104 protein-coding genes and 3 pseudogenes (1 of these 107 only partly in view) are annotated in these 113535 nt (G+C 63.9%); 38 read left to right on the top strand and 69 right to left on the bottom strand.

Annotated features, from left to right (window positions below; genetic code table 11):
* The 7 genes from AC6CH3_RS16380 to AC6CH3_RS16350 all read right to left on the bottom strand — a co-directional run.
* On the bottom strand, nt 1-1326 hold the 5' portion of the coding sequence (locus AC6CH3_RS16380) for an FAD-dependent oxidoreductase (RefSeq protein WP_498133421.1). The gene continues 141 nt to the left of window position 1, outside the view; the window shows 1326 of its 1467 coding nt (coding positions 1-1326); it begins with the start codon at nt 1324-1326; its stop codon lies beyond the left edge, outside the window.
* A gap of 36 nt (nt 1327-1362) precedes the next feature.
* Entirely contained in the window at nt 1363-2649 is a 1287-nt protein-coding gene (gene cobA / locus AC6CH3_RS16375) for a uroporphyrinogen-III C-methyltransferase (protein WP_498133420.1), read from the bottom strand.
* A gap of 122 nt (nt 2650-2771) precedes the next feature.
* On the bottom strand, nt 2772-3713 hold the full coding sequence (locus tag AC6CH3_RS16370; protein ID WP_498133419.1) for a PLP-dependent cysteine synthase family protein: 942 nt from the start codon (nt 3711-3713) through the stop codon (nt 2772-2774).
* Between the two features lie 187 nt (nt 3714-3900).
* Entirely contained in the window at nt 3901-4890 is a 990-nt protein-coding gene (locus tag AC6CH3_RS16365; protein ID WP_498133418.1) for an ABC transporter permease, read from the bottom strand.
* Entirely contained in the window at nt 4880-5605 is a 726-nt protein-coding gene (locus tag AC6CH3_RS16360; RefSeq protein WP_498133417.1) for an ABC transporter ATP-binding protein, read from the bottom strand. The genes AC6CH3_RS16365 and AC6CH3_RS16360 overlap by 11 nt, the downstream gene beginning before the upstream one ends.
* A 47-nt stretch (nt 5606-5652) precedes the next feature.
* Nucleotides 5653-6807, bottom strand: coding sequence for an ABC transporter substrate-binding protein (locus tag AC6CH3_RS16355; RefSeq protein WP_498133416.1), 1155 nt, complete (start codon nt 6805-6807; stop codon nt 5653-5655).
* 115 nt (nt 6808-6922) lie between these two features.
* Entirely contained in the window at nt 6923-8089 is a 1167-nt protein-coding gene (locus AC6CH3_RS16350; RefSeq protein WP_498133415.1) for an RtcB family protein, read from the bottom strand.
* 158 nt (nt 8090-8247) lie between these two features.
* On the opposite strand from AC6CH3_RS16350, the gene AC6CH3_RS16345 reads away from it, so the two are divergent.
* Nucleotides 8248-8700: an SRPBCC family protein gene (locus AC6CH3_RS16345; RefSeq protein WP_498133414.1), complete on the top strand. Its 453-nt coding sequence runs from the start codon at nt 8248-8250 to the stop codon at nt 8698-8700.
* Nucleotides 8701-8776: 76 nt separating this feature from the next.
* On the opposite strand, the gene AC6CH3_RS16340 is transcribed toward AC6CH3_RS16345, so the two are convergent.
* The 5 genes from AC6CH3_RS16340 to AC6CH3_RS16320 all read right to left on the bottom strand — a co-directional run bounded on the left by AC6CH3_RS16340 (nt 8777) and on the right by AC6CH3_RS16320 (nt 14607).
* Nucleotides 8777-10198, bottom strand: coding sequence for a sulfate adenylyltransferase subunit 1 (locus tag AC6CH3_RS16340; protein ID WP_498133413.1), 1422 nt, complete (start codon nt 10196-10198; stop codon nt 8777-8779).
* A complete protein-coding gene (cysD, locus tag AC6CH3_RS16335; RefSeq protein ID WP_498133412.1) occupies nt 10198-11145 on the bottom strand; it encodes a sulfate adenylyltransferase subunit CysD in 948 nt (315 codons plus the stop codon). Before cysD ends, AC6CH3_RS16340 begins: the two co-directional genes overlap by 1 nt.
* Nucleotides 11142-11909 (bottom strand): phosphoadenylyl-sulfate reductase, encoded by a 768-nt coding sequence (locus AC6CH3_RS16330; RefSeq protein ID WP_400578995.1) that lies wholly within the window; start codon nt 11907-11909, stop codon nt 11142-11144. The genes cysD and AC6CH3_RS16330 overlap by 4 nt, the downstream gene beginning before the upstream one ends.
* Nucleotides 11906-13657 (bottom strand): nitrite/sulfite reductase, encoded by a 1752-nt coding sequence (locus tag AC6CH3_RS16325; RefSeq protein ID WP_498133411.1) that lies wholly within the window; start codon nt 13655-13657, stop codon nt 11906-11908. Before AC6CH3_RS16325 ends, AC6CH3_RS16330 begins: the two co-directional genes overlap by 4 nt.
* Before the next feature lie 185 nt (nt 13658-13842).
* Nucleotides 13843-14607, bottom strand: a complete 765-nt coding sequence (locus AC6CH3_RS16320) for a sirohydrochlorin chelatase (protein WP_498133410.1) — start codon at nt 14605-14607, stop codon at nt 13843-13845.
* Between the two features lie 60 nt (nt 14608-14667).
* Between AC6CH3_RS16320 and AC6CH3_RS16315 the strand changes: the two genes are divergently transcribed.
* Together AC6CH3_RS16315 and AC6CH3_RS16310 are read left to right on the top strand one after the other, a co-directional pair.
* On the top strand, nt 14668-15339 hold the full coding sequence (locus tag AC6CH3_RS16315; RefSeq protein WP_498133409.1) for a trimeric intracellular cation channel family protein: 672 nt from the start codon (nt 14668-14670) through the stop codon (nt 15337-15339).
* Between the two features lie 14 nt (nt 15340-15353).
* Complete coding sequence (locus AC6CH3_RS16310) at nt 15354-15776, top strand: hypothetical protein (protein WP_498133408.1); 423 nt, start codon at nt 15354-15356, stop codon at nt 15774-15776.
* A gap of 127 nt (nt 15777-15903) precedes the next feature.
* Here the strand turns inward: AC6CH3_RS16310 and AC6CH3_RS16305 are convergent, their stop codons facing one another.
* The 4 genes from AC6CH3_RS16305 to AC6CH3_RS16290 all read right to left on the bottom strand — a co-directional run bounded on the left by AC6CH3_RS16305 (nt 15904) and on the right by AC6CH3_RS16290 (nt 20336).
* Nucleotides 15904-16746, bottom strand: a complete 843-nt coding sequence (locus AC6CH3_RS16305) for an endonuclease domain-containing protein (protein WP_498133407.1) — start codon at nt 16744-16746, stop codon at nt 15904-15906.
* 352 nt (nt 16747-17098) lie between these two features.
* Complete coding sequence (locus AC6CH3_RS16300; protein ID WP_400579007.1) at nt 17099-18199, bottom strand: polyprenyl synthetase family protein; 1101 nt, start codon at nt 18197-18199, stop codon at nt 17099-17101.
* Nucleotides 18200-18208: 9 nt separating this feature from the next.
* A complete protein-coding gene (locus AC6CH3_RS16295; RefSeq protein ID WP_498133406.1) occupies nt 18209-19552 on the bottom strand; it encodes a geranylgeranyl reductase family protein in 1344 nt (447 codons plus the stop codon).
* A 4-nt stretch (nt 19553-19556) separates the two neighbouring features.
* A complete protein-coding gene (locus AC6CH3_RS16290) occupies nt 19557-20336 on the bottom strand; it encodes a demethylmenaquinone methyltransferase (protein WP_498133405.1) in 780 nt (259 codons plus the stop codon).
* 102 nt (nt 20337-20438) lie between these two features.
* Between AC6CH3_RS16290 and AC6CH3_RS16285 the strand changes: the two genes are divergently transcribed.
* The 4 genes from AC6CH3_RS16285 to AC6CH3_RS16270 all read left to right on the top strand — a co-directional run bounded on the left by AC6CH3_RS16285 (nt 20439) and on the right by AC6CH3_RS16270 (nt 24520).
* Nucleotides 20439-21812: an isochorismate synthase gene (locus AC6CH3_RS16285; RefSeq protein WP_498133404.1), complete on the top strand. Its 1374-nt coding sequence runs from the start codon at nt 20439-20441 to the stop codon at nt 21810-21812.
* Between the two features lie 187 nt (nt 21813-21999).
* The gene (locus tag AC6CH3_RS16280; protein WP_498133403.1) at nt 22000-22809 is read left to right on the top strand and encodes an ABC transporter substrate-binding protein; all 810 of its coding nucleotides are present in this window, start codon (nt 22000-22002) and stop codon (nt 22807-22809) included.
* A 103-nt stretch (nt 22810-22912) separates the two neighbouring features.
* Complete coding sequence (locus AC6CH3_RS16275; protein WP_498133402.1) at nt 22913-23704, top strand: amino acid ABC transporter permease; 792 nt, start codon at nt 22913-22915, stop codon at nt 23702-23704.
* 12 nt (nt 23705-23716) lie between these two features.
* Nucleotides 23717-24520, top strand: a complete 804-nt coding sequence (locus AC6CH3_RS16270; protein ID WP_498133401.1) for an amino acid ABC transporter ATP-binding protein — start codon at nt 23717-23719, stop codon at nt 24518-24520.
* Between the two features lie 115 nt (nt 24521-24635).
* Here AC6CH3_RS16270 and AC6CH3_RS16265 read toward each other — a convergent pair whose 3' ends face one another.
* Nucleotides 24636-25586, bottom strand: coding sequence for a type IV toxin-antitoxin system AbiEi family antitoxin domain-containing protein (locus AC6CH3_RS16265; protein WP_498133400.1), 951 nt, complete (start codon nt 25584-25586; stop codon nt 24636-24638).
* Here AC6CH3_RS16265 and AC6CH3_RS16260 point away from each other — a divergent pair.
* Nucleotides 25585-25734, top strand: coding sequence for a hypothetical protein (locus tag AC6CH3_RS16260; RefSeq protein WP_498133399.1), 150 nt, complete (start codon nt 25585-25587; stop codon nt 25732-25734). The genes AC6CH3_RS16265 and AC6CH3_RS16260 overlap by 2 nt on opposite strands.
* A gap of 55 nt (nt 25735-25789) precedes the next feature.
* On the opposite strand, the gene menD is transcribed toward AC6CH3_RS16260, so the two are convergent.
* From menD to AC6CH3_RS16230, 6 genes are all read right to left on the bottom strand, one after another.
* A complete protein-coding gene (menD, locus tag AC6CH3_RS16255) occupies nt 25790-27574 on the bottom strand; it encodes a 2-succinyl-5-enolpyruvyl-6-hydroxy-3-cyclohexene-1-carboxylic-acid synthase (protein ID WP_498133398.1) in 1785 nt (594 codons plus the stop codon).
* 110 nt (nt 27575-27684) lie between these two features.
* Complete coding sequence (locus AC6CH3_RS16250; protein WP_498133397.1) at nt 27685-29775, bottom strand: PhoX family protein; 2091 nt, start codon at nt 29773-29775, stop codon at nt 27685-27687.
* A gap of 108 nt (nt 29776-29883) precedes the next feature.
* Complete coding sequence (locus tag AC6CH3_RS16245; RefSeq protein ID WP_498133396.1) at nt 29884-30978, bottom strand: o-succinylbenzoate synthase; 1095 nt, start codon at nt 30976-30978, stop codon at nt 29884-29886.
* A gap of 74 nt (nt 30979-31052) precedes the next feature.
* Nucleotides 31053-31712, bottom strand: coding sequence for a class I SAM-dependent methyltransferase (locus tag AC6CH3_RS16240; RefSeq protein WP_498133395.1), 660 nt, complete (start codon nt 31710-31712; stop codon nt 31053-31055).
* A gap of 137 nt (nt 31713-31849) precedes the next feature.
* Nucleotides 31850-33415 carry a sensor histidine kinase gene (locus AC6CH3_RS16235; RefSeq protein ID WP_498133394.1) on the bottom strand — a complete coding sequence of 522 codons (1566 nt, stop codon included), beginning with the start codon at nt 33413-33415 and terminating at the stop codon, nt 31850-31852.
* Entirely contained in the window at nt 33408-34988 is a 1581-nt protein-coding gene (locus AC6CH3_RS16230) for a response regulator (protein ID WP_498133393.1), read from the bottom strand. The genes AC6CH3_RS16235 and AC6CH3_RS16230 overlap by 8 nt, the downstream gene beginning before the upstream one ends.
* A 533-nt stretch (nt 34989-35521) precedes the next feature.
* On the opposite strand from AC6CH3_RS16230, the gene AC6CH3_RS16225 reads away from it, so the two are divergent.
* The 4 genes from AC6CH3_RS16225 to AC6CH3_RS16210 all read left to right on the top strand — a co-directional run bounded on the left by AC6CH3_RS16225 (nt 35522) and on the right by AC6CH3_RS16210 (nt 38872).
* Complete coding sequence (locus tag AC6CH3_RS16225) at nt 35522-37120, top strand: sensor histidine kinase (RefSeq protein ID WP_498133392.1); 1599 nt, start codon at nt 35522-35524, stop codon at nt 37118-37120.
* A complete protein-coding gene (locus tag AC6CH3_RS16220) occupies nt 37117-37863 on the top strand; it encodes a response regulator transcription factor (RefSeq protein ID WP_498133391.1) in 747 nt (248 codons plus the stop codon). Before AC6CH3_RS16225 ends, AC6CH3_RS16220 begins: the two co-directional genes overlap by 4 nt.
* 141 nt (nt 37864-38004) lie before the next feature.
* Nucleotides 38005-38502, top strand: a complete 498-nt coding sequence (locus AC6CH3_RS16215; protein WP_498133390.1) for a hypothetical protein — start codon at nt 38005-38007, stop codon at nt 38500-38502.
* Nucleotides 38503-38551: 49 nt separating this feature from the next.
* Nucleotides 38552-38872 carry a hypothetical protein gene (locus AC6CH3_RS16210; protein ID WP_498133389.1) on the top strand — a complete coding sequence of 107 codons (321 nt, stop codon included), beginning with the start codon at nt 38552-38554 and terminating at the stop codon, nt 38870-38872.
* A 36-nt stretch (nt 38873-38908) separates the two neighbouring features.
* Here the strand turns inward: AC6CH3_RS16210 and AC6CH3_RS16205 are convergent, their stop codons facing one another.
* Nucleotides 38909-39304: a hypothetical protein gene (locus tag AC6CH3_RS16205; protein WP_498133388.1), complete on the bottom strand. Its 396-nt coding sequence runs from the start codon at nt 39302-39304 to the stop codon at nt 38909-38911.
* 61 nt (nt 39305-39365) lie between these two features.
* Nucleotides 39366-39578 (bottom strand): hypothetical protein, encoded by a 213-nt coding sequence (locus AC6CH3_RS16200; RefSeq protein ID WP_498133387.1) that lies wholly within the window; start codon nt 39576-39578, stop codon nt 39366-39368.
* Between the two features lie 94 nt (nt 39579-39672).
* Between AC6CH3_RS16200 and AC6CH3_RS16195 the strand changes: the two genes are divergently transcribed.
* The 3 genes from AC6CH3_RS16195 to AC6CH3_RS16185 all read left to right on the top strand — a co-directional run bounded on the left by AC6CH3_RS16195 (nt 39673) and on the right by AC6CH3_RS16185 (nt 42874).
* Nucleotides 39673-40593: a phosphatase PAP2 family protein gene (locus tag AC6CH3_RS16195; protein ID WP_498133386.1), complete on the top strand. Its 921-nt coding sequence runs from the start codon at nt 39673-39675 to the stop codon at nt 40591-40593.
* A 125-nt stretch (nt 40594-40718) separates the two neighbouring features.
* The gene (locus AC6CH3_RS16190; RefSeq protein ID WP_498133385.1) at nt 40719-41600 is read left to right on the top strand and encodes a class I SAM-dependent methyltransferase; all 882 of its coding nucleotides are present in this window, start codon (nt 40719-40721) and stop codon (nt 41598-41600) included.
* A complete protein-coding gene (locus AC6CH3_RS16185) occupies nt 41600-42874 on the top strand; it encodes an aminotransferase class I/II-fold pyridoxal phosphate-dependent enzyme (RefSeq protein ID WP_498133384.1) in 1275 nt (424 codons plus the stop codon). The genes AC6CH3_RS16190 and AC6CH3_RS16185 overlap by 1 nt, the downstream gene beginning before the upstream one ends.
* A gap of 89 nt (nt 42875-42963) precedes the next feature.
* Here the strand turns inward: AC6CH3_RS16185 and AC6CH3_RS16180 are convergent, their stop codons facing one another.
* The 5 genes and pseudogenes from AC6CH3_RS16180 to AC6CH3_RS16160 all read right to left on the bottom strand — a co-directional run.
* Nucleotides 42964-44724, bottom strand: coding sequence for an ATP-binding cassette domain-containing protein (locus tag AC6CH3_RS16180; protein ID WP_498133383.1), 1761 nt, complete (start codon nt 44722-44724; stop codon nt 42964-42966).
* On the bottom strand, nt 44717-45562 hold the full coding sequence (locus AC6CH3_RS16175; protein WP_498133382.1) for an ABC transporter permease: 846 nt from the start codon (nt 45560-45562) through the stop codon (nt 44717-44719). The genes AC6CH3_RS16180 and AC6CH3_RS16175 overlap by 8 nt, the downstream gene beginning before the upstream one ends.
* On the bottom strand, nt 45555-46496 hold the full coding sequence (locus tag AC6CH3_RS16170; RefSeq protein ID WP_498133381.1) for an ABC transporter permease: 942 nt from the start codon (nt 46494-46496) through the stop codon (nt 45555-45557). Before AC6CH3_RS16170 ends, AC6CH3_RS16175 begins: the two co-directional genes overlap by 8 nt.
* Before the next feature lie 43 nt (nt 46497-46539).
* A complete protein-coding gene (locus AC6CH3_RS16165; protein WP_498133380.1) occupies nt 46540-48096 on the bottom strand; it encodes an ABC transporter substrate-binding protein in 1557 nt (518 codons plus the stop codon).
* A gap of 132 nt (nt 48097-48228) precedes the next feature.
* Nucleotides 48229-48354 (bottom strand): annotated as a pseudogene (locus AC6CH3_RS16160) (MFS transporter); the annotation flags it as partial.
* Nucleotides 48355-48678: 324 nt separating this feature from the next.
* Here AC6CH3_RS16160 and AC6CH3_RS16155 point away from each other — a divergent pair.
* Together AC6CH3_RS16155 and AC6CH3_RS16150 are read left to right on the top strand one after the other, a co-directional pair.
* Complete coding sequence (locus AC6CH3_RS16155) at nt 48679-48936, top strand: hypothetical protein (protein WP_498133379.1); 258 nt, start codon at nt 48679-48681, stop codon at nt 48934-48936.
* Nucleotides 48937-48938: 2 nt separating this feature from the next.
* Nucleotides 48939-49367 carry a hypothetical protein gene (locus tag AC6CH3_RS16150; protein ID WP_498133378.1) on the top strand — a complete coding sequence of 143 codons (429 nt, stop codon included), beginning with the start codon at nt 48939-48941 and terminating at the stop codon, nt 49365-49367.
* 22 nt (nt 49368-49389) lie between these two features.
* Here the strand turns inward: AC6CH3_RS16150 and AC6CH3_RS16145 are convergent, their stop codons facing one another.
* Nucleotides 49390-49725 carry a hypothetical protein gene (locus AC6CH3_RS16145; RefSeq protein WP_498133377.1) on the bottom strand — a complete coding sequence of 112 codons (336 nt, stop codon included), beginning with the start codon at nt 49723-49725 and terminating at the stop codon, nt 49390-49392.
* Between the two features lie 10 nt (nt 49726-49735).
* Complete coding sequence (locus AC6CH3_RS16140; RefSeq protein WP_498133376.1) at nt 49736-50467, bottom strand: GAF domain-containing protein; 732 nt, start codon at nt 50465-50467, stop codon at nt 49736-49738.
* A 203-nt stretch (nt 50468-50670) separates the two neighbouring features.
* On the opposite strand from AC6CH3_RS16140, the gene AC6CH3_RS16135 reads away from it, so the two are divergent.
* On the top strand, nt 50671-51417 hold the full coding sequence (locus tag AC6CH3_RS16135; RefSeq protein WP_498133375.1) for a GAF and ANTAR domain-containing protein: 747 nt from the start codon (nt 50671-50673) through the stop codon (nt 51415-51417).
* Nucleotides 51418-51433: 16 nt separating this feature from the next.
* Here AC6CH3_RS16135 and AC6CH3_RS16130 read toward each other — a convergent pair whose 3' ends face one another.
* The 5 genes and pseudogenes from AC6CH3_RS16130 to AC6CH3_RS16110 form a co-directional block, all read right to left on the bottom strand.
* The gene (locus AC6CH3_RS16130; RefSeq protein WP_498133374.1) at nt 51434-52111 is read right to left on the bottom strand and encodes a DUF6766 family protein; all 678 of its coding nucleotides are present in this window, start codon (nt 52109-52111) and stop codon (nt 51434-51436) included.
* Between the two features lie 81 nt (nt 52112-52192).
* A complete protein-coding gene (locus AC6CH3_RS16125) occupies nt 52193-52585 on the bottom strand; it encodes a hypothetical protein (protein WP_498133373.1) in 393 nt (130 codons plus the stop codon).
* A 102-nt stretch (nt 52586-52687) separates the two neighbouring features.
* On the bottom strand, nt 52688-53884 hold the full coding sequence (locus AC6CH3_RS16120; RefSeq protein WP_498133372.1) for a type II toxin-antitoxin system HipA family toxin: 1197 nt from the start codon (nt 53882-53884) through the stop codon (nt 52688-52690).
* On the bottom strand, nt 53884-54081 hold the full coding sequence (locus tag AC6CH3_RS16115) for a helix-turn-helix transcriptional regulator (protein ID WP_498133371.1): 198 nt from the start codon (nt 54079-54081) through the stop codon (nt 53884-53886). The genes AC6CH3_RS16120 and AC6CH3_RS16115 overlap by 1 nt, the downstream gene beginning before the upstream one ends.
* A gap of 168 nt (nt 54082-54249) precedes the next feature.
* Nucleotides 54250-54404 (bottom strand): annotated as a pseudogene (locus tag AC6CH3_RS16110) (SulP family inorganic anion transporter); the annotation flags it as partial.
* A 326-nt stretch (nt 54405-54730) separates the two neighbouring features.
* On the opposite strand from AC6CH3_RS16110, the gene AC6CH3_RS16105 reads away from it, so the two are divergent.
* From AC6CH3_RS16105 to AC6CH3_RS16095, 3 genes are all read left to right on the top strand, one after another.
* A complete protein-coding gene (locus tag AC6CH3_RS16105) occupies nt 54731-54925 on the top strand; it encodes a hypothetical protein (protein WP_498133370.1) in 195 nt (64 codons plus the stop codon).
* A gap of 493 nt (nt 54926-55418) precedes the next feature.
* Nucleotides 55419-56792: a TrkH family potassium uptake protein gene (locus AC6CH3_RS16100; RefSeq protein WP_498133441.1), complete on the top strand. Its 1374-nt coding sequence runs from the start codon at nt 55419-55421 to the stop codon at nt 56790-56792.
* Entirely contained in the window at nt 56785-57477 is a 693-nt protein-coding gene (locus AC6CH3_RS16095) for a potassium channel family protein (protein WP_498133369.1), read from the top strand. The genes AC6CH3_RS16100 and AC6CH3_RS16095 overlap by 8 nt, the downstream gene beginning before the upstream one ends.
* A gap of 3 nt (nt 57478-57480) precedes the next feature.
* Here the strand turns inward: AC6CH3_RS16095 and AC6CH3_RS16090 are convergent, their stop codons facing one another.
* Nucleotides 57481-57807, bottom strand: coding sequence for a hypothetical protein (locus AC6CH3_RS16090; RefSeq protein WP_498133368.1), 327 nt, complete (start codon nt 57805-57807; stop codon nt 57481-57483).
* A gap of 172 nt (nt 57808-57979) precedes the next feature.
* Entirely contained in the window at nt 57980-58393 is a 414-nt protein-coding gene (locus AC6CH3_RS16085; protein ID WP_498133367.1) for an SRPBCC family protein, read from the bottom strand.
* Between the two features lie 364 nt (nt 58394-58757).
* Between AC6CH3_RS16085 and AC6CH3_RS16080 the strand changes: the two genes are divergently transcribed.
* Nucleotides 58758-58985 carry a hypothetical protein gene (locus AC6CH3_RS16080; RefSeq protein WP_498133366.1) on the top strand — a complete coding sequence of 76 codons (228 nt, stop codon included), beginning with the start codon at nt 58758-58760 and terminating at the stop codon, nt 58983-58985.
* 72 nt (nt 58986-59057) lie between these two features.
* Here AC6CH3_RS16080 and AC6CH3_RS16075 read toward each other — a convergent pair whose 3' ends face one another.
* On the bottom strand, nt 59058-60092 hold the full coding sequence (locus tag AC6CH3_RS16075; protein ID WP_498133365.1) for an NAD(P)-dependent alcohol dehydrogenase: 1035 nt from the start codon (nt 60090-60092) through the stop codon (nt 59058-59060).
* 101 nt (nt 60093-60193) lie between these two features.
* On the opposite strand from AC6CH3_RS16075, the gene AC6CH3_RS16070 reads away from it, so the two are divergent.
* Entirely contained in the window at nt 60194-60883 is a 690-nt protein-coding gene (locus AC6CH3_RS16070) for a TetR/AcrR family transcriptional regulator (RefSeq protein WP_498133364.1), read from the top strand.
* 37 nt (nt 60884-60920) lie between these two features.
* On the opposite strand, the gene AC6CH3_RS16065 is transcribed toward AC6CH3_RS16070, so the two are convergent.
* From AC6CH3_RS16065 to AC6CH3_RS16050, 4 genes are all read right to left on the bottom strand, one after another.
* Nucleotides 60921-63131, bottom strand: a complete 2211-nt coding sequence (locus AC6CH3_RS16065) for a S8 family serine peptidase (RefSeq protein WP_498133363.1) — start codon at nt 63129-63131, stop codon at nt 60921-60923.
* A 136-nt stretch (nt 63132-63267) separates the two neighbouring features.
* Nucleotides 63268-63684 (bottom strand): hypothetical protein, encoded by a 417-nt coding sequence (locus tag AC6CH3_RS16060; RefSeq protein ID WP_498133362.1) that lies wholly within the window; start codon nt 63682-63684, stop codon nt 63268-63270.
* 95 nt (nt 63685-63779) lie between these two features.
* Nucleotides 63780-64391 carry a signal peptidase I gene (locus AC6CH3_RS16055; RefSeq protein ID WP_498133361.1) on the bottom strand — a complete coding sequence of 204 codons (612 nt, stop codon included), beginning with the start codon at nt 64389-64391 and terminating at the stop codon, nt 63780-63782.
* 78 nt (nt 64392-64469) lie between these two features.
* Nucleotides 64470-65087, bottom strand: a complete 618-nt coding sequence (locus tag AC6CH3_RS16050) for a TasA family protein (protein ID WP_498133360.1) — start codon at nt 65085-65087, stop codon at nt 64470-64472.
* Nucleotides 65088-65377: 290 nt separating this feature from the next.
* Between AC6CH3_RS16050 and AC6CH3_RS16045 the strand changes: the two genes are divergently transcribed.
* Nucleotides 65378-65887, top strand: coding sequence for a GNAT family N-acetyltransferase (locus AC6CH3_RS16045; RefSeq protein ID WP_498133359.1), 510 nt, complete (start codon nt 65378-65380; stop codon nt 65885-65887).
* Between the two features lie 41 nt (nt 65888-65928).
* Here the strand turns inward: AC6CH3_RS16045 and AC6CH3_RS16040 are convergent, their stop codons facing one another.
* On the bottom strand, nt 65929-66144 hold the full coding sequence (locus AC6CH3_RS16040) for a hypothetical protein (RefSeq protein WP_498133358.1): 216 nt from the start codon (nt 66142-66144) through the stop codon (nt 65929-65931).
* A gap of 115 nt (nt 66145-66259) precedes the next feature.
* Entirely contained in the window at nt 66260-66448 is a 189-nt protein-coding gene (locus AC6CH3_RS16035; RefSeq protein WP_498133357.1) for a hypothetical protein, read from the bottom strand.
* Nucleotides 66449-67263: 815 nt separating this feature from the next.
* Between AC6CH3_RS16035 and AC6CH3_RS16030 the strand changes: the two genes are divergently transcribed.
* Nucleotides 67264-67824 (top strand): hypothetical protein, encoded by a 561-nt coding sequence (locus tag AC6CH3_RS16030; protein WP_498133356.1) that lies wholly within the window; start codon nt 67264-67266, stop codon nt 67822-67824.
* 17 nt (nt 67825-67841) lie between these two features.
* The gene (locus AC6CH3_RS16025) at nt 67842-68276 is read left to right on the top strand and encodes a hypothetical protein (RefSeq protein ID WP_498133355.1); all 435 of its coding nucleotides are present in this window, start codon (nt 67842-67844) and stop codon (nt 68274-68276) included.
* On the opposite strand, the gene AC6CH3_RS16020 is transcribed toward AC6CH3_RS16025, so the two are convergent.
* A complete protein-coding gene (locus AC6CH3_RS16020) occupies nt 68277-69647 on the bottom strand; it encodes a hypothetical protein (RefSeq protein ID WP_498133354.1) in 1371 nt (456 codons plus the stop codon).
* A gap of 339 nt (nt 69648-69986) precedes the next feature.
* On the opposite strand from AC6CH3_RS16020, the gene AC6CH3_RS16015 reads away from it, so the two are divergent.
* Nucleotides 69987-71669: a glycosyl hydrolase family 28-related protein gene (locus AC6CH3_RS16015; RefSeq protein WP_498133353.1), complete on the top strand. Its 1683-nt coding sequence runs from the start codon at nt 69987-69989 to the stop codon at nt 71667-71669.
* 153 nt (nt 71670-71822) lie between these two features.
* Here AC6CH3_RS16015 and AC6CH3_RS16010 read toward each other — a convergent pair whose 3' ends face one another.
* The 5 genes from AC6CH3_RS16010 to pdhA form a co-directional block, all read right to left on the bottom strand.
* Complete coding sequence (locus tag AC6CH3_RS16010) at nt 71823-73061, bottom strand: MinD/ParA family ATP-binding protein (protein ID WP_498133352.1); 1239 nt, start codon at nt 73059-73061, stop codon at nt 71823-71825.
* A 573-nt stretch (nt 73062-73634) separates the two neighbouring features.
* Nucleotides 73635-74450, bottom strand: a complete 816-nt coding sequence (locus AC6CH3_RS16005) for an MBL fold metallo-hydrolase (protein ID WP_498133351.1) — start codon at nt 74448-74450, stop codon at nt 73635-73637.
* Nucleotides 74451-75296: 846 nt separating this feature from the next.
* Nucleotides 75297-76730 (bottom strand): dihydrolipoamide acetyltransferase family protein, encoded by a 1434-nt coding sequence (locus AC6CH3_RS16000; protein ID WP_498133350.1) that lies wholly within the window; start codon nt 76728-76730, stop codon nt 75297-75299.
* 4 nt (nt 76731-76734) lie between these two features.
* Nucleotides 76735-77847: an alpha-ketoacid dehydrogenase subunit beta gene (locus AC6CH3_RS15995; RefSeq protein ID WP_498133349.1), complete on the bottom strand. Its 1113-nt coding sequence runs from the start codon at nt 77845-77847 to the stop codon at nt 76735-76737.
* On the bottom strand, nt 77844-79106 hold the full coding sequence (pdhA, locus tag AC6CH3_RS15990; RefSeq protein WP_498133348.1) for a pyruvate dehydrogenase (acetyl-transferring) E1 component subunit alpha: 1263 nt from the start codon (nt 79104-79106) through the stop codon (nt 77844-77846). Before pdhA ends, AC6CH3_RS15995 begins: the two co-directional genes overlap by 4 nt.
* A 159-nt stretch (nt 79107-79265) precedes the next feature.
* Here pdhA and AC6CH3_RS15985 point away from each other — a divergent pair, with 159 nt between their 5' ends.
* The 6 genes and pseudogenes from AC6CH3_RS15985 to AC6CH3_RS15960 all read left to right on the top strand — a co-directional run.
* Nucleotides 79266-79730 (top strand): Lrp/AsnC family transcriptional regulator, encoded by a 465-nt coding sequence (locus AC6CH3_RS15985; RefSeq protein ID WP_205654550.1) that lies wholly within the window; start codon nt 79266-79268, stop codon nt 79728-79730.
* Nucleotides 79731-80221: 491 nt separating this feature from the next.
* Nucleotides 80222-81292 (top strand): GNAT family N-acetyltransferase, encoded by a 1071-nt coding sequence (locus tag AC6CH3_RS15980; RefSeq protein ID WP_498133347.1) that lies wholly within the window; start codon nt 80222-80224, stop codon nt 81290-81292.
* A complete protein-coding gene (locus AC6CH3_RS15975; RefSeq protein WP_498133346.1) occupies nt 81289-83193 on the top strand; it encodes a sugar transferase in 1905 nt (634 codons plus the stop codon). Before AC6CH3_RS15980 ends, AC6CH3_RS15975 begins: the two co-directional genes overlap by 4 nt.
* A complete protein-coding gene (locus tag AC6CH3_RS15970; protein ID WP_498133345.1) occupies nt 83190-83978 on the top strand; it encodes a GNAT family N-acetyltransferase in 789 nt (262 codons plus the stop codon). Before AC6CH3_RS15975 ends, AC6CH3_RS15970 begins: the two co-directional genes overlap by 4 nt.
* The gene (locus tag AC6CH3_RS15965; RefSeq protein ID WP_498133344.1) at nt 83975-84928 is read left to right on the top strand and encodes a DegT/DnrJ/EryC1/StrS family aminotransferase; all 954 of its coding nucleotides are present in this window, start codon (nt 83975-83977) and stop codon (nt 84926-84928) included. The genes AC6CH3_RS15970 and AC6CH3_RS15965 overlap by 4 nt, the downstream gene beginning before the upstream one ends.
* 301 nt (nt 84929-85229) lie before the next feature.
* Nucleotides 85230-85845: pseudogene (locus tag AC6CH3_RS15960) on the top strand (IS1634 family transposase); the annotation flags it as partial.
* 277 nt (nt 85846-86122) lie between these two features.
* Here the strand turns inward: AC6CH3_RS15960 and AC6CH3_RS15955 are convergent.
* The 7 genes from AC6CH3_RS15955 to AC6CH3_RS15925 all read right to left on the bottom strand — a co-directional run bounded on the left by AC6CH3_RS15955 (nt 86123) and on the right by AC6CH3_RS15925 (nt 95381).
* Nucleotides 86123-87076: a glycosyltransferase family 4 protein gene (locus AC6CH3_RS15955; protein ID WP_498133343.1), complete on the bottom strand. Its 954-nt coding sequence runs from the start codon at nt 87074-87076 to the stop codon at nt 86123-86125.
* A 511-nt stretch (nt 87077-87587) separates the two neighbouring features.
* On the bottom strand, nt 87588-88706 hold the full coding sequence (locus AC6CH3_RS15950; protein ID WP_498133342.1) for an MATE family efflux transporter: 1119 nt from the start codon (nt 88704-88706) through the stop codon (nt 87588-87590).
* A gap of 257 nt (nt 88707-88963) precedes the next feature.
* Entirely contained in the window at nt 88964-90103 is a 1140-nt protein-coding gene (gene wecB / locus AC6CH3_RS15945; protein ID WP_498133341.1) for a non-hydrolyzing UDP-N-acetylglucosamine 2-epimerase, read from the bottom strand.
* Nucleotides 90100-91206: a polysaccharide biosynthesis C-terminal domain-containing protein gene (locus tag AC6CH3_RS15940; RefSeq protein WP_498133340.1), complete on the bottom strand. Its 1107-nt coding sequence runs from the start codon at nt 91204-91206 to the stop codon at nt 90100-90102. The genes wecB and AC6CH3_RS15940 overlap by 4 nt, the downstream gene beginning before the upstream one ends.
* Nucleotides 91203-92261 carry a polysaccharide biosynthesis protein gene (locus AC6CH3_RS15935; protein WP_498133339.1) on the bottom strand — a complete coding sequence of 353 codons (1059 nt, stop codon included), beginning with the start codon at nt 92259-92261 and terminating at the stop codon, nt 91203-91205. The genes AC6CH3_RS15940 and AC6CH3_RS15935 overlap by 4 nt, the downstream gene beginning before the upstream one ends.
* A gap of 101 nt (nt 92262-92362) precedes the next feature.
* A complete protein-coding gene (locus AC6CH3_RS15930) occupies nt 92363-93541 on the bottom strand; it encodes a DegT/DnrJ/EryC1/StrS family aminotransferase (RefSeq protein WP_498133338.1) in 1179 nt (392 codons plus the stop codon).
* A complete protein-coding gene (locus AC6CH3_RS15925) occupies nt 93534-95381 on the bottom strand; it encodes a polysaccharide biosynthesis protein (RefSeq protein ID WP_498133337.1) in 1848 nt (615 codons plus the stop codon). Before AC6CH3_RS15925 ends, AC6CH3_RS15930 begins: the two co-directional genes overlap by 8 nt.
* Before the next feature lie 400 nt (nt 95382-95781).
* On the opposite strand from AC6CH3_RS15925, the gene AC6CH3_RS15920 reads away from it, so the two are divergent.
* The 4 genes from AC6CH3_RS15920 (at nt 95782) to AC6CH3_RS15905 (ending at nt 101555) form a co-directional block, all read left to right on the top strand.
* Nucleotides 95782-97326: a tyrosine-protein kinase domain-containing protein gene (locus tag AC6CH3_RS15920; RefSeq protein WP_498133336.1), complete on the top strand. Its 1545-nt coding sequence runs from the start codon at nt 95782-95784 to the stop codon at nt 97324-97326.
* On the top strand, nt 97316-99226 hold the full coding sequence (locus tag AC6CH3_RS15915) for a DUF4012 domain-containing protein (protein ID WP_498133335.1): 1911 nt from the start codon (nt 97316-97318) through the stop codon (nt 99224-99226). Before AC6CH3_RS15920 ends, AC6CH3_RS15915 begins: the two co-directional genes overlap by 11 nt.
* Nucleotides 99227-99369: 143 nt before the next feature.
* Nucleotides 99370-99975 carry an LPXTG cell wall anchor domain-containing protein gene (locus tag AC6CH3_RS15910; protein ID WP_498133334.1) on the top strand — a complete coding sequence of 202 codons (606 nt, stop codon included), beginning with the start codon at nt 99370-99372 and terminating at the stop codon, nt 99973-99975.
* A gap of 266 nt (nt 99976-100241) precedes the next feature.
* Nucleotides 100242-101555, top strand: a complete 1314-nt coding sequence (locus AC6CH3_RS15905; protein ID WP_498133333.1) for a UDP-glucose dehydrogenase family protein — start codon at nt 100242-100244, stop codon at nt 101553-101555.
* A gap of 308 nt (nt 101556-101863) precedes the next feature.
* On the opposite strand, the gene AC6CH3_RS15900 is transcribed toward AC6CH3_RS15905, so the two are convergent.
* The 6 genes from AC6CH3_RS15900 to paaA are packed head-to-tail and all read right to left on the bottom strand — an operon-like array spanning nt 101864 to nt 106795.
* Nucleotides 101864-102643, bottom strand: coding sequence for an enoyl-CoA hydratase/isomerase family protein (locus AC6CH3_RS15900; protein WP_498133332.1), 780 nt, complete (start codon nt 102641-102643; stop codon nt 101864-101866).
* Nucleotides 102644-102681: 38 nt separating this feature from the next.
* Entirely contained in the window at nt 102682-103920 is a 1239-nt protein-coding gene (gene paaE / locus AC6CH3_RS15895; protein ID WP_498133331.1) for a 1,2-phenylacetyl-CoA epoxidase subunit PaaE, read from the bottom strand.
* A gap of 10 nt (nt 103921-103930) precedes the next feature.
* Nucleotides 103931-104476 carry a 1,2-phenylacetyl-CoA epoxidase subunit PaaD gene (paaD, locus tag AC6CH3_RS15890; RefSeq protein WP_498133330.1) on the bottom strand — a complete coding sequence of 182 codons (546 nt, stop codon included), beginning with the start codon at nt 104474-104476 and terminating at the stop codon, nt 103931-103933.
* Nucleotides 104473-105375, bottom strand: coding sequence for a 1,2-phenylacetyl-CoA epoxidase subunit PaaC (paaC, locus tag AC6CH3_RS15885; protein ID WP_498133329.1), 903 nt, complete (start codon nt 105373-105375; stop codon nt 104473-104475). Before paaC ends, paaD begins: the two co-directional genes overlap by 4 nt.
* Complete coding sequence (gene paaB / locus AC6CH3_RS15880) at nt 105372-105767, bottom strand: 1,2-phenylacetyl-CoA epoxidase subunit PaaB (RefSeq protein WP_498133328.1); 396 nt, start codon at nt 105765-105767, stop codon at nt 105372-105374. Before paaB ends, paaC begins: the two co-directional genes overlap by 4 nt.
* Nucleotides 105764-106795 (bottom strand): 1,2-phenylacetyl-CoA epoxidase subunit PaaA, encoded by a 1032-nt coding sequence (gene paaA, locus AC6CH3_RS15875; protein ID WP_498133327.1) that lies wholly within the window; start codon nt 106793-106795, stop codon nt 105764-105766. Before paaA ends, paaB begins: the two co-directional genes overlap by 4 nt.
* Before the next feature lie 261 nt (nt 106796-107056).
* Here paaA and AC6CH3_RS15870 point away from each other — a divergent pair, with 261 nt between their 5' ends.
* Nucleotides 107057-107290, top strand: a complete 234-nt coding sequence (locus AC6CH3_RS15870) for a metallothionein (RefSeq protein ID WP_498133326.1) — start codon at nt 107057-107059, stop codon at nt 107288-107290.
* A 26-nt stretch (nt 107291-107316) separates the two neighbouring features.
* Here the strand turns inward: AC6CH3_RS15870 and AC6CH3_RS15865 are convergent, their stop codons facing one another.
* The 4 genes from AC6CH3_RS15865 to AC6CH3_RS15850 form a co-directional block, all read right to left on the bottom strand.
* Nucleotides 107317-108375: a cation diffusion facilitator family transporter gene (locus AC6CH3_RS15865; RefSeq protein ID WP_498133325.1), complete on the bottom strand. Its 1059-nt coding sequence runs from the start codon at nt 108373-108375 to the stop codon at nt 107317-107319.
* On the bottom strand, nt 108372-108803 hold the full coding sequence (locus tag AC6CH3_RS15860; protein ID WP_498133324.1) for an ArsR/SmtB family transcription factor: 432 nt from the start codon (nt 108801-108803) through the stop codon (nt 108372-108374). Before AC6CH3_RS15860 ends, AC6CH3_RS15865 begins: the two co-directional genes overlap by 4 nt.
* Nucleotides 108804-108891: 88 nt before the next feature.
* On the bottom strand, nt 108892-111174 hold the full coding sequence (locus AC6CH3_RS15855; RefSeq protein WP_498133323.1) for a PKD domain-containing protein: 2283 nt from the start codon (nt 111172-111174) through the stop codon (nt 108892-108894).
* Nucleotides 111175-111436: 262 nt separating this feature from the next.
* Nucleotides 111437-113535, bottom strand: a 2099-nt coding sequence (locus AC6CH3_RS15850; protein WP_498133322.1) for a PKD domain-containing protein, incomplete at its 5' end; no start/stop codon positions are given.

The raw sequence follows: 113535 nt of genomic DNA, 5'->3' as shown, positions 1-113535 counted from the left end.
GTCCAGGGCCAGCCAGCCTTCCCAGCTGGTGTACTCCACGCCGCGGCTTTCCAGCAGGTCGACGACGGCGCTGGCCTCGGGTGCCTCGGCAACCGGGAGGTTTTCGCGGTCTTCCAGCAGGTACGTCACGGTTTCGAGGGCGTCGCCCTTGGTGTGGCCGATGAGGCCGACGGGGCCGCGCTTGATCCAGCCGGTGGCGTAGATGCCCGGCACATGCTCGCCGGACGCGTCCAGGACACGGCCGCCGTCGTTCGGGATGACGCCCTTCTTGTGGTCGAACTCGATCTCCGGCAGGGCCGAACCAAAGTAGCCGATGGCGCGGTACACGGCCTGCACCGGGTAGTCGATGTACTCGCCGGTGCCGCGGGCGTTGCCCGTGCCGTCCAGCTCGGTGCGCTCGAACTTCATGCCGGCAACGCGGCCGGGGGTCTCGGCGTCGTCGTAAATCTCCACCGGGCTGTGCAGGAAGTGCAGGTGCAGGCGGCGGGAGGCCTTGAGCTCGGAGACGTCCTCGGGCTGCTCGGCGATCCAGTTGGTGAGCGTGCCCACCATGGTCTTGGTCTGGTTGTTGGTCTGGACCTGGCGGTCGGACTCTTCGTCGAACTCGAAGTCCTCCGGGTACAGGATGATGTCCACGTCCTTGGAGTGGGACAGCTCGCGCAGCTCCAGCGGGGTGAACTTCACCTGGGCCGGGCCGCGGCGGCCGAAGACGTGGACGTCCGTGACGGGCGAGGCCTTCAGGCCGGCGTAAACGTTGTCCGGAATCTCGGAGACCAGGAGGTCGTCGGCGTGCTTGGACAGGACGCGGGCCACGTCCAGTGCCACGTTGCCGTTGCCGATCACGGCAATTTCCTTGGCGTCCAGCGGCCATTCGCGGGGAACATCCGGGTGGCCGTCGTACCAGGAGACGAAGTCCGCGCCGCCGTAGGAGCCCTCGAGTTCGATGCCCGGGATGTTCAGGTCCGCGTCCTTGATGGCGCCGGTGGCGAAGATGACGGCGTCGTAGTGCGTGCGGAGGTCCTCGATGGAGAGGTCCGTTCCGTAGTCCACGTTGCCGAAGAACCTGATGTCTCCGCGGTCCAGCACCTTGTGCAGCGCGTTGACGATGCCCTTGATGCGCGGGTGGTCCGGGGCAACGCCGTAGCGGATCAGGCCGTAGGGCGCCGGGTAGCGGTCAAAGAGGTCGATGCTCACGGTCAGCTCGCCGCTCTTGACGGCTTCGCTCTTGGTGAGGATGTCCGCGGCGTAGACGCCGGCCGGGCCGGAGCCGATGACGGCCACACGCAACGGGCGGGCAGCGGTTCCTACGGTGGTGCTGGTTGACACGGCTGTGTTCCTTTTCTTCAGTCCCGACTCGGGGGGCTAGGGGGTGAGAACGCGGGTGGTGCTTGTGCGGGGCTTGTTGGGGCTGGTGGTGCTGTAGTCAGCGGTCTTGAAGTGCGACGGCGCGAAAGGGCTCACGCGGACAACGTCACCAATGACGATCACGGCAGGATTCGCGACGCCGGTGGCCTCGGCTTGGTCGGCGATGGTTGCGAGTGTGCCAATCGTCACGCGCTGGTTCGGCAGGTAGCCGTTCTCCACAATACCAACCGGGGTGTCCCCGGGCAGGCCGGCTTTGCCGAGAGCGGAGGCCGATTCACGCAGCTGGCCGACGCCCATCAGGAGCACCACGGTGTGGTCGGGGCGGGCCGGGACCTCTGACAGTTCCTCGTGCCCGGTGACCACGCTGAAGCCCTTGGCAAGGCCCCGGTGTGTCACGGGGATGCCGGCGGCTGCGGGTACGGAGATGGCCGATGTCACGCCGGAGACCACCTCAACCTCGACGCCGTGCCGGCGGCAGAATTCTGCTTCCTCGCCGCCGCGGCCCAGGACATAGGGGTCTCCGCCCTTGAGGCGCACCACGCGGTGGCCTTTCAGGGCTTCGTCGACGAGGATCCGGTTGATCCCGGCCTGCGGAACGGGGTGGTGGCCGGGGGTCTTGCCCACCTCGATGACGCGGACATCGGGGGCCAGTTCGTTGAGCAGCTCACGGGGGCCGAGGCGGTCTGCCACCACGACGTCGGCCTGGCCAAGGAGCCGGCGGCCGCGGACGGTGATGAGGCCGGTGTCGCCGGGGCCGCCTCCCACGAGGGCCACGGAACCCGCGGTGGCGCCGTCCTTCGATATACGGCGGCGGCGGAGCGGCAGGTCACCGGATTCGAGGGCGGTGGCGACGGCGTCGCGCAGGGCCATCGCACGGCGCGGGTCTCCCCCGGCGTTCACGGCGATCTTGACGTCGTCAACCACGGCTACGGCCGGTGTCCAGGCGGCGGACGCTTCATGGTCGGAGGCGTTGACGCACCAGATGCGCTGCGCTTCGGCGTCGGCCGATACCCGGGCGTCCACAGCGGAATCGCCGGTGGCTGTCTGAACGAACCAGACGCCGTCGACATCCTCGGAGCGGTAAGCGCGCGGCTCCCAGGTGAGCAGGCCGGCGTCGGCGAGTTCACGGAGCGGGTCGGAGGCAACCGGGGCCACCACGGTGACGCGGGCACCGGCGTCGAGCAGGCCCTTGGCGCGGCGCGTGGCGACTGGCCCGCCGCCCACCACGAGCACGGGTCGGCCGAGCAGGCGCAGTGCCGTCGGGTAGATGTCCTGAATTGCCATGAATCAACGGTAGGGCCGCGTCACATTGACCAACAACGGCGGCGGAAACACCAGTTCACGCAAGGTAACGCTGCGTCACAAATGTATCCCGGTGGTGACGGGTGCACAGAGAAGGCGGACGCCTATCCATAGAGGCCGGTACTGAGATAGCGCAATCCGGAGTCCACGATGATTGTGACAACAGTTGCGTCGGGGCCGAGCTGCTGAGCTACGCGGAGAGCGGCAATAACATTTCCTCCCGAGGAAGTGCCTGCGAAGATGCCTTCCTCGCGGGCAAGGCGTCGGCTCATGGCCATAGCATCGTCTGAGGAGACCTGTTCGATGGCATCCACTGCCTCCGGTTCCCATAAGGGCGGAAGGAAGCCGATGCCGATTCCTTCGATCCTGTGGGAGCCCGTAGGGCCTCCGGAAAGCACAGCGGACTCGGCCGGCTCAACCGCGACGACGCGCATCCCTGGTATATGGGCGCGGAGGGCATGTGCTGCGCCATGGATGGAGTGTGCGGTGCCAACAGACTGTACAAGGGCGTCCACCTGCCCGCCCGACTGCTGCCAGATCTCCTCTCCCAACGCCAGGTAACCAGTGACGGCGTCACGGTTATTGAGCTGGTCGCACGCCCAATGGGAGGGCTGCACGCTGAGCTCGCCGGCGCGGGCGATCATCGCCTTGATCAGTTGTTCCGTAATGCGTCCATGATCGCTGGGCACGTCCTCCACGATTGCTCCGAGGGCCTCCATGGTGCGGCGTTTCTCGTTGCTGAACGCGTCCGAGAAGACGACGTGGAGCTTGTAGCCCTTGGCCGCGCAGACGAAAGCAAGCGAGATACCGGTTGTCCCCGCGGTGTACTCAACGACCGTATCTCCGGGGGCGAGATCTCCCCGCGCCTCCGCTCCCCTTATCGCCGCAAGCGCCATCCGGTCCTTCATGCTGCCCGTAGGATTCGCCCATTCGAGCTTGGCGAGGATCCTTGCCGAGCCCGGCGGCACGACTTTCCTGAGCTCAATGAGCGGCGTGGAACCAATCCCGGCCAGCACTCCGTCGCCAGCCTCCAGTGCACGCTTCATGACCTTTTCCTCCCTCGCTGAACGGCGTCCCGCTTCCGGATGGTGTCAAGGTATACCGGCACTGATTCATGGCACCAGTAGTAGCTTGTGCAACGTGGCGCACGGCTGAGAAGCGGCTGACGAGTGACAGCAGAAAGCCCGACGGCGATTATCGCCGTCGGGCTTTCTTGGGGCCTGTTGGAGGTGCTTAGCGGGTGCTGCCGGCCAGGAGGCCGCGGCGGCGGAGGAGGCGCTTTTCAATGGGGCCGAAGACGAGCAGCTCGATGAGGATGCCCACTGCGAGAATCAGCAGGATCGCTGACATCACGATGGTCATGTCGGCGAGGTCGCGGCCCTGGTTCAGCATGGAGCCAAGGCCGAAGCCGATGGTGCCGCCCACGGCGATGATTTCCGCGGCCATGAGCGAGCGCCAGGAGAACGCCCAGCCCTGCTTCAGGCCGCCCAGGTAGCCGGGAAGGGCCGCGGGGAGAATGATCTGCACGGCCATCTCCAGCCGGGAGGCACCCAGCACCGTGCCGACCCTGCGGTACTGCGGCGGAATCTGGTCCACGCCTGAGATCAGGCCGTTGATGATGGACGGGATGGCGCCCATGAACACCACGAAATAAACCGTGGCGTCGGTGAGGCCGAACCAGATAATCGCCGCGGGGACCCAGGCCACGGACGGCAGGACCTGCAGCCCGGAGATCAGCGGGCCGAACGCCCGGCGCAGCGGAGCCACCTGGGCCAGCAGCAGGCCGATCGGCGTGGCGATGACAACGCTGATCAGGAAGCCCAGCAGCCCGCGCTGCAGCGACGTCCACACAGCCTCCACGAGGGACCCCTCAGCCCACAGCGTGCCGAACTGCTCGAGCACATCCATCGGGCCCGGCACCTGGTCGCGGCGCTTGAGGCCGAGCGAAACATAGAACTGCCAGATGATCACGAGCACCACGATGGCGGCGATCGGCAGCAGTACACGGCTCCATTCGATCCTGGCCTTGCGGGCAGCGTCGGACTGCAGGGAGTCCAGTCCGGATTCGAGTTCGCGCAGGTCGGCCGAGCCGGTGGAGGACCGCGTCAGTGCGGCATGGATTTTGGTGGATTCCCCGGTTCCCACAGCCGGCGCCTCAGCGGCCTCGACCGGCAGGGCGGGGGCGGCATCCGGCGCAGAGTCAGACAGGAACTTACTTGGCATGGCGGCGGATCTCCTCTCGCAGCCGGGCGGTGATGACCCCGGTCAGCTGTCCGGCAAGACCGGCGTCGGTACGGTGTTCTTCGGTGACGTTCCATTCCTGGACGACGCGGCCGGGCCGGGAGGACAGCAGCAGCACGCGCTGGCCGAGGCGGACGGCCTCGCGGACGTTGTGCGTCACGAACACGATCGTGCGTCCCGTTTCCTTCCAGATGCGCTCGAGTTCGTCGTGGAGCAGGTCACGGGTAATCGCGTCGAGGGCGGCGAACGGCTCGTCCATCAGCAGCAGCTGCCGGTCCTGCGCGAGCGAACGCGCCAGGGCCACGCGCTGGCGCATGCCGCCGGAAAGCTCATGCGGGCGCTTGTCGGCCGCCTCGGCCAGGTGCACGAGGTCAAGCAGCTCGGCAGCCTTGGTGCGGCGGTCGGCCTTGCCCACGCCGCGCAGCTTCAGGGCCAGCTCAACATTCTCCCTGGCCGTCAGCCAGGGGAAAAGAGCAGAGTCCTGGAACATGAAGGCGGCGCCGTCGCTGGGCACCTCAAGAGCGCCCGACGTCGGGACCTCCAGTCCCGCCATGATGTTCAGCAGGGTCGATTTGCCGCAGCCGGACGCACCGAGGAGGGCGACGAATTCGCCTTTGCCGATGGTGGCGTTGACGTCGTCCAGCACCGGGGCGCCGTCGCCGAAGCGCTTGCCCAGGTTTTCCAGTACGACTGGCATAGTCCCGTCCTTTGTTCGTGGTGCGTTGTGTGCTGCCTCAGCAGTGGCTAGTCCCGGCCAAGCCCTGCTGCGGAAGTCTTTGTCTGGGTCACCGTATTGAGTGCACGGAGGTCGAAAATGCCGTTGAGGTCGGCCTGCTTGGTGGTTCCGGCGTCCACGCCGTCCTGAAGCAGCTTCGTATAGGTGCCGGCCAGCGGGTCCACCGTGAACACGATGTTCTGCAGCGACCGGTCAATGACGTTCTGCTGCAGCGCCTTGCCGGAGTCCTTCTTGAGTGCGGCGTTTACCTTGCTGGCCTTTTCGGCGGCCGGGGTGTCGTTGAGCCACTGCACTGCCTGGACGTGGCCCTTGAGCAGGGCTTCCACCGTCTGCGGGTGCTCCGCGGCAAACTTCTTGTTCACAATCAGGACCGTGGTGGGGAACTCGCCCGGCTTCCCGGTCTGGGATCCGTCCCACAGGTCCTTCTCATCGACCAGGACCTTGGCCCCGGCCTGGAGCACCAGACGGGACGCCCACGGCTCCGGCACCCACGCGCCGTCGAGCTTTCCGTCCTGGAACAGCTTCAGCGTCTGGGCATTCTCGGTCGGGTTGATGGCGACGTCCCCGCCGCCGTCGGGAGTGGTCTTGAAGCCCTGCTCGGCCAGCCAGGCGCGCAGCGCCACATCCTGCGTACCGCCCAGCTGCGGGGAAGCCAGGGTCTTGCCTTTCAGGTCGGCTGCAGACTTAATTTCCGGCTTCACCACAAGCTGTGCACCGCCCGAGGCAGCGCCCGCGATGATGCTGATGGACTCACCCTTGCTCTTGACGAACGAGTTGATGGCCGGGTTCGGCCCGATATACGTCGCGTCGATGGCCCCCGCGTTGAGTGCCTCCACCGCGGCGGGGCCGGCGTTGAAGACCTGCGTGGACAGCTTGGTGCTGCCCAGGTTCTTCGCAATGAAGCCTTCGTTGACGCCCACCAGGGCCGGGGCATGCGTGATGTTGCCGAAGTAGCCCAGCTTGAGCTCATCAGCGGGGCCAATGGGGGCTGTAGGCGCTGCAGACGCGTTGGTGTCCCGCGACACTGCGGAGGCCACAACAGCCCCCACGATGATCAGCAGGACCAAGCCAAGGGCCAGGACGATCTCCAGGGCACGCCTCCGCTTGGGCACGTGGCTGTCGCCGGCCTCAATGCGGGTCATGCCCGGCCTGGAACTAGTCATGGATTCACCATAGGGAGTGTCGTTAACCCGGTTCAATGAGCCGGAAACCGGGGGTCACGCGCGTTCATCTAACGTCACATTCGGCCATATGAACACACGGAACTCATCCTCCAGGTCAGTCCCCCTTGACGTTGATGATCTGCCGCAGTTTGTGGCGCACGCGGACGAGGTCTGCGGCGTCGTGCATGACCTGGTCTATCGGCTTGTAAGCTGCAGGAATCTCGTCGATGAAGGCCTCCGTGGCGCGGAATTCGATCCCGTGCATGGCCTGCTTCAGCTCCGTCAGGGAAAACGTCTTGCGCGCCGCATTCCGTGAGTACTCCCGGCCCGCACCGTGCGGCGACGAGTTCAGGGACACCGGGTTGCCGAGCCCCTCCACAACGTAGGAAGCCGTGCCCATGGATCCCGGAATCAGGCCCGGATCTCCCGCTTCGGCCTTGATGGCCCCCTTTCGCGACACCCAGACGGACTTTCCGTAATGGGTCTCCTGCTGCGTGAAGTTGTGGTGGCAGTTGATCCGCTCCTTCTCGTGGACCGGGCCGCCCACCCAGCGGCCGAACTGGGTGATCACGCGGTCCATCATTTCCTCACGGTTCAGCAGTGCGAAGCGCTGGGCCCAGCGGAGTTCCTTGATGTAGTGCGTGAATTCGGCGGTGCCCTCTTCCAGGGAGGCCAGGTCCGGGTCAGGCAGGACCGTCCCTTTCGCTGCGGCCAGCCGGCGCGCCACGTTGATGTGGTGCTGCGCGATCTTGTTGCCTATCCCCCTGGAACCGGAGTGCAGGAACAGCCAGACGGCGTCCGTTTCATCCACGCAAACTTCGATGAAGTGGTTTCCGGACCCGAGCGAGCCAAGTTGCAGGGCCCACTTCGGCACATACTGGCCGGGGTCAAACCCGGCCTTGGCGGCCAGTTTCCTCAGCTCAGCGACGCGCGGTTCGGCTGTGGCGAGAACGGTCCGGTTGTTGTGGCCCGCCGACAGCGGAATGACACGCTCAATGTCCTCGCGCAGCCGCTTCCGGTCCTTGGGCAGGTCCTTCAGCACATACTGCGTCCTGACGGCAATCATTCCGCAGCCGATGTCCACGCCCACAGCGGCGGGAATGATGGCGCCGAGCGTCGGGATGACGGAGCCGACGGTGGCGCCCTTGCCGAGGTGCGCGTCCGGCATCAGCGCCAGATGCGGATAGATGAAGGGAAGCCGGGCGGTGGCCAGCGCCTGCTCGCGCGTCTTGTCATCCAGGATGGACGCCCAGTTGATGAGCCGGTTATTGATGGTTTCCACGACTTCCCCTCCGCTGGATGGGCTGGGCCCGGCTGGGGCCACGATCCGGCTGGACAGGGTGAAACTATTGCCCACGTGCCGGGCTGAGTCAAGGGATGCCGCCTGCTGGGGGCTTACCGTATTTGTGGGCCGGAATCCGGCCCCGAGGAAGGAGAAGCATGGTTGACGTCCAGACCGAGATCTTGATCCGCCGGCCGCGTTGGGAAGTGGCCGCCTATGCCGCAAATCCGGATAACGCCCCACAATGGTACGAGAACATCCACTCGGCGGAGCGGCTCACCGCGGGACCGATCGATGTCGGTTCGAGGGTGGCCTTCACGGCCAAGTTCCTGGGCCGGGAACTGAACTACACGTACGAATTCCTCGAGTACGTCCCAGGCAAGAAGCTCGTGATGCGCACCGCCCAAGGGCCGTTTCCGATGGAGACGACCTACACATGGGCAGAGGTCAGCGGCGGGACCCGGATGACGCTGGGCAATACCGGCAGGCCGTCGGGCTTCTCGCGGGTCGCGGGCCTGTTCATGGCGCCAATGATCCGCAGGGCAACGCGCAAGGACCTGCAGAAGCTCAAGTCGATCCTCGAAGAGGGAACGGCCAGCGATCTCGCCTAGCCCACGGATCGGAGGAACAGCGAAGCCCCGGTCCGGAAAATTCCGAACCGGGGCCTCTGCGGTCAGAGCAGGCGCATCAGATGCTGTAGCGCTCGTCCTCGTGGTCGCCGGGGTGGTCCTTAACCAGGCCCGCGGCGAGGGTGTTGCCGTCCAGCGGGTCGATCACCAGGAACGCGCCGGTGCGGCGGTGGTGCAGGTAGTTCTCCAGCGGCAGCGGCGCGGCGAGCCGGAGCTGCGCGTGGCCGATGTCGTTGAGCTCCAGGCTGGACGCACCTTCGAGGTTGAAGGTGGCCAAGTCCAGCTTGCCGCTGACACTGCGGACCAGTGCCTGGACGGTGCGGGCGCCGTGCTTGACCAGGACCTTGGCGCCCTCGCGGAGCGGCTTCGGGGACAGCCAGCACAGGGCCGCGTACAGGTCGGCGGAGCTTTCCCGGACGGTGCCGGCTGCGGCGATGGTGTCACCGCGGGCGACGTCGAACTCATCGGCCAGGCGGATCGCCACCGACTGCGGCGCGGCTGCCTCCTCCAGCGAGGTACCGGCGAAGTCAATGCCGATGACGGTGGTGATGCGCGGGTCCTGGCCGGGCGTCAGCACGCTGACCTTGTCCCCCACCTTGACCGAGCCCTCGGTGATCTGACCGGCGTAGGCGCGGTAATCCCGGTACGCCTCGGGGTCGAGTCCGCCGGCAACGGCGTCGGGGGCCAGGGCGCCCTGTGGCCGGATGACCAGCTGCACCGGGAAGCGGAAGCTCTCCAGGTGGCTTTCGAGTTCATCGGCGGCGGGCAGCGTCTCGAGCACCTCGAGCAGCGCAGGTCCGGTGTACCAGGGGGTGCGCTCCGAGCGCTCCACCACGTTGTCGCCGTCGAGCGCGGAAACCGGAACCACCAGCAGGTCCGTGATGCCATCGGAACCGAGGCCGAGCTCGCGGCCCACCTGCTGCACGTCCGCCTCGATCTCGCGGAACACAGACTCGCTGAAGTCCACGAGGTCGATCTTGTTCACGGCCACGATCACGTGGGCAACCCGCAGCAGCTGCAGCACGGAGAGGTGCCGGCGGGTCTGCTCCAGGACACCCTTGCGGGCGTCAATGAGTACGACGACGGCGTCCGCGGTGGACGCGCCGGTCACCGTGTTCTTGGTGTACTGCACGTGGCCGGGGCAGTCCGCGAGGATGAAGCTGCGGCGGTCCGTGGCGAAGTAGCGGTAGGCGACGTCGATGGTGATGCCCTGCTCGCGCTCCGCACGCAGGCCGTCAGTCAGCAGCGCCAGGTCAATGCCGCCAGCCGCTCCGCCGAACCCGCGGTCCGCTGACGTGCGGGCCACGGCGTCGAGCTGGTCGGCGAGGATCGCCTTGGAGTCGTGAAGGAGGCGGCCCACGAGAGTGGACTTGCCGTCGTCGACCGATCCGGCGGTGGCGAAACGGAAGAGCGTGGCGTTGGTCAGCGGGGCTTCATCGAGGAGGGCTGCCGCGCGGGCGGTATCAATATCGGTGCTCATTAGAAATAGCCATCCTTCTTGCGGTCTTCCATGGCGGCCTCGGAGATGCGGTCATCCGCACGGGTGGCACCACGTTCGGTGATGGTGGAGGCGGCAACTTCGATAACGACGTCGCGCACGGTGGCGGCAGCCGATTCGACGGCGCCGGTGCAGGACATGTCGCCGACGGTGCGGTAACGGACGGTCTTGGTGATGACTTCCTCATCGGGCCGCGGCTGGGAGACCTCGCCGACTGCACGCCACATGCCGTCGCGGGCGAAAACCTCGCGCTCGTGGGCGTAGTACAGGCCGGGCAGCTCGATGTTTTCGCGCTCGATGTAGCGCCACACGTCCAGCTCGGTCCAGTTGCTGATGGGGAACGCGCGGACGTGCTGGCCCACGGTGTGGCGACCGTTGTACAGGTTCCACAGCTCGGGGCGCTGGTTGCGCGGGTCCCACTGGCCGAACTCGTCGCGCAGGCTCAGGATGCGTTCCTTGGCGCGGGCCTTGTCCTCGTCACGGCGACCGCCGCCGAAGACGGCGTCGAACTTGTTGGACTGGATGGCGTCCAGCAGCGGGATGGTCTGCAGCGGGTTGCGGGTGCCGTCCGCACGCTCGGCAAGCTCGCCGCGGTCGATGAATTCCTGGACGCTGCCGACGACGAGCTTCAGGCCCAGCCGTTCCACGGTCCGGTCACGGAAGTCGATGACCTCCGGGAAGTTGTGGCCGGTGTCCACGTGCAGCACCGGGAACGGAACCTTGCCCGGCCAGAACGCCTTGGTGGCCAGGTGCAGCATGACCACGGAGTCCTTGCCGCCGGAGAAGAGCAGCGCAGGCTTCTCGAACTCGGCAACAACCTCGCGGATGATGTGGATGGCTTCGGACTCGAGGGCGTCCAGGCTGGAGAGGCGCGTGGAAGCTGCGACGTCGGTCACCTGGGTGGGCTCCTCGGTTAGAAAAGTGCTCATACGTGTAGTCCGCATTCTGTCTTGTTGGTTCCTGCCCAGCGGCCGGCGCGGGGATCATCGCCGGGTGCCACCTTGCGGGTGCAGGGCTGGCAGCCGATCGACGGGTAGCCCTGGGAGAGGAGCGGGTTGACGGGAAGGAGGTTGTCATCGGAGTACTGGACCAGCTGGTCGAACGTCCAGGCGGCCACCGGATTGACCTTGACCAGGCCGTTGGCTTCGTCCCAGGTCACCAGCGGGGTGTTGGTGCGGGTGGGGGCTTCATCGCGGCGGACGCCGGTGAACCAGAGTTCGTAGCCGGCGAGCGTGCGGCGCAGCGGGGCCACCTTGCGGAGCGCGCAGCACTGGGCGGCGTCGCGGGCAAACAGGTCCTTGCCCAGGAGCCGGTCCTGCTGTTCCACGGTGTTCTCCGGAAGGACGTCCACCACGTTGACACGCAGGTTCGCCGCCACCTCATCGCGCGTGGCGTAGGTTTCCGGGAAGTGGTAGCCGGTCTCGAGGAACAGGACGTCGACGCCGGGAAGCTGGTCCGCGACGAGCGCCGGCAGCACGGCGTCGGCCATGGAGCAGGCGACGGCGACGGCGGGCATCTCGAAGTTGCGCTCCACCCAGGCGATCACGTCGCGGGCGGGGGCGTCCCAGCCGAGTTCGGCGGCGCCGGCCTCGGCGAGGGCCTTGAGCTCCTCGTGCGAGCGGAGCGTGGGCCCACGGCCACCGGGGTCCCCGGCCGAGCTTGCGAGGTTGGGGTGTGGCTGGGGAGTTGTCACTGGAGGGCCTCCTCGTCTGCGGCGTGGGCCCACTCGGCGAAGGTCTGGCCTTCGGCACGGTCGGCCACGAACTTCCGCACCACGCGTTCCACGTAGTCCGGCAGGTCCGCCACGTAGACCTTCAGGCCGCGGACGGTACGTCCGAGGCCGGCCTCTTCGCGGTCGGCGGAAGCCAGCCCGCCGCCCAGGTGAACCTGGAAACCCGGGGTGGGGTCGCCGTCGGGCGTGGGGAGCATCATGCCCTTGAGCCCGATGTCCGCGGTCTGGATGCGGGCGCAGGAGTTGGGGCAGCCGTTGATGTGCAGGGACAGGGCCTGCGGCAGCTGGCCGCTGTCGGCCAGGTCCGCGAGGCGGCGCTCCAGCTCGGCAACGGCGGTGGCCGCGGTGACCTTCGTTTCCACGATGGCCAGCTTGCAGTACTCGATGCCGGTGCAGGCGATGGTGCCGCGGCGGAAGACGGACGGGCGGGCGGACAGGCCCAGGGCGTCCATTTCGGCGACCAGCGGTTCAACCTCGTCCTTGGGCACATCCAGCACCACCAGCTTCTGGTGCGGGGTGGTGCGCAGCCGGTAGGAGCCGCGGGCTTCGAGGGTGTCCGCGAGCTTCACCAGCTGGGAGCCCGAGAGGCGGCCCGCAATCGGGGTGGCGCCGATGAAGAACTTGCCGTCCTTCTGCTCGTGCACGCCCACGTGGTCGCCCGGGGTGGACGGCTTGGGGGCGGCGGGGCCGTCAGCCAGCTTGTAGCCGAGGTATTCGTCCTCGAGGATCTGGCGGAACTTCTCCGGACCCCAGTCAGCCATCAGGAACTTCAGGCGGGCCTTGGTGCGCATGCGGCGGTAGCCGTAGTCTCGGAAGATGCTGGTGACGCCGAGCCACACGTCCGCCGCCTGCTCCGGCCTGACGAATGCGCCGAGGCGCTTGCCGAGCATCGGGTTCGTGGAGAGGGCGCCGCCGGCCCAGAGGTCGTAGCCCACACCCAGTTCGGGGTGCTTGACGCCAACGAGAGCGAAGTCGTTGATCTCGTGGACCACGTCCTGGCTGGGGTGGCCGGTGATCGCCGTCTTGTACTTGCGCGGCAGGTTGGACAGCAGCGGGTTGCCGATGAAGCGCTCCCCCAGCTCGGCGATGAGCGGGGTGGGGTCGATGATCTCGTCCTTGGCGATGCCGGCCACCGGGGATCCCAGGATGACGCGCGGCACGTCGCCGCAGGCTTCCGTGGTGGACAGGCCGATGCCTTCGAGGCGGCGCCAGATCTCGGGGATGTCTTCGACGCGGATCCAGTGCAGCTGGATGTTCTGGCGGTCGGTGAGGTCCGCGGAATCGCGGGCGAAGTCGACCGAGATGTTGCCGATGACGCGCAGCTGCTCGGTGGTGAGCGCGCCGCCGTCGATCCGCACGCGGAGCATGAAGTACTTGTCCTCAAGCTCATGCGGCTCAAGCGTGGCGGTCTTGCCGCCGTCGATCCCGGGCTTGCGCTGCGTGTAGAGGCCCCACCAGCGGAACCTGCCGTGCAGGTCCTGGCTGGGGATCGCGTCGAAGCCTTCCTTGGAATAGATGGACTCGATACGCTCGCGGACGTTGAGGCCGTCGTCTTCCTGCTTCCAGGTTTCGTTGGCGTTCAGCGGGGTGGTTCCGTCCACCTTCCACTGGCCGTGAGGCTTGGCGGCGGGGCGCGAGGCACGGGCTGGGCGCGCGGGCTTTTCCGCGGGCTTGTCGGTGGCCGCTCCGGCTAGAGCTGTATCAGTCATGCATCGACTGTAGAGCCGCCCCGAAACCCGCCACAAAGGCCCCGGAAACGCTAAGTCACCTAGGGAAATATTTCGTCATGAATCGCCGGAGGGCCTTGAACGGACCCGCAGGCTGTGCTTGCACTGGCCCTTCCCGTCCACGTCCGCGGACCGGCCACATCCGCGGTCCATTCGGCCAGCGGCGCTCAGGCCCGCGCGGCGTGCGCGGCCAGGGCGGCGTCGTAACGCTCCAGCGCGATCTCGGCGAGCACCGGCGACGGCAGCAGCGGCGCGGTCACCAGATCGGCACCGGCCTTGGCGAGCTGGTCGTGGAAGAAGCCCGGCGCGAGGAGGTAGGAGGCGATGACCACCCGGCCACCCAGGTCCACTCCCCCCGCGGACTCCCCGGCGCCCGCACCGCCCGCGGCTTCCTCACGGAGGATGGCGACGGCCTCGGGCACCGAAGGCTTGGCGGACGCACCGTAAGCGGGGAGGATGCGGTTGGAGCGCAGGACGCGAAGCTGGTCGGCGAGCTCCTCCACGCTGACCGCCGCGTTGGGGTTTGACGAGCCCGCGGCGGCGAGGACCACTGCGTCATTGTCTGTCACACCGGCCTCGAGGAGCCGCTGGTCCAGCAGGGCGGCCAGGCGCGGGTCCGGGCCCAGCGGCGCTGCGGCAACGCTCCCGGGGCGGCTCTTGACGGCACGCGCGATGTCCACCTTCACGTGGTAACCCACGCTGAGCAGCAACGGGACCACGACGGCCGACGCGGCGGCCGTTCCGCCGTCGGGATCCGCGGGAAGGCCCGCCACCACGTCCACAAGATCGGGCTGCTGGACATCCACATAGGCCTCGCGGACATCGAGCCCGGGCCGGAGCGCCGCGATGGCGTCACGGAGGGCGTTGACCTCGGCTGCCCCCTGCACGTTGGAGGTCCCGTGGGCACAAGCGATCATGATCGGGCTGTTCATAGGGGCTAGCGTAACGTTGGAGCTGCACTGTCCGCCCCCTGAAATTAGCCGGGACGCTTCATGACATTCCCTTTTGACATCGCCCTGGTATGGCTGGACCTGGCCGGCATCTTCTTCTTCGCGGTTTCCGGATCCCTGCTGGCAGCGCGGAAGCAGTTCGACTTCCTCGGCTCACTTCTCCTCGCGTCCCTTGTTTCGCTCGGCGGCGGGGTGATCCGCGACATCATCCTCAACAGCGGTCCGCCGGCAGCCTTCACCAATCCCGCGTACCTCGTGCCTCCCCTGCTCGCCACAGTGCTCGTGTACTTCCTGTTCTCCAGCGTCCAGCGCTTCACCTCCCTGCTCATCCTGTTCGACGCCGGGGGCCTGGCGCTGTTCTGCATCACCGGCACGCTCAAGGCTCTGGCGTTGGGAATGAACCCGGTGGCGGCGGTCCTGTTGGGCGTGACGACGGCGGTGGGCGGAGGCCTGCTGCGCGACATCACCGCCAACGAGGTTCCCCAGCTGTTCGACGCCAGCGACATCTATGCCCTCCCGGCCTTCACCGGCGCGGCGCTCACCACCATCCTGTGGGGCCTTGGTGCCTTCAACGCCCTGTCCGCGTGCGGCGTCGCGGCCGTGGTCTTTGCGTTCCGCGTGGTGGCCTGGCGCCGCTCGTGGCACATTCCGCTGGCCGTCCGCGGGTGGTCCCGGCTGGGGCTGGACACCGGCAATTCGAGGGGCCGGGATTAGCTAGGATAAGAGCCATGACTGACATGTTCCTCGAGAAGTTCCGCGCGCTTGTTCCGAAGTATCTCGAAGACGAATGGCAGGAAGAGGACGGGCTGCCGGCTGACGAGCTCGATTCCGCCCTCGCCGAGCACCAGTTCACCGTTCCCCTGGTGCTGCGCGAGTTTTACCTGGCCCTCGGCGGCTGCGAGGACCTCATGGAGGCCTACCACTACTTCTGGGACCCCGAGGAACTCGAGGTGGACGACGAAGGCTTCCTGATGTTCCTCGAGGACGAGGAAGAAAACTTCACGTGGGGCTTCCGCGTGGGCGACCTCAGCGTCCCCGACCCCATCGTGTACCGCCGCAACAACGCCCGCGGCCAGTGGAAGAGCGAAGAGGGGACCTTCTCCGAGTTCGTCTTCGACATGTTCGACTGGGCGTTCACCGACGAGGACTAGGCCTCTTTGGTGCCGTCCTGACGCTCTTTGGCCACCGAGGGGCCGCGACTCGCCGCTGAGCCTGCGTGTCGTGGGCCCCGCTGTGGCAAAGAAGGTCACGACGGCGGCACTCACTTGGCGCCGACAGTCACCAGTCGGGTGCGAACCTGCCCAATGCCCGCAGACGCAGCACTGCACGGACCTGATCCACCATGGCCTCGGGGTGGTGCACCACGTCGTCATAGTAATAGTGCAGTGTGAGACGGCCCCCGAGCATGCCGGCATTGTTCCTCCGCTGGTCCTTCTTAACCTGCCGGGGTTCAAAGTGTGTGGAGCCGTCCAGCTCCACCACCAGGCATTCCTCAACCAGGCAATCCACTTCGCCCACGCCCAGCAGGTTGACATGCATGCGGACTTTGAGGCCGGCGCGGATGAAGTGCGTACGGGCCAGTATCTCCAGAACGGAGTCCGCCCGCGGAATCAGCAGGTCCAGCACGGCACGGGCCTTGCCATTCCTGTTCCCGGCGAGTTTGCCCCTCAGGAAGTCCGCGGAGATCTGGCCTCTGCCCGTGGCCGACTGAACGAGGACCAGCGCTTCAAGCTCTGGCAGGCATTTCAGTGCATGAAGGAGCACATCGGCCAACCCTGCCACGGGACTCGCGGGGTCGGGGGCATGCGTGCACGGGCCATGGTTAATCACGCCGGCCTTTGGCACACCGTTCCCGCAGCTCAGGTGCACAGCTTGCGGCGGATGTAGCGCCCAGAGGCTGTGGAACCGCGCTGCCGACACGCATGTGAGCCGGCCATTCGCCCTGAAGGCGGCCAGGACGCCGTCGTCCGCGTTGGGCAGCGAGTACACCCCGCGGAGAGGCCGGAACAGCCGGCCGGAATCAACAGCAGCCTCAAGCGCGGACCGTTCGAACCCGGCGCGCAGGAGCACACTCCTCTGGGCCGCTCCGCCGCGTCGGGCCAGGAAAGCTTCAAGGTCCATGGATCAACGGTGGCCCTGACCCGCGGCAATGGGCAGATCCTGCCTGGGCCATGTGGACAATGCGGCCCACCCTGGCTCCGTCGTGACCCACTTTCGCGGCGGACTGCCCACGACGCGCTGCTCCATCGGCGTGTCCCTCCCCGTTAGAGCCCAAACAGGGTGAGGACGGCTGCAAGCCCCGTGACACACTGATTAACAAGCGACTTGAATAATATGACAAACCTGTCATAGACTTATTCACGGGTCCACTAAATGCCTCCGGTGGATTTGATGCGAACGGAGAAACGGCCCCGGTTCCAAGCAGTGTGGCGCTGCTGGGAACCGGGGCCGTTCCGTTTAAGCGGGTTGAGCGCTAGCTGGCGCGGTCCACCACGGCCCGGGCAAAGCTGGACAGCGACGCCTTCACTACTCCCTCGGGCAGCGGGGCGAGGGCGGCAATCGCCTCGTCGGCCCACGCACGGGCAACCACCCACGATTCGGCGGTCACGGGGTGCTCGCGCAGCCCGGCAACCGCTTCGGCCAAGGCCTCGTCGGAGGAGAGGTCGCCGTCGATCAGTTTGAGAAGTTCGACGGCGGACTGGTCGCCTTGCGCCGCAGCGCTGCGCAGGAGCAGCACGGGCAGCGTGGGGACACCTTCGCGCAGGTCCGTGCCCGGAGACTTGCCGGACTTCACCTTGACGCCGGTGACATCAATGACGTCATCGGCGAGCTGGAAGGCGACGCCAACCTTTTCGCCGTATTCCACCAGGACGTCCTCGTAGGCCTCGTCGGCGCCGGAGAAGATGGCGCCGAACTGGCCGGAGGCCGCCACCAGGGATCCGGTCTTGTCAGCGATGACGGAGAGGTAGTGCTCAACAGGGTCCTCGTCCGGGCGCGGTCCCACGGTTTCGTGCAGCTGGCCCAGGCACAGGCGCTCAAAGGTGCGGGCCTGGATGCCCAGGGCCCGGGAACCCAGCTCGGACACGAGGATGGAGGCGCGGGCGAAAATGAGGTCTCCCGTAAGGACAGCCACGGAGTTTCCCCAGACCTCGTGCGCCGTGGGGGCACCGCGGCGGAAGGGGGCCGAGTCCATGACATCGTCGTGGTACAGCGTGGCGAGGTGCGTCAGCTCCACCACCACGGCGGCCTGCACCACGGCGGGCAGCGAGGCGTCGCCAAGGTGGGCGCACAGCAGGGTCAGCAGGGGCCTGATGCGCTTGCCCCCGGCCTCCACGAGGTGACGCGACGTTGCGTCAGCCAGCGGGTCCGAGTTGGCAATGGCCTCGCGGAGCTTTTTCTCCACGCGGGCCAGATTGTTGGTGATGGCGGGGCCGAGATCAGGGTCCTCCGCAATGGCCGCGAATCCTGCCGGCAGCTGCAGTCCGGTGGCGATGGCGGTGGTGTTGAGGCTGGGTTCGGAGGCCGGCAGTCCATGCCCGGCGTGCGTCCAGCTGTGGTTAGCGGAGTTGGTCACGGGTTAACCCTAACTTTTTGTTGCGGAAACCGCTGATTTGATGCGGGAGGGCGACGGGGCGGATGTGTTGGAGGTGGCCGGCACCAGCAGTTCCAGAACCCGGATCACGCGGTCCTCGAAGCCCTTGGCCGACGGGTCGGTCAGGTTGGCCAGGAGCCGGACCACGAAACGCATCAGCACGGGGATGGGCATGCCGGTGCGCAATGCGAGCTTCATGACCGCCGGCTTGCCGATCAGCGCGGCAAACGCCCGGCCGAGCGTGAAGTGCGAACCCCACTGTTCCCGCACGTAGTCCGCGTACCCCGCAAGGTGCGCATCGGCGTCGTGCGCGGACAAGCGGCCGGAAGCAGACCCGCCAGCAGACCGGGCAGCGTCAATGATGAACTCCGCCGCGAACCTGGCGGACTCCATGGCGTAGGAAATGCCCTCGCCGTTGAACGGGGACACCATGCCGCCGGCATCGCCCAGGAGCAGGAGTCCGGGCGAGTAGTGGGGCGTGCGGTTGAACCCCATGGGCAGGGCGGCGCCGCGGATCTCCCCCACCTGGTTCTCGGGCGTGAAGCCCCACTCGGCAGGCATGCCGGCGGTCCATTCGCGGAGCACCTGCTTGTAGTCCAGCTTGCCGAATTCCTTGGAGGAGTTCAGGATTCCCAGGCCCACATTGGACGTGCCATCGCCGACGCCGAACACCCAGCCGTAGCCGGGCAGGAGCTTGCCGTCGCGTCCGGGGAGTTCCAGCCAGCCTTCCATCCAGTCGTCCTCGTGGCGGGGCGAGGTGAAGTAAGTGCGGACGGCCACGCCGAGGGGCCGGTCGTCGCGCTTCCGGATGCCGAGGGAGACGGCGGTGCGGCTGGAGTTACCGTCCGCGGCGAGCACGACGTCGGCGGTAAAGTCGCGCGTCTCCCCCGTCTTGCGCCCTGACTCGTCCAGGATGGCGGCACGGACGCCGGTCACCCTGCCGTCGTCGCCGTGGAGCGCTTTGGTGACGCTGTAGCACTCCAGCACGACGGCGCCCGCGGCTTGGGCGTGACGGGCCAGCTCCTCATCGAAGCCGAGTCGGGTGCGGATCAGGCCGTATTGCGGAAAGTCCGATACCTCGGGCCACGGCAGTTCGATGGAGCGGCCGCCGGCGAGCAGGCGCAGACCCTTGTTCCGGCGCCAGCCGTCCTCCTCGGGGTGCGGAAGTCCCAGCTTCTGGATCTCACGCACTGCCCGGGGCGTGAGGCCGTCGCCGCACACTTTTTCACGCGGGAAGCTGGTCTTTTCCAGGACGGTGACGTCGATGCCGGACTTGGCGAGGTAATACGCGGCGGTGGAACCGGCCGGACCCGCGCCAACAATCAGTACTTTCACAGTGTCAGCGGGTGATACGCGGGATGTTGCGGCGCAGCTTGGCCACCGGGCCGGAGTGGGCCGCGATCGAGGCGGCCGAGCCGTTGCCGACGGGCGGCTTGTGAGCACGGTGAACGGCCACGATGCCACCGCTGAGGTTGCGGTACGTGACGTCGTCCCAGCCGGCTTCCTGCAGCCACGCGGCGAGGTGGTCCTGGTCCGGCCAGGCGCGGATCGACTCGGCGAGGTACACATAGGCGTCCGGGTTGGAGGACACCTTGACGGCGATGGCAGGCAACGCGCGCATGAGGTATTCGGTGTACATGGTGCGCCAGAGGGGCACCACGGGCTGGGAGAACTCCGCAATGACGAGCTTGCCGCCGGGCTTGGTCACGCGAAGCATCTCGGCCAGGGCCTTTTTCGGCTCGTTGACGTTGCGCAGGCCGAAGGAGATGGTGCTGGCATCGAAGGTGTTGTCCGCGAAGGGCAGGTTGGTGGCATCGCCGGCGATGAAGTCGATGTCCGGGCGGCGCCGCTTGCCCACTTTGAGCATGCCAAGGGAGAAATCACAGGCCACGACGTCTATGCCCGCATCGGCATATGGCTCGCTGGACGTCCCTGTTCCCGCGGCCAGATCGAGAACGCGCTGGCCGGGCCGGACATCCACGGCTTCCACCACAACCTTGCGCCAGCGGCGGGTCTGCCCCATCGACAGGACATCGTTGACGACATCGTATTTCGGTGCGACGTCGTCAAACATCGTGGCTACTTCGTCCGGACGCTTTTCCAAGGATGCTCGGTTCACCCTGTCAATCTACCCGAATGTCCTGGATTTCACGTGCCGGACCGTTGCCGCGGCTGGCAGAAAAGTACTTGGAATTACTTACCAGAGTAGTGTTGATCCATCATGACCAGAACGCTCCGCACTCTGACAGTCCCTTTGCATGGAGAATCGACCCCCGGGGGGCTGCCGTCGTATCTGGTGCGGGACGACGTTCTGTGCTGGACGCGGCGCGAGGCCGGACTCGTGGGCTTCGGCGAGGTGGCCCGGTTTACAGCCACCGGCCCCGAGCGGTTCCTCGAGGCGGACATCTGGTGGCGGCACCTTGTCATCGAGGCCGACATCACGGACCACGTCGATTGCCCTGGCACCGGCCCGGTGGCCTTCGGCTCGTTCGCGTTCTCCAAGGTGTCGGCGCATGAATCCCGCCTCATCGTGCCCGAGATCGTGGTGGGCCACCGGGACGGCCGCACCTGGCTCACCCAGATAACGGCCGACGACGGCGAACTCACCGAAGAGGGCGCCCTCGCCGCTTTGAGGGGGTGGCTGGAGTCTGGCACCTCGCCGGCCAGCGGCGAGACGCCCGCCAGCGGCGAGACGCCGGCCAGCGGCGAGACGCCCGCGGAGCCAGGCTCCGCCGTCGGGCTTTCCGGAACTTCCACCCTGGAAACCGGCTCGCTCAGCGAAGAGGACTGGATGGCCGCCGTCGCGGCTGGTGTTGCCGAGATCCGCACGGGCAGGCTGGAAAAGCTGGTGCTGGCCAGGGACGTCGTGGCTACCGTGCCGGAGGGTGTCAACGCGGCCGAGGTCTTGCGGCAGCTCGCCATCCGGTACCGGGAATGCTGGGCCTACGGCGTGGACGGCCTGGTGGGCGCCACCCCCGAAATGCTGATCCAGGTGGAGGGCCGCACCGCCCAGGCGCGGGTCCTCGCGGGGACACTGGACCGCCGCGACGCCGTGGGCGAGGCCGGGCTGCCCCTGGACTACGCCGAGCGGGTACTGGCCGGCTCTGAAAAGCAGCGGCACGAGCACGAGATCGCGATCCAGTCGCTGACCACGCAGCTGGCGCCGTTCTCGGAGGCCATGAATGCACACAGTGAGCCGTTCATCCTGGAGCTGCCGAATGTGTGGCATCTGGCATCGGACGTCAAGGCTGAGCTCACCGAGGTGGAGGGCCATGTGCCCACCTGCCTGGCCCTGATCAATGCCCTGCACCCCACGGCTGCGGTCTGCGGCACCCCCACCAAGGTGGCGGGCGCGTTGATCCGCAAGCTTGAGCACATGGACCGCGGCCCTTATGCCGGGCCGGTGGGCTGGCTCGACGCGGCGGGGAACGGCGAGTGGGGCATTGCCCTGCGCGGGGCCGTCATCGAGTCGAGGACCACCGTGCGGTTATATGCCGGATGCGGCATAGTCGAAGGCTCGCATCCGGACGCGGAACTGGCCGAGACGTGGGCCAAGTTCCGTCCGATGCTGGAATCGCTGGGCATCAGCCACTAAACCTGCAGCAGACCTAGCAGCGGTCCTCCGTCCGGGATACCGGACACCCACGGCCCGGCGGGGCTTGCCAAGCGGCCATTTTAGTTATCCAATAGTGAAACTTAGTTTTCTGTGATGCACATCTCACAAACAGCGTTACACTATTAGCCGTCTTAGTTCCGCATCCCCTGCAACAAAAGGTAAAGAAATGCAGCTCAAGTCCCTTGCCGCGGCCAAACTCAATGCCAAGGCAGCCGCGCTCCTCGCCGTTGGGGCCCTCAGCCTCACCGCATGTGGCGACGGCGGCGCAACCCCCGCAGCCACAAGCAGCGACGGCGCCGTGCAGCTCATCAACTCCGGCAAACTGACCGTCTGCTCGGATGTCCCCTACGAGCCGTTCGAATTCCAGAAGGACGGCAAGATCGTCGGCTTCGACATGGACATCGCCGCCGAGGTCGCCAAGGACATGAAGGCCGAACTGAACGTGGTGGACAGCTCGTTCGAAGCCATCGAGACCGGCACGGCCCTGACCCAGTGCGACGTTTCCATCTCCTCGATTTCGATCACGGAACCGAGGAAGGCCGTCATGGACTTCTCCGAGCCATACTTGAACGACGACCTGACACTGGTTGCCACCGACGCGTCCGGCATCACGAATCTCGACGGTGCCAAGGGCAAGAAGGTGGGCGTCCAGCAGGCCACCACCGGCGCCAAGTTCGCGCAGGAGAAGGGCCTGGACGCCCAGCAGTTTGAGGACACGGGCCTGCTGGCCCAGGCGCTTAAGGCCGGCACCATCGATGCCGCCCTGGGCAACCAGTCGGTCCTCGGCTACGCCATCAAGGATGACCCCAGGTACAAGCGCGTGGAGGACTACGCCACCGGTGAAAAGCTGGGCATCTCGGTCAAAAAGGGCAACACCGCCATGCTTGACCAGGTCAACGCCACTCTGAAGCGCCTTACCGACGACGGAAGCCTCAAGAAGTTTGAGACCACCTGGTTCGGCGAAGCCACCAAGTAGCCAACGCGCCTGAGACCTACGCAGCAGGGGCCCCGTTCAGGATCTGTCCAGCAGTCCGTACGGGGCCTCAACTGCGCAAAACGATTGTGAGTAGACCATGGCAATGACAATGACCGCACGTCAGCGAGCCAGAGTAAGCCTGTATGTCCAAGCCGGAATCTTTGTCGTGGCCATGGCCGCGCTGATCCTGGCCACCGACTGGAAGACGATCGGCAACAGCGTCTTCAACTTCGGTAAGATCGGGCCGATGTTCCCGGACATCTTCGTCTCGGGGCTGAGGAACACCCTGATCTATACCTTCCTCGGATTCATTGTGGGCCTGTCCGGCGGCCTGCTGCTGGCCCTCATGAAGCTCTCCAGTTTCCCGCTGTACCGCTGGATTGCCACCGGCTACATCGAATTCTTCCGCGGCATCCCGGCCCTGCTGGTGTTCATCGCCTTCGGATACGGCGTTCCGCTGGCCTTCGGCGTTTCATGGAACGTGACCGTTGTGGTGATGATTTCCCTCGGCATGGTCGCCGCGGCCTACATCGCCGAAACCCTCCGCGCCGGACTGCAGGCAGTACCGAAGGGCCAGATGGAGGCCGCGCGTTCCCTGGGCATGCCCCAGTGGCTGGCCATGGTCACCATCGTCATCCCGCAGGCCTTCAAGATCGTCCTGCCGCCGCTGACCAACGAGGTCATCCTGCTGACCAAGGACTCGTCGCTGATTTACGTGCTGGGCCTGACCGCTTCGCAGTACGAGCTCACGAAGTTCGGCCGGGACGGCATCTCCAGCCTGGGCGCGGGCCTGACGCCGCTTCTGGTGGCCGGTGCGTTCTACCTGGTGATCACCATCCCGCTGAGCCTCCTGGCCCGGAAGTTCGAAAGCCGCTCCGCGCGGACCAAGCGATAGGCAGAGAAGTCAATGAACGACGTCGTAACCAACTCCCGCAACCACACCGGTTCCCTCAACGCCGCCGGTGTTTCCATACAGAACCTGCGCAAGTCCTACGGGACCAACGAAGTCCTCAAGGGCATCAGCCTGAACGTGGCGCCGGGAGAGGTCGTCTGCCTGATCGGTCCGTCCGGATCCGGCAAATCCACCCTCCTGCGCTGCGTGAATCTCCTGGAGCAGCCCAACGAGGGCAGCATCCACGTGGGTGGCTTCGACGCCACGGACCCCGACGTGGACATCGACAGGATGCGCCGCAAGGTGGGCATGGTGTTCCAGCAGTTCAACCTGTTCCCGCACCTGAGCGCACTGCGGAACTGCACCGTCGCCCAGACCAAGGTGCTCAAGCGCTCCCAGTCCGAAGCGGACAAGGTGGCGAAGGCCAACCTGGAGCGCGTGGGGCTGGGGCACCTCGCCGACCGGTACCCGGACCAGCTGTCCGGCGGCCAGCAGCAGCGCGTGGCCATTGCCCGTGCGCTGAGCATGGACCCGGAGCTGATGCTGTTCGACGAGCCCACATCGGCCCTCGACCCGGAGACCGTGGGCGACGTCCTCTCCGTCATGCGGAACCTGGCCAAGGAAGGCATGACCATGCTTGTGGTCACGCACGAGATGGGCTTCGCCCGTGAAGTGGCCGACCGCGTGGTCTTCATGGACGGCGGCGTGGTGGTGGAGGAAGGCGTGGCCGAACACGTCATCAGCTCCCCCAGCCAGGCCCGCACCAAGGAGTTCCTCAAGCGAGTGCTCGACCCGACGCACATCGACATCACGGAGTAGGCTCGACGCTTTTGTTGCCCGGCGACGCGCAAATGCCCCGGCGCTACTGGAATTCCGGTAGCGCCGGGGCATTTGCGCATCATGGGGCATTTTGCGTGTCGCCAGCCCGCCGGCTTTAGCGCGCTGACCGTGCACGACGGCGGGGCACGCCGGCCGCCGCCAGCTTCCGTTCCAGCCGTCCCGGCTTCATCAGGTCCGCCCAGACCCAGCGGACCACGGTGCAGCCGGTGGCACGGATCCTGTCTTCGCGGTACTTCTCGTCAACCACTGCCTGCGATGAACTCCGGCCCTTCAAGTATTCCGGCTTCAGGTATTTGTCCACACCGTCGAATTCCCCGGCGACGCGGACGCTGTGCCAGTAGTAGTCGGAGTAGCCAATCAAACTGTCATCACGGAACTCGTGCTGCAGGGCAGGTGCCTGGAATCCTGCGGCGAACATGAGGGCCCGGCCGTAGGACTCCCCCGCCGACGCCGACAGAGGATCGGCAAACTCAATGGCGGCGGCGATCCTGCGGCTCGCTGCCGCGGTGTAGTTCCCTTCAATTCCGGCCAGAAGCTCTGCCTTGGACAGCGCCGGCAGCCCCTTGACACTGTCCGGTCGAAGCACGTGGTCCAGCGGAACGACGGCCTCCGCGAAAGGCGTGAAAGCCGCAATGTCCAGGACAGTGCGGACCCGGCCGGTCACCAACAGCCCGTCGCGCCGGAACGCTTGCACGCCGGCAGGATCGGCATAGTGCCGGCGGACCCCCGCCCGGGACCGGCCGCCGTCGTTCTGAAATGTCAGTGCATGCACCGGGTGATGGTGACCGATCGTTGGAACGCCCCAGACGCTGGCCGCCGAATGCCTGGCAAACACCGCGGGTGCAATGAACGTTTCCGCCGCCGCCTGGACGCGCAGCCGGTACTGCTCCCACGGCCTCAGTGCGCCCCAGGCTGCCCCGTCCACATAAACGCCATGACGGATCCGGACGAGCGTGCCGGAGTTGCAGCGCCGGGCGAGCATCTTGGGGGTCAGTCCCTGCTGAATGTGCTCGCGGGCGAGGACCAGCCTGGGTAAATCCGTCATGGCTCGTACACTCGCAGGTCTCGGTGACGCCCGGACAGAGGCCAACGGCGCCATGTGGATAACCACCGGAGGCCCGGCCATGACGCGCTTCGACTCCGGCGACACGGAAATTACCCTGCGCGCACGGAATTCCGGCCGCGGGAGGTAATTTGCGCGTCGCCATGCAATTGCCGCGTCCCGCGCCCCGCCAGCCCCTCCGGATCCTACTCGGCCAGCACCCCGGCCACGGCTCCGCTTATGGCCGCCCTGATCCGCCGGTGCAGGTCCCGGAGCCCGTGCCGGTCCGTGCGCACCTCCACGATGGTGCGGCCCGCGAAGGGCGCAGTGAGCGCTTCGGCGAGTCCCGCCGTCGTGCTTACCGTGCTGTGCCCGACGCCGTACGCTGCCGCGAGTGCCGCGATGTCCACCGAGTGGGGGGTGCCGAAGAGCCGTTCGACGGCGTCTCCGTAGCCGCCTGCCTCTTCCACCGCGCCGTGCTCGAGAAGGCTGAAGATGGCCCCGCCGGAGTCGTTGAGCACCACGATGCGCAGCTGCGGCTGGTCTTCGCCGGCCCCGAGGAGGAGGCCCCCCGCGTCGTGCAGGAAAGTGACGTCGCCGAGCAGAAGGGTGGTTTCCTGGTGGCCGCCGAGGGCGATGCCGGTGGCGGTGGAGATGGTGCCGTCGATGCCGGCGAGGCCGCGGTTGGCGAAGACCGTGGCGGCGGGTTCGGTGGTGGGCTGGCCGGCGAGGTCGACGTCGCGGATGCCGTTGGAGGAACCGAGGACCAGTTGGCCGCGCGAGTGCTGCCAGACGAGGGCACCCACGGCCGGCCCGGTCGCTGCCTCGTGGCTGGAGAGGACGCCGTCGAGCGCGTGCTGCGCCGCGGCACCGGCCAGCAGCCACGCGTCGAGCCACCCGTCGGAGCCGCGGCCGGCGAACTCGGCGAGCTCGGTCAGGCTGGCCACGGACGTTTCGCGGCGGCGGCCGGGCTCGTGCCAGGCGACCGGCACCGGTTCGTACAGGGCAGCGGGAACGTCGGTCCGGGCCAGCAGCGCCGAGACTGGCCGCGACAGGGTGGGGCGTCCGAACACCACCGCACGCTCGATCGGCAGCGCGGAGTCGGGGCCGAAGTGCTCCAGCAGCAGCCGGTACGGGCCTACGGCGTTCGGACCGAAGCGCGAGTTCGACGACGGCTCGGCCAGCAGCGGCAGGCCGTGCGCCCGGGCGAAGGCCTCGGCGACAGGGCCGGCGTCGTGCCCGGCCAGCACCACGGTGCGCCGCTCCGGCAGGTCCGCCGTCGCGTGCGTCAGGGACATGGTGAGCGGCTCGGTGCCGATGCGGAACGTGCCGTGGCCGCGCTGCTCCGGCAGCCGCTCCCCTGCCTCTGGAACGAGAGGGTCGCGGAACGCGAGGTTGAGCTGCACGGGCCCGGGCGGCGTGTCCTCGAAGGCGCCGGTGGCGGCGGCGAGGGCCGTCTCCACGGCCCGCTGCGGGGTCTCACCCGCAGGGACGTCGACGGCGAAACGCACGTGCTCGCCGAACAGGTCCAGCTGGACGGTTGTCTGGTTCGCGCCGGTTCCGCGGAGCTCGTCAGGCCGGTCGGCGGACACCACCACGAGGGGGACGGCGGCATGGTTGGCTTCCATGACGGCCGGCAGGAGATTCCCGACGGCGGTCCCCGAGGTTGTCAGGACGGCCACCGGAGCGCCGGTCACCAGGGCCAGGCCGAGTGCGGTGAACCCGGCGGAACGCTCGTCGATCCGGACCAGCAGCTCCACCCGTCCAGCCGCCGAGGCTTCGGCCAGTGCGTATGCCATGGGCGCGGACCGCGATCCCGGGGCCACCACCACGTACCGGACCCCGCCCGCGAGCAGTCCCGTAACGGCGGTGCGTGCGGCCGCGATGGATGTCAGCGTTCGCTCCGGATCAGTGCCCGGGTGGGCGGGAGCCGGGGCTGACACGGCATGGAAGGCAGGAGCGGAAGGCTTGGTCGGATCCTCGGAAGTCACCGAACCAGTCTGCCACCATCCAACCCTCCCTCACCTCCCGCCGCCCCAACAGGAACGCTCCCTCACTTCCTGCCCGAACTGAACAGGAAGTGAGGGAGGGCTGCACATCCTTAGGCGTCGGCGCGGAACACCTGGATGACGGACGGGCGCGGCGCGCGGGCCTGGCCGGTCTTCACCGGAGCTCCGGCGCGCACGTAGTCCGGGAAGTATGAGTTCGGCGCCTCGAACGTTCCTTCCTCGCCCGGGTGCTGGACGGAGACGAACACGTGGCCTTCGGTGTCGTGGACGATCGGCCCGCACGTCTCCGCGTCGCGGGGAACCGCGAGGAACTGCTCTACGCGGCCGCGCTCGGCTCCTTCGAGCGTGACCTTGAACAGGCCGTCGTTTTTGCCGATGCCCGAGGGCGCCCCGTCGGTGGAGATCCAGAGGTTGCCCACGGAGTCGAAGGCGAGGTTGTCCGGGCAGGAAATGGGCGAGACCTGGTTCGCCGGGAAGCCGGAGAAGTAGGTGACGTCTCCCTGCGCCGGATCGCCGCACACCATGAGGAGGTTCCACGTGAACTTCCTCGAGGTCAGGTCGCCGATCTCGGTGATCTCGACGATGTGCCCGTCGCGGTTTTCGTTGCGGGGGTTGACCTCGGTGGCGCCTTCCTTGCCCACCTTGCCGCGGTCCGAGTTGTTCGTGCAGGCCACATACACCTTGCCGGTGAAGGGGCTGGGCTCCACGTCCTCGCAGCGGTCCATCTTGGTGGGGCCGACCTTGTCCGCGGCCAGGCGGGTGTACACCAGGACCTCTTCAACGGACATGCCCTTGACCTTCGACTTGCCATTGACCACGAGAGGCAGCCATTCGCCCCGTCCGTCAAAAGCGCCGTCGGCGGGGAGTTTGCCGGTGCCGTCGATCTCGGCCGCCGGGGAGTCGCCCGTGAACTTCGCGACGTACAGGCTGCCTGCGGACAGCAGGGTCATGTTGTGCTTGCGGTCCCCTTCGATGTACTTGTCCTTTGACACGAACTTGTACAGGTAGTCGAAGCGCTCGTCGTCGCCGGAGTAAGCCACGACGTGCCCGGATTCCGCCACGATCACGTTGGCGCCCTCGTGCTTGAAGCGGCCCAGCATCGAGTGCTTCTTGGGCGTTGAGGTGGGGTCGAACGGGTCCACTTCCACGATCCAGCCGAAGCGGTTGGCCTCGTTCTCGTAGCCGGGGTTGTTCGTGTTGAAACGCGGGTCGTCAAGCTCCCACTGGCGGGCGGTGGCCTTGTTGGTGAGGCCATAGCGCTTGTCCTCGGCGGAGGTTCCGGGCGCAACGAAGTAGCCCTGGAAGTTCTCTTCGCCGGACAGGATGGTGCCCCAGGGCGTGGTGCCGCCGGCGCAGTTGCCCAGCGTGCCGTTGATCCAGCGGCCGTCGGGATCGGCAGTGGTCTTGACCAGCGGGGAGCCTGCAGCAGGCCCGGTGAGTTCGTAGCGGGTGCTGTTCAGGTAGCGGCGATTCAGCTTCGCGCCCTGCACGTAGCTCCACGGCGTGCTCTTGTTCGCGCGCTCGAGTTCGACCACGGAGAGCCCGTGGGCTGCCTGGCTGACCTTGCGGACGTCCGCGGCGGCCATGGACGGCGGGAACATGATGGCGTCGTTCGTGTACTCGTGGTTGGCGAAGAGCACGGCGCGGCGGCCCTTGCTGCCGGGGATCTCGAGGATGTCCGTGTAGTCGTTGTTGTAGCCGAACTGGCGCTCCTGCGCGGCGGAAGTCTGCGCATTGAGGTCGAACGCGGGGGCATCGTTGAAGATGGGGTCGCCCCACCGGATGACCGGCTGCCAGGTAAAGCCCGCGGGCACGGTGACGGCGTCGACGTCGGCCGGGACTGAGGGGATGGCGGTGAACTGCAGCTTGGAGGCGCCAGGGATGTAGCCGCTCTTGGCGGCGGCCGACAGGCCGGTTCCGCCGTCCGCTACCGCGGTTTTCGGGGATGCCAGGGAACCGCCGAGGACGACGGCGAGGGCACCGGCGGCGCCGAAGCCCAGGGCGGCGCGGCGGGACAGCGTGGTGGATGCGATGTCGCGGAAGTAGCTGTTTGAGCTGGTGTTGCAGACATCGCCCGAGCAGGCGTTGTCGCACTTGAGTGCGCAGGTGACAGGGCTGCGCTTGCCTTTGGTATGGCCAAGCATGGGCAGCAGGGCCAACTTGCGCCCGGGGGTTTCAGACATGGAGGGACCTTCCAAGGGGTGTGATGCGGTCCCGCCCACCCTGTCAGCGACACCTAAAGACGAGAGGTCACTCCGGTTAAGATCCCGTGAACTTACAGGCGTGTAAGTTCACCCTGCCGACACCGGAAGATGCGGGCCCTGCGCCAGCTCCGCGTATACCCGGCGCAGCCGGGCCAGACACCACTCCTTCCGGTCGGCCGGAGCAGCATACTGCTCCAGCAGCCCCTCATCGGCCACGGCATCGCGGAGCCGAATGGCGCCGTCGTCGGGCACGAGCGGATCGGCAGTGACGTCGCCGGCGAGCAGGGAAACGGTGCCCAGACCGCAGGCGAAGGGCAGTTCGGGCAGCGCTGCGGCGAGCGCCAGCCCGGCGCGGATCCCGACGGACGTGTCCAGCGCGGAACTCACGACGGCGGGCAGCCCGGCCTGGGCCACGATGCCCAGCGCCCGCCGGACTCCGCCAAGCGGCGCCACCTTCACCACGATCAGGTCGGCGGCACCGGCACGGGCCACCCGGAGGGGATCGTCCTCCTTGCGCACGCTTTCGTCGGCCGCAATCAACACAGGAATGCCGGCCCGGCGCAGCTGCCGGCGCACTTCCGCCAGGCCGTCGATGTCCGGCACCGGCTGCTCCGCGTATTCCAGCCCTGCACCGGCGAGCCGCGTGAGGGCTTCCACAGCTTCCCGGACGCGCCAGCCTCCGTTGGCGTCCACACGGATGGCGGCGTCCGGCAGTTCGGCACGGACGGCGGCGACCCGGGCGGCGTCGTCATCGAGGGACTGCCCGCGTTCCGCCACCTTGATCTTGACCGCATCCACCCGGCCAAACCGGGCCAGGATTTCCGGCACGCGCGCAGCGGGGACGGCCGGCACCGTGGCGTTGACGGGGATGCTGGTCCGGAGCGGCTCAGGGAATCCGTGCCAGCCGGCCTCGATGGCGGAGGCGAGCCAGCGGGAGGCCTCCGCATCGCCGTATTCCGGGAACGGGCCAAACTCTCCCCAGCCGGCGGGCCCCTTGAGCAGCAGCGACTCACGCTCCAGGATCCCGCGGAACTTCACGCGCATGGGCAGCACCACCACCCGCGCGGCACCGAGCAGCTCCTCAACCGGCGGCAGACTGCCCCACAGGGTCTGCCTGGAAGAGAGGGACTGCCCTGAAGACGGCGGAATCTGGGAAGCCACGGGACGCGGTTCGGCAGGCATGACTTCACTGTACCGGCGCCTGCACATCCCCGGCCGTCAGGGGTTCAGCTATGTGGACAACCCCGCCCAGCCGATCAGTCAGGACGCGTTGCATGCCCCAGGATATGGGCCACCGGCGGGGCCAGCGCCTGGGGCGCGAAACCGAAGCGCTCGTTGTCCGTCACCTGGAATCCTGCGGCCCGGACCGCTTCCAGAGTGTCCCTGTTGGGGTGGCAGCCGCCGGCCATCCGCTGCCAGACCGGCGTCAGCACATCCTCCGCTGCGGCCAGGAGGCGGCTGGCCGAGCGGACATGTTCGTAGTACGCCAGCGTTCCGCCGGGTCGGAGGACCCGGAAGATTTCCGCGAGCGCCGCGCCCTGATCGGCAACGCTGCAGAGGACCAGGCTGCAGACCACCGCATCGGCGCTGGCGTCGCGGGCCGGGATCCGCTCGGCCGAACCCGCCACCACCACGACCGGGACAGGGGCCGACTTGGCCCGGAGATCGGCCAGGCTGCGCAGGTAGTCATCCGGCTCAACGGCCAGAACGTCGGTCACCGCGGCGGGGTACAGACTAAACGACGATCCCTCGCCGGCGCCGACCTCGATGACGTTTCCCTGCAGACCCGACAGCAGGCGGCGGCGGTGTTCAGCGCCGCCGCGGCGGTTCATGCCGACGACGGCGCGCGCGTAGGCGCGGGCGAATCGCGGGTGCTGCAGTGCGGCGGGCCCTTCGGGGCTTTGCGGTGACGTCACGGTGTGTGCTCCCTTAAACGACGCCGGCCCCTGCGTCGTTGGAGGGGCCGGCGGTATTGGGGGCGGCGCCTTGGGGCGCCGCCGGTTTTGTCATGGAAGCCGGGGCGGCGGACCGCCCGGACCTGTTCCTCCGTTCGCTAGCGTACCGGCTGCGGTACTTCCGGAGCGCCGCCGGTACGGTCACCGGCGTCCCCGGCTGAGCCGACGGCGGTGTCCCCACCAACGCCCATGCCCGGGGTGCCATCTCCGGCCCGGCGTGCACCGCTAAGCGCGCCGGCAAGCCTGCCGCTGAGCTCACCACTGCCCGAAAGCTGGCGTGAAGCCCGTCGTGCGCCGCCACGGGGCTCGTCGTTAATCTGATCAGGCCTGATCCCGGCCCCGAACCGCGCAATCACGGTTGTCCCCTGCCCCGGCGTCGAGAGGACCTGCAGGGATCCGCCGGCTTCACTGATGGTGTCCTTCATGATCCGCAGGCCGAAGTGCCCTTCAGGCGATCCGAGGCTCTGGTCAAAGCCGCAGCCGTCGTCCGAGATGCGTATTTCAGACCGCTTCCCCCACTGTCTCAGCAGCAGCTCCGCCCTGGTCGCCTTGGAATGCTTGGCGGTGTTCGCCAGGGCCTCGCGCGCCACCCGGTAGAACAGGGCGGCACGGTCGCGGTCCAGCTCGAACGCGGGCGGGAGGTCCAGGGTGAGTCTGATCCCGCGTTCCCCGAGCGGATCGCCCAGCCTCGCCAGTGCCCCGGACAGGCCCAGCCGGCTGAGGTCCGGCGGGTACAGTTCGCTGGTCATGGCGCGCAGGTTCCGCACGTTGTCCTGGAGGATCCGGCGGGCTTCCGAGAACAGCCGGCGCTGGCCCACGGGGCGGTGCAGTTCCTCGGATTCCAGCACGTAGGACAGCCCGGAGAGGTCCTGGATGACTTCGTCGTGCAGGTCACGGGCGATGCGCTGGCGTTCCAGTTCAGAGGCTTCGATGGCGCGGTGGAGCAGCCGGGTCCGGCCCGCTTCATAGGCCTGGATCCTGCGGGCCAGCCGCACTGCCGGCAGGAGCTGCGCCAACTGCAGGACTGCCAGCGCCAGGAGGAACGGCGGAACCATGTCCAGCAGGACCGCAGCCTGTTCCTGGCGGACGGCGTCGTCGTCGTAATAGGCCTCGAAGGCGAGCCGCTCGCCGTTGGGCGCCGTGACCGGTACGTAGACTTCCACCAGCTCGCCCGCGTTTACCCCCTCCTGCACCTCGTCTGCCTGCAGTTCCAGCGTGGCTTTGACGGGCTTGCCGGCCAGGACTTCCAGAGCGTCATGGGGCAAGTCGAACGTCTGGCCGATGAGTTTCTCGTCGTCCGAGTAGACCATGCGCCCGTCCGCATCCCAGAGCCTGATCTCGAACACGGACCGTTCCCCCACCCAGGGGCGCAGCCGCTCGTCGAGCCGTGCGATGCCGGCCGGATCCCTGGACAGCACCGCCTCGTCCAGAAGCGGCGCCACCACGTTTTGGGCCAGGTGCTCGGTGTCCAGCTGCGAGTTCTCCAGGGCGTGGTGTTCTGCCTCGGACCAGATCCAGAAGGCCACCGGGGTGGTAACCACTACCAAGGCCGCGAGACCCATGACCAGGAACTGCCGCACCGCATTGAAGACCTCGGAACGCTCGGCCTGCGCCAGATCAAATGCGTTGAACAGGGCTGGCCTCCGGAAAGACGGCCTAGCCATCGGACGGCTGCTCGAGCATGCCGCGCCGTGAAGCTTCCATGACCGATTCGAGCTGCGAGTGGGTTCCGAGCTTGGCGAAGATCGCTTTCACGTATCCCCGGCAGGTGTTGAGCGAGATGTCCAGCTTGCTGGCCACTTCCTTGGATCCGTGGCCGCCGGCCATCAGCCGGAGGACATCCAGCTCCCGCGGCGTAAGGACCGGACCGCCGGGCTCGATTTCCCGGACGGCAGGTGCCGGCTTCGGTGTGCTCATGCCCAGTTGTGCCACCAGGGACGGGTGGACCACCATGTTCCCGGCCCGCGCGTACCGGAGGGTGTCCAGCAGCGTGGACAGCGAGCCGCCCTTGGGAAGGAAGGCGCAAATGCCCATCGAGGCGGCGGTGCGCAGGGCTTCCGGAGTCGGATCTCCGGTGAGCATCACGATCCGCGTCTGGGGGGCATCCGCCAGGATCCGGGCGGCGGCGGTGAGGCCGTCGCCGTCGGGCAGGTGGTAGTCCATGATGACGACGTCGGGCTTGAGCGCCATGCTCTGTTCCACGCCGCTCTTGGCGGTGGTGGCCGACGCGACACTGCGGAGGTCCGGCTCGCGGTCCAGGGCGGCGGTCAGCAGTTCCGTGAACGTGCTGTGGTCATCGATGGTCAGGATGCTGATTTCGCGCATGCTTTGTGAACTAACGGGAGGAAGCGGTGAGTCGGTGTCGGACAGCTCGGCCGCTTCGTCGTCGCTGACGGCCGTGGCCTGAAGCAGCCTGGCGTGTGCGTCGCGGAGCGCCCGGCCGGGAAGGCAGCCGATCTCCTGGTCCATGACCCGGCGGCACCGTCCGTAGGCGCGCAGCGCCTCCATGTACTGTCCGGATTCTTCGAGCCCGAGCACCAGGGCGGTCCAGGCCCGCTCGTTGATGGCATCGTCAAGCAGCAGCTCGCTGGCCAGGGCCACGGCGCGTTCCGGCTGCCCCACGGCCACGGCGGCTTCGGCGGCGCGGGCCTTGATGCCGGCCACGCGGGCTGCATGCAGTGCCCGTTCCTCTTCGGCCCAGCCGGCCAGAAGTTCATCGCCGAGCAGCGGCACGGATGCGATCTCCAGTGCCTTCTCGAGCATCTTGTAGGATTCCTGCGGGCTGGCGTGTCCTGCCTGCTTGAGGAGGTTGTCGAACCGGTCAAGGTCCAGGTCAACCATGCTGCGGTCCATCATGTAGCCGCCGGTGACCGTCCGGAGGGCGCCGCCCTTGCCGGAGCCGGGCTGCAGGTGGCGGCGCAGCACGCTGACGTAGCTTTCGAGGGTGGAGAGCGCCTCGGCCGGAGGCTGCCCGTTCCACAGGACGTCGATCAGGTGGTTCTTGGAAACCGGTGTGCCCAGCTTGAGCAACAGGATCTCCAGCACCTGGCGTGGTTTGGGGCCGCCCAGCTCGTGTGATCCGATGACCACGTTTCCGCGGCGGACCTTGAGCGGACCCAGGATGCTGATGGACAGCTTCGTCGCCGCACCACCTGCACCATTTCTGGCTGTCGGGAGGAACCCGTCGTCTTGTGCTCTGCGTGACCAGCGAGTGTCCTCTGCAACTGTCTGAACCATGTGTGCACCTATCCCCATGAACCGCATTCCCCATGAATGGCTTGACCCTCATATTTGTCACTTGTGCAAGTACGGGCACGAGTAGCGAGTACTCGATTTTTCGGGGATGTACTACTTGGATGCGTCGCCGTTCGGGGCAGCCCACGCGGCCCGCCGGCCCGGCGGTAACGCCGCGCCCACCCCTCCAACCGTGGGGAGGAAGCCCCACCGACCGAGGACGTCACCAAGTTTTTCCCAAGAATGCAGGCCTATGTTGGTATTGCCGCAGTTCCCAGCGGCTTTATGCGATCCTCGTCCCCCGGAGGACCGCCGGATAAGCATGGAATGAGTGACCCGATGAGGCGGAGCGTGGCAGTACAGGATGCAACCAAGTACTCCGAGTATCCCGCTGTGAGTAACGTGGCCGGCACGTTCGGGAACCAAAAATTCTTTGCGGCCGGCGGGAAAATATGTGCTGCGTTACAGCAGCGGTGTCGGAACGTGGGGCGGGCCAGACACGTGGGGCGGGCCAGACACCTGCGACGGGCAGGGCAATGAAGTCTGCCAGTGTCCTGCGGGCGGAGCTGCGGAGTGAAATCCGTTCCGTCCGGTTCCGGGTGCTGGCCACACTCCTTGTTTTCATGGCGGTGGGCCTCCTGGTCTCCGGAGCAGTCACGTATGCGGCCCAACTCAGAAGCCTCGATGACCGTGTCAATGAGGAGCTGCAGCAGCCGAGGAAGAACCTGAACGCCCTCGTTCAGCCGGCCCCGGGTCCGGGGTTCTCGTCGCTGGACGAACTGTTCACACTGTTCCTGAGATCGGAGACGCCGGGCGGGCACGAGTCGCTGATAACACTGATCCGGGATGGCAACACGATCCTGCCGGGCGGCGAGCAGGCCACCAACCTGCGCACGCTGGCGGTCAGGGAGCAGATCTGGGCCTGGAGCCGCCCTGACCGGACCGTGGTGCAGGACACCGTGATCGATGGCCGGGAAGTGCGCCTGTCCATCACGCCGGTGAAGCTGCAAGGCAAGCCGCAAGAGGGGCTCCTGGTGGTGGCCAATGAGATCGGCCGCCAGCGCGACCAGATCGTCAAGTCCATGTGGACCTACGCCTTGGCGGCCCTGGTGACGCTCGCCATCGCCGGCTTCATGGGATACGTGTTCACCGGGCGGCTGCTCAGCCCCATTCGGCGCTTGCGGGAGGCCACCCAGAACACCACGTTCGAAGACCTGACCAAGCGTGTGGACGTCACGGGGAGCACGGACGACGTAGCCCAGCTGGCCATGAACTTCAACCACATGCTGGAACGGCTCGAGTCCGGCTTCGAGAACCAGCGCCGCTTCGTCCACGACGCGGGCCATGAACTCCGCACGCCCATGACGGTCATCCGCGGTTACCTGGAACTGCTGCGCGCGGGCGACCCCGAGGACGTGGACCAGACCCGCATCCTGCTCCTGGATGAGCTGGACAGGATGCAGGTGCTGGTGGAGGACCTGCTGATCCTCGCCCGCAGCGGCCGGCCCGACTTCGTGTCACCGGAGTGGATCGAAGCCGACATCTTCCTGGAGAACATCCTGAACCGCATCAAGGTCTTCGCTCCGCGCCACTGGGAGCTGGAGGCCAAGCCGGGCGGCCTCATTCGCGCGGATCGGCACCGGCTCATGCAGGCGCTGGAACAGCTCGCGGTCAACGCCGTCAGGCACACGGCCGAGACGGACCGGATTTCCGTCGGGGCCGCCTGGGCAAGGAACGACGACGGCGGCGCACCTTTGGGTGCGCGGCCGCACCACTCGACGGACCTCGAAATCTGGGTCTCGGACACCGGCACCGGCATCCCTGCCGAGGATCACGAGCGCATCTTCGAACGGTTCGTGAAGGGCCGTAATGCCGCAGGGTCGTCCGAGGGTTCGGGACTGGGACTCTCGATCGTCAAGGCCATCGCCGAGGCGCACGGCGGAACCGTCCGGCTGGAATCGACTGTAGGCAAGGGAAGCCGGTTTGTGCTGACCATCCCGGCAGGGGGTGGGGACAGCGCCGAGGAGGACTCACCCGGCGCGGCGAAAAGAGCGGCCGGCCCGCACGCAAAATCCCGGCTGACCAATCCGTCGTCGGGCACCGCCGTCCTCGCAGGTCACGGAGGCAGCCCGTGACCCGGATCCTCATCGCCGATGACGAGCCCCGCATTGCGGCCTTCCTCGTTAAAGGCCTCACGGCGGCGGGATACACCACCACCCAGGTCGCTGACGGCGTGAAGGCGCTGGACTATGCCACCTCCGGCGAGTACGACCTCCTTATCCTTGATATCGGAATGCCCCGCATGGACGGGCTTACCGTCCTCCAAAACCTCCGGGCCATGCACTCCGCCATCCCGGTGATCGTCCTCACCGCCGCGGACAGCCTGGAAAGCACGGTTTCGGCGCTCGAGGGCGGCGCCGATGATTACATGACCAAACCCTTCAGGTTCGAGGAACTGCTGTCGCGCGTGAAGCTGCGGCTCCGGGGCACCTCGCCCGTCACGGCAGCACCTACGCTCGTCTGCGGCGATCTGACGCTCGACATCAACCTGCGGACCGCACAGATCGGCGGACGCGTCATTGACCTTTCGGCCAGGGAGTTCGTCATGGCGCGGACCCTCATGGAGAACGCCGGCCGGGTACTCAGCCGGGAGCAACTGCTGAGCCGGGTGTGGGGCTACCACTTTGAAGGGTCCTCCAACGTGGTGGACGTCTACGTGCGGTATCTGCGGCACAAGCTCGGCCAGAACCGCATCCAGACAGTCCGGGGCGTGGGCTACCGCCTCGTGTGCCTGCCCGACGAAGCGTCCCCCGCCGGCGACGCTCCGGACGGCCCCCGCAACGGGGACCCGAACGGCCAGGAGCCCGCCCCGGTCTGAGCCGTTTGGACTAAAGCTGTTTTGGATTTAGGCGCCGCGCCCTACCCGCCGCGGGCTGGATGAGAGGATTCTCATCCACGTCTCATTCTTGCCTCACCTTCGCGCCTCACAGTGGAATCACCAACGAGGGAAGGCGGGCCGGTGAAGAAGTTATCCGTGTTGAGCGTTCCCCTGATCGGACTTGCCGGTCTTGCGGTCTGGACACAGTCGCTTGGAGGGGCGCCTACGGACCAGCCTGCCGGTGTGGTGGTGGTCGATACCGTCCGGCAAGGCGCCGTACCCGGGACAAGCGACGCGGCGTCGTCCGCCGAACTGTCTCCCCGCAGCAAACCCCTGACGACTGCCGAGGCCACGTCCCCTTACCGCAAGACCATACCCCTCAACACTGCCGCTGCCGCCGGTTCAGCCCCGGATGCGCCCGGCTCCGCCCTGCCCTCCACACAGGTCCAGATGGCCCAGACCCAGGCCACCGACGCGCCCGCCGGCGTTTCGGTCGGCGATGACCCGGGCGCTGTCCAGCACGTCGCGCCGACGCAGGTGACCTCTCCCGCCGTGGCAGCAACAGAAGATTCCTCATCCCCGGTGAAGCCCGACGACAAGGGCGGCCTGGACGGCAGCGGAGATGCCAGCGATGAATGAGCGCCAGCGTGAGAGTACCGCCCAGATTTCCCCAAAGAAGGAGTCCGTGATGCACAGGAACTTCCGTGACCTGCATGAACCAATCCCACCGGAACGCCTCGGTTACACAATCGGCGTGCCGAACAGCCAGCCCTCCACCATCACCATTGACGATTCCGAACTGCACCAGCAGGTCCTGGACATCATCCAGAACGTGCTTACCACGGCCGCCCCGCGGTCAGACGTGCGGCGCCGGCTGCTCCGGCACCTTGCGGAGAACCCCGGACATCCCGAGCAGGCGCTGCTGGATCACCTGAAGGAACGGAACAAGCGCAGCGGCGCTCCAGAGCCGGCACGCGGCCACGCGGTCCGGCCCAGCCCGGGCCATTAGCCGGGCCTCCAGAAGGAGTCCGCCAGCGGGGGACCGTTAGAAGAGCAGCAGCACGAACCCGCCCACCGTGCACAGAAGCCCGAGCCCGGTGAAGATCCAGCCGAGGATCAGGACGGTGTTGTCGTGCTTGGGAGGCTCGAGGCCCCAGCGGGAAGGGTGGCAGAGGTCGTAGTGGAGTTCCACTTCGTTGCCTGCCACCAGTCCGCGCGCCACCTCCGCGTCCACGAGTGTCTGCCGGGGCACGTTTTCCTGGTCGAGCCAGCGGAATCCGGTGAAGCCGCCGGCCGTGTACACCTCGCCGGACGTGCTCGTCCACTGGCACCGCCGTTGCCTGATGACCAGGCCCCACACGAGCAGCGGCACGCCCGGAATGAACCCCACCCAGGACATCAGTTCCAGAATGGGGCCCAGAACATCTGCGAGTCCGGCCATGCTCAAACTCTATCCGCCGGCGGGCCCCGGATGGTCAATGTGTCCTGGGGCGGAAGGCCGCTCAGCTGCCGGTTTCCTCCGGGTGTTCCCGGGTCCGTTCCGCTTCGGGCGTATCGCCCTGCTGCGGGATGAAGTCGGGGTCCAGTTTGCTGCTCAGGTCGCCTGCGGGCGAGCCGTGGGCGGACTCGTCCTCGCCGCGCTCGGGCTCGGCATCTTCGCGGGCAGTGCCGTCCTCTTCGCGGGCAGTGCCGGTGTCTTCCGGGTTTTCAGTCATACGCCCAAGCTAATTCGCGCCCGGCACCCTGTCGAGGGGGAAGCTGTCCCGGCAGTCAGGCGGCTCCCAGCAAACTGTGACACGCTTTTATACGATGATTTCGCAGCCCAGGGACCCCAGACGCAAGCAGCCCGCGGGCCGGATGCGCCTCGCGAGGGGCACCGGCTTCCTCTTCTTCGTTGCCACCCTGGCCTGCATGGCCGGGCTCGCGGCCACGTACTACTACTTTGTCCGCACCACCACCGGCCAGTTCATCGACGAGTCCGCCCTGGTGGAGGCCGTGGAAATCCATGGACCTGCGGGCAAGGTCACCACCCGGTTCCTGGACTGGCTGCCCACCATCTCCCTGGTGATGGCCGCCGTGGTCGTTCTTTTTGTCACGGTGATCCACCGCCGCTGGCGGGCGGCGGGCATCGCCCTCGCGGCGTGCGTGGCGGCGAACATCGCCACGCAGGTTCTCAAGCAGCTGCTGCCGGTGCGGCCGGACCGGGGTGTGGAGACGCTGGAGCTGAATTCGCTGCCGTCGGGGCACACCACGCTGGCGGCCTCTGCGGCCGCCGCGGTGTTCCTCATGGCGTCGCCGCGCTGGCGGCCGCTGGCGGGGTTCGTGGGCGGCAGTTTTGCGGTCGCGTCGGGAATTTCCACGCTGGTGAACCAGTGGCACCGGCCCGCGGACGTGGTGGCCGCGTTCCTGCTGGTGGGCTGCTTCATGATTCCCGCGGGCTGGCTCATCATCCGCACGGGCACCCATGAGTGGAATGTGTGGGACGGCTTCAACGGTCACTGGGCGTCCGCGCGGCTGTGGCTCGGAGTGCCGGTGGCGATCGGCCTGGCCTCCGCCGCGGTGGCGGTGTTTTCGTTGGTCACCATCGCACCGCCTGGCCGGGAGAGCAGCACCACCAACTACTTCTGGGCGGGAATTTCACTGATCGTGATCGCCGGATATCTGGCCACCGTGGCCACCACGTCGCTGTTCGCCTACGCCGCACGACGCCGGAAAGCACCTGCCAGGTAGCGACTCCTTCTTTACAACCCCGGCACCGAAGCCGAGAATAAGTCGCACCACAGCCTCCACTGGGCCAGCAGCGGGCTGTCCATGACAACCTGCACCGGCAATGATGCACACGCGGAGGGGTTCCAATGAATGACAAGGATGCAACCACGGCGGATGCCACCGCGGACCGGGCACTCAAGGAGAAGCACCGGGCCATGTGGGCACAGGGGGATTACCCGGCCCTCGCCAGCGAGCTCATCCCCAATCTCGGTGCCATCCTCGTTGAGGCATGCGGCATCAAACCGCGGCAGCGGGTGCTGGACGTCGGCGCGGGCGCCGGAAATGCCGCCATTCCCGCGGCCATGATGGGGGCCCAGGTGGTGGCCAGCGACCTCACTCCGGAGATGTTCGACGCCGGCCGTCACCAGGCAGCCGACCGCGGCGTCGATCTGGAATGGATGGAAGCGGACGCTGAAGCCCTTCCGTTCCCTGACGGCGAGTTCGATGTGGTGATGTCCTGCTTCGGCGCCATGTTTGCCCCGCACCATGAAAAGAGCGCCGGTGAGCTGCTCAGGGTGTGCCGCCCCGGCGGCACGATCGGCCTGCTGAGCTGGACGCCCGAAGGGTTCATCGGGCAAATGTTCGCCACGATGAAACCGTTCGCTCCCCCGCCTCCGCCCGGCGCCCAGCCCCCGCCGCTGTGGGGCAGTGAGGACCATGTCCGCAAGCTCCTGGGCGGCAACGTCACGGACGTCGAGGTCCGGAAGCAGACGGTCACCATTACGAGCTTCCACCAGCCCAACGACTTCCTGCATTACTTCAAGTCCCACTACGGCCCAACGATCTCGGTGTACAAGTCCCTTGGCGGCGACGAGGAGAGAGTCAAAGCCCTGGACGAGGCCCTCACGGAACTTGCCGGGGCCTACAGCGATGCCCACGGCGACGCACCGTCCCAGATGGACTGGGAGTACCTGCTGCTCACCGCCAAGAAGGTGCGGCCAGGTGCCACCACCGGAGGCGGGCGGTGATGGACTCCGCTGCATCCCGGCGCGCGCTGGGCGTCGCATCCATCCCGTCCTTCCAACGGATCAGCGCGTTCCTCAACGACTCCACGTACTCCCGGCGGCACCTCCTGCCCGGGGTCTGTGACTTCACGCTGGGCAATCCGCACCAGATGCCCCAATCCGCGTATGTGGACGCGTTGCGGGATGCGGTCAACCCCCGCGACGACCAGTGGTTTGCCTACAAGTCCAACGGCACCTACCCGCGGGAGGCCGCCGCGGATTCCCTGCAAAGACTGCTGGACGTGCCGTTCGCAGCCGAAGATCTCTACCTGACAACCGGCGGATTCACTGCGATCGCCTTGGCACTGAAGGCGGTGGCCGATCCGGGCGATGAAGTGATTTACAGCCTGCCGCCGTGGTTCCTGTACGAGCCGCTCGTCGTCGAGGCCGGTCTTGTCCCCGTGAAAGTCCGGATCAACACGGAAACGTTCGACCTTGACCTGGAGGCCATTGGGGCTGCGGTCACGCCGCGTACCCGCGTGGTGATCGTCAATTCGCCGAACAACCCCACCGGCCGGATCTATCCCCCGGAGCTCCTGCAGCAGCTCGCCGACCTGCTGGAGGACGCCTCCGCGCGCATCGGACGCCGGATCTATCTCGTGTCGGACGAGCCCTACAACCGGATTGTGTTCGACGGTGCCCGTTTCCACAGTCCTGCCGAGTTCTACCCCTACACGATGCTGGCCTACTCGTACGGCAAAACGCATCTGGCACCGGGTGAGCGGATCGGATACCTTGCCCTTCCTTCCACCATGCCCGACCGGAAGGACCTCGCACCCGCCATGGGCGCGCTGCAGGTGGCGATGGGCTGGATCTACCCCAACGGCACGCTGCAGCATGCGCTGCCCAAGCTGGAACGGTTCACCATCGACGTCGATCAGCTCCAGCGGAAACGGGACTGGCTCGTGCGGGAGCTGCGCGGGATGGGCTACCGGCTGCAGCCTTCGGAGGGCGCGTTCTACCTGTTCATCCGCTCCCCCATAGCCGACGACGAGGCCTTCACCGAGGCACTTAGCCAGGAGGACGTGTTCGTGCTGCCCGGCTCCCTGTTCGAAACGCCCGGTTTCTTCCGCATCTCCCTCACCGCCAGTGAAGAGATGGTGGAACGAAGCCTGCCTCACTTCCAGGCTGCCATTGAACGGGCCGAGCAGGACCGTCCCGAGGACTCCGAGTACCATCTGCCCACCGGCCTCATTCCGGTGATTCCGGCCGCTAAGGCGCACCCGCCGTCACTGTAGCACCAGGCGACGCAGACCCTCATGCGATGAGCGCCACCGCCATGACCATCGGCAGCGAGACCACAGTTCATACTCGGAGGTCGGCAGTGTCAAGGGCGGGCCGCAGCCACAAGCTGTTTGCTGTGCCCGTGCACTGGGTTCGCAAAGAAGTCGGTGGTGCGGGCCAGTTCCACAAGGGCCCCTTGGTACAGCACGGCCACGCGTTGGCTCATGTACCTGATGACGTTCATGTCGTGGGAGATCATAATCAGGGAAAGCGGACGGTCGCTGTGCAGGCGCAGCAGCAGATCGAGAATCTTGCGCTGCGTGACCGCATCCAGCGCCGAGGTGGCCTCGTCGCAGATCAACACCGCCGGCTCCAGAAGAAGCGCCCGGGCAATCGTCAGCCTCTGCAGCTGCCCTCCCGAGCACTGGCCCGGGTACCGGTCCAGCAGGTCCGGTACCAGCTCAACATCGCGAACGGCCTTGTGGATGCGCTCCCGGCGCTCGTCCGCCGTGCAGTCCCGGCGCCGCAACAGCGGAGCTTCCAGGCTGGTGCGCAGTTTCATGCGCGGGTCGAAGGCACCGTGCGGTTCCTGGAAAACGAGCTGCACCTCTGTGCCGTCGGCACCGGTGCCGCCTTCCCCCATGCGGAGCGACCGGGTGACGCTGCCGCGGTCCGCGGTCTCGATCCCGACGAGCAGTCGGGCCAACGTGCTCTTCCCGCAGCCCGATTGCCCCAGGACGCCAAGAATCTCACCTTCCCGAAGGCTTAGCGAGACGCCGTCCAGAGCCGGACGCGCGCCGCGCCCCTTGGAGGGAAACCGTTTGGTGACATCGTCCAGCGCCAGAATCGTGCGCGGCTCCGGGGGCTCGGCTGCGGGTGTTGCTGGCTTGCGGACCGGAATGCGGACCGGAGTCCGCAGCGACGTCCGCGGCGCCGGCGTCCGGCCCGGAATGCTGACCGGAAGCCCCAGCGGCGTCCCTACCGTCAACGTCCGCACGGGAAAGCGGACTGGAATTCGCGCAGGAGTCCGGGCCGGGGTCCGGGCAGTCCTGAGGGCCGATGCCGCCAGAAGGTCTTTGGTAATCGTGGTCCGGGGCGCCTCGAGGACGGTCCTGGCCGGTCCTGCTTCCTGGACGCGGCCGCAGTCCATCACCACCACCCGGTCAGCGAACGCGGCGACGGTGGCGAGGTCGTGGGTGATGTACAGGACTCCCAGTCCGTGGTCGCGCCGCTGCCTGTCGATCAGCGCCAGGATTTGTACTTCCAGCACCTTGTCGAGGGCGGAGGTCGGCTCGTCGGCCAGCAGCAGTTCGGGCTGGCCGGCCATGGCAACAGCCATCATGGCCCGCTGGGCCATGCCGCCTGAGAGCTGGTGCGGGAAGGAGCGGGCACACCGGACCGGGTCCTCAAATCCCGCCTCCGCGAGCAGAGCCAGGGCCTGTGCCCGGGCGGCGCGTCCGCGCAGTCCGCGGTGAAGCTTCAGCGGCTCGGCCAGGTGCCCGCCAATCGTCATGCGCGGATTGAACATCCGCTTGGGCTGCTGGTACAGCATGCCGATCCTGCCGCCGCGGACCCGGTTGAGCTCCTTATCGCCGGCCCGGATGAGGTCGGTTCCGCCCAGCGTGACGGACCCGGACTCGACGTGGATCTGCGGCGGCAGCAGCCCCATGACGGACAGCGCAGTCATGGACTTGCCGCTCCCCGAGGCGCCCACCAGGGCAACGAACTCCCCCGGGGCCACTGAGAGGTCGACGCCGGAGAGGATCGGACGCGGGTCAGAACCGCCGCCGGAGGCGGGGCGGCGCATGGCCAGGGGTGCCTGCTGGCTGACGTGCAGCTTTTCAATGATCAGACCCTCAGGCATGGGTGACCGCCGGGGTGGGGGACGCGGCGAGCATCAGGCGGCTGCTGGACATCCGTGCCAGATGCTGGCCGATGAGGGTAACGCACAGCGCGACGGTGAAGATCACCAGGCCCGGGGCGAGGATCGTCATTGGCGCCCTCAGGGCGTAGGGCTGGGCCGCAGCGAGCATCGATCCCCAGTCCGACTGCGGCGGCTGCACTCCCAGTCCCAGATAGGACAGGGCCCCGACGTTGATCAGGAACTGTCCGAACCGGAGGGTGGCTTGGCCGAGGAGGGGCCCGGCCAGGTGTGGCAGGATGTGCCGCAGCAAAATGAACGACGGCGGGCAGCCCACCACGCGGGCCGCCTCGATGAACCCCCGTGCGTAGACGTCATAGGCGAGTGCCCGGGCCAGCCGGGCAAAGGGTGTCCAGCCCGTCACGGTCAGGGCCAGCAGCAGGGTTGGGTACCCGACTCCCAGAGCGGCGACCAGGAACAGCGCCACAACCATCTCCGGCACTGCAAGCAGGACATCGTTCGTTCGGGTGAAGAACTCGTCAAGCCAGCCCCGCCGACGGGCGCTGAGTACGCCGATCGCCGTGCCGATTATTGCCGTGAGGACGGTGGCCAGCGCCGCGATGGTCAGGGAGAACCCTCCGCCTTCGAGCAGCCGGCTCAGGGTATCGCGGCCCAGGTGGTCGGTGCCCAGCCAGTGGGCTCCGCTGGGCGGGGCCATCCGGGCTGCAAGGTTTTGTTCGGCAGGCGGATAGGGGGCGATCCAGCCAGCCAGGACCACGCACAGCAGGACGATGGCCAGGACCGAGGCGGCGGCCAGGACGTGCGGCGGCAGCTTACGCATGGAGCATCCTCACTTGGGGGTTGAGGAGGCCGTGGACGAGATCCGCGGCGGTGGTCAGCAGAACGGCGAGTCCGACGACCACCACCACCGCGCCCTGGGCAAGCGGAATGTCACTGTTCAGGACGCCGTCGAACATCAGCCGTCCCATGCCGGGGATGGCGAAGATGACCTCGACGATGACCGACCCGCCCAGCAGGCCCGCGAACCACACGGCTGCCAAGGTGGTCAGGGGAAGCAGCCCGTTGGGGATCACGTGCTTCCACACGGCCTGGGCGCGGCTGAGTCCGCGGCTCCGGGCAGCGACGACGTGCTCGGCGCCCAGCGCATCGAGCATTCCCTCACGCACGGCGGACAGGAAATGGCTGGTAGGCCGCAGGGCGAGGACGGCCACGGGCAGGACCGCGGAGGCCGGGCCATCCCACCCGGCGGAGGGCAGCAGGGAGAGCTGGATCGCAAAGACCAGCACGAGCATCGGCGCGAGCCAGTACTCGGGGATGGCGATCAGCGCCTGGTTCACCGCGGTGATGGCCCGGTCAGCCAGCCGTCCCTCGTTCAGGGCTGCCGTGATGCCCAGAAGCACCGAAACCGCGGCCGCCACGGCCAGAGCCAGGACCACCAGGCTGAGCGTGATCCAGAGGGCGGGCATCACGTGGTCGACGACGGGCGTGCGGCTCGTGTAGGTCAGGCCCATGTCGCCGCTGATGAACCGTCCCAGCCAGCGCAGGTACTGCAGCCACAGGGGGTCCTGCAGGCCCAGCTGAAGAGAGAGCGCTTCGACGGCGGAGTCATCGATCGCGTCTCCGGTCACCCGGGAGCGGATGATTTTCCGCACCGGGTCCCCCGGAGTGACATAGGGGATGAGGAAGACAACGAAAGACGCCAGAAGAACGGCGACCACCAGGGCCGCCGTTCGCCGGGCGAGGAACTGCATCATGCCGGACCCGGCCGATGCTGGATTCCGTCGGGAAACCTTACGCTCACGATCCGGGCTTTGCCGTTTCCGCCCGAAGCACGTACCGGGCGAGGGGGTCCTGGACGTGGTTCTGCACGTCGGACCGGACGGCATCGATGGCCTGCTCGTTGACGAGCCACACGTTCACGGCCTGGTCCTGGAGGATCTGTCCGGCCTTGGCGTAGAGCCGGTACCGTTCCTCGGAGTCCGCCGTCGTGGCTGACTGGGCGATCGTCTTGTCGTAGTCGGCGTTGCAGAAGTGGCTCAGGTTGTAGGTGCCGTCGCAGGTGTAGTCCGCGGTGAGGAAGCCGATGGGGTCGGCGATGTCGATCAGGCGGTTGCGCTGGCTCAGCACCATGTCGTAGTTGCCGGACAGCAGGTCCGGTTCAACCGCGGCATACTCCTTGGTCTGGATCTTCACCGGAACGCCCACGGCCTTCAGGTTTTCCTGGATGACGGTTGCCACGTCCGCGAACTCCGCGCGCTCGACGATCGCGATGATCTCCAGCGGCCGGCCGGCGGTGTAGCCGGCGGAAGCGAGCAGCTTTTTCGCGCCTTCAACGTCCTGCTTCGGCGCCGCATTACCCTCAAGGGCCCAGGGCTCCGACGGGGCAAAGGGGCCGGTCGCCGGGAGGGCGGCACCTTCATAGACGCTTCCGGCGAGCGCATCCAGATCGAGAGCCGAGCGGACCGCCTTGCGGAAGTCGACGTCGTCGAACGGGGCCCTTCCGTTGTTCATGTACAGTGTGGCGGTCCGCGGCGAATCGGCCTTGAGGACCTTGACCCTGGAATCCCCCTCCAGGGCGGCCAGGCCGGAGACGGGGATCGACATCGAAACGTCAGCTTCGCCGGTCTGGACCTGGGTGGTGCGGGTGGCGCCATCGGTGATGAACCGGACCTCGGCGCCGGCAAGCTGCACCTTTCCGCCCCAATAGTTCTCGTTGCGGTCCAGGGTCAGGGACTGCTTCGGCTTTTCGGAAACGGGCTTGAAGGGGCCGGTGCAGTGGCCGAACGGGTCAACGGTTTCACCCTTGAAGGCGGCCGGCGCCAGCACGCCCGTGTTGACGCTTGCCATGCGGTAGGGCACCAGCGGGCTCTCCGTCGGAGTGGTCACGCGGACGGTGCGGTCGTCGAGGGCCTTGACGCCGCTGACCACCTTTGGGCTGAAGGCGCGGGCCGGGACCTTGGCGTCGAGGACGGTCTGCAGGGAGCGCACCACGGCCTCGGCGTTCAGGGGTGTTCCGTCCTGGAACGTGACTCCCTCGCGGAGGGTGAAGTCCCATTCAAGGGCAGAGGCCTGCTTCCACTCGGTTGCCAGCGAGGGCACGACCTTGCCCTGCGCAGCGTCGTAGCGCGTCAGGGTCTCCAGGCATCCGGACAGGGACAGGATGTACGCGGCGTCGCTCTCCAGGGTCCAGCCGGCCACCGGGGCGCGGAAGTTGTCGACGACGATCCGCTGGTCGGTGTCGGCCGCTTGGTTTGTTCCTCCTCCGGAGCCGCTGAAGCCGCAGCCGGACAGCGAGAGAAGCGCCACAAGTCCCAGGGACACGGACGATGGGAGCGAAATGCGCAACGGAACCACCTAGAGTGTGGGTCTGCGGAAGCTGGCAGACGAAACTGAACGGCCTGAACGGCCAGTCTGAGTGTAGGCTAACCTAACTTCCCGGTTCAAACGGCGAGTCCGGCCCACGTCATATTCAGGACGGGTAGCTGCTCAGTAGTTCCGGCGGTGCTTCAGCCTGGGACGAACGACGGCGAAAACGGCTGCCGCCGCGAACCCCAGTATGCCGGTGGCCGTCACGCCCGCCCCGAGGGAGGCCACGGCCGTCACGGCGGAGAGCTCACCCAGCTGCACCCGGAGGTGCCCGAAGAGCAGCGCGGCACCTTTGCCGCCGTCGCGCATCCCGCCGCAATTGCGCACCTGCAGCAGCCCGAGCCGGACCCGTCCATCGCAGCGTCCCTGGCCTTTGCGCCGCAGGCTCACAACCCGGAGAGCCATTCAGAGATATGTCTGGACAGACGGAGCGGAACTACGTAAATTCTAAAGAGGAATCGGCCCCGTTGATGCGGGACCGAACCCCCGTTCCGGTTGCGTGCACGGCCGGAACGCAGCTGCTGTAGCAACATGGCGGCACATGATGCACAACGCGGAAAGAGCCTGACGATGGCCATCTCGCACTTCGAGCAGTTTCTTGACCAAGCCACTTCCTTTGACCCTGATACAGACTGCCCCCTGGGCCGCGACTGTCTCTACGGTCTTTACACCAGCTGGTGCCTGCTTCACGGCCATGATCCCCAATCGGACGCCGCCTTTTGGGCGGCCATGCGCCGGTGCGGCATCGACCTGGCCAACACGCGGCTCCGGATGAAGGGGCCCGCTGCGGCCGACTACATCCTGTCCAGCTACCCCGCCCTGGTCTGATCATGTCCATCAGCTCAAACGCGTATGTTCCAGGCGGCGCGCATGTCCCGGGCGGAAAGCCGCTGCGGTGCACGGCGTGCCGGAACGACGCCCATCTGGTCATCAGGTCCATCGACTCCCGCGAAGGGCCTGCGGATGCACTCGTGGACGTGTCCTACACCTGCACCGCCTGCGGACGGCACCACGCCCAGGTGGCCGACGTGGCCGATGTGGCATTCATCCTGAACCGTCAAAAGAATGTGTCGGACGTCTTGCTGTTCGGCGGACACTACATTCACTGCGGACGGCCGATGGAAAGAGCCGGGCACGAACTCCGCAGGCTCCAGGCGTCCGTGGGCAGCAGCCGCCCGGACGGCGAAGCATTGGACGTGTACTTATCCACCCGCGTGATCAGGTGCGTCTGCGGTTTTCAGATGGAGCTTCCCGAATAGGGGCTACGCTAATCAGCCTCCGCTAGTCATCCTCGGAAGCCCGGCTGGGCAGGCGGTAGTTGGGTCTGTCGGGCTGTAAAGGGTCGCGGGCGCCGCCGGGCAGGAAATCCTCCGAGTACGGCGCCCGCGGCGGTGGCGGCAGTTCATCTATGAGCTCGTTCGCGGCCTGCGCGAGCAGGTCGCGCTGCACCTCCGGGAGCGGAAGGATGCCTTGGAGGTAGGCGTCGGTTTCATACTCGCCTGCTGATCCTCCGATGCTGAAATAACGCAGCCATAGATCGCCCGTGCTGATGCCGGCATGCCTCATGGCCGCCCGGAGGAGCCTGGCCTGTTGCTTCTCAGGATTGTCGGACTGCATCCTGCCTCCCTCACTCCTCTCCGGACTTCCCGTCGGCTGATGCGGCCTGGACCAGCTCCGCGGACACCTGATGCAGCGGTGATTCGTGCGTGCGGGCGAGCCGGAGGAGTTCCTGCATTGCTTCTTCCGCCCCCAGATTTTGCCGTTCCATGAGGACTCCGCAGGCGCGGTTGATGGAGTCCCTGCCGGCCAGGGCGGCAGCAAGTGCCTCACTGATCCGGTGCGGCGTCTCACGTCCTTGGATGTTGGCGAGCAGGGTGGCCGCGGGTGTGGCGAACTTTTCGAGCAGCAGGCCCGTATCGGCGTCGTAGACCGATGGGCTGGCCGCGTAGATCTTGAGGGCGCCGAGGCTCCCTTTTTCAGTCCGCAACGGTGTGCTGACCACCGACCGGACAGGCAGCGAAGCAATGGCCCGGCTCCAGCGCGGCCAACGGCCGTCAGCTGCGACGTCCTCAACCAGAACCGTCGCATCAAATGCCCAAGCGGTCAGGCACGGACCCTCGCCAAGTTCATACTGGGCAAGGTCTGCCTGTTCGACGACGGCGTCGGTTGCCCCTTGGCTGGTCCTGCGTCCCTGGTCATTGAGAAGCGAGACGCCGGCACCCCTCGTTCCAGGAATGGCGTCCCTGGCCGCTTCGGCGAGAAGCTGCACGGCGCGGTCCACCTTTTCCTCGGTGAGGAGCAAACCCCTTAGGCGCGCGAAAACCAAGGACAGTTCGTCGAGTGGCAGCTGGCTGGACATGGTGGCCTTCTTAGAAAGTTGCAGGGCATCACTGCCACTACTGGAGGCCCTCTGCAAGGCCGTAGGCCAGGTTACATAGTTCCCCGCCGATAGTTTCAGCATAGTCTCGGGACGCGGCGTTGGGGGCGCTGGAAGATGTAATCTGAAAGTTAGTTCTGAAGTGGCCGGAAAGTTCTTTATTCATCCTTCTAAGTGAGGCACCGATGGTTGCAGAAGCCGGCCCGGAATCTGCACGGGACATTGCGGTCCGCTTGCAGGATCTGGTGTTGTACAGCAGTGATGTCGAGGAATTCCTGAATGAGCTCGCCGTGTTGTCCAGCTCATGGTTCTCGGCGCCCGGCAGGACAGTCCACTGCGGAATCACCCTGCTGCGGCGCAAGAAATCCGCCACCATAGCCAGCAGTGATGCCCAGGCTCACGAGTTGGACGAGATCCAGCTGGCCTTTAGCGAGGGCCCCTGCCTGACAGCCATGGAAAGAATGGAAGCCGTCTTGGTTCCGGACCTAGGGAAGGAACATCGCTGGCCCGAATACGTTGCCGCAGCATCAGGGCACGGGATACATTCCATCCTGGCTGTCCCGCTGGCGGTGGAGGGAGAAACCAGAGCGGCGCTCAATCTCTTCGCCGGCCGGCCCCATGCCTTCTCAAGCCAGGACATCGACGACGCCGCGAGCTACGCCGAAAACGCTTCGAAAACTCTCCGGCTTGCCCTCCGGATCGCGCATCTGACGGACGCGCGGAACAACCTCGCAGCGGCGATGGTCTCCCGGACCACCATCGACGTTGCCACCGGCATTATCATGGCGCAGAACCGGTGCAGCCAGGATTCGGCCGTCAAGATCCTCAGGAGCGCTTCCAACACGAGGAACATAAAGCTGCGGGACGTCGCAACGCGGATCGTAGCCTCAGTCTCCGAAGGCCAGCCGTTGACGACGTACTTCGACGAATAGCAGCCTTCACCCAGTCCTAGTTACTGGCTCCTGTTGCGTCGTGGGCTTCACCCACGGGTTTGGATTCCGGCGACCCGCGCTGGCGCAGGTAGACGCTCAGGATGACCATGGACCACACGGCGAGGAACTCCGACTGCCAGTTCTGCAGTGTGCGGTTCCAGAATTCAGGGGACGCCACATATTCTCCCCAGGTGCCCGGGTCCTGCAGGTTGGTGATCTGTTCCTCCGCATAGGCGCTGAAGCCGGTAACGGACTGGACCAGCCAGGACAGGATGAAGACTGTCCCCATGACCAGCCCCAGCGAATTAGCGAAGATCCAGGTCTTCATGCCGCCGGCCTTGGCCCATGTCGGGGATTCGGGCTTGGCAAATTGTCCGATCAGCTGATCCTTTTCAGACCCGTGGCCGCGTTTTTCGATCGCTTTGGACTCAGGCGAGCCCTTTTGGACCAGCCACACGGTCAGGACGATAAAGAGCAGGAACTGAAGGTACTCGGACTGCCAGTTTTCGGCCACGTCCACCGCAAAGCTCGACGACGTCACGTATTGCCAGAAACTGATGCCATCCAGATTCGCTGCCATTTGCTGTTCATTGAAATAGGCGAGGCCGCTGAACGCCTGCCCCGTCAGTGAGCCAAAAAACAGGGCAGCGAACGTTATGCTCAGGCCGTTCGTGAGCCACGGGTTGTGCTTCATCGGCCCATCACCCCGATGAGAAGCAGGTATGCCAGTCCGACGGCGATGATGCTGAGACATATCCAGAAAGCCCAGCGCATGTCAGCCACCTTCCACATCACAGTCGTAGGGACGTTCACCCCGGGAAGTGCACCCCGCCGCCGTGATCTTCCAACTGTCCCCGGATTTGGTCAGGAACACGGTGTCTTCATCGAGGAAAACCTGCGCGCTTGAACCATAGGCCTTGGCCTCGGTTGCCCGGGTTGCGGCCGGCAAGTTCAGGGCGGAGAGCTTCTCGCCGCAGGTACCGGCGGAGCCGTCCTCGAGCTTCTCCACAACGGCCGGGGCCAGAAGGCCGCAGCCAGCCGAAGGATCTCCAGCGGACACCATCTTGTGGAATTCCACGGCGACGCGGGCGGCACCATCGGCTCCCGCATTGGAACCCGAGCATCCGGTGATAACAAGAACCAAGGATGCAAACGCTGCCGCCGGCATCCCGTTGGTCCTTATTGATATTCTGAAGCGCATATGCTAAGGCTCCTTACTAATTCTTCCCTTAGAGTACACAGGCACCAAGAAAACATTAAGATCCCCGCCCTAACCCTCCAGTTCGGCTCTTCGGAACCGCAGCTCACGCTGGCTGCCGCGCACCACGGAGCCGCTGAACGGGAGGACGTCGAGATCAACGCCGGCGGCTGCCGCCAGGGCGATGGCCTTGGCCGACGACGCAGCGCGGGCAGGCAGGCCGATGCTGTCCGCAAATTCGGCCCAGTGCCGTGCCCTGAGGTTCTTGGTCTTACCCGCGAGGGGCAGCGCCATCGTGTCGTCCCCGTACAAAAGCGTGCACGGGACGTCGTAGACCGGGGCGGCTGAAAACCCCCTGGTTCGGCTGCCCAGAACCGCAACATTCTTCGCGTGGAGGTCCCCATTGCCGGTCAACCAGGCGAAGAGGAACTGGAGATAGAGATTGCGCACCGCGACGAGGGGCGCCTTGCAGTGCCCGGCCAGGGCCAGAACCACGTCTTCCGAGTTGATTGCATACTTGGAGGCCGGCGGCAGGCCAAGAACCTGGGTCCCGTCTTCCAGCGGCAGGCGCAGCCAGGCGCCGTCTGCGGCCGGGGCCCGATCGAATCGCTCGACGAGCAGGCCGGGCAGGCCGTTCCTGTCGGTTATGACCGAGCTGGCCGCCACCGGAATCTTCAGGGCCTTCGCCGCCGCCAGGTGGACGGCTTCGTTCTCCACCAGATGCGGATGCTCCGGCGGATCGAGCTTCAGCAAATACCTGTGTCCCCGCATGGTTAGAGGCGTGGTCATCATCGAGGCGCTGGCTTTCGTCTGCACGCCGGGCAGGCTGTGCTGGTCGACAGCATTGGCCAACGCTGAAAAATCCAGCTCACCGGGCTGCGAGGAGTCCGCCAGCGCCGGAGTGTCTTCCGGAGCCTCGCCTGCGGGAACCACCTGGACGTCGCCCGGAACGTCCGAGCCAACCGCCAGCAGCAAGGTCATTTCATCGCTGAAGCTCGTCTTTGCCGCGTTCTTCAGCACGGTCAGCCGGTGGCCTTCAGGGAGCAGCCCCGCGAAAAAGGCGGGAACCGCACCCGCAGGGGTCTCGACGGCGGTCTCGGACAGTGGCAGGGAAAATGCCACCGCAGCCTGGCCCCCCGCCAGGTACTCCGGTGAGTACTGAAAGGCCACACCTCCCCTCTCAGTGCGCTTCAGGCTCCCGGCCAGAACACCGTCCTTGTAGACGTCCGCCGCCTTGATGAACTTGAGATCCTGCAGGTCAGCGGCCATCAGCGCACCGCCACATGCAGTCCCAGGACGTTGGCTGCCGCGACGACCGCTTTCAGCGACGGGTTGCCGGTGCCCGTTTCAATCGCTCTGACTGTCCGCTGGGACGTCCCGGCCAGATGGGCCAGATCCTCTTGGGAAAGCCCTGCATCCTTTCGGGCACTCCGGATGCCGGCACCTATTGAGGTGAAGTCGTCCACGGATCTCCTTCCGGCAACATCCTGCCGTTACTGGCCTAACTCCAACCAAGGATCCCCGAAAGGAGCACTTTAGGCAATATCCTGCCGGTTCACCCGGTTTCGCCTCCTGCGACATGACCGGAGGGTGTTATCGGCAATATATCGCCGACCCCCGCCCCAGGGATCAGGTCAGTGACCAGCCCCCAGTTTCCCTCCCAAGCGTCGCGCATCGTCGTGCTGGCCTCGTTCAGCCCAATGATCTTCACGTCTTTGCCGTGGTGGTGGTACTTCTCCGTGATGGCGTCCAGGGCGGCGATGGTGGAGGCGTCCCAGAGGTGCTTGGCACCGGGGAGCGTCAGGGATCCGCTGGGGGTAGCTCGGAAATGCTCGCTGAGTATCTGGAGAAGGCAGTACATCCGCGGACGAAAATGGCCCGGAATCTTGCCCAGGCCGACGAATTCATCACTAGGATCAGCGCCCCGTAGGGCAGCGGAACAGCCTTAGACCGCGGTTAAGTGAGGCAGCGCAGACCAGTGCATTGATACTCTGGATGGGAGCTCAACGTCAGGGGGACACGGAAATGGGCTTCAGAAATCTCCGCCAGCGAAAAGCTGCAACCGCGGCTCCTGCGGTTACTAATCCCGAGTCCGCTGTGGCCCAGAATGAGCCCTTGTCGCCGGCACGCTTAGAGGATCTGCGGTGCGCGTGGGACGAACTCGCTGAGGCAGCCAAGGACTCCAAGGTGACCAGCTTCCATGCCTATACCCGGACAGGCCGGTCCTGGACGGAAGACCCGGCCGCCGTCAGGGCCGTAGCAGCCACGCTCCGTGAATTCCCGGATACGGACGGCCACCGGACGACTTAGCAGGCTGGGTTCCAACACCATGACCTGTACAACGTTTGTAACCCCGCATGTGAGGACCGGTGTTCCGCATCGGTCGCCGACCGCGACCTCATCGAGGCGTGCCGCGCCGCGATGCGTGGAGAGTCGTTCCTCTACCCCGGCGCGGTCACCGCGCTCATCCGCGACCATCTGGAGCGCTACCGCCGGGGCGACCGGATACCGGACAGCATCCTCACATCCCGCCGCCCGAAACCCAACCGTCCCTCACATCTGACCGCCTCTTCAAGAAAGGCGGGAGCGTCCCACGGAAAGCGGCAGGATGTGCGGGATCGTCCGGGAAGAACCGGCAGGCAGTGAGGGAGGGTTAGGAAAAATGGTGGCGAAAAGTGCGGGGGCGTTGGGATTCACCGGTGGTAGCGTGACGCGTATGCAGGACGTTCCCGGCCGCAAAGCCCGGCCCGCCGCCTCCGCTGCCGGTGGGGGCGGGCGGAACTCCCGCGGAGTTGTCGGCCGCATGGGCCTGGGAAAGAGCTCGAAAGTCTTCCCGCGCATCCTCAACGTCTTCGCCCCGCAGCACCCGGCGCAGGTGATCGTCCTCGGGTTCGCCGCCGCGATTGCCGTGGGGACCGCGCTGCTGATGCTTCCCGTCGCCAGGAACGGCCCAGGCTCAGCGCCCTTCATGGATGCCCTGTTCACGTCGACGTCGTCGGTGTGCGTGACGGGGCTGGTCACGGTTGACACCCCCGTGTACTGGAGCGCCTTCGGGAAGGTGGTGATCCTGGCCCTGATCCAGCTCGGCGGGTTCGGGGTCATGTCCTTCGGCACCCTGCTGGGTGTGCTGCTGGCCCGGAGGCTGGGCCTTCGCTCCCGCCTCGCCGCGGCCGCCGAATCGCAGGCGACCGGCTTGGGCGCGGTCCGCCAGGTCATCCTGGGTGTCCTCGCCGTCAGCCTCACGGTGGAAGTGATCCTGGCCGGGCTGCTGGCGGCGCGGTACGTCGACGGCTACGGGTACTCCCCCGGCCGCGCCCTGTGGCATGGCGTCTTCCACTCGGTGTCCGCCTTCAACAATGCCGGATTCGCCTTGCACTCGGACAGCCTGATGGGCTTCGCCGGCGATCCCTTGATCTGCCTGCCGATCGCCGCCGCCGCGATCATCGGCGGCCTCGGCCTTCCCGTGCTGTTCGAACTGCACCGGCAATACCGCCGGCCCATCCACTGGAGCATGAACACGAAGCTGGTCCTGGTGGGCACCGCCGCGCTCCTGGTCGGAGGCGCCGGCTTCCTGACCGCCGTCGAATGGTCCAACCCCGCCACGCTGGGAGGACTGCGACCGGGTGAACGGGTGCTGGCCGGTTTCTTCCAGTCGGTCATCGCCCGCACCGCGGGCTTCAACAGCATCGACATCGGGCAGATGCATCCTGCGTCCTGGCTCGGAATGGACATCCTGATGTTCATCGGCGGCGGCCCCGCGGGCACGGCAGGCGGCCTGAAGATCACCACGTTCGGCGTGCTGTTCTTCATTCTTCTCTCCGAGCTGCGGGGCGCAACGAGTGTGAACATCTTCGGCAAGCAGCTGCCCCGCGCCGTGCAGCGCCAGGCGATCACCGTGGTGCTGCTGTCCATCGCCCTGGTGGTCGGCTCCACCGTTTTCCTGATGCTCATCACGGACTTCGGCCAGGAACAGATCCTGCTGGAGGTGGTCTCGGCCTTCGCGACGGCGGGACTCTCCACCGGGATCACGGCGGCTTTGCCGCCGGCCGGGCAGCTGGTCCTGGTGCTGCTGATGTTCGTCGGGCGCCTCGGCCCGGCAACCCTGGGCGCGGCTCTGGCACTCCGCGAGCGCCCGGTCCTGTACGACTACCCGAAGGAAAGGCCCCTCATTGGCTAAGAACATGTTCTCCCGCAGCGGTGACCGGCCAGCGGTGGCGGGCTCCGTCGTCGTCATCGGCCTGGGCCGCTTCGGCGGCGCCCTGGCGCTGGAACTTGAGGCGCAGGGCACCGAGGTCCTCGGCATCGACGCGAACGAGGAAATCGTGCAGTCCTACAACGGGCGCCTGACCCATGTGGTGCGCGCGGACTCCACCAAGGAGGAGGTCCTGCGCCAGCTCTCCGTGCACGAGTTCGACCGGGCCGTGGTGGGCATCGGCAGCGACATCGAGGCGAGCATCCTGACCACCTCGCGCCTCCTCACGTTCCGCAAACCGCAGATCTGGGCCAAGGCCATCAGCGATCCCCATGCCGAGATCCTGGAACAGCTCGGCGTTAACCACGTGATCCGCCCGGAGCACGACATGGGCAAGCGTGTGGCCCACCTGGTCCGCGGCTCCCTGCTCGACTATGTGGAGTTCGAGGACGACTTCGTGATGATCCGCACCAGCCCGCCGTCGGAAGCGCAGGACCGCCCCCTCGGCGTGCTGGGCATGCGGGACAAGTACGGCATCACGATTGTGGCGGTCAAGCGCCCCGGCGGCACATGGGGACACACCACCGCCCAGACCGTCCTGTACGAGGAGGACCAGATCATCGTCCAGGGCAGCAAGACCCAGGCCGAATTCTTCAGCAACCTCCCCTGACGGTCACCCCGCCTCGACGAACGCCACGTGCCTCCACGCGCCGGGGCCCGGCTTTGGCGCCGCCGGTTCCTGCTGTCCCGCGGGAGGACCGGGATTCCCGACGACGGCGGTGGGCCTTCCGGCCGGTACCCGCCGAACGCTGAGCTGCTCAAGGTCCAGCAGCCTCCGGGCACCGGTCCGGGCATCGATGATCCAGAACAGGTTGATGTCCTCCAAGGTCCTGCTCACCCTTCCCCGGTGGGCGAGGCGCCCGCGGTGCCAGGCCTCGATTTCGTCCCCTGCCGCAAGCTCCGCCACGGAACGTACCTGAAGATCCCCATCCTCACCCATCATCGGGCCCCTTTCACGAAACTGCTTCAACAAGGCAAGCCTGCACCATGGAGTTTTCTGCAGCGTTTCAGGATGGTGTTTCCGACGTGTCAGCCCTGTTTCCTGTTCCGGCGGAAAACCGCACCGCATGCCCTGATAGCAGCCGGCGGGCCCGGGCAGTCGGCGGGCCGGGTCAGCCGATGAGTTCGGCGCGTTCTTTGACGGCGTTGATGTATCCGGTGCAGTCCTGTCCCATGGCCAACCTCCACATCAGGTCCAGCAGGGGACCGCTGAATTCCTCCGTCACGCGCAGGTGACTCTTCCCTCCATGAGGTGAAAGTGTGAACGTCCGGACACCCCTGAAGAGGCCCAGAGGCAGGCCGCCGGTCCAGGTCATCAGCTCTCCGGGGACCTGCTGGACACGCAGCCGGAAGGTTCGGTTTCCGCCGGTCCGGGTCCGGATTCTGATGGTGCCGCCGTTGCGCACCTGGCCTTCGATGCGGGTGACTCCGGAGTCCCAGACGGTGTAATTGCCGTCGTCGGTGATGATGTCCCACACGGTGGAGGACCGGGCGTAGATCGTTGCCTCTGCCTCAAAGAATTTCATAGCCAGCAGAGTACTTCGCGCAGTTGACGCCGGGCGGCCGGGTTGGGGGCGGCTGGGTGAACATCACATGTCATATGCGCATTTTGGGCCTGGCGATCCCGGAGCGGGTTCCGGATCAGTGAGCGACGCGACTTTTTCGGACTTCGTATTGCGCCCGGGCCAACAATGCTCCACACTGACTACAGATCCGCAGGAAGATGCTTCCGCCGATCCAGCCCGCCGGAGACCACGGCCGGCACCGCCCCATCAGAAGATGCCGGGCACCCCCTCTCGAATCACCGCTTCCGCCTCCCCGGCTATGACCGGACCCGGAAGCCTGTGCGCGCTGAGAGCCCGTCACATCCCGTTGAGAAAGAGACCCACGATGATAAAGCGCCACTCGGACCTCGTCCTGGAAATCACCGCCCACGACCCCGACACCGTCGAAAATGACCTGAACACCGCCGTCGAGATCGCCCGCGAACACGCCATGCAGGAACGCCGCCACGGCATCCTGGTCACGCAGCACGGGTACACGAGCTACACCGTCGCGGTCAGCCGCGATGTCCCGTACGGGCAGACACACGAACGGCGCGAACAAGCGCAGAACTGACCGAGCAAGACCCGGCCGCTGAGCCCCGCGGGAGTGTGAAACCCCCGCGGGGCGTGAAAACCCCGCGGGGGCTCAGACGGTGACGGCGATCTTGCCGCGGACCTTGCCGGCGTCGAGATACCGCATGGCGTCCGGAACCTGGTCAAGCGGGTAGCTCCGGTCGATGGCCGGGGCGAGGGATCCGGCGTCGAACAGTCCGGCAAGGTGCTCAATGTCCTCGTGGCCCTCGCGGGCGGCGAGCATGGTCAGCCTCTGGCTGATGAACGGGGACAGTGCCAGCGCCCGGAGCTGCCGGTCCAGGCCTCCGGTCAGGGGGCCGCCCTCCTCCCCTCCCGCAATGACGGCCGTGCCCGACGGCGTGAGTGCGCGGCGCAGTCGCGCCAGGGAGGGATTCCCGGCGAGATCCAGGATGACGTCGTATTGCCGGGTGCCGTCGGCGAAGTCCTCCCGGGTGTAGTCGATGACATGATCGGCGCCGAGGTCACGCACCAGATCCATCTTCGACGTGCTGCACACCCCCGTGACCTCCAGCCCGGAGGCCTTGGCGAGCTGCACCGCGTAGCTGCCCACGCCGCCGGAAGCACCCAGGATCAGCACCTTCTGGCCGGCCTTGATCCCGCCGGCGCGGAGCCCCTGCAGGGCAGTACCCGCGGACACCGGCACCACCGCGGCCTGTTCGAAGGAGAGGCTTCCGGGCTTGTGGGCGAGCTTGTCCTCCCGCGCCACGGCGTACTCGGCGAACGAGCCACTGCCGATGCCAAACACCTCGTCGCCGGCGAGGAACCGGGTGACGGCCGATCCCACCGCCGATACCGTCCCGGCCAGGTCCCGCCCGGGGACGGGGTTCCTGGGCCGGCGGAGGCCGAAGAAGAGACGGAGGAGGTACGGCTTGCCCGTCATCACGTGCCAGGTGCCGCGGTCCAGTCCGGCGGCGTGGACCCGGACGAGCACTTCGTTGGCCTTCGGTGCGGGCCTCGGAATGCTCGCCAGCCGCAGGACGTCAGCCTGGCCATAGGCGTCCTGCACGATGGCACTCATGGAAGTCCCATCGAAAGAGACGTCCTCCGCAAGTGGGAGCTCTGTGACGCGCTGGCCGTCAGAATCCATGACCGTTTCCTTTTCGGGTAGGGATACAGCGGAACTTTTCGTACGCTGTACGACAAACGTTAGCGTACAGTGTACGAAAGAGCTAGAGGCGGGGAGGATAAATGTCGACGCCAGCCCAGGACCGTCCGCCGAAACGTGTCGCCCTCAGCCGGGAAAGGGTGCTCCGGTGCGCGCTGGACCTGGCAGACGAGTCCGGAATCGCCGCGCTGACCATCCGTTCACTGGCCGAGCGCATGGGAACGAAGGCCATGTCGCTGTACCACTACGTTGCCAACAAGGATGAGATCCTGGACGGCATCGTGGACCTGGTCTTCAGTGAAATCGCCGCTCCGTCACCGGAGGGCGACTGGCGGGATGAGATGCAGCGCCGGGGGCATGACGTGCGGGGCGCACTGGCGCGCCACCCGTGGGCTGTGGGCCTGCTGGAATCGCGAACGTCCCCCGGACCTGCAACGCTGCGCCACCACGAGGCCACCCTTGCAACCCTGCGCGCCGCCGGGTTCTCCGTACAGATGACGGCCCACGCCTATGCACTGCTGGACAGCTACATCTATGGCTTCGCGCTGCAGGAAGCCGCCCTGCCGTTCACGGGCCGGGACACCGCCGCCGAGGTCACGGCGCCGATCGTCGAGAGGTTCTCCGCCGGCCAGTACCCGCACATGGTGGAGATCGCCACCGAGCACGTCCTCAAGCCGGGCTACGACTTCGGGGACGAGTTCGACTTCGGGCTGAACCTCATCCTCGACGGCCTGGGCCGCCTGCTCGCCGGCACTGACCGCGAGGCGACCTGACCCCGGCTGACCCCGGTGTGCCCTGACCCGGCGTGCCCTAGTTCCAGCCGCCGCCCATCCGGATCCGGCCGGTGAAGCCTGAGGCACCGTTGCCGGTATACAGCCACAGGACACCGGCCGTATCGACGGCCAGGAGGTCGTTGCGGACGTCGCCGTTGAAGTCGCCGCGGCCGGCCATGGCGGACATGTAGTTCCAGCCCGAGCCCATCTTCACTCTGGCAAGCCAGCCCGAGCGCCCGTTGCCGGGGTAGAGCCACAGGTTGCCGCTGGTGTCGCGCGCCATCAGGTCGGACCGGCGGTCGCCGTTCATGTCACCGGCACCGACGAAGGCGGTCATCACGTTCCAGCCGCCGCCGGCGGCGACGCGCGGCAGCCAGCCGCTGCGCCCGTTGCCCGGGTAAAGCCACAGCATCCCGCTGGTGTCCCGCGCCAGCAGGTCCGCTTTGCCGTCGCCGCTCATGTCGCCCGGACCCACCATGGCCGTCATGGTGTTCCAGCCGCCCCCCACGCGGATGCGCGGAAGCCAGCCGCCGTTCCCGTTGCCCGGGTAGAGCCACGATGTTCCGCCGGTGTCACGGGCCAGGATGTCGGCCCGGCCGTCACTGTTCATGTCGCCGGTTCCGACGACGGCGGTCATCCCGTTCCAGCCGCCCCCCACGCGGACGCGTGGCAGCCAGCCGCCGCGCCCGTTGCCCGGGTACCGCCACAGGGTTCCGTCTGAGTCACGCGCCAGGACATCTGTTTTCCGGTCAGAGTTCAGGTCTCCGGCGGCGACGATCATGGTGATGTGGACGCGGTCCGGCAGAACAGCGGCCGCGGCGTCCACCAGGCCGGCACCGCAGCCCGGCAGGCACCCGGCGGGCAGGGGCCGGGCCGTGGCCTTGAGCCGTTCCTCCACGGCGGCGGGATCGGCGTTCGGTCCAAGCTTGGCCATCAGCAGCGCGGCTGCTCCGGCAACGTGCGGGGCGGCAGAGGATGTGCCCTGGGCGAAGTAGTAGTCCGCCATGGCGGGGCTGGTTTCGCCAAAGTTGGAGGTGGAGACGATGCCGTCGTCCGGCGTCATGCTCACGTCTCCCCCGGGTGCGGTGAGATCCACGGCGTCGCCGTAATTGGAATAGGGCGCAAGCGAGCCGTTGCGGGTGCCGGCGGCAACGCTGATGACGTTCTGGCAGTTGGCGGGGCTGGAGGCTTCCGCGGGCTGGCTTTCATTTCCGGCGGCCACCACCACGACGGCGCCGTGGCTGTTCGCGGTGTCGATGGCCGACTGGAACGTCTGCGAGCAGGCCTCCACACCGCCCAGGCTCAGGTTGATGACGCGGGCGGGATTGGGGTTGATCCCCCCGACGCCGGGGACCGGGGCGCCTGCTGCCCAAAGGACGGCGTCCGTGATGTCCGAGACGTAGCCGCCGCACGGGCCCAGGGCCCGCATCGGCAGGATTTGGGCGTGCGGGGCAACGCCCGCGACGCCTTGGGCGTTGTCAGTAACGGCGGCGATGATGCCCGCCACGTGGGTGCCGTGCCACGACGACGGCCATGCCGGCGAGCCGGGGCACAGTTCCGTTGGCCCCCAGTCCCCTTCGTCGGTGGCATCGGGGTCCCGGCCGTCACCGTCGCGGGCTTCGGAGGCGACGGAAATCATGTCATAGCCCGGCAGCACGTTCGCGTCCAGGTCGGGATGACTGGTGATGCCGGTGTCCACCACGGCCACCACCTCACCCTCACCGCGGGTGACGTCCCAGGCCGCGGCGGCACGAACACCGGCGGGCTCCTGGAACAGGTTCCACTGGTAGGGCACGCCCGGATCGTTCGGCGGGGCGGCCTTCGCCTGCATGATGCTGTCCGGCTCGGCATAGGCGACGGCGGGATCGGCCCGCAGCGAGGCCAGGAGGGTCTCTGTTTCGGCGGGAGCGAGCTTCTTCCCGGCGCGCAGCACGCGCGCGTTGCCCGCCATGGACCGGACGTCTTTGACCTGGATTCCAAGCTTGGCAGCCGCGGTGCCGAAGGTCTTGGCCCGGTCCGCCGGTGCGGGTGCGGCACCGTCCTTGTACTTGACGATGAACTGGTCAGTCGGGACCGCGCCGCGGGCCGGGTGGAGTGCGGCCGGAGCGACCTTCGGCGTGGCAGGGAAAGGTGCGGGCTGATCCTGGGCGGCTGTGGCAGGCGGTGCGATCAGCACGGCCGCGACCAGGGCGGCAACGCCCGTCAGTGTCAGGGATGCGCGGAAGATAGATTGGCGCGGGTAAGGCATTAAGACCATCCTGTGCGGCATGCGTCCGGCCCTAAAGGCTCAGACATGGTTGAGGCGCGGCCCCCCGCCGCGTCCGGGACAAGTCTACCGGCGGGTGATGCCCGCCGGCTTGGTCCATGAGATTCAGGAGACTGCTTCACAGACACTCGACGAGCTTTTCGTAGGGAAGGCCTCTCCACACATTGGTGGCATTGACGGTGTAAAGACCCCTGATCTGGATCTTCCAGACGCCTTTGAAAGGGCCGTTGTGCGTGTATGCCGTGCCGCCGGTGTGGACCACAGCATTCTTTGGGTCCGTCACGGTGAACTCCAGGGAGGTGGCGCGCGGGACGGTGCCAAAGCTGTTGACAACGACGCTGAGTTTGCGCGGGGCAATTGCGCAGGTTGCGGTGACGTCGGAGCCGACCGGCGCGGCCAGGGTCAGTGTCGAGGCGGCTACCGCTCCCGATGCCTGGCTGGTGAACATGGCCTGGGCGATGCCCGGAGCTGTCATCAGCAGACCGGCTGTCAGCAGGACCACAGCTATCCGCCGAAACCCAGACGTTGATGTCACGTCTGGGTTTCTTTGGCTACTGCGCACGGTCTGCGGCTTCCTGTCGGTCTTACGGTTTTGTTTAACTTTGTTTCTCCAGCGGCGCCGGAACGCCGCTACGAGGCGGGCCGCCGGGCCGCCGTCGGCTTTCTCCAAATTGCGGTCAGGAGCACACCCACCAGCAGCGCCGGAGCCCCGTATGTCAGTACACCCTGGACAAGCGGGTCGCGCAGGGTGCGGATGGCCGTTCCCAGGTAAGGAACGGTGACGGTATGTACGGCGACAGTGTCTTCCTGCAGCGTCGCAGTCCAGGGGTCGACCGCCGGGTTGGCGTCCCCCTTGGTGCGGACGGTGACAGTTCCGTCCGCGCTGCGGTCCACTTCGATGACCCGGTGGGTTTCGACGCGGTGGTCCTCAACGGGGATTCCGTAGGTGATGACGTCCCCTGTCTTGACCTCGGCTGCCGGCTTTGCGACGGAGACCACCACGTCCCCGGGATTGATCAGCGGGGACATGGAGCCGGTCAGCATGGTGCTGGTCTGATAGCCGAGGATGCGCGGCCCGACGGCCAGGAACAGGAAGGCCGCAATGGCCGTCATCATCCCGGCGGTGGACAGAATTCGAACGAAAATCCGGACCGCCTTGCGCCACATAGGCGGCGCCGGCACGGAAGGTTCTGTCACCGCCTCGGCAACCCGCGGGCTGTCGTGAAGCACTGATGCGGTCACTGTGGTCTCCCTTCGGGGTCTGTCCTCCCCGCTGGCGTGCTGGTCAGCGGGGAGATGCCGGCGGCGGCGCGGGACTGCTTACTTGCTGGTGCCCGAGCGCTGGGTACCGGTGAAGAGCAGCGAGATGGTGCTGGTCTTCGCCTGGAAGTCGTCGTCCGCTTCGGCGGGGAGCGTCATGGTGGTCCGCAGGTAGTCGGTGGCGCCGGCCGCCGTGGACCGCAGGTTGGCCAGGGCCAGGTCGGCGCCGATGACGGGACGGCTTGCGAGAACGGTGGTGACATCGCCGTTGCAGGTGTACGTGTAGGCAGGTTCGGTGCCGGCTTCGATCCAGGCGTCGGAGCAGTTGTGGATGGCCAGCTGAAGCCCCTTGGTGGCGTCGGTGTTCAGCACTGAGGACGTGGTAGCCGAAGAGGTGAGGGTGATGCCGGCGAGCGCCTGGCTGCCGGCGTTGGACAGCGTTACGGCGCGCTGCACGGTGTCCCCGGGGACGAGGCCGTCGGCGTCGACGCTGAGTCGGTTCGCTGCGCCGTCGGCACCAAGGGCGATCTTCACGGTGCCGGAAGCAACATCTGTACTGGCGGACGTGCTGGATGTAAAGGCGCCGTAGGTGCCGAGGCCTGCGACGCCAGCGGCGGACCCGACCAGGGCCAGGGAAGCGAGGACCTTGCCGGACGTGGTGTTGAGGTTGAGACCCATGATGACGAACTTCCATTTCTTGTGAATGGGACCGCCGTTTTGCGACCCGCTGGCTGCTGGCTTTCCCCTGCCAGCTACGCCTACAATGCCGGGCCATTCTCAAGAACCGATACTTCAATCAATCAAGATCGAGTCAAGATTGCTGCCGCCCGCAATCCACCCCGCCGACACCCTTCGTTCACCTCGGATCGCGCCTCCGCCGCGCCACGCCGTCCGACTCTTCCCCCTAAGCCCGGAATGCCCCACACTATGGGCAGGAGTCGTTCTTACCCGCGGAAGGCAGGTCAACCATGGTTCCTCTCATCTCCCTTGCAGCTCTCATCGGCCCGCAGGAGCACAGGCCCGGCGCAAGCATCCCCCGGCCGGTGGAGTCCACCGATCTAATGGAACTGACGGACCTGTATCTCCGCTCCTACCATCCCGAAGCGGACCGTCTGGATGCGGAGAAAGCGGCCGCCAAGATCAGCAGGATCTTCGCCGGGGCGCACGGAAATCCCATCCCCCAAGCGTCCCTGGCAATAGTCAATGCGGTCGGGCAGATCACCGCGGCCATCTTGGTCACGGACCGCCATGTCGGCAGCGCCGCCCCCGGAACGGCGTACATCGCCGAGCTCTTCACGCACCCCGACCACCGCAGGCAGGGCCTCGCCGAGGACCTGCTGCGCCGGGCCATGGACGTGCTGCACACGCTGGGACACAGGACCGTAGCCGTTACCGTGCACAGCGCTAACGCCCCTGCCATGGCCCTGTACCTCTCCCGGGATTTCCGCCGCCTGACGCAGCGGTCCGGGGACGACTAACCGGAGATCCAACTTTGCGGCGGTTGAGTACCGCCGCACAGTCATTCGGTGCCGGCGGCGGGTCCACTTTCACGGGAAAGCGGAAGGTCCATGAACTCGTACAGCTCACGCCATGCGTTATCCAGCCGCAGTTCAGCCAGGACGAGGTCCTCTTTGCCCGGCTTGCCTTCGGCTTTGGCGCCCTCCCTCAGCGCAACGACTTCGTGATACAGCGCGTCAACGCTGTTTAACAGACTCTTGAATTGGTCGTCAGCCATGGCACGAGACTAGCGGAGAGTCGGGCACATAGACACGCTTAAATCCTTACCGTAGCTGTCCGACCCAATAGTTCAGCCCGCCCGCGTGACGGCCAGGGTCACCGTTCCGGACGGCTTACCGGTACCCGTCCACGATCGCCGCCGCGATCTCCTTATACGCCCGCCGGGTCTCCGGCTTCAGCACATCCAGGGTCACCAGGTCGCCGTGGGCCACTCCCCTGTCATGCGGCACGGCGATGAGCTCGCGGCACATCCCGGAGAGGTGCTCCTCGATGGCGTCCGTATTCGTGATCACCACGATCACGTTGCGTGCCAGATCCTCGTACCGTTGCTGGAGAGCGCCGCACGGTGCTGCGGGGCCGCTTGGCGCCGCTCACCGCGTAGCCGGCGGCGATGATCAGGTTGTCCACGGACGGCAAGATGCCGCTCATCCGCATTGTGCAGCACGCCTGCCGCCATCGGGCAGCGGGAACTGAAGCGCACGGGCACAGGGGAAGCAAAATGCCACTATTGCCACCTTCGATGGGCGTGTCATTCACACCGGCCCAAAGACACTGGCCGGCGTTTACGCCACCCTCGCTGCTGCGGAAGCCCGCGGCAGGGGGACGGTCGTGTATCTCCCGGCCGGAATCTACAATGTGGGCAACACCCTGAGCATGTCCGGGTACTCGGTCCAGCTCCGCGGCGCTGGCGCCGCTGGAACGTCGTCCAACCCGACGGGCACGGTGTTCTACGCCAGACGCAGACGGGTCCGGTCATCGACTGGACCGGATGGGTTCCGCCAACCAACGCCTTCACCGCCAAGGTGCGGCACAGCGACTTCCTGGTGCGTGGTTCCGGCGTTGCTGACCCGACCAAGGCGAACGCCGGCATGAAGTTCGCCGCAATGTCCTCCGCATCCTTCTTGGACATCGCCGTGCGAGACACGGGCGGGCCGTGCATCGACATCAACCCGACGCCCGGCAACGGGTTCTACCTGTGCGCCATGGAGCGGCTGACGCTGAACACTCCGGTCGGGGCGAAGGCCAACGACGTACCGTACTTCCGGGCCATCGAGGCGAACGGAACAGGTTCCGTGGCATCGGCATCCGGTCGATCTCCACATCAGCGGACGTTGGCGTGTCCGGCGCGGTGGTCATCGCCAGCAACGCATCCTACTCCGGCCACGACAATCTCTATGACGCGTGGTGGTTTGAGAACCTGCACGTCCCTGACGGCGGCACCCTCGTGGCCCACGCCAACAACACCAACACCATTCGCGACTTCCAGTGGTTCGACGTGTTCAAAGAAGACGGCGCGACAGGGACCAGCTACTTCCGGTTCACCGCGCCTGCAGTCCCCAACACTGGCGGCAACTTCCTTACCGGCGTTATCCCCGGCAAGGGCACCAACGTCAACGACCTTGACATGGGCGTTGACATGCAGCAGTCCCGCAACCGCGTCCAGGGTACCAAGGGCTACCGGGGCACGAACGTCCTCATCGCGCCCGGCATCACCAACACCGATGTTGACCTCGGCGGGGCAGTCTCCACGGCGACCGATCCTGCTGTTGTGGCAACGCCGGCAATGCAACGAACACTGTCAGGGACGCGTACCTCGGAGTCAACCCGGCGCGTGGCACCAAGATCATCAGCGGGCGCTACTACGGACCAGGCCCGCACATCCCGTCTACCGCCGTGATAGCGGACGGGACGCTGATGGCGATCCCGTTCTACGTCCCGAACGGATTCACCGCTGTCAGCATTGAATGCGTGGTCACGGTGGCCGTAGCATCCAGCGCAGTGCGCCTCGGCATCTACGCGAACAACGCCGCCACCGACACCCCCGGCGCCCTGATCCTCGACGCCGGGACGGTTGACTCCTCGACTACCGGGGTGAAGGCTATCGCCATTAGCCAGCATCTGAACCCCGGGCTGCACTGGCTTGCCGCTGTAGCGCAGGGAGGCGCACCGACCGTCAGGACGGTGGGCATCATCTCCATGACGCCGGTGGCGTCAACAACCTTCGCGGGAACGTCCGCAACGGTGGGACAGAACTGCTCCTACATGACCGGAGTGACTGGTGGACTCGGCGCCTGGGTTGGCGCGAAAGCTTCGGCCGGCGGCCCGAAGATCATGGTCAAGGCCGCGTAGCTATCGGCCGTGCGCCAGTATGGGCGGCGTGGACTTACCTCTGCGCTTTACGTACTGGCGCCCGCTCGGCGGGACCGGCAGTTCCCTCTTCTGCGGCAGGGACCAGCCGAAAGCGGCGAGCAGACCGAGGATGATGATCAGTCGCGGGCCAACGCGGGAGACGTAGGTGAACGTGCCGCCCCACATCAGGTCCACGATGCTCGCGCCGAGGATCGTCACAGTGGTCAGCATCAGCAGACCCCGGATGGTGGTCACGGCGGTCGGCTGGCGGTTGACCATCAGGGTGTCGAGCTTGTTCACGAACCATGCGTAGATCGGGACCATGGCCACCAGCCCGACGATGCCGAACCCGTATAACCATTCGCCGTAGAACAGTGCGAGCTCGGAGTGCCCGGACCCCATCAGGTCTGGCCGGAACAGGTCAGCGAGTTCCGCGCCGAACCCGACCGGCTTCGACGGCCACACCTCGCGGGGAACCATGGACACCAGTGACGAGAAGAACGTCTCACCCCACGTGTGCTTGATCTCGCCGGCATGGTCCATGTCAAGGAGCTGCGCGAACCTCGCGGCAGGGCCAAGGACCGACCCAAGTCCAGTGACGTTGTCTGCTTGGTTCGGGTTCAGCGTGGCGGTGAACTCGGCGCGGGACGCGGCAAGGTAGGCGAGGCCGGGCACGATCCCCACGAGCAGCGCAGCCTTCACGGCCCGTTTGCCCCAGCGGTGGGAAGCGAGCAGAGCGATGGCCAGAGCCAGTGAGCCGAGCTTGATCCTGCCGAATCCGCTGAAGATGAACTCCATGTAGGCGAGGAATCCGAGCCCAATGATTACGTAGGCGAAGACGATCTTCCGCTCCCGCCGCAGGGCCGAGAGGGCGAACAGCACCACGCCAATGTATGCAGCACCCTCAACGAACGGATTAGCGGCCAGTGAGGTGCGGGACGCTGCGACGGCCGCGCCGAGCAGGCCCAGTCCCCCCCACATACCCCAGCGGGCAACCTTCGGAGCGACGGGCTGGACGACCACCTCTGTCGCCTGCCGCGGCTTCCACGCAATGTAGTACATGAGCAGATGCGTCACGAAAGCTATCGTGATCGCCGGGACGAGGCTGACATCCGACAGGCCGAGGCCCGTGTCGAATAGCAACGCGCAGCCGGGGAAGAAGATGAACAGGCCTGCCGTGAACAAGGCGATGCCGGGCGCGGTTATCCGCTGCCCGCCGTCAGCCCAGAACCCCCACGCGCAGAACAGAACACCCAGGGCGCCGAGACTGAACTGCACCGTCTGCCAGTCGAGGCCGAATCCGCCCAGCAGGTGAACGAGTGTTATCGGCACAAGCCAAAAGATCAGCGCCGGGGAAACCTTGCGCGTCATGAGTACATGAAGTAGCTGACGACCATCGATGCGATAGTGATCGGCATGAGCACGCGGCTGCAGATCCAATCAATCTGACGGTCGATTAGATCCCGAGCCCAGCCCGGACGCCAAGGACACGAGAAGAACGTTCCGCGGTCGGATCGGTCAGAACGACGAGAGTCCCCCAGTTTCATGTCCCTCAGTCTACGGCCCATAAGACCGACATCGCAGCCGGGTAGACCGTGCTGGTACGCGAGTACTGAGTGCTACCCCGCTCTCAGATCCACGTATACCCCTGCAGATAAACGGGTACCGGCCACGGTGGTTGATGCAAACCCCAACAAATACCTTCATGACATGGATAGAGAATCTCCAGGGAATGATCAGCCTGCATCTGGCGAGGATGCCGTCGTAAAACGTCGCGGCGTTCTCAGGTTCGGTACCATGCTGACAGCCTTGACCGGCGCCACGGCGATGTCTGCCACCACCGCCGATGCCGCCACTACAGACGACCAAACCACCGCATATGTTCCCGTTGCCGAAAAGGGCGCCGCGCAAGGTGTTGCCACCCTGGATACCGGGGCGAAAATCCCGCCGACACAGATCCCTGACCTTTACGCGCCTGAAGGCGGAGGTAGGCCCGTAGGTAAGGGCGAACTGATCGTCAACGTCCGCGACTACGGAGCCGCTTGCAACGGCACCACCGATGACACTGCGGCGCTTCAAGCCGCCATCGCCTCCGCATCCGGCGGGGTCGGCATACCTGCCGTGACGATCCTTATTCCTGGCACCCTTCGGATCACCAAGACCATCTTGATCACACAGAAGGGCATAACCCTTAGGGGGCGCGGTCTTGGCAACCCGGCAAACTTCCTGCCATCGCCGAGTGCCGCATCGGTCATCCGCTGGGATGGCCCGGCCGGCATCCCCATGTTCACCATTACCGATTCTCGTTTCGTTTCAGTGGAAAACATGCTGATCCTTGGCAATGTCACTAACCGCCCCTCGGACGGGTTCTACTTCAACTCTGCTGGCGGCTCCATCGGCACGAACGCCGAGATCAAATTCAGCAGGGTCACGATCGGGGGATTCCCCTGGGCGACCCCAGACACGCCACCAGGCATGATGACCATGGACAACGGGATCCGCTTTGGAGGTGCGAACGAGAACAATGACCAGATGAGCTTCGAAGACGTCGTTCTGTGCCAGTGCACCGTGGGGCTGGCGTTGCCCAACAGCCAGTCAATATGGGGAGAGAGCCAGAATGTCTTATTCAATCGGTGCGGGATCGGGTTGAAGACCAGCGCACAGCACACCCTCTATAACGCCACATTCAACGGCTGCGGCATCGACGCCCAACTGGACAGCACCGCGAAAGTCGATGTGTGGGGATGGTGCAGCGAGGGCTCCAGACAGATATTCAACATCACCGGACCCGGTGCGCTATCGGTTGGCGGCGGAGTGTGGGCGGTCCAAGCCGTCATGCAAGGCAAGACGAATATTGCCATCGCGCCGATGCTGGGTGCGAACTTATCGATCCGCAACGTCACCATCAACTACCAGATCACACCGAAGCCGCCCCTGGTTATCCGGGGCACATACGCTGTCAACCCATACCAGATCACAATCATCAACTGCTCCGGCTTAGACCTGACCACGATGGACATTCAGGGCTACGGCGCAGCAGGTAAAACGTACGTGGATATCAGCACGCAGGGCCTAACCCTCAACACCACGATCACTCGGAAGCCCCTGAGCACCTACATCGCGCCCGTCGTGAAGTCCGGCAACTACACCCTCATCGATGGTGAATGCGCCCCGCTGCTGACGAACGGGGCGGCTGTCACGATCACGCTGCCCGACCCGACGACTGTCACGGCCGGGCGTACCCGATTCACTATCAAGAATATCCACACGAGCAACGCGAAAGTTGTAAGCGCTGGAACAAGCAAAACTATCGACGGCGCCGCGTCCCTCACGCTAATCCGGTGGGCGAAGGCCACGTTCTTCAGTGACGGAAAGCAGTGGCTTTCGCTGTGAGTACCAGCGGATAGATAAGACCGGTTAAGTTCACTCCCCAGAGGTGAGACTTAGGAGCCGGCGGTTGCGGCACTCGCTGTCCGTTCGATCTGACCGCACTTCGTACTATCCGGCAATCAGGAAGCGGCCAATCCGCTCCCGCGTCCCCAACCCTTACCTGTACCCGTCCACGATCGCCGCAGCAATCTCCTTGTACGCCCGCCGTGTCTCCGGCTTCAGCACATCCAGAGTTACGAGGTCCCCGTCGGCGACTCCCCTGTCGTGCGGGACCGCGATCAGCTCGCGGCACATCCCGGAGAGGTGCTCCTCGATGGCGTCCTTGTCCACCCGGGAAGATACCTCGTCCTTGTCCGTGATCACCACGATGGCGTTGCGAGCCAGATCCTCATAGCCGTGGCTGGCGAGCCACTGCAGGGTGCTGCGGGCGCGCTTGGCGCCGCTGACTGCATAGCCGGCGGCGATGATCAGGTTGTCCGCGGACTGCAGGATGCCGCTCATCGCGTTGTGCGTCACACCGGTACCGCAGTCGGTGAGCGCCACCGAGTAGTAGCTGGCAATGACCTTGCGGATCCGCAGATACTCTTCCGCGGTGAGCGAGTCGGAGACTTCCGGATCCTGTTCGCCGGCGATGAGATGGAGACGGCCTGAGTGGTGCATGTAGCGGGACAGCCCGGTGAGGGAATCGATCGCATCGATGTTCTTGAGCAGGTCAGTGATGGTCCGCGGCGTGGCCTGCTGGTAGATGCCTTCGCCCAAAGCACGCTCCACGAGGTCTCCGGAGTCCGGGTTCGCGTCGATGGCGCAAGGCGGATCGCCGCGGAATTCGGCGAGGGTCAGGCCCACGCCCACGGTGGTGGAGGTCTTGCCGATGCCGCCCTTGAGGCTGAGCACGGCCGTGTTGAAGCTGCCCTGCAGCTGGCGGGAGATGCGGCGGGCCAGCTCGTCCTCCTCGCGCTCCTGCGCGCTGGGGCCCAGGTTCCAGGAGCCCCCGGTCACGCGGTAAAGGAAGCCGCGGAAGCCGCGCTTGGGGCGAGGCTTCTGCTCACGGACGAACGACGTCGGAAGAGCGGTGGCGTCGGCCGTCGGGAGTTCCGGTTCGGGGGAAGCTTCCTGAACAGACGACGCCGGCGCTCCTGCCGGACTACGGGTAGGCGCCGGCGGGGCGTCAGGTGCGCCGGAGTGGGCGTCAGCGGCTGCGGCGGCCTCGGCCCAAGACGAGCTGCGGACGGGGAGCACGGGGACGGAACTGGTGTTGGATGTCACTGCGTCAAGGGATCCTGTCCAGTCGTCGGAGTCGCTGCCGTCACGGCGGCGGGCACGGCGGCGGCGCAGCTCGGGCTGCTCCGTGTCGGTGTCTGCTTCGGCTATTTGGTTATCCGCCGGTTTGGGCATGTTGGTCCCCCCAGGGCTCACAGCAATATTCCGCTGCGCTTCTCGATTGGATAGGTTCAAAGAGCAATTCTAGGCGCTGAAGCCCATGCCCCTGTCATCAGCTCCGGAGGAGTGCAGTCGCGACTACAGCGGCTGTGAGGATGAGGAGTATCCCAAGGATGACGTAGCTCCACCACTTTGGGCGGCTGCGGTGGGGATTAATGTCGATGTACGGCACGCCTACGTCTCCGGTGCCGGAGAAAACGGCATACAGCCGGAGCCATCACACGGGCATCCGTGCGGAGCAGATGGAGTCGGGAAAGCCACGATAACCTCCGGGACGGTGAGACCTTGGACGCAATCGCTCTAGCTTGGCGACGGCGACAGTAGCTGGCAAAGAGATCCCCCATAGATCTGGGGTCAGATTACTCAGCAGTCAACGTGGCTGTCCAACTGGACACGTAAAGTCGTTAGAGTCAGCCTGGCTCGTGACCACGTTCCCGAGATTACTCTTGGGCGTGGCGACACCACCACGACTGCAGTTGATACTGCCAGAAATGCCAGTCGAGCGTAGGCCCGCACGGGCAACGCCTGTCAGTGCTGCGGCCGCGTCTCCTGCAGGCGTTTGATGAACCACCGGGACTGCTCCGGACCGTAGGGCAGGACAGGAATGGCCTTAGTGGCGTCGGATGGCGTGTCCCGGATCGACTGGCGTGCTTGCCGGACGGCGGTCGACATCGTGTCTGCCATGGTTTTGACGAAGCGGTCGCTGCACGGCTCACCGTGGCCGGGGATGAGGAATTCGTAACGGTGGCGCAGTGCGGAGAGGTGCCGCAGGGCGTCCGCCCATTCCTCCGGATAGGCGTCTTCGAAGGAGGGATGTGCCCCCTGCTCCACCAGGTCGCCGGCGTACAGGGTGGTGGTGGTACCCACGAGCAGGTCGCCGTCGGTGTGGCCCCGGCCAAGGTAGAACAGCGTGGCAGTCTGTCCGCCCAGATCCACGAGCACCGGCTGGTCCCGGACCAGCGCGTTGGGCACCACCAGTTCAACATTCGCGCCTTCACCGGCGGCCATTTCCGGCTCCCGTTCTGCAACGGCCGCCCGTTGGGCATCGGCGTTTTCGCCGATCTCCTCGGCGCAGTTCTCATGGGCCCAGAACTCGGTCGCGCCGTCTTCCGCGAACACTGAATTGCCGAAGAAGTGGTCGTAGTGCGCGTGCGTGTTCACGACGACCAGGGGCAACTGGGTCTTTTCACGCACGGCGTCCAGAATCTCGCGTCCTTGCCGCGGCCCGCATCCGGTATCGATGACCATGGCCCGTTCCCTGCCGATGATCAGGCCGGTGTTAAGCTTTGAACCTTCCGTCGTCAGCACATAGTTGTCCGTGCCGACCTCGAGCCATCGTGACATTCGTTCTCCGTAAATCTTGGGAGCATCTGCGGTCTTCAGGCCTCGATTCTACCCACGAAGCTGGGAAGTCCCCGGAAATCGGCTTGGGCATTCCGCAGTCGAGCCGGGCTGAGCGGGCTACTGTGGGACTCATTGCGGGAAGCGCCTGATTCTATAATTTGGCGAAAACACGGAATGAATTTTCCTCAAGATCTACAACCAGCCTTTAGGTCTTTGACATTCAGGAAGGCAAACGCTGGTCCCCCTCGTCACTCATCGTGGCGGCTCTTCACCCAAAGGTAAATCCAAGATTTCTGCCGTAGCGTCAGGTCATGGCATACGTTCAGCAAACCCACCTTCGTCCTCACCACCGACCCACCCGGCTGAAGGTCCTCATATATGTGGCCTTTGGCCAGACGGCTGGACTGGCTGCGCTACTCGCCTATGTTGTCAATAGGTGAAGTTTGAGAGTCACCCATTCATAGGCTGCGCTGCCGCTCGTGCACGACTTCTCGGCAGGGCTCGCGATGACTCAGTTGGTTACGAGCATCAATCCAAGGGACCGCAATGGGCCCGATTTTTGTTTTGCCAGCCTCCCGCGGGCCGCGCAATTCTCCTTCGAATTAGTTGATGAAGGCGAGAGTAGCGGCAGAACGATAATGACAGGCCGACCGGATCGCAGCATTGCACTCAGGTGCATAAGCATCTACGTTGGTTTGGCATTCTCGACAAACACCAACGAACTGGTGAGGACAGTCCAGCGGACCATCGCCTTCCCCAAAAGGCAACGATATTTTCATCTGCCTTGTATATCACTATTTGGTTTCCGGCGTGAGCATTCGTCCTAATGGCGAATTGCCGAACCTGTTACAAGTCCGCCAGCAAGGACCCAGGGTTCTCCATCCCGTCCGCGACGTAGCGCAAGAATCCGCCAGCCGTTCCCCCATCGCACACCCGGTGATCGAAGGTAAGCGTCAGTTCGGTGACCTTGCGGACTGCGAGTTCGCCGTCCACCACCCATGGCTTGTCGATGATCCGGCCCACACCCAGGATGGCAACCTCCGGGTAGTTGATGATCGCCGCGGAACCGTCCACGCCGAACACGCCATAGTTGTTGAGCGTGAAAGTGCCGCTGCCCAGTTCGGCAGGCGAGGCTTTGCCGTCACGCACGACGGCGGTGAGCCGCCTGATCTCCGCGTCGAGTTCGCGCGCGCTGAGCTTGTCTGCGTTGCGGACTGACGGAACCATCAGGCCCCGGTTCGTCTGGGCGGCAAAGCCCAGGTTGACACCGTCGAAGGCGACGATTTCCTGCTGTTGGCTGCCGGACGTGTCCTCAGCCGTGACCATCCTCGTATTCAGTTCCGGATACTTTTTTAACCCAGCAGTGACAAAACGGGCGATAAAGGCCAAAAGTCCGGGAGTGTTGTGCCCCGCTTTGTTCTTCAGCTCGGCCCGCATCTCAACGAGCGCGGTCGCGTCGACATCCACCCAAACCGTTGCTTCAGGGATCTCCGCGCGGCTCCGGCTCATGTTGGCGGCGACGGCCTTGCGGACGCGCCGAACGGGCGTGCGGCTCACGATGCCGAGACCAGTGCGGGAATCCACATCGGGCGTGCTGCTTTCGGCAGGCTCAACCAGCGGACGGGCAGGGGTCTCGACAGGCTCAAGCGCCGGAGCGTTGATCGCGGCTTCGACGTCGCGGCGCATGATCACGCCGCTTTCACCCGAGCCCTGCACATGCCCGAGGTCCACTCCATGCTCCTTTGCCATCCGGCGGACCAGCGGGGAAATGACCGCCCCCAGCTTGCCAGGAACCCGGGTGCGCTTCAGGAGGAGGTCATCGGCCGCAGTGGTCAGCTTCGGCTGGGCGCCGGTTTCGGCGGACTTGGTTTCGGCAGACTCAACCAACGAGAGAGTGCGGCGCGGGCGGGTCCGGCGGACCGTAGTCGCACCGCCCGGAGTTCCGTACCCGATCAGGACGTTGCCGGAGCCCGCCTTCTCTTCCTCGCGGTAGGTTTCGGCCGTCACCTCAGCAGGCTGCTGCGCCATCGAGCCACCGACAGGTGTCACCGAAATCAGCGGCTTGCCCACGTCCATGGTCTGGCCCGGTTCGCCGTGCAGCTCGGCGACGGTCCCGGCGTAGGGGGACGGGACCTCCACCATGGATTTGGCGGTCTCCACTTCGGCGATCGGCTGGTCCACCCGGATTTCGTCGCCCACGGCGACGAGCCAGTTCACGAGTTCGGCTTCGGTGAGGCCCTCGCCCAGGTCGGGGAGGAGGAATACTTTGGTTTCGCTCATCTGATCAGTCTTCCCACTGGAGGTCGTCCACGGCGTCGAGGATGCGGTCCACGCCGGGCAGATAGTAGTGCTCGAGTTTCGGGGCCGGGTAGGGGACGTCGAAGCCCGTCACCCGGCGGATCGGCGCGGCAAGGTAGTGGAAGCAGCGTTCCTGGACGCGGGCCACGATCTCGGAGGACACGGACGCGAAGCCGTGGGCCTCGGCGATGACCACTGCCCGGCCGGTCTTCCGGACGGATGCCGCGACGGTTTCGTCGTCGAACGGCACGATGGTGCGGATGTCGATGACTTCCAGGGAGCGGCCTTCCTCAGCCGCGGCGGCAGCGGCGGCGAGCGCCGTCGGCACGGACGGCCCGTACGCGATCAGCGTTGCGTCGGTACCGGGACGGGCGACGGCGGCGCGGCCTTCCGTGGACGTCCCCCGTTCGGCATTGGCTTCGTGCTCGCTGCGGAGCGCCTCGAGGTCCACCAGATCTTTGGACCAGTAGAGCTTCTTCGGCTCCATGAACATCACGGGATCGTCGGAGTCGATGGCTTCGCGGAGCATGCGGTACGCGTCTGCCACTGTGGCCGGGGTGTAGACCTTCAGGCCGGCGGTGTGGGCGTAGTACGACTCGGACGAGTCGCAGTGGTGCTCCACTCCCCCGATGCCGCCGGCATACGGCACACGGATGACCATCGGCAGTTTGAGCGCGCCCTTGGTCCGGTTGTGCATCTTGGCCACGTGGCTGACGATCTGTTCGAATGCCGGGTACGCGAATGCGTCGAACTGCATCTCGATGACAGGGCGCATGCCGTTGATCGCCATGCCCACCGCCATGCCGACAATGCCGGACTCGGCCAGGGGCGTATCGAAGCAGCGCTGCTCGCCGAAGGTCTTGGTGAGGCCATCGGTGATGCGGAAGACGCCGCCGAGCATGCCGACATCCTCGCCGAACACCAGGACGGACTTGTCGGCGCGCATCGCGTCGGCCATGGCAGTGTTCAGGGCCTTGGCCATGGTGACCGGCTGGGGGCCGGCTGCCTCGGCGGACGCCGCAGCAGTGGCGGCCGCCCTGGCAGTGGCGGAACTGACGTTGCCGTTGGCCTCGGACGAAGTGGTGATGGTGGGGCTCATTCTACGGCCTCCGTATCGGATGAAGCGCCGGCGCTGGCGTCGCGGGCGAGCTCGTCGGCGAGCAGGACGGATTGTTCCTTCAGCTGGGGCGTCGGGGTGGTGAAGACGTGGTTGAAGAGATCCTGCGGATCCACGGGAACATCCTCGCTGAGGCCGTTGCGGAGCTGCGTGGCAACCGCTTCCGCTTTCTCGGTGATCCGGGACTCGCCGTCGTCGTCCAGCAGCCCCTTGTCCGTCAGGTACTTCTTCATCCGCGTCAGCGGATCGCGGGCCACCCATTGGGCGACCTCGCTGTCCTGGCGGTAGCGCGTGGCGTCGTCTGCGTTGGTGTGCGCCTGCATGCGGTAGGTGTGCGCCTCCACGAGCAGTGGGCCGGACCCTTCGCGGGCGAGCTTTACGGCGCGGTCAAGGACCGCGAGGAGGGCAACGACGTCGTTCCCGTCCACGCGTTCGCCGGCCATGCCGTAGCCGACGGCCTTGTGGGCAAGCGACGGCGCAACGGACTGGTGCGCCAGCGGCACCGAGATGGCGTACTGGTTGTTCTGCACGAAGAAGATGACCGGGAGGTGGAAGACGGCGGCGAAGTTCAGGGCTTCGTGGAAGTCGCCTTCGCTCGTGGCGCCGTCCCCGCACATGGCCAGGACCACCGTGTCCTCGCCGCGCAGTTTGGCGGCGTGCGCGACGCCGACGGCGTGCAGCAGCTGGGTGGTGAGCGGGGTGCACTGGATGCCGACCCTGTGCTCGGCGGGGTTGTAGCCGCTGTGCCAGTCGCCGCGGAAGAGTGTCATCGTCTGCACGGGGTCCACGCCGCGGGCCATCACGGCCACGGAGTCGCGGTACGTGGGGAACATCCAGTCGCCCTCCGACAGGCACAGGGCGGCTGCGACCTGGCAGGCCTCCTGGCCGTGGCTGGAGGGGTAGACGGCCATGCGGCCCTGGCGGACCAGGGCCGAGTTCTGGTCGTTGACCCGGCGGCCGACGACGAGCTGCTCGTAGGCCGCCAACAGTTCCTCGTCGCCGGGCAGCGGGTACTCGTGCCCGGGCTCGGTGCCCTGTTCGGAGTGCGGTTTGAGGTTGCCGTCCTGGTCCACCATCTGGATCTGGTGGCGGGCCGGCAGCAAGTAGTCCTCAACAGTGATGCCGAACTTGCGCACGGCCTCGGCAACAGGGCCCTCTACGTGAAGGTCCTCATCTTGGTCCGGCATCTGCCGGTCCTGCGCTGCCCGGTCCCGGGCAGTGTGGTCCGCGGAGATCGTCATTGGTCCGTCCTTCTGTAGCCACTATTCGCTTTCAGTATCATCCCGGACGATGTTTCGTATCCAGCCCCAGCGTGAATCGTGGAGAAGTTTTAGATATTGCCCTACCCTGAAAGACAAATCGTAAGTGTGAGCTGGCTTACCGACGGGAGTAGTAGACAAATGGCAGGAGCCGAGCCCGGGCAGGTCGCGGTCCCGCTGGATGACGTGGACCGCAACATCATTGCGGAGCTGACGCGGGACGGGCGGATGTCAGTGACACAGGTGGCCGAGAACGTCCACATCTCGCGGGCGCACGCCTACACGCGGATCGCCAGGCTGACCGGAGAGGGCGTGCTGACCAAGTTCACGGCGCTGGTGGATCCGATCAAGGCAGGCCTGAAGTCGTCCGCCTATGTGACGCTCAAGGTGCGGCAGCATTCCTGGCGCGAGCTCCGGGAGCTGCTGCGGGCGATCCCAGAGGTGCACCATATCGCGCTGGTGGGCGGGGACTTCGACGTGATCCTGCTGGTGCGGGCCGTGGACAACGTTGACCTGCGGCGCGTGATTTTTGACCAGCTGCAGTCGATGCCAGGCGTGCTGGACACGCAGACGTTTCTGGTGTTTGAGGATGTTGATACGCGGTAACTCCCGCTGAGACGAGGCGGCTGACCGTTGCAGAATTCGTATTTTCTAGGCGAATCTCATGCGCGCTGCCAGCCAGAGTCTCCACATCACCCCCAGGAACCGCCCGACTCTATGAATGCTTACCGCAAAAGGACATTCAGATTGGCGGAGAATCCAGGCCATGGAATGCATGGCGGCGCCAAGGGTGTCAAACGAGCAGCACCCCGGGCCGATTTGTGACGTTCCGGGCATGCCTGCCAACCGGAATCGAATACGCCAGGCCGGGGCTTTCACTCAGGAGATACACGTGCCCGGGGACACGTATCGCTCCAATGAACAAGAGGCGTGTTCATATATATACTGTGTCCGGCACACTATGCTCTGGTCGACGGAGCAAACCGACATTTATCCCTCGCAGCTAGCCCCTTCGCGGGTTCCCTAGCTCTTGAGCGGGCAAAGGAAGGTGCCACTTTTGCTCCAAAGTAAGTATCGACTACTAATAAGGTTTCAGCATGCAAAGCGATTTTAACGTCTGGGACGCCAGCGACCCGGTCGACTATCAAGCCTGGCTAAGATTTTGGAACCTTTCGCCAGAACGCGAAGTCTCATCCCATCCCGACTATGCCAACCTGTTCAAGAGTGACGGCGACCGCGTCCTTTGCGCCGCGTACTCGAGTCCGGCCGGAGCTGTACTCTACCCCTTTATTTCGCGAGAGATTCCTGTATCTATCCCTTCAGAGAGGCGCTGGAGGGACATTTCGACTCCATACGGATATGGCGGACCCCTCGCCTGGAACCAGTCGAACGCAGAAGAGCTCGCCGCCCAATTCTGGAAGTTGTTTGATGCGTGGGCGATGGCTCATGACGTAGTGGCGGAGTTTATACGCTTCGGCCTCTTCCCGGAGATGTTCCTGCCGTATCCTGGCGACAAGGTATGCCGGTCACAGAACATCATCCGCTCTCTCGAACTCGACGACGACGCGATGTTCATGAGCTTCGAGTCGAAAGTCCGAAAGAATGTTAAGAAGGCCACGCGAAATGGACTTTCCATTCTAATAGATGAAGACGGAAGTCACCTCGCTGACTTTATGAGAATTTATGAGAGCACAATGGATCGGCGCAGCGCAAGCTCCGGCTATTACTTCTCACAGAGTTTTTTTGAGTCGATCCAGCACAAATTGCCCGGACAGTTCATCTACGCCCATGTCTGCCACGATGGCAAGATCGTCTCGACAGAACTCGTTCTTGTATCCGAGTTCGCCGTGTATTCCTTCCTAGGCGGAACAGATCGGGAGGCCTTCGACTTACGCCCTAATGATTTTCTGAAATACGAAGTAATTCGCTGGGCAAGAGGAAAGGGAAAGCGTCACTTCGTCCTCGGGGGTGGCGCCAGTCCTGGAGACGGCATCGAGCGTTACAAGAAGGCGTTTGCCCCAACCGGCGCCGTTGACTTCGTAACGGGGCAGAGAATACTTCGCCCCGATGTGTACAAAGAGTTGGTCCAAAAGCATTACACCATGCTCAGGCGGGACCATGATAGCGACGAGTCTGCCTTCTTCCCAGAATACAGGAGGACGATTTGATCAATCGATTGCTGTCAACTTTGCGAAATCCAGACTTGAACAAAAAGTCACCAGCAGACCGCCCTCTACGGATTTTGCTAATCACGCAATGGTTCGATCCTGAGCCTACTTTCAAGGGCCTTCTTTTCGCGGAAGAACTTAAGGCACAAGGACACGATGTTCGCGTACTTACTGGTTTCCCGAATTATCCTGGAGGGAAAATCTACGATGATTATCGGGTAAAGGTTTTCCAACGCGAGATAGTTCACGGCATCAATGTATTACGAGTACCGCTGTACCCCAGTCATAATGGTTCAGGAGTGGCTCGAGCCCTCAACTACGTCTCTTTTGCAATATCCGCATCAATTGGCGTGATTCTCACGCAGCGCCCCGACGTCGCTTACGTCTATCACCCTCCCGCTACGGTCGGTTTACCCGCGATAATTCTTAAGGCCCTCAAAGGTGTTCCGTACGTATACGACGTCCAGGACCTATGGCCGGACACTCTCGCCGCAACGGGCATGATTAATAGTCCTCGTATACTTGCTTTTGTAGGCGTCATGATGAAAAGGGTTTACAGCGGTGCCAGTTGCATCGTCGTGTTATCAAATGGATTCAGGGAAGCGTTGATCAAACGATCAATTCCCGAATCAAGAATAGAAGTAGTTCCGAACTGGGCTGATGAAAAGCAAATTGATGTCTCAACTCAGAGTTCGGACAACCGCCTAGATAGTGATGACAAGTTTACTATTACGTTTGCGGGCAACATGGGAAAGGCGCAAGCCCTTGATTGTGTTCTTGAGGCTGCCGAAATTCTTAGTAGCGAGCCAAAACTCCACTTCCTTCTCATAGGTGGTGGCCTCGAGCTTGAGAGACTCAAGCGCCTTGCCGAATTGAAAGGACTAAAGAATGTAACTTTCATGCCTCGAGTTCCCATATCTGAAATCGGCCAAGTCCTTACTCGCTCCCAAGCGCTTTTAGTCCATTTGCGCGATGATCCCCTTTTTGAAATCACCATTCCCTCTAAAACCCAGGCCTATTTGATGGCCGGGAAGCCCGTACTAATGGGTGTTCGTGGGGACGCCGCCAACATTATCCGTGCCGCGAAGGCCGGCATCTGCTTCGAACCTGAGAATCCGAACCAGTTGGCTGACGCCGTTCTCGAAATGATGAGACTATCTGAGGACGAACGGCAGCAAATGGGTGCTGCCGGCAAGCGTTACTACCACGAACAGCTGTCTTTGTCGGTTGGGGCCCGTGCCTTCGCGAGGATTCTTCGAGCCGCTTCGAGACAAAAACCCGGAGTGGCGACACGAAAGAGGATCCTCGACGTGCTCGGTGCGGGCACCGGTCTTCTCTTGGCCAGTGTCCCCATGAGCGCTGTAGCGCTGCTTGTGAGGAAAAAGTTGGGGTCTCCAGTTCTCTTTAGACAAGTTCGGCCGGGTAAAGATGGCGAGCCATTCGAAATGCTGAAGTTCCGGACGATGACGGATGGCGTGGACGAATTCGGCAAGCCGTTGCCGGATACCCTACGCCTGACCAGCTTCGGGCGGCTTTTGAGATCTACCAGCCTCGACGAACTACCTGGTTTGTGGAATGTCCTTCGCGGCGACATGTCCCTAGTCGGCCCCAGGCCACTTTTGATGCGTTATACGCCATACTTCACTGAGGACGAGTTGACGCGTCTCAATGTGAAACCCGGCCTTACTGGCTGGGCACAAGTCAATGGTAGAAACACCACGTCTTGGGACAAGCGGCTTGCGCTCGATGTTTGGTATGTGAACAATCTCTCAACCATCTTGGATCTGAAGATCATCACATTGACGGTCCTTAGGGTGTTTGGACGCAACGGGGTCGTCGTTGATCCCGAGTCCGTAATGCGCAATTTGGATGATGAGCGGAAAGGAACGACCCTCTCGTGACCAAGCCCTCCATCAGTCGAGTAAAACTCGATGATGTCCCTCGGATTGTTCAGATGGTTCGAGATTCATTTTCCAAACAAGTGCGACCGTACATGATCTACGACCAGCCTGGAATGGCCGATTTCTTGTCGATTCCTATGCAATATCCCAACTCAGAGTCGGACCGCGTTCTACTTGCGATGACGTCAGTCGAAAGGCTTCTTGGCTTTGCTGACTTCCGCCTATTGGGTAATGGTCGTGCCTTCTTGTCCTACATATGCGTGGCGAGTGAGGCAAGAGGGCGAGGCCTTGCAACGAGCCTTATCACCTCGTTTCTGGAAGATCATCCACACATTACTGAACTTGGCTTAGATGTCTTCCCCGACAACCGGGCGGCCCAAGCGCTTTACACCAAGTTGGGCTTCGAGACCTGTAGCACGTCTGCCTGGATTACAAGAAAACTGCCTGAGCCCCTGGGAACTGCATCCATCGCTTCTCTGCCTGTGGCGATTTCAGCCTTTCGAGCACATGGCTTCTGCGAATTGGACGTGACGCTTGGAGCGGAAAGGATCACCATAGGCCGTATCGGCGAGCACGTCCTGCGATGTCCCTCAATGGATTCCTTTGAGAATGATGCTCTACTCTCAAGCCTACGAAATGTGTTTCATGAGGTGGATCAAGCATTTGCGGTAGTCCCCGTGGAGAATCTACCCGATATAAAAACTAGCCATCATGTGGTCACCCGTAGTGACCGAATGCTGCTCCAGCTTCACAGGCGCGGAAGAAAACTCGAAGGATTTCTATGAAACTCAACAAGACGGCCTCTGTGACGGACGCGTACCTTAGGCCTTCCTTCTTCTACAAGTCGGCGCGTGACGGCATGCGTGACTTTTTAGCTAACGCCCTGAACTCTCCGCGGAATGGCGGCATACTTCTACCCGCTTTTATTGGATGGTCGCAGCGGGAAGGCAGCGGAGTCTTCGATCCCGTCGTCGATTCCAAGGCGAAAGTTGGCTTTTACGACTTGAACCGTGATCTTAGTGTTCATATGGACGATGTTGAACGACAACTCGCCTCAGGTGAGTATCAAGTACTCGTCGTGATCCACTATTTCGGTCGCACGGAACCCGCGATCGAAAGAATTCGACGGCTAGCTGACGACTACGATGTGGTGCTGGTGGAGGATCTAGCCCACGGTTTCTTTTCGTCTTTGGGCAACGGCAAAGCCGGAAATTATGGGCAAGTTAGCCTATTCTCACTACATAAAATGTTCCCCTTTAGCCAAGGCGGAATGATCCGATATTCTGATAGCAGCCTTGTTAGGGACCAGACCTCTACAATGCCTGGCTTGGCCGAACAGATCGTGAATTATGATTGGAGGGCGATCAGTGAAGCGCGACGCGAGAACTTTATCGCATTGACCGGCCTTCTTTTAGCGCTTCCGGAGTGCGGTTCAAAATTTGACCTGCTGTGGCCCAATCTCGACGAGAATGATGTGCCGCAGACTCTGCCGGTTCGCATCCTCAGCGGCAATAGAGATCAGGTCTACTCTGAAATGAATAGCGACGGTTTTGGTATGGTAAGCCTATATCACACCCTGATCGCGCCAGTAAGACATGATTTTTCGGAGTTGAACCGACTCTCGACACAGATTACAAATTTTCCCGTCCATCAGGACGTTCCGGTAAGCACAATCCCTGCTATGGTCTCGTCCTTCCGTAAGCATCTAAACGGCAGCTGCTCGCCTGGCTCATAAATTTGTACAGAATTTTAGCGCCGCAGTTCGGCCTCACAACGTTCTGAGGGCAATGACTTTTCCTACTTCGCGTGGAATTGATTCCGTGCTTGATCTAAAGGGAAGATCGTAGCCCGGCTTGGATACCTGTGTCTAAGCATGTAATCAGGAACAGGGCCACGAGCCTAGAATGAACCTGACCGGGTGGCGATGATGCTGCAACAAATTCATTAGCCCCGGTGGGGCAAGCGCCGGGCTACCATTTCGTCGTGGGTCGGCATGCACTGTCAGCCGCGCCGAATGCGCTGTTTCGTTCCCACCTGACTTGGCTCACGGGCCAAGTCAGGTCTGGGACCCTGCCATCCATTCCGGTTCATGGCGGGCCGTATGGGCTTACTCCCGCAAGAGAGCGGTCCACGACGCCATCACCCTCACGGCCCAGGAGAACCGGGCACGCGAGGTCATCGAAGGACAGAAAGCTGCCCGCACCCCACGATTCGTCAAGACTGCCGGCGGCAAACCCAGCCTCGACGAGGCGTCACTGGCATGCGTCAGGCAACTGGCCGGGCTCAAGGGCTACGTCACGAACATTCCCGCGAACGTGATGACCGCAACCGAAGTCATCTCCTCCTACCACGACCTGTGGCACGTCGAGCAGTCCTTCCGGATGAGCAAGACAGACCTGCGGGCCAGGCCCATGTTTCACCACACCCCCGATGCGATCGAGGCCCACCTGACGATCGTGTTCACCGCGCTTGCAGTCTCCCGAACAGTCCAGAGCAGGACAGAGCAGAACAGGACTCGCGGTCGCCAACGTCATCAAACAGCTCCGGCCCCTCCGCTCGGCCGCCATCGCCATCAACGGCACCATGCAGAGATTCGACCCCGCCATTTCCATCGAACAACAAGCCATCCAGCACTCAAAACTCACGCACTAAGTAAATGAGCCAAGTCAGGTCTTACTCATCCGCAAAGGGACAGGCTCAGTGTCCTTCGAAAGCTTGCCTTACTACCGCTTGAATCGGCTGACGTCTCCCGGACCGTCTACGGTCCACGACCGGCCCGCGTACAGACATGCAACGTCCCGCGCATCGTGGTCATGCGTTTAGCAACGCACGGACCACTTCTGTAGTGCAGTAGTCAGAGTCGTACGGCTTCGACGCCGCTACAACTCCCCGACCATGACAAACAAAACGGTCGCTGCAAGCGAATACCTCACGCGTTCGTCGGATTTCTTCTACCCAGTTCCGTCTTCAGCAGCGAAAAGAAATGCGGCTGTGGGTTCGCTGCTCGCCATTCGTTATAGCAAACTCCGGCAGCCCTCCGTCGATCCATCCGATCACTCACGGACATCTGCGCATAGGCATCAACCGCAAGAGCCCATCCCCCAGCATCATTGGGGCTAACGACCTCTCCACCACCGGCACGCAGCCGCTCAGACCATGGCGTTACGTCGGCACACAAAACTGGACATGAGGCTGAAAGTGCTTCAGCGATTACATGTCCAAAGTTCTCTCCCTTCGTGGGGCACAGCATGACGTCGTATTGGCTCAGACGAGACCGGATTTCCTCATGGGGCAAAGCGCCCAGAAACCTTACACTCACGCTTTCGGGAAGAGGTTCGACCAATTTCAGGCAGCGTTCATGATAACTCTTGTCTTCGGGTGGGCCGATGATATCGAGCTCGATCGGCCCGTTGGCCTCCCGCAAACCCTCAAGAAGGGTGTGAATACCCTTCTTGGGAGACAACCGTGAGAGACTCACAGCACGCAGGGGGCCGGCTGGCGATTCTACCGGCTCAAGCGCGCGGGGGGGTAGCAAGGTATCGTTTTCTCGAATGATGATTGATACTTTTGCGCCAAATACTCTTTTTATGTCTTCCGACTCACCAGTAGCCGATGCATGCCACACAACCTTGGAGGCCAGGCCTGATCGCTTGAATGCCCAAATATATAGAGACTTTTTAATTCCCTTGATAGTCATCGCCCCAGCGCTAAACTCTCCTCTGGGCGCGATCGCCAAAATCCTCGAATCAAGCCATTTCAATCGGAATAGCCATTGGGGGATTATGGAAAATTTGGGATCAAAAAAGCTATTCAAATAGACCGCATCGGGTTGTAAATCCCGAGCTTCGCTCAGAGCCTTGAGATATGAACGAAGTTTCGCCATGGAACAATAATAGACTTGGGCTTCGGAAAAGCGTTGCCATTGGTTTGGCACTACAGCCAAGGGTTCCCCCCGTCCTAAGTCAGTGTTCGTCGTAATAACAGACGCCGCAAATTCTCGGGGGGCCGACGATAGCATGGCTGCAATTGTCCGAATAGGACCACCCCCTAGATAGGCAGGTGGGAAAAACGCGTTGAATACGACTATTCGCAACTTGACTCCTTAGTTTGTATACCATGACTGACACTCCGAGCGATCAGCGAATATCAAAGTCTCCAATAATGCATTCCGGTTCTGCTCCCTCATTCAGCCGAACACGGAATCCACGAACTCAGGTACTTGCATGGACTTCCACACCTAGAACACGCTTGCAAGACAGCCATCGCTGCTCGCCCTTAGCGAGAAAGCGTAGGCGGTCCTTCGATATCCAGGAAGCCGACAGGGGCCAGAGCAGCCCGCAGCGGAAATCCCAAATTCGATCTGTGTGCTGTTCCTGAAAATCAATCCTCGGCCCTCATCGTCTGTTCAGCCGAATCAAAGAAATCCACCAGGCTGACGATGCCATGATGGTGACAGCTAACAACCCGCAGACGGCCCCGAAAGCTCCCCAGTTCATGGCGCCTACGATCACCAGCGGCAAGCGGATAATAACCACGCGCATGCTTATCTGAGCCAATCTCTTGGCAGCCCAGACACTCCTGTGAGCGGCAAGCGGGACGGCACCGATTGCGACGAAGACAGAATCGAGTGCCACTACATAGAGAAGATGGGCTGAATCCTGCCACGTGGCCCCAAGGATTAGGTCCCCATAGAAATGGCCTAAGGCCACCAGACCCGACGTCACGATAAAATGAACGGATACTAGGGCGACAGCGCACTTGCGCACGGCTGGCATTGAAACAGTTTCAGGATCGCTAGTAGAGCGCGCCAGAAATGTTATCAATAGTGGTTGAGCTGTCGAAACGATCAGATTGGAGGGGCCAATTATAGTGCTGGCACCCCTCATCGCTCCAACAAGAACTGGTCCCCCTGTGAGGCTCAGGAGAAAAGTCAGGATGTGGACAGAACCCGATCCAATAAGAGCTTGAGATCCAAAAACCCAACTCGTCTTCAATTCACGAGCCTCACCACTCCAAGAGGGACGCAACCTGTAACTCTGAATAAATGATGAGAGATATCCAAGCATCGATCCAGAGAACGCCCAAACCGCCACAAGCATAAGTGGAGTGATTATGTTGAGAAACGCCATAGCACCAGCGATCGCAAAAACTGCGAAAAGTGCACCGTCCTGCAGTATCGCTGTACGGCCGTCATCCAAACTCAGGCTCAATGTCTTCGAGTAGTCGTAGAGACAGAGACCGTGAATGGCTAGGCCAATCACTGTTAGATATGGCGCGCTTAGAGCCACGCCGCAAAGGAGAATCGGGACAGCAAACACCAATGCCATAAATGAAATGCGGCCAGCGGTTACCCGAAGTTTCCTTCGCGTGGGCGAGGTCGAAACAATAGTATTTGCGCCAGCCTCCCGGACTATCACCTGAACCAAGAGATAGGCCGCGAAAGACACCCCGAACATGCCTAATTCATCGGTGCCCCCAAAACGAGCAACCAATACCGACAATGCCAAGGTCATGACGCTGAATATACCGTTCGACAACAGAGCCTTAATCACTCTGCGCATACTGCCTCAACCATTCCATGACTATTGACACTGACTTTGGTCCGGAGGGGGAAACCCCGCAGATCAGCACATTTCTAAACAGCAGCTATACGCCGCCAGGCGAGCAAGGCCCCGCGCACTCGTGCTGAACCCCGCGGTGGACCACATGATATCTGGCAGCATCCATACCCTAGGCGCCGTTTGGGGATCAGTACCGGGCATGCGTACTGCTAAGCGCGGATTCCTGCACGCTGGTGATGACTGTGAGCGGTTGAACGAATAAAATTCAGCGTTCGTCGAGAAGTATCTGCAACTCGGTACTCCCATGGGGCATCTACAATCCCGCTGTCTAGCGAGAGATCTAGTGCCATCCTTACTGAGTCAACAATTGCGTCCGTGCTCAGTCCAGTCGTTAAAATACCCCCAACGTCCAGAGATTCGGGGCGTTCAATCGAGTCTCTCAGCGTCAAGGCGGGGAATTTGAGGATGAGCGACTCCTCGCTTATTGTGCCACTGTCAGAGAGTACAAGCTTTGCCGACTGTTGTAGCTGAATATAGTCGTTGAATCCGAACGGCGGGTGGAAGCGCAACCCACTCTTGAGATGTTCAGGTTGAGCTTCAAGACGCTTCCTAGTTCTCGGATGCGTTGAAACCAGGACAGGAAGCTCATAGACACGACCGACTTCATTCAAAGCCTGCAAAACCTGCTCCAGCCGGTCAGGATTGTCTACGTTCTCTTCGCGATGCAAACTTACGAGGAAATATTCCCCTGCAGCCAATCCTTGACGTTCAAGAATATCGCTGCCGGCTATGGCCTTGGCATTAGCATCCAAGACTTCTTTCATAGGCGAGCCGGTTAAAACGATCCGCGACGGGTGAACGCCCTCGGCCAAAAGGTTTCGTCTCGCGTGCTCGGTATAAACCAAATTGTAATCAGAGACATGGTCTACCAGCTTTCGATTCACTTCCTCCGGAACATTCTCATCAAAGCAACGGTTGCCCGCCTCCATGTGGTAGACAGGAATTTTCAGTCTCCGTGCCATGAGTGCTGAGATACAGCTGTTAGTGTCCCCTAGCACGAGCATGGCATCAGGCTTTTCCTCGAGCAACACTTTCTCTACAGTTGTGAGGATGGATCCCAAGACTGCGCCCAGCGATGATATGTCTGCTCCTAGAAAGTGATCAGGGCGACGTAGTCCAAGGTCTTCAAAGAAGATCTCATTCAGTTCATAATCGTAATTTTGTCCCGTGTGCACCAAGATATGGTCGGTGTACTTGTCCAGCAGTCTTATTGTCGCTGCCAGACGAATTATCTCAGGCCTGGTTCCAACGACAGTGACAACCTTCAGCTTGCGTCCTGGTTTACTCATACTTCCTCCGGAAAGGTATCGGGTGCTGCCGGGTCGAAGAGCTCATTCGACCAAAACATTGTGTAGAGCTGGTCCGATCCGGTGTTCAATATGTTGTGCGTCCACATGGTCGGCATATCGATGGCTACGGGTTCATCCCCGTTGACCTCAAAAGACAGTACTTCGTCAGTGAACAGCTTCCGCATAGAAATACGCGCATTGCCGGACAGCACGCTGAACCGCTCGATCTTTCGACGGTGGTAGTGCTCGCCACGAGTTACATTGGGCAATGTCGTGGAGAACGAGGTCTGTCCATTGCTCTCCTTGGATCGGATGACTTCGAAGAATGAACCACGAGAATCGCTCCGCCTGTCCAACTGAAAAATCCTATCCGCTGGCGCTAAATAGGAACGATATGTGTTAAAGAGGTCCCGATCAAAGTCTGTTTTCAGAGACGGGAGGCTTCCGTCCCGATACGTATGCGAAATGACCAGCAATTTTTCGAGGAGCTCACCGACCGAAATGTTGGTTGACCAAGAAGCCATGAGCTCGAGATCTTGATCGCCGAGGAGCAATTCAGCAGCGTTCTGGGCATGGAGCATCGTGAGACGCTTGTCGTCGTGTACCTCAGGCGTCTTGCCGTTCACCAGCAACTGACAAAATGTAGCCGTGACGGAATTGTAGAACGGACGACCATGCTCACCGAAGAGATTAGGAAGTCGAACATTAAGGAAAGTAGACCCCACCGATTCGGCAGCCGCCTCCAATATTGAAGCTGCCTCTTCCTTGGCCTTTCCGTAGACCGTCCCGTTTCCAGACTGGCTTGAGTTCGCAAAGACAACTAGCTTGGGCGGAGTCTCAGAACTGGCGAGAGCCTTTGCAAGTTGTCGAGCGAATAGAAGATTCCCCTCCTGCACTTCAACGTCAGTGCCGCGATTAACTCCTGCAAGATGGATAAGGCGATCGGCCCCGTCTATGCTCTGCAGTGCTGAATCCAATTCGAACGACTCCCCCAAGGACACCGCTGATAAACGTCGTCCGGAGCTGCGCAGCAGTGACCGCACGTGAAAACCTAAGAACCCGCCGGCACCTGTTACAGCAATGGGCTGAAGCGGACCGCTCATGATGCGCCCTGCTCTACACGTTCACTCAGGCCAGCCCGCCGCAGTTCTTTTCGGACCTCCGGCAGCGTCAGCAGAAGATCCTCAATCTCCGGCACAGCCAGTTGATTGGTTGTGTGGGAGTCGTAGTCCTCGTATGCAGATTGTTCGCGGACCCCCTCACTGAAGTACAACTTGTAATTCAAGTCTCGGTTGTCTGCCCTGATTCGGAAGTAATCACCCATGTCCTCTGCGCGCGTTAGTTCTTCACGGCTTGCCAATGCTTCGGAAAGCTTCTCCGCGTGCCTGGTCCCGATGACCTCTACGTCCGGCTCCACTTGAAACAAGTTGCATATGGCCTGGACAAGGTCGCCAATAGTTGATGCAGGCGCTTTCCTCACAAACAAGTCTCCTTGCGTGGCATTGTGGAAAGCAAAATCCACCAAGTCAACTGAATCGGCCAAAGACATCAGGAAACGCGACATACTTGGGTCCGTCACGGTTATCTTGCTGCCTTTTTGAATCTGGCGAATAAATAGCGGAATAACCGAGCCGCGTGAATACATAACATTCCCATAGCGAACACAAGAAACGACGGTGTCAGTCTCGGGATTGTTCAACCCGTATGATTGTGCAACTTTCTCCATCAGTGCTTTACTCATGCCCATGGCATTTACAGGGTAAACTGCCTTATCCGTACCCAAACAAACAACGGACTTAACTCCATGAGCATCCGCAGCGCGAACGACGTTATCGCTACCGAGAACGTTAGTGCGCATAGCCTCCATCGGGAAAAACTCACACGACGGCACCTGCTTGAGAGCCGCAGCGTGAAAAACAAAATCTACGTCGCGAGTTGCACGATGGATGCTTTCGTAGTCTCGAATATCCCCAACATAAAACTTCAGCCTAGGATCTCCCATTTCATGACGCATCGCATCCTGTTTGGCTTCGTCTCGGCTAAATATTCTTATCTGCTCAACATCGCTCTGTAGAAGTTTCTTTGCTACGGTGTGGCCAAAGGAGCCAGTCCCGCCGGTAATCAAAAGCTTCTTGCCGGCATAATCATTCCGCATCATATGTGCTTACACTCCTGCTATTGCCGCTTGCTTCAAGCGCAGTTTGTCTCTTAGGGCGCACTGATTGGTGCCACCCTTGGGTAGTGATCTTCTTGTGCACCCTATCGGCTAACTATTTGCATTCCGGCCGGACGATCGGGCAACGTATCTCGAGATGCGAGAAACTGGGCAATTGCTTGGCCAATAATTCGTAATTCCTCGGACGACAGCGCTGAGCCGCTGGGTAATGTGAGACCCGTTTCAAAGAGCCTCTGGGATGTACCGTTTGTTATGGCACGCGCCCCCTGAAAGATGGGTTGGAGGTGCATCGGTTTCCATAGCGGTCGGCTTTCAATGTTCTGAAGCGATAAGGCCGAGCCCAATTGCTCAGTATCGAATCCGGCCACCTCTGAATCCACCAGAATTGAGGTGAGCCAGCAATTATCGTCGAAATCGTCGGCGGCGCCAAAAATAGAAACACCCTGGACGTCGTCAAATATCTGCTTATAAAAGTCACGGACGCTTCGGCGTCGGGAGATCATCTCATCAAGCCGGCTCAACTGGGCCCGGCCGACGGCGGCAAGCAAGTTACTCAGTCTGTAGTTGTATCCAATGTCCTGGTGTTCGTAGTGGATCACAGGTTGTCTTGCTTGAGTAGCTAAGTATCGTGCCTTTGAGGCGATTCCTTGATCATCTGTGAGCAGCATACCTCCACCGGACGTGGTCATAATCTTATTGCCGTTGAACGAGAAAATCGCGGCATCACCCCACGCGCCGGCGGCTTTCCCTCCGTGGTAAGCACCCAGCGACTCTGCCGCATCAGCTAACAGTGGTACACCATACTGCTCCGCGATCCTTGTCAGAGCAGAGTAATCAACTGCTTTCCCCAGCAAATCAACGGGAACAATCGCCTTTACACTTTCACCAGACAAACATAGGAACTCCAATGCTTCCTCCAGAAGCGCAGGATCCATGTTCCCCGTGTCAGGTAAACAGTCCACAAAGTACGGTTCCGCACCCGTGTAGGCAATGGCATTTGCAGTGGCTGCAAAAGTCATTGTTGAGGTGAGGACGATATCGCCAGGTCCCACGTTCCTCGCCAAGAGGGCTAAATGGAGAGCGGCAGTTCCTGAACTGAGCGCGACGGCGAAATCTCGGCCGACACGTTCAGCCATTTCTTGCTCAAACTTATCGACGTCGGGCCCTAGGGGGGCGATCCAGCCAGAATGCAGTGCACTCAGCAGATATTCTTCCTCCAGTGAACCGACATCCGGCGAAGACATGAAGATTCGATCATTCATTTACAGCTCCCAGTGAGGAGGCGAGGTAGGGCTTTTGCGCATTGCTTTCACGCGAGTTGGACTCTTCCCATCGTTCATGATCGAGTGTGTCAGGGTCCAGTGGAGGAACTTCTGCATGAGTAATTTGAGGATGGAAAGGACGTTCATCAGACTCGCTGATTCCCAGCAGCTCCTCGTGGAGCTTTTCACCTTCACGGAGACCCGTGAACACAATGTCCACCTGCCTCCCGGACATGGAGATCATGCGTTGAGCAACGTCCAAAATTCGCACAGGGCGGCCCATATCAAGAATGAGCGCTTCTCCAGGTCGGCCAATTGCACCAGCTTGGATGACGAGCTGACATGCCTCCGGAATTGTCATGAAGTATCTAGTCACGTCAGCGTCGGTGACAGTCACGGGACCTCCGGCTTCTATTTGCGCTATGAAAGTAGGCAGCATAGATCCGCGGCTTCCAATGACATTTCCAAATCGAACTGACAGATATGCGTCCCCCGTCTGCATAGCTGTCCACGACGTGAGCCGCTCAGCGACGCGTTTTGAGTGACCAAGGACACTCGTAGGATTCGCCGCCTTGTCCGTGGAAATGTTGATGAAGGTCTTGACGCCGGCTTGACGAGCAGCTGAGAGTACGTTTAGGGTACCGAGCACGTTTGTTTTCCACGCTTCCTCGGGGTACTGCTCCAGCATAGGGAGGTGTTTCAGTGCAGCAGCGTGAAAGACGACTTCCGGCCTGCGTCGCTCGAAGATTTCGTGTAATACACGTCCCTCCCGAATATCGGCTAGCACCACGTCGTCACTATCAAGGAGGCCATGTCCGGACACAGACATCTGAACTCCATGAAGCCCCGACTCGTCTCGATCCAACATGATCAGTTCTTGGGGCGAAAACTTTGCCAGCTGACGGCATAGCTCCGCACCGATTGATCCACCGGCCCCGGTTACAACGACTCTCTTCCCAGCCACATAACCAGCGATTGACTCGACTTCAGTATTCACCGGATGCCGCCCGATAATGTCTTCGATTGCCACGTCCCGCAGGTCCGCGAGCTTCATCCCGCCGGCCAAGATCTCCGACAGCAACGGTAGAACCATCATTCGCAGTCCGGCTTGATCCGCTTTGTCGGACACTTCGCGGATGAAGTCGGCATCGGCTTGGGCAATACACAACACCAGGGCGACCGCCTGTGTCGTTCGAGCGACTTCGACTAGATCGTTAGCAGTGCCGCGAACCGGGACGTTGGAGAGCCTGAGATGCCGCTTGTATGGATCGTCGTCTATCAATGCGACAGGTACGTAAGGCGACGAAGGATCTGTGAGCATGCGCCGCACAAGATAGGCGCCTGTTTGACCCGCTCCATAGACGAGCGTCCGTTGGGCTGAGTCCAGCGGTTTCGCTCTCCGTTCGGATGCAAGGCGTCGCAGATACCTGCTTCCGCCCATCAGAACAAACGCTACTGGCAGCGCGACAAGCGCAGTGCTCCGGGGTAGACCATATGACGACAATGAAAGGATAGTAACCGCAAAGAGAGCCGCACAAACCGTAAGAACCGTGGCAAGAAGAGTCTGCGCCTCATGAAATGCGCCATGCAGATGGCGCCCACGGTAAAGGGCCCATGCCCATCCCGCAATTCCCTGCAGTACTATCGCCAATATGGCCAGCAGCCCTACGGCCAGCCAGTTGACCTGCGCGGCGACGAAGTCATAACGAAAGAGCACAGCAAAGGTGATGGCGATTACCCAGGCTTCAGCGTCCACCGCATATTGCAAAACGCGATACGCCCACCGCTCAGCGATGCCCTCGTCCGCATGACGGCGCTTCGCCGCATTTGATACACTCATCAATTTTCCCCCACAGATATGCTGTTCAACGCGCGTCGAAAGCGTTAAGACAAGCGGAATTCGCGCCAACCTTCCAGCGCGATGCGCGCACGACACGGTTCACCGCATCAATGAGCGAAAGCTCATACCGGCTAATTAAAGCACCTCCAACAACCTTAGAGGCACCGTCCAATCGCTGTCGCCAGGCTGCCGACATGGAGGACAGGTTACACAACGCTCCGGTCAAATGCTTGAACGTGTGTGGAGCATTACGTCCCTCACAGTCCATCCCTGACTTAGCCTGTGGCTCAGAGCCGTCATCGCGACCACATCTCTCGTCCGACAGCGTTGAAACCTGCCCTCATGTGGAGTCCTCGTACAAAGCCTGCCAGACACACGATCTAGGCGTCAGGCGGGTAGGATGGACGAGATTCTGCCAAAAATACCACCCTCCGAAAGGGGCTCGATTTTGGAGCTTAAGGACTACCTGCGCATTCTTCGGCGAAACTGGGTCTTGATCGTCGCGTGCACCCTTCTCGGGGTTGTGGCCACCGGAACGGCGTCCTTGATCGTTAAACCTCGCTATGTCGCCGAAACAAAGCTATTTGTTGCCCTGCAGAATTCCGGATCTGTCACGGAGCTGCAACAAGGAAACGTGTTCTCCCAGGCACGCGTTGAGTCATACGTCAAAACCGCAACCACGCCCGTTGTTCTTCAGCCAGTAATCGACAGCCTAGGGTTGGAAACCAGCCCTCAGTCACTTGCACAGAACATAGTGGCTAGCTCAGATGAAAAGACAGTCCTCATTACCATCTCAGTGGAAAATGAGTCCCCAGTTCAAGCAGCGGCAATCGCTCAGGCCGTAGGAAGCAGCTTGGTAAATGCCGTGGATGAGTTGGAACGGCCCTCCAGCGGGCAATCATCCCCAGTGCGGCTTTCAATAGTCGCCCCGGCTACAGCGCCGACGACTCCGTCGTCACCGAACCTCCGGCTGAACTTACTCATGGGTCTTGCCTTCGGATTTATCGTGGGGACAGGCTTGGCCTTTTTGAGGGCCGTCTTGGACACAAGGATTCGGGGAGAAGAGGATCTGCGAAGAATCACGGATTCGGCCCTGCTTGGCGGAATCAGCTTCGACTCTGATGCTACAAAGAAACCATTGCTCACCCAGGCCGCACCCCAAAGCGCGCGCGCCGAGTCGTTCCGGCAACTGCGCACGAATCTTCAGTTCGCGCACGTAAGCCACGCCTCGAAAGCCGTCCTTGTCACCTCTTCCCTTCCCGGTGAAGGCAAAAGCACAACCGCAACAAACCTAGCTATAGCTTTGTCGCAGGCTGGACAAACCGTTGCTCTCATCGATGCTGATCTTAGGCGGCCGATGATCGCGGAATATCTCGGGTTGGAGCGCAACGCGGGCCTCACCACGGCGCTGGTTGGGAAGGCGAACGTAGACGACCTTCTTCAACAGTGGGGTAACGACAACCTATATGTCCTCACTGCAGGTCAGATCCCGCCGAATCCCAGCGAACTGTTGGGTACCGACAAGATGAAGCAGCTCATCATAAGGTTGGAAGCGGCCTTTGATGCTGTCATTGTCGACGCTCCTCCGTTGCTGCCTGTAACTGACGCTGCTGTCCTGGCACAACAAGTAGGCGGCATTGTCGTAGTTGTTGGTGCACAAAAAGTACGGACCACCGACCTACAGAAATCGTTGGCTGCCCTAGAGATGGTCAACGCGGATTTGCTGGGTGTAGTACTCAATAGGCTGCCATCAAAGGGTCCCGACTCCTATGCGTACAGTTACTACGGACCGGAGGGTACGCCGAGCACTACAAGAACCAGATCCTCACGGCCCAAGGTTTTCAGCGAAGACTCAAATACTGAATTCGACCGCATCCTACAGGGTGGTTCGACAGAGCCCCAGCGCCTACGCAAAGGGACCGATAAGGATCGTAGTGCCCACTGATAATCTACGAGACCAAAGCGATTCGGCAGGTTCCAATTCATATACGGCCTGCGATGCCAGCTCCTTCCTCCTTGCCGGAGTTCAGGACGACAAAACCAAACATCGGTCGTTTCACCGGGCTCTAAAACGAGCAGCGGTCTTCGCAGCCGTGATAATTGTGCTCGGCCTCGCTTTGGCTGGATGGCTGGCTCATAAAGCAATTGTAATTAGCGACAATCTTTCGGCAGCAAGTAATTTGATCCCGGAGATCAGAAAAGAACTCGTATCGAAGGATCCATCGGCAGCCCGTGAAAAATTCGACCGATTACGGTTCCTAGTCCAGTCCGCAAAAGATTCCGCAACTGATCCAGTCTGGACGGTTGGGCGTTCGCTCCCGTTTATCGGCCCCAATTTTGCCGCAGTGAGCGAAGTGGCCTTGTCCGTTAACGATGTTGTCATGACGGCTGGGGAACCATTGCTTCATGTATCAACTTCTATCGGCTGGGACGCACTCACCCCGATTGACGGCAGATTTAGTTTGGAGCCCCTCGCGATGGCATCGCCAAGCGTTGTCACAGCAGCGAACGCCGTTGAGCTGACATACGCGCGGCTAAAGTCAATAGACCAGTCGCAGCTTCTCCCCGAGGTTAGGCGGCCGCTGTCAGAAGCCACTTCCACCCTTGACGAAGTTCGCGGCGGCCTCAGCGTCGCGGCCGATACGTCCAGAATTCTCCCGTCCATGCTGGGCCGGTCGGGAATGAGGAACTATCTGGTGCTCGTACAGAACAGTGCCGAAGTGCGTGCAACTGGAGGACTGCCTGGCGCCCTTGCGATCCTCCGGGTTGAAGATGGCGCAGTGAGCCTTGCCGCGCAATCTAGCGGTTCTGCCATGGGCAAGTTCACCCCTGCCGTGCCCGTTGCCGCTGAGGAGACGGAAATATATACGGAGCGCCTTGGCTCATATATCAGCGATGTGAATCTTACTCCAAATTTTCCCACGGCAGCATTGTCCGCCAAATCTATGTGGGAGCAACGCCATGGGACGACCGTTGATGGAGTGATCGCGATAGACGCAGTGGTCTTGTCACATATCCTCGACGCCACCGGGCCCATGCATGTCCCCGCCAGCATGATGGATCCTCGACTGCCATCCACCCTCACAGGAAAAAACGTAGTGAAGACGCTTCTTTCCGATGCCTATCTCAGTCTTCCCACCAACGATATGCAGGATGCCTACTTCGCCGCGGTCTCCCAAGAAGTATTCAGAAGGGTCACGTCGGGAAGCGTGCCGGGGGCAAAGCTTGTCGCCGCACTCGGAAAGAGCGCAACTGAGGACCGGCTTTTCGTTTGGAGCGCCCACAAAGACGAACAAGAAGTTTTGGCGTCCACAACCATTGGCGGCTCAATTTCGGGTCCAAACTCTGGTGGGGCTTCCTTTGGGGTCTACTTCAATGATGGAACCGGCGCCAAAATGGACTATTACGTGAGGCGCAAGATCAATCTCGTGACGACATGCCAACTTGACGGTACCAAAAGCGTCAAGGTAAGGGTCACTTTGACAAATACCGCGCCGGCTGATGCTGAGAGGTCTCTACCTGTGTCTGTTACGGGCGGCGGAATTCACGGCACAGCGCCAGGTCGCGTGGCCACCAATGTGATTGCCTACGGGCCAGCACAGGCACGCATTGAGGGAGCTACGCAGAACGGAACCGACTCGGCCGTGGGATCTTTTATCCACAAGGAACGTCCGGTCGGGGTGCTGAGGACGAACCTTGCTCCAGGCCAATCATCCACAGTAGAGTTCGCTTTCTCGAAGATCGTACAAAATGCAGACCCTACCGTGAGGGTTTCGCCGACAACGGAGGACCCCGCTAAGGTCATTGGTTTATCCGAAAGTGACGACATATGTAACGCCGGGTAATAGAGGCTGACAGTGAACCAGAGTTGGAAACAACCAACTTTCACTGCTAATCTTGCCAGTGGGTCGGCCGCTGTCTCACGTGCCGAAAAATGCACTACCCGCACTTAGGCCATCTACATACAACTCTTCTGGGGGAATTATCCATGAAAAAGACCCTTGCGATATTAGCTATAACGGCCGCGCTGACCGCCGCTGGCGCAACGGCAACCCAAGCTTATGTAACACCGGAAACAGCTACGGTTTCCGACCCGGTAGTAGCTCCAGGCGAAACCTTTATCTTCAGTGGTACAGGCATGAACGGCGGTGAACGCGTCGATATTACTGCATCCAACGAAGCTGGACCGTCAGCGCTGGGAACAGGTGGCGGGATTGGTAGCGCCAGTGTCCCCAGCCGCGTTATCGTCCTCTCCGCCGTGGTCAACCTCTCAACAACCGCTGATGCCAGCGGTCGTTTCTCCGTTCCTGTCACTTTGACAGAACCCGGAACGTATACGCTCACGGCAACCGGTGCAGTGTCGGGCACTCAGGTCTCCGCGGTTGTCACTGTAGTGGCGTCTGGCGCCCCTGATGCTGGAGCCGGACTCCCGAATTCGGGTGGTACAGGACTGGCCAACACTGGCGGTACGCCCCTCGCCAACACGGGTGCCGATGCCAGTCTCCTGCTTTGGGGCGCGGCAGGCATTGGGGCTCTCGGTCTCGGGGCCGCAGGTGTCATCATCACGCGCCGTCGTGTGAAGCTTGAGGCATAAGGGCCAGGATTCACCATGAAGGGGTTGGGATCATGCGGATCCCAACCCCTTCATTATGTTATGTGAATTCTTCGTGACGGTTCTGGAGTGACAGGAATCCAGGACATTACGCAGAGAAAAAAAATCGGCACCGATGGCCTAGCCTGCTAATTGGCAACGAGCACATCAGCAGACCACACTTCAGACCAGGATTCTCGTCGAATTTTCCACTCATAGTAGTGATAACCCCGTTGGCAGGGGTCAGAGTAACCACGCTTAGGAGCGACATGCGTATTTCCGTCATCGGTTGCGGCTACCTCGGTGCAGTACACGCTGCAGCAATGGCAACTTTGGGCCACGATGTCATTGGGATAGACGTTGATCGCCACAAGATTGACGAGCTCCAAGCGGGTCGTGCCCCCTTCTTCGAACCCGGCTTACCCGAGATGTTAAGGGAGGCCCAAGCTTCAGGGCGGCTAACCTTCACCACGGACATCTCGGCGGCCGCAACGGCAACCCTCCATTTCGTCTGTGTTGGCACACCACAGCGTAAGGGTGAAAACGCAGCAGACCTGACCTATGTCGATGCCGCTTTTAGTGAACTCACACCGTTCTTGGTTGATGGAGCTATCGTTGTAGGGAAGTCCACAGTCCCAGTAGGCACAGCCGCGCGACTGGCAACAGCTGTCGCGCAAGTGGCACCAAGTGCCATTGTCGCTTGGAACCCCGAATTCTTGAGGGAGGGTCACGCTGTAAATGACACCCTTACGCCGGATCGCCTCGTGTATGGTGTCCCCGCTGGGGAAGATGGCACCACGGCAGCAGCAGCATTAGACGCAGTGTATTCCGCTGCCCTGGCTGAAGGTACACCACGCATAATCGTCGACTATGCAACAGCAGAACTCGTCAAGACTGCTGCAAATTCATTCCTAGCAACCAAGATCTCCTTTATAAACGCCATGGCTGAGCTATGCGAAGCGTCAGGTGCTGACGTCACTCTTCTCGCTGATGCCATCGGGTTGGATGATCGAATCGGCCGCAAATTCCTCAATGCTGGCGTTGGATTCGGCGGTGGATGTCTTCCAAAAGACATTCGGGCATTCATGGCCCGAGCAGGGGAACTGGGAGCCGACCAAGCCCTTACCTTCCTAAGAGAAGTGGATGCCATTAATATGCGCCGCCGCTCTCGCATCGTCGAAATGACTCGTGCGTTGCTCGACGGCACATTGATTGGCAAACGCATAACCGTCCTGGGGGCTGCCTTCAAACCCGAAAGCGATGATGTCCGAGACTCGCCTGCCCTGAGTATTGCTGCGCAGCTTCAGCTACAGGGCGCGACGGTGACTGTAACGGATCCACAGGCCCTTGTAAATGCATCGCAGCGTTTCCCTGAACTAGTTTTCGAACAGGATACAGAGGTCGCGCTTGCGAATGCTGAGGCTGTTCTGCTCCTGACCGAATGGCGTGAATACCAGAACCTCGATCCAATTGCCACGGGGGGAGTTGTGAAAGAAAAGATCATCCTCGACGGTCGTAATGCCCTCAATCCCTCAGTTTGGCGAGAGGCTGGATGGACTTACAAGGGCATCGGCCGACCATGATTGCTGACCTCCGTTTTAGCCCCACCAGAAGCCAGCGGTTCATATTGTCTTGACACCACGACAACTGCCAAGCCGAGGACGAGGACGCTCAGAGACGGGTTTTCCAATGTGTTGGAAGCCAATGCGGGACGGCCTGACGGGTTTGCCTTCGTCTACCTAGAGTCGTATCCGCAAGCTCAGTCTTGCGCGGCAATCATCCCTTCAGGAGTTGCGTCGTCCATTGGTGACCTAGCTACTCGCAAGATGGCCCTTCGTGTGGCTAGTGAGAGCGGTTTTGACTGGCTAAGCCAGCGCTGGTTTCGTCAGGCTCAACCGGCGAATTTGGGCTCGCGCTTCTCCTGGAACGCCCTGAACCCCTCGGCGTAGTCCTCGCTCTTGCACAGCCTCGCCTGCTCGGAGTTCTCCTCCTGCATGGACGCCCACAGGCCCAGGCGCTGGTCGCGGATGTGCGCCACCAGCTCCTTGCTGGCCTTGAACGCGCCGGTGGCCCCGGTCGCCACACGGGAGACGATGGCCCGGGTGGACTCCAGCAGCTCGTCCGCCGGCATCGCCCGGCTGAACATCCCCTGCGCCACGGCTTCGGTTCCGGACATCAGCTCGGCCGTGTAGATCAGGTCCAGCGTGCGGTGCATGCCCAGCCGCTCGGTGAAGTACCAGTGCCCGCCGGAGTCGAGCGTGGCGCCCAGCTTGGCGAACGGCGAGCCGAACTTCGCGTTCTCCGCCACGTACACCACGTCCGTGGCGAGCAGCAGGCCCAGTCCCACGCCCAGGCAGGCACCCTGGGCCGCGGCGAACGTGGGCGCCGGGAACGACGCCATCTTCTGCAGCAGCGGCTGCACCAGCCCGCCCAGGTACGCCTCGGCGTCGTCGCTCTCCGGCGTCACGCCGGAGATGTCCCGGCCCGCGCAGAAGGCGCGGCCCTCTCCCCTGAGCAGCAGCGCCCGTACCTCGCCGCGCGAGGCGGCGGCAGCGGCGTCGTCGTACGCCTGGCTTAAATCCGCCAGCGCCTGCTCGTCGAGCGAGTTCAGCTTGTACGGTGCGTTCAGGACGACTTCGGCGACGCCGTTGTCGATGGAGAGGGAGATCATGGGACTCCTTGGGTTGAGACCGGATGTTCGGAATGTGCCTACACGTCGAAGTCGACCGTGACTTCCTTGCTGGTGGGGTGCGACTGGCAGGTCAGGACGTAGCCCTTGTCCAGCTCATCCTGCTCCAGCGCGTAGTTTTCATCCATGGTCACGCTGCCGGTGACCACCTTGGCCCGGCACGTGCCGCACACTCCCCCGGCGCACGCGAACGGCACGTCCGGGCGCACGCGCAGTGCCGCGTTCAGGATGGACTCGCGGGCGTGCGTGGGGCTGGCCACCTCGCCCTGCAGGCCGTCCAGCTTGAACGTGATCTTGTAGGTGTCCGCCGACGTGTCCTCGATGACGGGACGGCCTGCGTTGCCCTCGGGCCGGTCCGGCTTGCCGGAGGTGAACAGCTCGAAGCGGATGTGCTCCGGCTTCACGCCGCGCTCGGCCAGGGTGTCCCGGCACAGCTGCACCAGTTCGAACGGCCCGCACAGGAACCACTCGTCCACGTCGTCCGCATGGATGGCGGTGCCCAGCAGCGCCCGGAGCTTCTCGGCGTCGATCCGGCCGCTCAGCAGCGGCGCGATCCGCTGCTCGCGGGACAGCACGTGATGCAGCGCCAGGCGCTGCGGGTACTTGTCCTTCAGGTCCGCGAGCTCCTCCAGGAACATCACGTCCATGGCGGCCTTGTTCGCGTAAATCAGGTCGAAGCGGGTGTCCGGGTTCGCGGCCAGCAGCGTGCGGGCGATCGCGATCACCGGGGTGATGCCCGAGCCCGCGGCGATCGCCACGAAATTGCCCGGCTGCCCCGCGAGCTCGCTTGCCATCTGCTGGGGACGGTTCATGGAGTTCATGACGTTCTGTTCAACGGCATGCCCGTCCCGGCCGTGCTTGGAGACGAACGCGCCCATCGGGCTCATCACCTCGAGGGTGTCGCCGGCCTTCAGCTCGGCGTTGGCCCACGTGGAGAACAGGCCGCCCAGATCCTTCTTGATGGCCACCCGGATCTCGCTGCTGCCGTCCTCGAAGCTGCGCGGCTCGGCGCAGATGGAGTAGCTGCGGCGGATCTCCTTCGGCTCGCCGGTCTCATCCGGCAGCGTGGTGCGCAGGGCCACGTACTGGCCCGGCAGGTAGTCGAAGTGCCCGGCCAGCCCGGCCGGCACCGCGAAGGTCACCTCAATGGCGTCCTCGGTGAGCCGGCGCACCTCCGCGACGGTGAGGGAGTGGAAGGACGGACGACGGCGGCCGGTGGCCTGCGCCGTTTCGGCGGCAGTCTGGCGGACAACGGGCATGGGGTTTTCCTTACAGGACTTTGAAGTAGTCGAACGGTTCCTTGCAGTCCTGGCAGACGTACAGCGCCTTGCAGGAGGTGGAACCGAAGCGGGTGAGTTCCTTGGTGTTCAGCGACGAGCACTGCGGGCATTTCACCGCCAGGCTCAGGCGGACCGGCCCGTTATGGCCCAGCGCCGCGCGGCCGCTGGGAGGGGCGATGCCGTACTCCTGCAGCTTGGCCTTGCCGGCGTCCGTCATCCAGTCGGTGGTCCAGGCCGGGGCGAGCACCAGCTCAACATGGACGCTGGGGTAGCCCTCCTTCTGGAACGCGGCCTTGACGTCGTCCCGGATGGCGTCCATCGCCGGGCAGCCCGAGTACGTCGGCGTGATGGTGACCTGGACAGCGGGCACCATCCCGCCGTCGTCGAACAGCCGGACAGCACGGAGGATGCCCAGGTCCTCAATGGTGAGCACGGGGATCTCGGGATCGCAGACGGTGGCGGCGATGGCCCACGCCCTCTGCTCAGCAGTCTCCGCGTGCCGGGTGCCCGGTTCCGATACGTACACGGCAGTCACCAGCTGGCTCCGGGATGCTCGCGGGCCAGCACCTGCATCTCGGCCAGGATGTAGCCCAGGTGTTCCGAGTGCTTGCCGCGGCGGCCGCCGCCCGGCGCCGCCGGAACCTCGGGCACCTCCAGCTCCGCTTCGGCGAGCACCTCTCCGGTGAGGCGGTCAAAGTCGGCCCTCAGGCTGGAAGGCTCGACGGCGGTCCCGGCTTCGGCCAGGCGGGACGTCAGGTCGTCGTCCACGAAGAGCTCCTCGACGTAGGGCCAGATGAGCCGCAGGCCGTGGATGATGCGGCGGCGGGACTCCTCGGTGCCCTGGGCCAGCCGAAGGATCCACTGGGCGCTGTGGTCGCGGTGGTAGTCCACTTCCTTGACGGCCTTGGCGGAGATCGCGGCGAGCGTGGCATCGGCGGACTGGGTCAGCCGGCGGTACAGCTCGAACTGGTAGTAGCTCACCACGAACTGGCGCGCGATGGTGACGGCGAAGTCCCCGTTCGGCTGCTCGAAGAGGTGGGCGGAGCGGAACTCGTGCTCGCGGCGGAAGTAGGCGAGCTCGTCCTCGCTCTTCTCCCACGCTCCCCCGGCGTAGCTGAGGAAGGAGCGGGCATGGCCCAGCTGGTCCAGGGCGATGTTGCCCAGGGCCACGTCCTCCTCCAGCTCCGGCGCGCGGGAGATCCAGTGGCCCAGGCGCTGGGCGAGGATGAGGGCGTCGTCGCCGAGGCGCAGGGCGTACTCGGCCGCGTCCTCGGAGGGCTTCACCAGGCCGGTCCGGACCTCGAGTGCGATGTCCTCCGGGCGGAGGGCGTTGCCCGGCGTGATGCGGGTGGCGCTGGCGGAGGAGTCCCCGCTGCCGGCGACGCCGACGGAGATGTCGCCGTGGCCTTCGGTGTGGGTTTCCGGAGCGGTCACAGGTGCTTCACCCCTTCGCTCTTGGTGTAGTAGGTGGCGTGGCGGTAGTCCTTGCCCTGCGGGGATTCGAAGAACGAGCCCTTCGCGTCGGGGTCGCTGGCGGCGATGGCGTCCGCCGGGACCACCCAGATGGACACGCCCTCGTTGCGGCGGGTGTAGAGGTCGCGGGCGTTGCGCAGGGCCATGGCGGCATCCGGCGCGTGCAGGCTGCCAGCATGGACGTGGCTGAGCCCGCGGCTGGACCGGACGAAGACCTCCCACAGCGGCCAGACGCTGCGGTGCGTTGAGGCTGCCTCGGTGGTGGGGGCCGGAGTTGCCGGGACCTGAGCCGCCGAGCTGTCTATTTCTCCGCCGGAACTTGCCGGTACTTCCGGGTTGCCGTGGGGGATCATGCTGCGTATTCCTTCTGCTTGTTGACCTGCTTGGCCAGCTGTTTTGCCGCGTAAGCGGCCGCTGCCTCACGAACCCAGGCGCCGTCGTCGTGCGCTTCCCGGCGGCGTTCCAGCCGCTGGGCGTTGCAGGGACCGCGGCCGGCAAGGACTTCCTTGAACTCCTCCCAGTCCAGCGGGCCGTGCTCCCACTTCCTGGTCTCTTCGTTGAAGCGGACTTCGCTGTCCGGGAGGGTGAGGCCGAGGACCCGGACCTGCTCCACCATCATGCCGACGAACCGCGAGCGCAGTTCGTCGTTGCTGAAGCGCTTGATGTTCCAGGCCATGGACTGCTTGGAGTTGGGCGAATCGTCATCGGGCGGGCCGAACATCATCAGGGCCGGGGCATACCAGCGGTTCACGGCGTCCTGCGCCATCTGCTTCTGCGCGGGCGTGCCGTTGGAGAGTTCCAGCAGGATCTCGAAGCCCTGGCGCTGGTGGAAGGACTCTTCCTTGCAGATGCGGACCATGGCCCGGCCGTAGGGTCCGTAGGAGGCGCGGCACAGCGGGACCTGGTTGCAGATGGCTGCGCCGTCAACGAGCCAGCCGATGGCGCCCATGTCGGCCCAGGTCAGGGCCGGGTAGTTGAAGATCGAGGAGTAGCGGGCCTTACCGGCGATGAGGTCGTCCATCATCTTGTCGCGGGACTGGCCCAGCGTCTCGGCGGCCGAGTAGAGGTAGAGCCCGTGGCCGGCCTCGTCCTGGACCTTGGCCATGAGAATGGCCTTGCGCTTCAGGCTCGGGGCGCGGGAAATCCAGTTGGCCTCCGGCTGCATGCCGATGATCTCCGAGTGCGCGTGCTGCGAGATCTGGCGCAGCAGGGTCTTGCGGTACGCCGCGGGCATCCAGTCCTTCGGCTCGATCCGGGAGTCGTCTGCCATGACCTTGTCAAAGTACGCCTGGCCTTCCGCCTCCAGCTGCCGCTGGCGTGTTTCGTCCGCCGCGGCGGCTGCCGGCTGGTCAGGCACTGACTGCAGATTCTGCGCTGCCATGGTTGCTCCTATGCATTCACGTCCGTACTCGGAATTTATTTACCGACCGTTCGTTCAGGATATGCGGAAGCGGCGAAGGGCGTCAAGCACGACTGGGGTGCGGGGCGCGGCTGCCTGCGTTCCCAAGTTTGTTCCGCAACCGCCTGTTCACGCCGGTACTCCACGTGCCTAGCATGGAAGGGGCGCTCAAAGTACGGGGATCCTTAGTCCCCGTCCGACGCGTCAACGCCGGCCCCCTCGCCCACGCTCAAGGAGCACATCATGGCGATCTGCGACACCTGCGGGAACGATTACGACAAAGCCTTCACCATCACCAAGGGCGACCAGTCCGCAACCTTCGACAGTTTTGAATGCGCCATCCATGCCATGGCACCGACCTGCGACCACTGCGGCTGCAAGATCCTCGGGCACGGCATCGAGAGCGCAGAGGCAATGTATTGCTGTGCAAACTGCGCCCGGCAGTCAGGCGAGGCCGAAGCGGCGGACCGGATCTAGGAGGCTCGGATCCAGGCGGACCGGATCTAAATGAACCGGGGTACGACGGTTACTGATCCAACGTTGCGCATGGCCTGCTGCACAGCTTGTTCAAGGCTGTGGGTGAGTTTGGCCAGTTGCCCCAGCTCCTCTGCCCCGGTAAGTGGTACGGAGATTTCCACGTGGAGCCGGTGGCCGGACCAGCGCAGCCGGGATGAGGTTCCTTCCGGGGCCACGTTCTCCACCAAGGCGGTGAGCTGGTCGGTGAGGGCGGGGTCGACGCCGTCCATGAGCCGGCGGCCGATGTCCCTGACGGTTCCCCAGAGAAGCACAGCGATGGCTGCGGAGATCAGCAGCCCCACGATGGGGTCGGCGAGGGGGAATCCGAGCCAGATGCCAATGACGCCGCCCACGACGGCCAGGGAGGTGAATCCGTCGGTCCTGGCATGGATGCCGTCTGCGACCAGCGCGGCGGAGCCGATCTTCCGGCCCACGCGTATGCGGTAGACGGCGACCAGCTCGTTGCCGGCGAAGCCGACGATCCCGGCCGCCAGCACCCAGCCGAGGTTCTGGACGGGCTGCGGTTCGAAGAAGCGCCGGATGGATTCAACAGCTGCCACGACGGCGGACAGTGCGATCATGGCAACGATGAACAGTCCGGCCAGGTCCTCGGCCCTGCCGAAGCCGTAGGTATAGGTGCGGGTGCCTGCCCGGCGTCCGAGCAGGAAGGCAATCCAGAGCGGGACCGCCGTCAGCGCATCGGAGAAGTTGTGGACGGTGTCGGCCAGCAATGCCACCGAGCCGCTGGCCAGGACAATGACCAGCTGGAAGATTGACGTGGCGCCGAGCCCCAGGAGGGAGACCTTGACGGCGCGTATGCCTTGGGAGCTGGCCTCCATGGCCGTGTCGATCGAGTCGGCAGCATCGTGGGAGTGCGGCACGAACAGCTCCTGCAACCACCCTTTAAAACCTGTGGCGTGGACGTGCCCCTGCGGCCCGTGGTGGTGGTCCCCGTGGTGCCCATGCTGGGCTTCCTGATCAGCATCGGCGTGTCCGTGTGCATGCGGGTGCACGTCATGGCCGCTGTGCGGCATCTGCTGGCTCATTCCTCAACCTCGGCTGGGATGTTGTGCGGCACGGAGACGTCGTGGGGAGCGGGGACGTCGTGCGGAGCGGAGCTATTGTGCTGCGCCGAGCCGTGGTGGGGTGCGGTGCCGAGGGCATGTTCGGCCTGATGGATGGCGACGGCGACGAGCTGCCAGGCATGGCCATCCTGCAGCCTGTAGTAGACCTTGGTGCCCTCTTGGCGGGTGGCGACCATGCGGGCGAGCCGCATTTTAGCCAGATGCTGCGAGACGGCAGCGGCGGACTTCCCGGCTATTTCGGCGAGGGCATTAACGGGCAACTCCCCGTGGCGAAGCGCAAGAATCAGCCTCACCCTGGTGGCATCGGCCAGCATCGCGAAGACCTCCACCGCCAGCTCCACGTACTGGCTGTCCGGCGTCAGCGTACAAGCTCCGCTATCTGCATTCATACGCAGATAATTGCACAACAGGCCGAGCCGTTCAACTACGCAACAAGGCCCGCGGGCGCTCACGCCCGCGGGCCTTGCCTGGTGCTGCTTACCGGAAGATCTTGTAGGGCCCCCAGCCGCCGCCCTCCCGGGTGCGGGTGCCCCAGGTGCCGTTAAGGATGGGATAGTAGGCAAGCTGGCCGTCGGTGAACCTGGCCATCAGCCCGTATGTACCTGACCCTTGGAAGCCTGCGAGGGTGGTGATGCTGTTGACGCTGCTCCAGCCTCTGCCGATCACGGGGTGCGTGCCAGGCTGGAAAGTTCCCGCGCCGGTTGACCGGTACAGCACGAGGCTGCCGTCGCTGCGCTTGGCCAGGATGTCCTGGGCAGTGTCCCGGTCGTAGTCGGCCATGGTGAGGTAAAGCCCGCTCCAGCCGCCACCGAGTCTGGTGCGGGTTCCCAGGGTCCTTCCGTTGGTGTTGGGATAGTGCCAGAGAACACCCGCCGCGTCATAGGCCACCACGCCGGGGTATGCGTCAGCCTTGCGCCAGCGGCCCACGGTCACCTGGTAGCTGCCCCAGCCGGAGCCGATGACCTGCCCTGCGGCGAATCCTCCTGCTGCCAGTCCCTGGTAGTAGCTCATGCGGCCGTCTGTCCATTGGGCGATCAGGTCAAACACGCCGTCCTGGTTCCAGTCCGTGGCGAAGCCGTTCTTCAGCCCGCTCCAGCCGGAGCCGATCCGCACGCGGGGCAGGAATCCGCCCTGGCCGTTGGCCGGGTAGTTCCAGAGCACCGCGTCGGGTCCCGCGGCCAGGATGTCGGCCGCTCCCCTGATGGAGGAGCTGTTGGCGGGGGCGACGGTGATCGTCCTGGTGGTCGACGTCGAGCCGGCTTCGTTGGTGGCGGTCAGCCTCGCCGTGTAGGTTCCGACGGCGGTGTAGGTGTGGGACGGGTTCTGCGCGGTGGCTGTTTCACCGTCCCCGAACTCCCATGCCCACGAGGTCGGGTCACCGGTGGAGGTGTCCGTGAAGTTCACCGTCAGCGGTGCCGTGCCGGTGGCCGGCGAGGCCGTGAACGCCACGGTCGGGACGCCGTCGGGCGGGTCAACCGTACCCAGGCTGCGGTCCGAGAACCAGTAGCGCTTGGCGACGTGGTCGGTGGCCATGACAACCAGCCCGGTCTCAGCATTCACGCTCTGCTTGGTGCTGGTCACATCGTTTACGTTGGCGGACGCTTCATCTTCGATGACGACCGTGCCGCGGCCGGTCTCGAAGACGGGGTTGTCCATCGAGGCGGTTTTTTCGTAGATGCTGCCTGCCACGCCGGAGAAGGCGCAGCCGCTGACCGAGGTCGAGGGCGCGGTATAGAACGCGCGGACCAGGTTGTTGGCGGTATCGAGCATGATCTGCGGACGGGAAACACAATCCCCGGTCCTGGCAATCGTCGTCTGCTCAAAGGAACCCGTGCCGGGCTTGAACACCACCAGCACCAACTGGACCATATCCGGGGTATGCACGCCTTCGTCGACGGCGGTCTTCACCACTGCGAATACCCGTCCCGTCGAGTCGGCCTGCAGCGATTTGATGTTCAGATGATCATTGACCATCTTGTCTCCCTTGATGGCTTCCTTCACCTGCCACGATGAGGCCGCCACTGGATCCTCGCCGTCCTTGTGAGTGGCCCAGTACGCCGTTCCGGTGGCCTGGTCCGTCCACATGACCCCGATTTCATCGCCCTTGAAAGCCACGACGGCCGAGAGGTCATCCGGCGTCGGATTCGGGTCCACAGCCCCGGGCACCACGAACGGCGTCCCCCATCCGGTGCCACCGGGCTGGGACTTGTTGACATAGACGGTGCTGGTGCCGGTGACCTGCGTCCAGGTGGCCCAGATCGCTCCGGTGGAGTCCTTGGCAATGGTCAGCGTCTCGCTGCTGCTGCCAGAGATGACGGTGGGGAACCCAGTGTCCAGCGTGTAGGCGCCGCCGGCGTAGCTGTAGCGGTACAACCTGGCCTGGGCTGTGATGGAGCTGCCTGTCGTCACGACGTTGGAGGCGATGTACAGGTGGGTGCCGTCCCAGAGTGTGTCCGAGGACGTAGTGCCCCGGCTGTCGCTCCGGACCCCGGTGTCCACCCAGGTGGCTGCTTCCCGGTCCAGCCGGTAGATGCTCCAGCCGCTGCCGGTGGTCCACATGTTCGCCCACCAGGACCCGTCGTTCCACCACAGCTTGCTCTGCGGTTTATCGGACGTCGGAGGGTTATTGACCCCCGAATAGGTGATGCTCGGCGTTCCGACAGTGGCCGCCTGGGCGGCGGTGGAAGTACCCACCAGGCCCCCTGCGACAACAATGGACAGGGCGACCAATTGGCTCAGTCGGCGGAGGGTCTTCTTCATCTTGCTCGGCGTTTCTGTTGGGCGGTGAAAAGTATCTGTTCATCCGGATCGGGCAGCACCTGATCCAGGATCCGCGTGGGCCCATCCACCTTGTGGCCCGGGCCCACGTGAACTGCGATAGCAATTCATGGTGCACCGGCAAACTCTTGAAAACCTTGGAGAAAATCCCGCTGCAGGGAATGCCCCACCGTTGTTGGGGGTTTTTGGTTTACCTGACAGTGAGCAGGCGTGCCTAGCTCATTCTCACCGGAAGATCCCGTCCCTACCGGAAGATGTAGTACGGCCCCCAGCCGCCGCCCTCCAGGGTGCGGGTGCCCCAGGTGCCGTTAAGGATGGGGTAGTAGGCAAGCTGGCCGTCGGTGAACCGGGCCATCAGCCCGTAGGTGCCGGCGCCCTGAAAGCCTGCGACCGTGCTGATGCTGTTGATGCTGTTCCAGCCGCCACCGACGGCGGGATACGGTCCGGGCTGAAAAGTTCCCACGCCGGTTGAGCGGTACAGCACCAGGACGCCGTCGCTGCGCTTGGCCAGGATGTCCTGGGCGCTGTCCCGGTCGTAGTCGGCCATAGTGAGGTAAAGCCCGCCCCAGCCGCCACCGAGTCTGGTGCGGGTTCCCAGCGTCCTTCCGTTGGTGTTGGGATAGTGCCAGAGAACACCCGCCGCGTCATAGGCCACTACGCCGGGGTATGTATCAGCCTTGCGCCAGCGTCCCACGGTCAGCTGGTAGCTGCCCCAGCCGGAGCCGATGACCTGCCCTGCGGCGAATCCTCCTGCTGCCAGTCCCTGGTAGTAGCTCATGCGGCCGTCTGTCCATTGGGCGATCAGGTCGAACACGCCGTCGTGGTTCCAGTCCGTGACGAAGCCGTCCTTCAGCCCGTTCCAGCCGGAGCCGATCCGAATCCGGGGCAGGAATCCGCCCTGGCCGTTGGCCGGGTAGTTCCAGAGCACCCCGTCGGGTCCCGCGGCCAGGGTGTCAGCCGCTCCCCTGATGGAGGCATCAGCCGGCGTGTGCGGCGGGCCGTCGTCGGCCGGACTGACGGTGATCGTCGTCGTGGCTGTTGATGTGCCGGCTTCGTTGGCGGCGGTCAGCGTCGCCGTGTAGGTCCCGGCGGCCGTGTAGGTGTGGGACGGGTGCTGCGCGGTTGCCGTTTCACCGTCACCGAAATCCCACGCCCAGGACGTCGTATCCGAGGTGGAGGAGTCCGTAAACTCCACCGTCAGGGGGGCCGTGCCCGAAGTCGGAGCGGCGGTGAATGAGGCGATCGGCGCCGTCTCCTCGGGCGGGTCCACCGTGCCGAGGCTGCGGTCCGAGAACCAGTAGCGCTTGGCGACGTGGTCGGTGGCCATCACGACGATCCCGGTCGCAGCGTTCACGCTCTGCTTGGTGCTGGTCACGTCGTTCATGTTGGCCGAGCTGGCGTCCTCGATGACCGGGGTGCCGCGCCCGGTGCCAAACACCGGGTTGTCCATGTCCGCGGTCTTCTCGTAGATGCTGCCGGGCACCCCGGAAAACGCGCAGCCGCTGACCGTGCTCGAGGGCGCGGTGTGGAAGGCGCGGATCAGGTTGTTGGCGGTATCGAGCATGATCTGCGGACGCGTAACACAATCCCCGGTCCGGGCGATTGTGGTCTGCTCAAAGGCCCCCGTGCCCGGCTTGAACACCACCAGCACCAGCTGGGCCAGGTCCGGATCGGAGGAGCCGTCATCGAGGCCGGTCTTCACCGCGGCATAGACCCGGCCGGTCGCATCGGCCTGCAGCGTCTTGATGTTCAGATGGTCATCAACCTGCCGGTTCCCGCGGATGGCTTCCCGGTGCCGCCACGACGACGCGGCCCTCGGATCGGTCCCGTCTCTGTGGGTGGCCCAGTGCGCGGTCCCGGTGGCCTGGTCCGTCCACATGATCCCGATTTCATCGCCCTTGAAGGCCACGATGGCCGAGAGATCGTCCGGCGTCGGGTTCGGATCCGCCGCCCCGGGCACCACGAACGGGGTCCCCCAGCCCCTGCCGCCGGGCAGGGAGCTGTTGACGAAAACGGTGCTGGTGCTGCCGGAGACTTGCGTCCAGGTGGCCCAGATGACGCCGGTGGAGTCTTGGGCAATGGTCAGCGTCTCGCTGCTGCTGTTCGAGATGGTCTCGGGGAATCGTTCGTCCAGCGAGTAGCTCCCGCCGGAGTAGCTGTAGCGGTACAGTCTGGCCTGGCCTGTCACCGAGCTGTCTGTCGTCACCACGTTGGATGCGATGTACAGCTTGCTGCCGTCCCACAACGTGTCCGATGAACTGCTGCCCCGGCTGTCGCTCCGGACTCCGGTGTCCACCCACCTGGCCGTGCCCCGGTCCAGCCGGTAAATGCTCCACCCGCTGC

It is taken from the genome of Arthrobacter sp. GQ119 (assembly GCF_059759125.1).
This window is presented reverse-complemented; position numbering and strand designations above follow the sequence as displayed.

Coding starts and splice junctions, on each gene's coding strand:
- cobA (WP_498133420.1), bottom strand. CDS start 2,649: ATGGCAATTCAGGACATCTACCCGACGGCACTGCGCCTGCTCGGCCGA.
- AC6CH3_RS16370 (WP_498133419.1), bottom strand. CDS start 3,713: ATGAAGCGTGCACTGGAGGCTGGCGACGGAGTGCTGGCCGGGATTGGT.
- AC6CH3_RS16365 (WP_498133418.1), bottom strand. CDS start 4,890: ATGCCAAGTAAGTTCCTGTCTGACTCTGCGCCGGATGCCGCCCCCGCC.
- AC6CH3_RS16360 (WP_498133417.1), bottom strand. CDS start 5,605: ATGCCAGTCGTACTGGAAAACCTGGGCAAGCGCTTCGGCGACGGCGCC.
- AC6CH3_RS16355 (WP_498133416.1), bottom strand. CDS start 6,807: ATGACTAGTTCCAGGCCGGGCATGACCCGCATTGAGGCCGGCGACAGC.
- AC6CH3_RS16345 (WP_498133414.1), top strand. CDS start 8,248: ATGGTTGACGTCCAGACCGAGATCTTGATCCGCCGGCCGCGTTGGGAA.
- AC6CH3_RS16340 (WP_498133413.1), bottom strand. CDS start 10,198: ATGAGCACCGATATTGATACCGCCCGCGCGGCAGCCCTCCTCGATGAA.
- cysD (WP_498133412.1), bottom strand. CDS start 11,145: ATGAGCACTTTTCTAACCGAGGAGCCCACCCAGGTGACCGACGTCGCA.
- AC6CH3_RS16325 (WP_498133411.1), bottom strand. CDS start 13,657: ATGACTGATACAGCTCTAGCCGGAGCGGCCACCGACAAGCCCGCGGAA.
- AC6CH3_RS16320 (WP_498133410.1), bottom strand. CDS start 14,607: ATGAACAGCCCGATCATGATCGCTTGTGCCCACGGGACCTCCAACGTG.
- AC6CH3_RS16315 (WP_498133409.1), top strand. CDS start 14,668: ATGACATTCCCTTTTGACATCGCCCTGGTATGGCTGGACCTGGCCGGC.
- AC6CH3_RS16310 (WP_498133408.1), top strand. CDS start 15,354: ATGACTGACATGTTCCTCGAGAAGTTCCGCGCGCTTGTTCCGAAGTAT.
- AC6CH3_RS16305 (WP_498133407.1), bottom strand. CDS start 16,746: ATGGACCTTGAAGCTTTCCTGGCCCGACGCGGCGGAGCGGCCCAGAGG.
- AC6CH3_RS16285 (WP_498133404.1), top strand. CDS start 20,439: ATGACCAGAACGCTCCGCACTCTGACAGTCCCTTTGCATGGAGAATCG.
- AC6CH3_RS16280 (WP_498133403.1), top strand. CDS start 22,000: ATGCAGCTCAAGTCCCTTGCCGCGGCCAAACTCAATGCCAAGGCAGCC.
- AC6CH3_RS16275 (WP_498133402.1), top strand. CDS start 22,913: ATGACAATGACCGCACGTCAGCGAGCCAGAGTAAGCCTGTATGTCCAA.
- AC6CH3_RS16270 (WP_498133401.1), top strand. CDS start 23,717: ATGAACGACGTCGTAACCAACTCCCGCAACCACACCGGTTCCCTCAAC.
- AC6CH3_RS16260 (WP_498133399.1), top strand. CDS start 25,585: ATGGCTCGTACACTCGCAGGTCTCGGTGACGCCCGGACAGAGGCCAAC.
- AC6CH3_RS16265 (WP_498133400.1), bottom strand. CDS start 25,586: ATGACGGATTTACCCAGGCTGGTCCTCGCCCGCGAGCACATTCAGCAG.
- AC6CH3_RS16250 (WP_498133397.1), bottom strand. CDS start 29,775: ATGTCTGAAACCCCCGGGCGCAAGTTGGCCCTGCTGCCCATGCTTGGC.
- AC6CH3_RS16245 (WP_498133396.1), bottom strand. CDS start 30,978: ATGCCTGCCGAACCGCGTCCCGTGGCTTCCCAGATTCCGCCGTCTTCA.
- AC6CH3_RS16235 (WP_498133394.1), bottom strand. CDS start 33,415: ATGGCTAGGCCGTCTTTCCGGAGGCCAGCCCTGTTCAACGCATTTGAT.
- AC6CH3_RS16230 (WP_498133393.1), bottom strand. CDS start 34,988: ATGGTTCAGACAGTTGCAGAGGACACTCGCTGGTCACGCAGAGCACAA.
- AC6CH3_RS16225 (WP_498133392.1), top strand. CDS start 35,522: ATGAAGTCTGCCAGTGTCCTGCGGGCGGAGCTGCGGAGTGAAATCCGT.
- AC6CH3_RS16210 (WP_498133389.1), top strand. CDS start 38,552: ATGCACAGGAACTTCCGTGACCTGCATGAACCAATCCCACCGGAACGC.
- AC6CH3_RS16205 (WP_498133388.1), bottom strand. CDS start 39,304: ATGGCCGGACTCGCAGATGTTCTGGGCCCCATTCTGGAACTGATGTCC.
- AC6CH3_RS16200 (WP_498133387.1), bottom strand. CDS start 39,578: ATGACTGAAAACCCGGAAGACACCGGCACTGCCCGCGAAGAGGACGGC.
- AC6CH3_RS16195 (WP_498133386.1), top strand. CDS start 39,673: ATGATTTCGCAGCCCAGGGACCCCAGACGCAAGCAGCCCGCGGGCCGG.
- AC6CH3_RS16190 (WP_498133385.1), top strand. CDS start 40,719: ATGAATGACAAGGATGCAACCACGGCGGATGCCACCGCGGACCGGGCA.
- AC6CH3_RS16185 (WP_498133384.1), top strand. CDS start 41,600: ATGGACTCCGCTGCATCCCGGCGCGCGCTGGGCGTCGCATCCATCCCG.
- AC6CH3_RS16180 (WP_498133383.1), bottom strand. CDS start 44,724: ATGCCTGAGGGTCTGATCATTGAAAAGCTGCACGTCAGCCAGCAGGCA.
- AC6CH3_RS16175 (WP_498133382.1), bottom strand. CDS start 45,562: ATGCGTAAGCTGCCGCCGCACGTCCTGGCCGCCGCCTCGGTCCTGGCC.
- AC6CH3_RS16170 (WP_498133381.1), bottom strand. CDS start 46,496: ATGATGCAGTTCCTCGCCCGGCGAACGGCGGCCCTGGTGGTCGCCGTT.
- AC6CH3_RS16155 (WP_498133379.1), top strand. CDS start 48,679: ATGGCCATCTCGCACTTCGAGCAGTTTCTTGACCAAGCCACTTCCTTT.
- AC6CH3_RS16150 (WP_498133378.1), top strand. CDS start 48,939: ATGTCCATCAGCTCAAACGCGTATGTTCCAGGCGGCGCGCATGTCCCG.
- AC6CH3_RS16145 (WP_498133377.1), bottom strand. CDS start 49,725: ATGCAGTCCGACAATCCTGAGAAGCAACAGGCCAGGCTCCTCCGGGCG.
- AC6CH3_RS16140 (WP_498133376.1), bottom strand. CDS start 50,467: ATGTCCAGCCAGCTGCCACTCGACGAACTGTCCTTGGTTTTCGCGCGC.
- AC6CH3_RS16135 (WP_498133375.1), top strand. CDS start 50,671: ATGGTTGCAGAAGCCGGCCCGGAATCTGCACGGGACATTGCGGTCCGC.
- AC6CH3_RS16130 (WP_498133374.1), bottom strand. CDS start 52,111: ATGAAGCACAACCCGTGGCTCACGAACGGCCTGAGCATAACGTTCGCT.
- AC6CH3_RS16125 (WP_498133373.1), bottom strand. CDS start 52,585: ATGCCGGCGGCAGCGTTTGCATCCTTGGTTCTTGTTATCACCGGATGC.
- AC6CH3_RS16120 (WP_498133372.1), bottom strand. CDS start 53,884: ATGGCCGCTGACCTGCAGGATCTCAAGTTCATCAAGGCGGCGGACGTC.
- AC6CH3_RS16100 (WP_498133441.1), top strand. CDS start 55,419: ATGGGCCTGGGAAAGAGCTCGAAAGTCTTCCCGCGCATCCTCAACGTC.
- AC6CH3_RS16090 (WP_498133368.1), bottom strand. CDS start 57,807: ATGGGTGAGGATGGGGATCTTCAGGTACGTTCCGTGGCGGAGCTTGCG.
- AC6CH3_RS16085 (WP_498133367.1), bottom strand. CDS start 58,393: ATGAAATTCTTTGAGGCAGAGGCAACGATCTACGCCCGGTCCTCCACC.
- AC6CH3_RS16080 (WP_498133366.1), top strand. CDS start 58,758: ATGATAAAGCGCCACTCGGACCTCGTCCTGGAAATCACCGCCCACGAC.
- AC6CH3_RS16075 (WP_498133365.1), bottom strand. CDS start 60,092: ATGGATTCTGACGGCCAGCGCGTCACAGAGCTCCCACTTGCGGAGGAC.
- AC6CH3_RS16070 (WP_498133364.1), top strand. CDS start 60,194: ATGTCGACGCCAGCCCAGGACCGTCCGCCGAAACGTGTCGCCCTCAGC.
- AC6CH3_RS16065 (WP_498133363.1), bottom strand. CDS start 63,131: ATGCCTTACCCGCGCCAATCTATCTTCCGCGCATCCCTGACACTGACG.
- AC6CH3_RS16050 (WP_498133360.1), bottom strand. CDS start 65,087: ATGGGTCTCAACCTCAACACCACGTCCGGCAAGGTCCTCGCTTCCCTG.
- AC6CH3_RS16045 (WP_498133359.1), top strand. CDS start 65,378: ATGGTTCCTCTCATCTCCCTTGCAGCTCTCATCGGCCCGCAGGAGCAC.
- AC6CH3_RS16040 (WP_498133358.1), bottom strand. CDS start 66,144: ATGGCTGACGACCAATTCAAGAGTCTGTTAAACAGCGTTGACGCGCTG.
- AC6CH3_RS16025 (WP_498133355.1), top strand. CDS start 67,842: ATGGCGATCCCGTTCTACGTCCCGAACGGATTCACCGCTGTCAGCATT.
- AC6CH3_RS16020 (WP_498133354.1), bottom strand. CDS start 69,647: ATGACGCGCAAGGTTTCCCCGGCGCTGATCTTTTGGCTTGTGCCGATA.
- AC6CH3_RS16015 (WP_498133353.1), top strand. CDS start 69,987: ATGGATAGAGAATCTCCAGGGAATGATCAGCCTGCATCTGGCGAGGAT.
- AC6CH3_RS16010 (WP_498133352.1), bottom strand. CDS start 73,061: ATGCCCAAACCGGCGGATAACCAAATAGCCGAAGCAGACACCGACACG.
- AC6CH3_RS16005 (WP_498133351.1), bottom strand. CDS start 74,450: ATGTCACGATGGCTCGAGGTCGGCACGGACAACTATGTGCTGACGACG.
- AC6CH3_RS16000 (WP_498133350.1), bottom strand. CDS start 76,730: ATGAGCGAAACCAAAGTATTCCTCCTCCCCGACCTGGGCGAGGGCCTC.
- AC6CH3_RS15995 (WP_498133349.1), bottom strand. CDS start 77,847: ATGAGCCCCACCATCACCACTTCGTCCGAGGCCAACGGCAACGTCAGT.
- pdhA (WP_498133348.1), bottom strand. CDS start 79,106: ATGACGATCTCCGCGGACCACACTGCCCGGGACCGGGCAGCGCAGGAC.
- AC6CH3_RS15985 (WP_205654550.1), top strand. CDS start 79,266: ATGGCAGGAGCCGAGCCCGGGCAGGTCGCGGTCCCGCTGGATGACGTG.
- AC6CH3_RS15980 (WP_498133347.1), top strand. CDS start 80,222: ATGCAAAGCGATTTTAACGTCTGGGACGCCAGCGACCCGGTCGACTAT.
- AC6CH3_RS15965 (WP_498133344.1), top strand. CDS start 83,975: ATGAAACTCAACAAGACGGCCTCTGTGACGGACGCGTACCTTAGGCCT.
- AC6CH3_RS15955 (WP_498133343.1), bottom strand. CDS start 87,076: ATGGCGAAACTTCGTTCATATCTCAAGGCTCTGAGCGAAGCTCGGGAT.
- AC6CH3_RS15950 (WP_498133342.1), bottom strand. CDS start 88,706: ATGACCTTGGCATTGTCGGTATTGGTTGCTCGTTTTGGGGGCACCGAT.
- wecB (WP_498133341.1), bottom strand. CDS start 90,103: ATGAGTAAACCAGGACGCAAGCTGAAGGTTGTCACTGTCGTTGGAACC.
- AC6CH3_RS15940 (WP_498133340.1), bottom strand. CDS start 91,206: ATGAGCGGTCCGCTTCAGCCCATTGCTGTAACAGGTGCCGGCGGGTTC.
- AC6CH3_RS15935 (WP_498133339.1), bottom strand. CDS start 92,261: ATGATGCGGAATGATTATGCCGGCAAGAAGCTTTTGATTACCGGCGGG.
- AC6CH3_RS15930 (WP_498133338.1), bottom strand. CDS start 93,541: ATGAATGATCGAATCTTCATGTCTTCGCCGGATGTCGGTTCACTGGAG.
- AC6CH3_RS15925 (WP_498133337.1), bottom strand. CDS start 95,381: ATGAGTGTATCAAATGCGGCGAAGCGCCGTCATGCGGACGAGGGCATC.
- AC6CH3_RS15920 (WP_498133336.1), top strand. CDS start 95,782: ATGGACGAGATTCTGCCAAAAATACCACCCTCCGAAAGGGGCTCGATT.
- AC6CH3_RS15910 (WP_498133334.1), top strand. CDS start 99,370: ATGAAAAAGACCCTTGCGATATTAGCTATAACGGCCGCGCTGACCGCC.
- AC6CH3_RS15905 (WP_498133333.1), top strand. CDS start 100,242: ATGCGTATTTCCGTCATCGGTTGCGGCTACCTCGGTGCAGTACACGCT.
- AC6CH3_RS15900 (WP_498133332.1), bottom strand. CDS start 102,643: ATGATCTCCCTCTCCATCGACAACGGCGTCGCCGAAGTCGTCCTGAAC.
- paaE (WP_498133331.1), bottom strand. CDS start 103,920: ATGCCCGTTGTCCGCCAGACTGCCGCCGAAACGGCGCAGGCCACCGGC.
- paaB (WP_498133328.1), bottom strand. CDS start 105,767: ATGATCCCCCACGGCAACCCGGAAGTACCGGCAAGTTCCGGCGGAGAA.
- paaA (WP_498133327.1), bottom strand. CDS start 106,795: ATGGCAGCGCAGAATCTGCAGTCAGTGCCTGACCAGCCGGCAGCCGCC.
- AC6CH3_RS15870 (WP_498133326.1), top strand. CDS start 107,057: ATGGCGATCTGCGACACCTGCGGGAACGATTACGACAAAGCCTTCACC.
- AC6CH3_RS15865 (WP_498133325.1), bottom strand. CDS start 108,375: ATGAGCCAGCAGATGCCGCACAGCGGCCATGACGTGCACCCGCATGCA.
- AC6CH3_RS15860 (WP_498133324.1), bottom strand. CDS start 108,803: ATGAATGCAGATAGCGGAGCTTGTACGCTGACGCCGGACAGCCAGTAC.
- AC6CH3_RS15855 (WP_498133323.1), bottom strand. CDS start 111,174: ATGAAGAAGACCCTCCGCCGACTGAGCCAATTGGTCGCCCTGTCCATT.